General features: G+C 65.4%; 113 protein-coding genes and 4 pseudogenes. 62 read left to right on the plus strand and 55 right to left on the minus strand.

Annotation, left to right across the window (positions count from 1 at the left end):
* Both ACWEO2_RS20775 and ACWEO2_RS20780 read left to right on the plus strand, forming a co-directional pair.
* On the plus strand, nt 1–1,201 hold a 1,201-nt coding region (locus tag ACWEO2_RS20775; protein WP_452406808.1), incomplete at its 5' end, for an amino acid permease.
* A 34-nt stretch (nt 1,202–1,235) separates the two neighbouring features.
* A complete protein-coding gene (locus tag ACWEO2_RS20780; RefSeq protein ID WP_452406809.1) occupies nt 1,236–2,645 on the plus strand; it encodes an FAD-binding oxidoreductase in 1,410 nt (469 codons plus the stop codon).
* A 62-nt stretch (nt 2,646–2,707) separates the two neighbouring features.
* Here ACWEO2_RS20780 and mgrA read toward each other — a convergent pair whose 3' ends face one another.
* Entirely contained in the window at nt 2,708–3,751 is a 1,044-nt protein-coding gene (gene mgrA / locus ACWEO2_RS20785; RefSeq protein WP_452406810.1) for an L-glyceraldehyde 3-phosphate reductase, read from the minus strand.
* A 266-nt stretch (nt 3,752–4,017) separates the two neighbouring features.
* Here mgrA and ACWEO2_RS20790 point away from each other — a divergent pair, with 266 nt between their 5' ends.
* The 3 genes from ACWEO2_RS20790 to ACWEO2_RS20800 all read left to right on the plus strand — a co-directional run bounded on the left by ACWEO2_RS20790 (nt 4,018) and on the right by ACWEO2_RS20800 (nt 6,909).
* A complete protein-coding gene (locus tag ACWEO2_RS20790) occupies nt 4,018–5,508 on the plus strand; it encodes a glyceraldehyde-3-phosphate dehydrogenase (RefSeq protein ID WP_452406811.1) in 1,491 nt (496 codons plus the stop codon).
* Nucleotides 5,509–5,605: 97 nt separating this feature from the next.
* Entirely contained in the window at nt 5,606–6,268 is a 663-nt protein-coding gene (locus ACWEO2_RS20795; protein ID WP_452406812.1) for a hypothetical protein, read from the plus strand.
* 317 nt (nt 6,269–6,585) lie between these two features.
* Entirely contained in the window at nt 6,586–6,909 is a 324-nt protein-coding gene (locus ACWEO2_RS20800; protein ID WP_452406813.1) for a putative quinol monooxygenase, read from the plus strand.
* 24 nt (nt 6,910–6,933) lie between these two features.
* On the opposite strand, the gene ACWEO2_RS20805 is transcribed toward ACWEO2_RS20800, so the two are convergent.
* The 3 genes and pseudogenes from ACWEO2_RS20805 to ACWEO2_RS20815 all read right to left on the minus strand — a co-directional run bounded on the left by ACWEO2_RS20805 (nt 6,934) and on the right by ACWEO2_RS20815 (nt 8,899).
* Entirely contained in the window at nt 6,934–7,200 is a 267-nt protein-coding gene (locus tag ACWEO2_RS20805; RefSeq protein ID WP_355180771.1) for a hypothetical protein, read from the minus strand.
* Nucleotides 7,201–7,389: 189 nt separating this feature from the next.
* Nucleotides 7,390–7,698: pseudogene (locus ACWEO2_RS20810) on the minus strand (Zn-ribbon domain-containing OB-fold protein); the annotation flags it as partial.
* Between the two features lie 367 nt (nt 7,699–8,065).
* A complete protein-coding gene (locus tag ACWEO2_RS20815) occupies nt 8,066–8,899 on the minus strand; it encodes a hypothetical protein (protein ID WP_452406814.1) in 834 nt (277 codons plus the stop codon).
* A 243-nt stretch (nt 8,900–9,142) separates the two neighbouring features.
* On the opposite strand from ACWEO2_RS20815, the gene ACWEO2_RS20820 reads away from it, so the two are divergent.
* Nucleotides 9,143–9,358, plus strand: a complete 216-nt coding sequence (locus ACWEO2_RS20820; RefSeq protein WP_452406815.1) for an FAD-dependent oxidoreductase — start codon at nt 9,143–9,145, stop codon at nt 9,356–9,358.
* 67 nt (nt 9,359–9,425) lie between these two features.
* Here ACWEO2_RS20820 and ACWEO2_RS20825 read toward each other — a convergent pair whose 3' ends face one another.
* Nucleotides 9,426–10,247 (minus strand): LLM class F420-dependent oxidoreductase, encoded by an 822-nt coding sequence (locus tag ACWEO2_RS20825; RefSeq protein WP_452406816.1) that lies wholly within the window; start codon nt 10,245–10,247, stop codon nt 9,426–9,428.
* A gap of 186 nt (nt 10,248–10,433) precedes the next feature.
* On the opposite strand from ACWEO2_RS20825, the gene ACWEO2_RS20830 reads away from it, so the two are divergent.
* The 6 genes and pseudogenes from ACWEO2_RS20830 to ACWEO2_RS20855 all read left to right on the plus strand — a co-directional run bounded on the left by ACWEO2_RS20830 (nt 10,434) and on the right by ACWEO2_RS20855 (nt 17,275).
* A complete protein-coding gene (locus ACWEO2_RS20830) occupies nt 10,434–13,469 on the plus strand; it encodes an alpha-mannosidase (protein ID WP_452406817.1) in 3,036 nt (1,011 codons plus the stop codon).
* Between the two features lie 1,016 nt (nt 13,470–14,485).
* Nucleotides 14,486–15,376, plus strand: coding sequence for an alpha/beta hydrolase (locus tag ACWEO2_RS20835; protein ID WP_452406818.1), 891 nt, complete (start codon nt 14,486–14,488; stop codon nt 15,374–15,376).
* Nucleotides 15,377–15,502: 126 nt separating this feature from the next.
* A pseudogene (locus tag ACWEO2_RS20840) lies at nt 15,503–15,703 on the plus strand (hypothetical protein); the annotation flags it as partial.
* Nucleotides 15,703–16,227, plus strand: a complete 525-nt coding sequence (locus tag ACWEO2_RS20845) for an acyl-CoA dehydrogenase family protein (RefSeq protein WP_452406819.1) — start codon at nt 15,703–15,705, stop codon at nt 16,225–16,227. The pseudogene ACWEO2_RS20840 and the gene ACWEO2_RS20845, both read left to right, overlap by 1 nt.
* Before the next feature lie 24 nt (nt 16,228–16,251).
* Nucleotides 16,252–16,761 carry an NADPH-dependent FMN reductase gene (locus tag ACWEO2_RS20850; RefSeq protein WP_452406820.1) on the plus strand — a complete coding sequence of 170 codons (510 nt, stop codon included), beginning with the start codon at nt 16,252–16,254 and terminating at the stop codon, nt 16,759–16,761.
* The gene (locus ACWEO2_RS20855; protein WP_452406821.1) at nt 16,754–17,275 is read left to right on the plus strand and encodes a flavin reductase family protein; all 522 of its coding nucleotides are present in this window, start codon (nt 16,754–16,756) and stop codon (nt 17,273–17,275) included. The genes ACWEO2_RS20850 and ACWEO2_RS20855 overlap by 8 nt, the downstream gene beginning before the upstream one ends.
* Before the next feature lie 372 nt (nt 17,276–17,647).
* Here ACWEO2_RS20855 and ACWEO2_RS20860 read toward each other — a convergent pair whose 3' ends face one another.
* Together ACWEO2_RS20860 and ACWEO2_RS20865 are read right to left on the minus strand one after the other, a co-directional pair.
* On the minus strand, nt 17,648–18,184 hold the full coding sequence (locus ACWEO2_RS20860; protein WP_452406822.1) for an SRPBCC family protein: 537 nt from the start codon (nt 18,182–18,184) through the stop codon (nt 17,648–17,650).
* On the minus strand, nt 18,177–18,515 hold the full coding sequence (locus ACWEO2_RS20865; RefSeq protein WP_452406823.1) for an ArsR/SmtB family transcription factor: 339 nt from the start codon (nt 18,513–18,515) through the stop codon (nt 18,177–18,179). The genes ACWEO2_RS20860 and ACWEO2_RS20865 overlap by 8 nt, the downstream gene beginning before the upstream one ends.
* 88 nt (nt 18,516–18,603) lie before the next feature.
* Between ACWEO2_RS20865 and ACWEO2_RS20870 the strand changes: the two genes are divergently transcribed.
* The gene (locus ACWEO2_RS20870) at nt 18,604–19,095 is read left to right on the plus strand and encodes an SRPBCC family protein (RefSeq protein ID WP_452406824.1); all 492 of its coding nucleotides are present in this window, start codon (nt 18,604–18,606) and stop codon (nt 19,093–19,095) included.
* A 35-nt stretch (nt 19,096–19,130) separates the two neighbouring features.
* Nucleotides 19,131–19,871 carry an SDR family NAD(P)-dependent oxidoreductase gene (locus tag ACWEO2_RS20875; protein WP_452406825.1) on the plus strand — a complete coding sequence of 247 codons (741 nt, stop codon included), beginning with the start codon at nt 19,131–19,133 and terminating at the stop codon, nt 19,869–19,871.
* 299 nt (nt 19,872–20,170) lie between these two features.
* Here ACWEO2_RS20875 and ACWEO2_RS20880 read toward each other — a convergent pair whose 3' ends face one another.
* The 4 genes from ACWEO2_RS20880 to ACWEO2_RS20895 all read right to left on the minus strand — a co-directional run bounded on the left by ACWEO2_RS20880 (nt 20,171) and on the right by ACWEO2_RS20895 (nt 22,671).
* Complete coding sequence (locus ACWEO2_RS20880; protein ID WP_452406826.1) at nt 20,171–20,905, minus strand: SDR family NAD(P)-dependent oxidoreductase; 735 nt, start codon at nt 20,903–20,905, stop codon at nt 20,171–20,173.
* Nucleotides 20,906–20,931: 26 nt separating this feature from the next.
* Complete coding sequence (locus ACWEO2_RS20885; protein ID WP_355180422.1) at nt 20,932–21,261, minus strand: ArsR/SmtB family transcription factor; 330 nt, start codon at nt 21,259–21,261, stop codon at nt 20,932–20,934.
* Nucleotides 21,254–21,682 (minus strand): SRPBCC domain-containing protein, encoded by a 429-nt coding sequence (locus tag ACWEO2_RS20890; protein WP_452406827.1) that lies wholly within the window; start codon nt 21,680–21,682, stop codon nt 21,254–21,256. The genes ACWEO2_RS20885 and ACWEO2_RS20890 overlap by 8 nt, the downstream gene beginning before the upstream one ends.
* Nucleotides 21,683–21,774: 92 nt before the next feature.
* Nucleotides 21,775–22,671 (minus strand): aromatic prenyltransferase, encoded by an 897-nt coding sequence (locus ACWEO2_RS20895; RefSeq protein ID WP_452406828.1) that lies wholly within the window; start codon nt 22,669–22,671, stop codon nt 21,775–21,777.
* 77 nt (nt 22,672–22,748) lie between these two features.
* Here ACWEO2_RS20895 and ACWEO2_RS20900 point away from each other — a divergent pair, with 77 nt between their 5' ends.
* The 4 genes from ACWEO2_RS20900 (at nt 22,749) to ACWEO2_RS20915 (ending at nt 25,605) form a co-directional block, all read left to right on the plus strand.
* Nucleotides 22,749–23,255 carry a VOC family protein gene (locus ACWEO2_RS20900; RefSeq protein WP_452406829.1) on the plus strand — a complete coding sequence of 169 codons (507 nt, stop codon included), beginning with the start codon at nt 22,749–22,751 and terminating at the stop codon, nt 23,253–23,255.
* 41 nt (nt 23,256–23,296) lie between these two features.
* A complete protein-coding gene (locus tag ACWEO2_RS20905) occupies nt 23,297–24,097 on the plus strand; it encodes a MerR family transcriptional regulator (protein ID WP_452406830.1) in 801 nt (266 codons plus the stop codon).
* 343 nt (nt 24,098–24,440) lie between these two features.
* On the plus strand, nt 24,441–25,100 hold the full coding sequence (locus ACWEO2_RS20910; RefSeq protein ID WP_452406831.1) for a class I SAM-dependent methyltransferase: 660 nt from the start codon (nt 24,441–24,443) through the stop codon (nt 25,098–25,100).
* 301 nt (nt 25,101–25,401) lie between these two features.
* Nucleotides 25,402–25,605 (plus strand): hypothetical protein, encoded by a 204-nt coding sequence (locus ACWEO2_RS20915; RefSeq protein WP_355180434.1) that lies wholly within the window; start codon nt 25,402–25,404, stop codon nt 25,603–25,605.
* Nucleotides 25,606–25,754: 149 nt separating this feature from the next.
* Here ACWEO2_RS20915 and ACWEO2_RS20920 read toward each other — a convergent pair whose 3' ends face one another.
* The 3 genes from ACWEO2_RS20920 to ACWEO2_RS20930 form a co-directional block, all read right to left on the minus strand.
* Nucleotides 25,755–26,285 (minus strand): DUF779 domain-containing protein, encoded by a 531-nt coding sequence (locus ACWEO2_RS20920; protein WP_452406832.1) that lies wholly within the window; start codon nt 26,283–26,285, stop codon nt 25,755–25,757.
* Nucleotides 26,285–27,808, minus strand: a complete 1,524-nt coding sequence (adh, locus tag ACWEO2_RS20925) for an aldehyde dehydrogenase (protein ID WP_355180438.1) — start codon at nt 27,806–27,808, stop codon at nt 26,285–26,287. Before adh ends, ACWEO2_RS20920 begins: the two co-directional genes overlap by 1 nt.
* Before the next feature lie 82 nt (nt 27,809–27,890).
* Complete coding sequence (locus ACWEO2_RS20930; protein ID WP_452407002.1) at nt 27,891–29,123, minus strand: transcriptional regulator; 1,233 nt, start codon at nt 29,121–29,123, stop codon at nt 27,891–27,893.
* 254 nt (nt 29,124–29,377) lie between these two features.
* Between ACWEO2_RS20930 and ACWEO2_RS20935 the strand changes: the two genes are divergently transcribed.
* Together ACWEO2_RS20935 and ACWEO2_RS20940 are read left to right on the plus strand one after the other, a co-directional pair.
* The gene (locus ACWEO2_RS20935) at nt 29,378–30,634 is read left to right on the plus strand and encodes a cytochrome P450 (RefSeq protein ID WP_452406833.1); all 1,257 of its coding nucleotides are present in this window, start codon (nt 29,378–29,380) and stop codon (nt 30,632–30,634) included.
* Nucleotides 30,635–30,840: 206 nt separating this feature from the next.
* A complete protein-coding gene (locus ACWEO2_RS20940; RefSeq protein ID WP_452407003.1) occupies nt 30,841–31,296 on the plus strand; it encodes an SRPBCC family protein in 456 nt (151 codons plus the stop codon).
* 45 nt (nt 31,297–31,341) lie between these two features.
* On the opposite strand, the gene ACWEO2_RS20945 is transcribed toward ACWEO2_RS20940, so the two are convergent.
* Nucleotides 31,342–32,808, minus strand: coding sequence for a mannitol dehydrogenase family protein (locus tag ACWEO2_RS20945; protein WP_452407004.1), 1,467 nt, complete (start codon nt 32,806–32,808; stop codon nt 31,342–31,344).
* A 118-nt stretch (nt 32,809–32,926) separates the two neighbouring features.
* On the opposite strand from ACWEO2_RS20945, the gene ACWEO2_RS20950 reads away from it, so the two are divergent.
* From ACWEO2_RS20950 to ACWEO2_RS20975, 6 genes are all read left to right on the plus strand, one after another.
* The gene (locus ACWEO2_RS20950; protein WP_452406834.1) at nt 32,927–33,922 is read left to right on the plus strand and encodes a sugar-binding transcriptional regulator; all 996 of its coding nucleotides are present in this window, start codon (nt 32,927–32,929) and stop codon (nt 33,920–33,922) included.
* Between the two features lie 10 nt (nt 33,923–33,932).
* Nucleotides 33,933–35,294 (plus strand): ABC transporter substrate-binding protein, encoded by a 1,362-nt coding sequence (locus ACWEO2_RS20955; protein WP_452406835.1) that lies wholly within the window; start codon nt 33,933–33,935, stop codon nt 35,292–35,294.
* 2 nt (nt 35,295–35,296) lie between these two features.
* A complete protein-coding gene (locus ACWEO2_RS20960; RefSeq protein WP_452406836.1) occupies nt 35,297–36,256 on the plus strand; it encodes a carbohydrate ABC transporter permease in 960 nt (319 codons plus the stop codon).
* Nucleotides 36,253–37,071 (plus strand): carbohydrate ABC transporter permease, encoded by an 819-nt coding sequence (locus ACWEO2_RS20965; RefSeq protein WP_355180450.1) that lies wholly within the window; start codon nt 36,253–36,255, stop codon nt 37,069–37,071. The genes ACWEO2_RS20960 and ACWEO2_RS20965 overlap by 4 nt, the downstream gene beginning before the upstream one ends.
* Before the next feature lie 10 nt (nt 37,072–37,081).
* Complete coding sequence (locus ACWEO2_RS20970) at nt 37,082–38,194, plus strand: ABC transporter ATP-binding protein (protein WP_452406837.1); 1,113 nt, start codon at nt 37,082–37,084, stop codon at nt 38,192–38,194.
* A gap of 182 nt (nt 38,195–38,376) precedes the next feature.
* Nucleotides 38,377–41,850 carry a protein kinase domain-containing protein gene (locus ACWEO2_RS20975; RefSeq protein WP_452406838.1) on the plus strand — a complete coding sequence of 1,158 codons (3,474 nt, stop codon included), beginning with the start codon at nt 38,377–38,379 and terminating at the stop codon, nt 41,848–41,850.
* A 20-nt stretch (nt 41,851–41,870) separates the two neighbouring features.
* On the opposite strand, the gene ACWEO2_RS20980 is transcribed toward ACWEO2_RS20975, so the two are convergent.
* The 3 genes from ACWEO2_RS20980 to ACWEO2_RS20990 form a co-directional block, all read right to left on the minus strand.
* Nucleotides 41,871–43,559 (minus strand): putative bifunctional diguanylate cyclase/phosphodiesterase, encoded by a 1,689-nt coding sequence (locus ACWEO2_RS20980; protein WP_452406839.1) that lies wholly within the window; start codon nt 43,557–43,559, stop codon nt 41,871–41,873.
* 265 nt (nt 43,560–43,824) lie between these two features.
* A complete protein-coding gene (locus ACWEO2_RS20985; protein ID WP_452406840.1) occupies nt 43,825–44,592 on the minus strand; it encodes an alpha/beta hydrolase family protein in 768 nt (255 codons plus the stop codon).
* Between the two features lie 29 nt (nt 44,593–44,621).
* Complete coding sequence (locus tag ACWEO2_RS20990) at nt 44,622–44,903, minus strand: YggT family protein (RefSeq protein ID WP_452406841.1); 282 nt, start codon at nt 44,901–44,903, stop codon at nt 44,622–44,624.
* 111 nt (nt 44,904–45,014) lie between these two features.
* On the opposite strand from ACWEO2_RS20990, the gene ACWEO2_RS20995 reads away from it, so the two are divergent.
* On the plus strand, nt 45,015–45,806 hold the full coding sequence (locus tag ACWEO2_RS20995; protein ID WP_452406842.1) for a transporter substrate-binding domain-containing protein: 792 nt from the start codon (nt 45,015–45,017) through the stop codon (nt 45,804–45,806).
* Between the two features lie 7 nt (nt 45,807–45,813).
* Here ACWEO2_RS20995 and ACWEO2_RS21000 read toward each other — a convergent pair whose 3' ends face one another.
* Complete coding sequence (locus ACWEO2_RS21000) at nt 45,814–46,464, minus strand: helix-turn-helix domain-containing protein (protein WP_452406843.1); 651 nt, start codon at nt 46,462–46,464, stop codon at nt 45,814–45,816.
* A 37-nt stretch (nt 46,465–46,501) separates the two neighbouring features.
* Between ACWEO2_RS21000 and ACWEO2_RS21005 the strand changes: the two genes are divergently transcribed.
* From ACWEO2_RS21005 to ACWEO2_RS21015, 3 genes are all read left to right on the plus strand, one after another.
* Complete coding sequence (locus tag ACWEO2_RS21005) at nt 46,502–47,926, plus strand: MFS transporter (protein WP_452406844.1); 1,425 nt, start codon at nt 46,502–46,504, stop codon at nt 47,924–47,926.
* A gap of 90 nt (nt 47,927–48,016) precedes the next feature.
* Nucleotides 48,017–49,747, plus strand: coding sequence for a DUF3556 domain-containing protein (locus tag ACWEO2_RS21010; RefSeq protein WP_452406845.1), 1,731 nt, complete (start codon nt 48,017–48,019; stop codon nt 49,745–49,747).
* Between the two features lie 170 nt (nt 49,748–49,917).
* On the plus strand, nt 49,918–50,463 hold the full coding sequence (locus ACWEO2_RS21015; RefSeq protein WP_452406846.1) for a hypothetical protein: 546 nt from the start codon (nt 49,918–49,920) through the stop codon (nt 50,461–50,463).
* Nucleotides 50,464–50,466: 3 nt separating this feature from the next.
* On the opposite strand, the gene ACWEO2_RS21020 is transcribed toward ACWEO2_RS21015, so the two are convergent.
* Nucleotides 50,467–50,997, minus strand: a complete 531-nt coding sequence (locus ACWEO2_RS21020; RefSeq protein ID WP_452406847.1) for a CGNR zinc finger domain-containing protein — start codon at nt 50,995–50,997, stop codon at nt 50,467–50,469.
* 38 nt (nt 50,998–51,035) lie between these two features.
* Between ACWEO2_RS21020 and ACWEO2_RS21025 the strand changes: the two genes are divergently transcribed.
* On the plus strand, nt 51,036–51,989 hold the full coding sequence (locus ACWEO2_RS21025; RefSeq protein ID WP_452406848.1) for an EamA family transporter: 954 nt from the start codon (nt 51,036–51,038) through the stop codon (nt 51,987–51,989).
* A 37-nt stretch (nt 51,990–52,026) separates the two neighbouring features.
* Here ACWEO2_RS21025 and msrA read toward each other — a convergent pair whose 3' ends face one another.
* Both msrA and msrB read right to left on the minus strand, forming a co-directional pair.
* The gene (gene msrA / locus ACWEO2_RS21030; RefSeq protein ID WP_354951254.1) at nt 52,027–52,542 is read right to left on the minus strand and encodes a peptide-methionine (S)-S-oxide reductase MsrA; all 516 of its coding nucleotides are present in this window, start codon (nt 52,540–52,542) and stop codon (nt 52,027–52,029) included.
* A complete protein-coding gene (gene msrB / locus ACWEO2_RS21035) occupies nt 52,539–52,994 on the minus strand; it encodes a peptide-methionine (R)-S-oxide reductase MsrB (RefSeq protein ID WP_452406849.1) in 456 nt (151 codons plus the stop codon). The genes msrA and msrB overlap by 4 nt, the downstream gene beginning before the upstream one ends.
* A 416-nt stretch (nt 52,995–53,410) precedes the next feature.
* Between msrB and ACWEO2_RS21040 the strand changes: the two genes are divergently transcribed.
* Nucleotides 53,411–55,447, plus strand: a complete 2,037-nt coding sequence (locus ACWEO2_RS21040; RefSeq protein WP_452406850.1) for a M3 family metallopeptidase — start codon at nt 53,411–53,413, stop codon at nt 55,445–55,447.
* Between the two features lie 83 nt (nt 55,448–55,530).
* Here ACWEO2_RS21040 and ACWEO2_RS21045 read toward each other — a convergent pair whose 3' ends face one another.
* Complete coding sequence (locus ACWEO2_RS21045; protein WP_452406851.1) at nt 55,531–56,892, minus strand: AIM24 family protein; 1,362 nt, start codon at nt 56,890–56,892, stop codon at nt 55,531–55,533.
* A 110-nt stretch (nt 56,893–57,002) separates the two neighbouring features.
* Nucleotides 57,003–57,305, minus strand: a complete 303-nt coding sequence (locus ACWEO2_RS21050) for a hypothetical protein (protein ID WP_452406852.1) — start codon at nt 57,303–57,305, stop codon at nt 57,003–57,005.
* 196 nt (nt 57,306–57,501) lie between these two features.
* Here ACWEO2_RS21050 and ACWEO2_RS21055 point away from each other — a divergent pair, with 196 nt between their 5' ends.
* The gene (locus ACWEO2_RS21055; RefSeq protein WP_452406853.1) at nt 57,502–58,968 is read left to right on the plus strand and encodes an alpha/beta fold hydrolase; all 1,467 of its coding nucleotides are present in this window, start codon (nt 57,502–57,504) and stop codon (nt 58,966–58,968) included.
* Between the two features lie 3 nt (nt 58,969–58,971).
* Here ACWEO2_RS21055 and ACWEO2_RS21060 read toward each other — a convergent pair whose 3' ends face one another.
* The gene (locus ACWEO2_RS21060; RefSeq protein ID WP_452406854.1) at nt 58,972–60,570 is read right to left on the minus strand and encodes a putative glycoside hydrolase; all 1,599 of its coding nucleotides are present in this window, start codon (nt 60,568–60,570) and stop codon (nt 58,972–58,974) included.
* Between the two features lie 118 nt (nt 60,571–60,688).
* Between ACWEO2_RS21060 and ACWEO2_RS21065 the strand changes: the two genes are divergently transcribed.
* Nucleotides 60,689–61,696 carry a polysaccharide deacetylase family protein gene (locus ACWEO2_RS21065; protein WP_452406855.1) on the plus strand — a complete coding sequence of 336 codons (1,008 nt, stop codon included), beginning with the start codon at nt 60,689–60,691 and terminating at the stop codon, nt 61,694–61,696.
* Nucleotides 61,697–61,929: 233 nt separating this feature from the next.
* Nucleotides 61,930–64,482 (plus strand): DHA2 family efflux MFS transporter permease subunit, encoded by a 2,553-nt coding sequence (locus ACWEO2_RS21070; RefSeq protein ID WP_452406856.1) that lies wholly within the window; start codon nt 61,930–61,932, stop codon nt 64,480–64,482.
* A 102-nt stretch (nt 64,483–64,584) separates the two neighbouring features.
* Here ACWEO2_RS21070 and ACWEO2_RS21075 read toward each other — a convergent pair whose 3' ends face one another.
* A complete protein-coding gene (locus ACWEO2_RS21075; protein ID WP_452406857.1) occupies nt 64,585–65,505 on the minus strand; it encodes an LLM class flavin-dependent oxidoreductase in 921 nt (306 codons plus the stop codon).
* Nucleotides 65,506–65,661: 156 nt separating this feature from the next.
* Between ACWEO2_RS21075 and ACWEO2_RS21080 the strand changes: the two genes are divergently transcribed.
* Together ACWEO2_RS21080 and ACWEO2_RS21085 are read left to right on the plus strand one after the other, a co-directional pair.
* Nucleotides 65,662–66,159, plus strand: a complete 498-nt coding sequence (locus ACWEO2_RS21080) for a hypothetical protein (RefSeq protein ID WP_452406858.1) — start codon at nt 65,662–65,664, stop codon at nt 66,157–66,159.
* 57 nt (nt 66,160–66,216) lie between these two features.
* Nucleotides 66,217–66,537, plus strand: coding sequence for a hypothetical protein (locus tag ACWEO2_RS21085; RefSeq protein ID WP_452406859.1), 321 nt, complete (start codon nt 66,217–66,219; stop codon nt 66,535–66,537).
* 103 nt (nt 66,538–66,640) lie between these two features.
* Here the strand turns inward: ACWEO2_RS21085 and ACWEO2_RS21090 are convergent, their stop codons facing one another.
* From ACWEO2_RS21090 to ACWEO2_RS21110, 5 genes are all read right to left on the minus strand, one after another.
* Nucleotides 66,641–67,867, minus strand: a complete 1,227-nt coding sequence (locus ACWEO2_RS21090; protein ID WP_452406860.1) for a cytochrome P450 — start codon at nt 67,865–67,867, stop codon at nt 66,641–66,643.
* A 140-nt stretch (nt 67,868–68,007) separates the two neighbouring features.
* The gene (locus tag ACWEO2_RS21095) at nt 68,008–68,427 is read right to left on the minus strand and encodes a MarR family winged helix-turn-helix transcriptional regulator (RefSeq protein WP_452406861.1); all 420 of its coding nucleotides are present in this window, start codon (nt 68,425–68,427) and stop codon (nt 68,008–68,010) included.
* Entirely contained in the window at nt 68,417–69,793 is a 1,377-nt protein-coding gene (locus tag ACWEO2_RS21100; protein WP_452406862.1) for an MFS transporter, read from the minus strand. Before ACWEO2_RS21100 ends, ACWEO2_RS21095 begins: the two co-directional genes overlap by 11 nt.
* A 414-nt stretch (nt 69,794–70,207) precedes the next feature.
* On the minus strand, nt 70,208–70,417 hold the full coding sequence (locus ACWEO2_RS21105) for a hypothetical protein (protein WP_452406863.1): 210 nt from the start codon (nt 70,415–70,417) through the stop codon (nt 70,208–70,210).
* 22 nt (nt 70,418–70,439) lie between these two features.
* Nucleotides 70,440–71,006 carry a hypothetical protein gene (locus ACWEO2_RS21110; RefSeq protein ID WP_452406864.1) on the minus strand — a complete coding sequence of 189 codons (567 nt, stop codon included), beginning with the start codon at nt 71,004–71,006 and terminating at the stop codon, nt 70,440–70,442.
* 72 nt (nt 71,007–71,078) lie between these two features.
* Here ACWEO2_RS21110 and ACWEO2_RS21115 point away from each other — a divergent pair, with 72 nt between their 5' ends.
* The 3 genes and pseudogenes from ACWEO2_RS21115 to ACWEO2_RS21125 all read left to right on the plus strand — a co-directional run bounded on the left by ACWEO2_RS21115 (nt 71,079) and on the right by ACWEO2_RS21125 (nt 72,421).
* On the plus strand, nt 71,079–71,465 hold the full coding sequence (locus ACWEO2_RS21115) for a hypothetical protein (RefSeq protein WP_452406865.1): 387 nt from the start codon (nt 71,079–71,081) through the stop codon (nt 71,463–71,465).
* On the plus strand, nt 71,458–71,643 hold the full coding sequence (locus ACWEO2_RS21120; RefSeq protein WP_452406866.1) for a hypothetical protein: 186 nt from the start codon (nt 71,458–71,460) through the stop codon (nt 71,641–71,643). Before ACWEO2_RS21115 ends, ACWEO2_RS21120 begins: the two co-directional genes overlap by 8 nt.
* A pseudogene (locus ACWEO2_RS21125) lies at nt 71,640–72,421 on the plus strand (class I SAM-dependent methyltransferase). The gene ACWEO2_RS21120 and the pseudogene ACWEO2_RS21125 overlap by 4 nt, the downstream one beginning before the upstream one ends.
* Before the next feature lie 165 nt (nt 72,422–72,586).
* Here ACWEO2_RS21125 and ACWEO2_RS21130 read toward each other — a convergent pair.
* On the minus strand, nt 72,587–73,369 hold the full coding sequence (locus ACWEO2_RS21130) for a hypothetical protein (protein WP_452406867.1): 783 nt from the start codon (nt 73,367–73,369) through the stop codon (nt 72,587–72,589).
* 332 nt (nt 73,370–73,701) lie between these two features.
* Between ACWEO2_RS21130 and ACWEO2_RS21135 the strand changes: the two genes are divergently transcribed.
* Nucleotides 73,702–74,232, plus strand: coding sequence for a cupin domain-containing protein (locus tag ACWEO2_RS21135; protein ID WP_452406868.1), 531 nt, complete (start codon nt 73,702–73,704; stop codon nt 74,230–74,232).
* 434 nt (nt 74,233–74,666) lie between these two features.
* On the opposite strand, the gene ACWEO2_RS21140 is transcribed toward ACWEO2_RS21135, so the two are convergent.
* Nucleotides 74,667–75,110 (minus strand): hypothetical protein, encoded by a 444-nt coding sequence (locus tag ACWEO2_RS21140; RefSeq protein ID WP_452406869.1) that lies wholly within the window; start codon nt 75,108–75,110, stop codon nt 74,667–74,669.
* A 444-nt stretch (nt 75,111–75,554) separates the two neighbouring features.
* Here ACWEO2_RS21140 and ACWEO2_RS21145 point away from each other — a divergent pair, with 444 nt between their 5' ends.
* Entirely contained in the window at nt 75,555–75,842 is a 288-nt protein-coding gene (locus ACWEO2_RS21145) for a hypothetical protein (protein ID WP_452406870.1), read from the plus strand.
* Nucleotides 75,843–76,422: 580 nt separating this feature from the next.
* Here ACWEO2_RS21145 and ACWEO2_RS21150 read toward each other — a convergent pair.
* Nucleotides 76,423–76,905 (minus strand): MarR family transcriptional regulator, encoded by a 483-nt coding sequence (locus ACWEO2_RS21150; RefSeq protein WP_452406871.1) that lies wholly within the window; start codon nt 76,903–76,905, stop codon nt 76,423–76,425.
* Nucleotides 76,906–76,990: 85 nt separating this feature from the next.
* Between ACWEO2_RS21150 and ACWEO2_RS21155 the strand changes: the two genes are divergently transcribed.
* The 3 genes from ACWEO2_RS21155 (at nt 76,991) to ACWEO2_RS21165 (ending at nt 78,738) form a co-directional block, all read left to right on the plus strand.
* Nucleotides 76,991–77,389, plus strand: a complete 399-nt coding sequence (locus tag ACWEO2_RS21155) for an ester cyclase (RefSeq protein ID WP_452406872.1) — start codon at nt 76,991–76,993, stop codon at nt 77,387–77,389.
* Nucleotides 77,390–77,571: 182 nt separating this feature from the next.
* Nucleotides 77,572–78,102: a hypothetical protein gene (locus tag ACWEO2_RS21160; RefSeq protein WP_452406873.1), complete on the plus strand. Its 531-nt coding sequence runs from the start codon at nt 77,572–77,574 to the stop codon at nt 78,100–78,102.
* Nucleotides 78,103–78,441: 339 nt separating this feature from the next.
* Nucleotides 78,442–78,738 (plus strand): hypothetical protein, encoded by a 297-nt coding sequence (locus ACWEO2_RS21165; RefSeq protein ID WP_452406874.1) that lies wholly within the window; start codon nt 78,442–78,444, stop codon nt 78,736–78,738.
* Nucleotides 78,739–79,091: 353 nt separating this feature from the next.
* Here the strand turns inward: ACWEO2_RS21165 and ACWEO2_RS21170 are convergent, their stop codons facing one another.
* Nucleotides 79,092–79,775, minus strand: coding sequence for an alpha/beta fold hydrolase (locus ACWEO2_RS21170; protein WP_452406875.1), 684 nt, complete (start codon nt 79,773–79,775; stop codon nt 79,092–79,094).
* Nucleotides 79,776–79,876: 101 nt separating this feature from the next.
* A complete protein-coding gene (locus ACWEO2_RS21175; protein ID WP_452406876.1) occupies nt 79,877–80,380 on the minus strand; it encodes a helix-turn-helix transcriptional regulator in 504 nt (167 codons plus the stop codon).
* 194 nt (nt 80,381–80,574) lie between these two features.
* On the opposite strand from ACWEO2_RS21175, the gene ACWEO2_RS21180 reads away from it, so the two are divergent.
* Nucleotides 80,575–81,021 (plus strand): VOC family protein, encoded by a 447-nt coding sequence (locus ACWEO2_RS21180; protein WP_452406877.1) that lies wholly within the window; start codon nt 80,575–80,577, stop codon nt 81,019–81,021.
* Here the strand turns inward: ACWEO2_RS21180 and ACWEO2_RS21185 are convergent.
* From ACWEO2_RS21185 to ACWEO2_RS21195, 3 genes are all read right to left on the minus strand, one after another.
* Complete coding sequence (locus ACWEO2_RS21185; RefSeq protein ID WP_452406878.1) at nt 81,008–81,901, minus strand: class I SAM-dependent methyltransferase; 894 nt, start codon at nt 81,899–81,901, stop codon at nt 81,008–81,010. The two genes, ACWEO2_RS21180 and ACWEO2_RS21185, sit on opposite strands and share 14 nt — an antisense overlap.
* A gap of 276 nt (nt 81,902–82,177) precedes the next feature.
* A complete protein-coding gene (locus ACWEO2_RS21190) occupies nt 82,178–82,621 on the minus strand; it encodes a hypothetical protein (protein ID WP_452406879.1) in 444 nt (147 codons plus the stop codon).
* Nucleotides 82,622–83,007: 386 nt separating this feature from the next.
* Nucleotides 83,008–83,349: a putative quinol monooxygenase gene (locus ACWEO2_RS21195; RefSeq protein WP_452406880.1), complete on the minus strand. Its 342-nt coding sequence runs from the start codon at nt 83,347–83,349 to the stop codon at nt 83,008–83,010.
* A gap of 64 nt (nt 83,350–83,413) precedes the next feature.
* Between ACWEO2_RS21195 and ACWEO2_RS21200 the strand changes: the two genes are divergently transcribed.
* Complete coding sequence (locus ACWEO2_RS21200; protein WP_355180527.1) at nt 83,414–83,758, plus strand: ArsR/SmtB family transcription factor; 345 nt, start codon at nt 83,414–83,416, stop codon at nt 83,756–83,758.
* A gap of 54 nt (nt 83,759–83,812) precedes the next feature.
* Here the strand turns inward: ACWEO2_RS21200 and ACWEO2_RS21205 are convergent, their stop codons facing one another.
* Nucleotides 83,813–84,250 (minus strand): GlcG/HbpS family heme-binding protein, encoded by a 438-nt coding sequence (locus ACWEO2_RS21205; RefSeq protein WP_452406881.1) that lies wholly within the window; start codon nt 84,248–84,250, stop codon nt 83,813–83,815.
* A gap of 162 nt (nt 84,251–84,412) precedes the next feature.
* A complete protein-coding gene (locus ACWEO2_RS21210; protein WP_452406882.1) occupies nt 84,413–85,048 on the minus strand; it encodes a hypothetical protein in 636 nt (211 codons plus the stop codon).
* 438 nt (nt 85,049–85,486) lie between these two features.
* Between ACWEO2_RS21210 and ACWEO2_RS21215 the strand changes: the two genes are divergently transcribed.
* A complete protein-coding gene (locus ACWEO2_RS21215) occupies nt 85,487–86,392 on the plus strand; it encodes an ADP-ribosylglycohydrolase family protein (protein ID WP_452406883.1) in 906 nt (301 codons plus the stop codon).
* 197 nt (nt 86,393–86,589) lie between these two features.
* Here ACWEO2_RS21215 and ACWEO2_RS21220 read toward each other — a convergent pair whose 3' ends face one another.
* Complete coding sequence (locus ACWEO2_RS21220; protein ID WP_452406884.1) at nt 86,590–87,174, minus strand: hypothetical protein; 585 nt, start codon at nt 87,172–87,174, stop codon at nt 86,590–86,592.
* Entirely contained in the window at nt 87,171–87,779 is a 609-nt protein-coding gene (locus tag ACWEO2_RS21225; RefSeq protein WP_452406885.1) for a TetR/AcrR family transcriptional regulator, read from the minus strand. The genes ACWEO2_RS21220 and ACWEO2_RS21225 overlap by 4 nt, the downstream gene beginning before the upstream one ends.
* Nucleotides 87,780–87,906: 127 nt before the next feature.
* Here ACWEO2_RS21225 and ACWEO2_RS21230 point away from each other — a divergent pair, with 127 nt between their 5' ends.
* The 4 genes from ACWEO2_RS21230 to ACWEO2_RS21245 all read left to right on the plus strand — a co-directional run bounded on the left by ACWEO2_RS21230 (nt 87,907) and on the right by ACWEO2_RS21245 (nt 92,037).
* Complete coding sequence (locus ACWEO2_RS21230; RefSeq protein WP_452406886.1) at nt 87,907–88,818, plus strand: winged helix-turn-helix transcriptional regulator; 912 nt, start codon at nt 87,907–87,909, stop codon at nt 88,816–88,818.
* A gap of 41 nt (nt 88,819–88,859) precedes the next feature.
* A complete protein-coding gene (locus ACWEO2_RS21235) occupies nt 88,860–89,669 on the plus strand; it encodes a class I SAM-dependent methyltransferase (RefSeq protein WP_452406887.1) in 810 nt (269 codons plus the stop codon).
* A 78-nt stretch (nt 89,670–89,747) separates the two neighbouring features.
* Nucleotides 89,748–90,275 (plus strand): methyltransferase family protein, encoded by a 528-nt coding sequence (locus tag ACWEO2_RS21240; RefSeq protein ID WP_452406888.1) that lies wholly within the window; start codon nt 89,748–89,750, stop codon nt 90,273–90,275.
* 343 nt (nt 90,276–90,618) lie between these two features.
* Nucleotides 90,619–92,037: an alpha/beta hydrolase family protein gene (locus ACWEO2_RS21245; RefSeq protein WP_452406889.1), complete on the plus strand. Its 1,419-nt coding sequence runs from the start codon at nt 90,619–90,621 to the stop codon at nt 92,035–92,037.
* Between the two features lie 79 nt (nt 92,038–92,116).
* Here the strand turns inward: ACWEO2_RS21245 and ACWEO2_RS21250 are convergent, their stop codons facing one another.
* Nucleotides 92,117–92,815, minus strand: a complete 699-nt coding sequence (locus ACWEO2_RS21250) for a carbon-nitrogen hydrolase family protein (RefSeq protein ID WP_452406890.1) — start codon at nt 92,813–92,815, stop codon at nt 92,117–92,119.
* A gap of 93 nt (nt 92,816–92,908) precedes the next feature.
* On the opposite strand from ACWEO2_RS21250, the gene ACWEO2_RS21255 reads away from it, so the two are divergent.
* The gene (locus tag ACWEO2_RS21255; protein WP_452406891.1) at nt 92,909–93,136 is read left to right on the plus strand and encodes a hypothetical protein; all 228 of its coding nucleotides are present in this window, start codon (nt 92,909–92,911) and stop codon (nt 93,134–93,136) included.
* Nucleotides 93,137–93,223: 87 nt separating this feature from the next.
* Here the strand turns inward: ACWEO2_RS21255 and ACWEO2_RS21260 are convergent, their stop codons facing one another.
* Entirely contained in the window at nt 93,224–94,159 is a 936-nt protein-coding gene (locus tag ACWEO2_RS21260) for a GlxA family transcriptional regulator (RefSeq protein ID WP_452406892.1), read from the minus strand.
* A gap of 71 nt (nt 94,160–94,230) precedes the next feature.
* Between ACWEO2_RS21260 and ACWEO2_RS21265 the strand changes: the two genes are divergently transcribed.
* The gene (locus ACWEO2_RS21265; protein WP_355180557.1) at nt 94,231–94,566 is read left to right on the plus strand and encodes a cupin domain-containing protein; all 336 of its coding nucleotides are present in this window, start codon (nt 94,231–94,233) and stop codon (nt 94,564–94,566) included.
* A gap of 346 nt (nt 94,567–94,912) precedes the next feature.
* Here the strand turns inward: ACWEO2_RS21265 and ACWEO2_RS21270 are convergent, their stop codons facing one another.
* Both ACWEO2_RS21270 and ACWEO2_RS21275 read right to left on the minus strand, forming a co-directional pair.
* Nucleotides 94,913–95,506 (minus strand): GNAT family N-acetyltransferase, encoded by a 594-nt coding sequence (locus ACWEO2_RS21270; protein WP_452406893.1) that lies wholly within the window; start codon nt 95,504–95,506, stop codon nt 94,913–94,915.
* Entirely contained in the window at nt 95,503–96,732 is a 1,230-nt protein-coding gene (locus ACWEO2_RS21275) for a hypothetical protein (RefSeq protein ID WP_452406894.1), read from the minus strand. Before ACWEO2_RS21275 ends, ACWEO2_RS21270 begins: the two co-directional genes overlap by 4 nt.
* Nucleotides 96,733–97,489: 757 nt before the next feature.
* Here ACWEO2_RS21275 and ACWEO2_RS21280 point away from each other — a divergent pair.
* The gene (locus ACWEO2_RS21280) at nt 97,490–97,747 is read left to right on the plus strand and encodes a hypothetical protein (RefSeq protein ID WP_452406895.1); all 258 of its coding nucleotides are present in this window, start codon (nt 97,490–97,492) and stop codon (nt 97,745–97,747) included.
* A 180-nt stretch (nt 97,748–97,927) separates the two neighbouring features.
* Here ACWEO2_RS21280 and ACWEO2_RS21285 read toward each other — a convergent pair whose 3' ends face one another.
* Complete coding sequence (locus ACWEO2_RS21285) at nt 97,928–98,428, minus strand: N-acetyltransferase family protein (RefSeq protein WP_452406896.1); 501 nt, start codon at nt 98,426–98,428, stop codon at nt 97,928–97,930.
* A 62-nt stretch (nt 98,429–98,490) separates the two neighbouring features.
* On the opposite strand from ACWEO2_RS21285, the gene ACWEO2_RS21290 reads away from it, so the two are divergent.
* The 6 genes from ACWEO2_RS21290 (at nt 98,491) to ACWEO2_RS21315 (ending at nt 104,686) form a co-directional block, all read left to right on the plus strand.
* Nucleotides 98,491–99,135 carry a class I SAM-dependent methyltransferase gene (locus tag ACWEO2_RS21290; protein WP_452406897.1) on the plus strand — a complete coding sequence of 215 codons (645 nt, stop codon included), beginning with the start codon at nt 98,491–98,493 and terminating at the stop codon, nt 99,133–99,135.
* 588 nt (nt 99,136–99,723) lie between these two features.
* Nucleotides 99,724–100,665, plus strand: coding sequence for an ABC transporter substrate-binding protein (locus tag ACWEO2_RS21295; RefSeq protein WP_452406898.1), 942 nt, complete (start codon nt 99,724–99,726; stop codon nt 100,663–100,665).
* The gene (locus ACWEO2_RS21300; RefSeq protein ID WP_452406899.1) at nt 100,652–101,527 is read left to right on the plus strand and encodes an amino acid ABC transporter permease; all 876 of its coding nucleotides are present in this window, start codon (nt 100,652–100,654) and stop codon (nt 101,525–101,527) included. Before ACWEO2_RS21295 ends, ACWEO2_RS21300 begins: the two co-directional genes overlap by 14 nt.
* Nucleotides 101,520–102,287, plus strand: coding sequence for an amino acid ABC transporter ATP-binding protein (locus tag ACWEO2_RS21305; RefSeq protein ID WP_355180575.1), 768 nt, complete (start codon nt 101,520–101,522; stop codon nt 102,285–102,287). The genes ACWEO2_RS21300 and ACWEO2_RS21305 overlap by 8 nt, the downstream gene beginning before the upstream one ends.
* Complete coding sequence (locus tag ACWEO2_RS21310; protein ID WP_452406900.1) at nt 102,284–104,014, plus strand: aminotransferase class V-fold PLP-dependent enzyme; 1,731 nt, start codon at nt 102,284–102,286, stop codon at nt 104,012–104,014. Before ACWEO2_RS21305 ends, ACWEO2_RS21310 begins: the two co-directional genes overlap by 4 nt.
* A 279-nt stretch (nt 104,015–104,293) precedes the next feature.
* A complete protein-coding gene (locus ACWEO2_RS21315) occupies nt 104,294–104,686 on the plus strand; it encodes a hemophore-related protein (RefSeq protein WP_452406901.1) in 393 nt (130 codons plus the stop codon).
* A gap of 39 nt (nt 104,687–104,725) precedes the next feature.
* On the opposite strand, the gene ACWEO2_RS21320 is transcribed toward ACWEO2_RS21315, so the two are convergent.
* Nucleotides 104,726–105,892: a sensor histidine kinase gene (locus ACWEO2_RS21320; RefSeq protein WP_452406902.1), complete on the minus strand. Its 1,167-nt coding sequence runs from the start codon at nt 105,890–105,892 to the stop codon at nt 104,726–104,728.
* On the minus strand, nt 105,889–106,545 hold the full coding sequence (locus tag ACWEO2_RS21325) for a response regulator transcription factor (protein WP_354951129.1): 657 nt from the start codon (nt 106,543–106,545) through the stop codon (nt 105,889–105,891). The genes ACWEO2_RS21320 and ACWEO2_RS21325 overlap by 4 nt, the downstream gene beginning before the upstream one ends.
* Before the next feature lie 150 nt (nt 106,546–106,695).
* Between ACWEO2_RS21325 and cqsA the strand changes: the two genes are divergently transcribed.
* Nucleotides 106,696–107,934, plus strand: a complete 1,239-nt coding sequence (gene cqsA, locus ACWEO2_RS21330; RefSeq protein ID WP_452406903.1) for an alpha-hydroxyketone-type quorum-sensing autoinducer synthase — start codon at nt 106,696–106,698, stop codon at nt 107,932–107,934.
* Between the two features lie 15 nt (nt 107,935–107,949).
* Here the strand turns inward: cqsA and ACWEO2_RS21335 are convergent, their stop codons facing one another.
* The 5 genes and pseudogenes from ACWEO2_RS21335 to ACWEO2_RS21355 all read right to left on the minus strand — a co-directional run bounded on the left by ACWEO2_RS21335 (nt 107,950) and on the right by ACWEO2_RS21355 (nt 112,879).
* Nucleotides 107,950–109,482 carry an ATP-binding protein gene (locus tag ACWEO2_RS21335; RefSeq protein WP_452406904.1) on the minus strand — a complete coding sequence of 511 codons (1,533 nt, stop codon included), beginning with the start codon at nt 109,480–109,482 and terminating at the stop codon, nt 107,950–107,952.
* A 74-nt stretch (nt 109,483–109,556) separates the two neighbouring features.
* Nucleotides 109,557–109,682, minus strand: a pseudogene (locus ACWEO2_RS21340) (DNA-binding response regulator); the annotation flags it as partial.
* 107 nt (nt 109,683–109,789) lie between these two features.
* On the minus strand, nt 109,790–111,520 hold the full coding sequence (locus ACWEO2_RS21345) for an NTF2-like N-terminal transpeptidase domain-containing protein (RefSeq protein ID WP_452406905.1): 1,731 nt from the start codon (nt 111,518–111,520) through the stop codon (nt 109,790–109,792).
* A 184-nt stretch (nt 111,521–111,704) separates the two neighbouring features.
* Nucleotides 111,705–112,082 carry a VOC family protein gene (locus ACWEO2_RS21350; protein ID WP_452406906.1) on the minus strand — a complete coding sequence of 126 codons (378 nt, stop codon included), beginning with the start codon at nt 112,080–112,082 and terminating at the stop codon, nt 111,705–111,707.
* A 92-nt stretch (nt 112,083–112,174) separates the two neighbouring features.
* Complete coding sequence (locus ACWEO2_RS21355) at nt 112,175–112,879, minus strand: helix-turn-helix transcriptional regulator (protein ID WP_452406907.1); 705 nt, start codon at nt 112,877–112,879, stop codon at nt 112,175–112,177.
* Nucleotides 112,880–112,881: the final 2 nt, after the last annotated feature.

Here is a 112,881-nt window from a genome sequence, read left to right on the forward strand (position 1 = left end):
GTCCTCCGGATCGTTTGTTTCCTATGCGCGTGAGTTCTATGGCGAGAAGCTGGCTTTCGCGGTCGGGTGGATGTACTTCTTCCACTGGTGCATGAGCGGGATCGTGGATATCACCGCGATCGCGACCTATGTCCACTACTGGGGAACGTTTCACGTAGTTCCCCAGTGGTTCATCGCGTTCATCGCCTTGGCGGTCGTTGTCGCGATCAACCTGGTATCGGTGCGCTGGTTCGGTGAACTCGAGTTCTGGGCGGCATTGATCAAGGTGGTCGCGTTGGTCGCCTTCCTGATCATCGGAACTGTCTTCCTCACCGGCAGATTCACCATCCAAGGGCAGTCCACGGGGTTCGGCGTGCTCACCGACCACGGTGGCCTGTTCCCGACCGGGCTGCTGCCACTGGTCACCGTCACCACGGGCGTCGTATTCGCTTACTCCGCAGTGGAATTGGTCGGTACGGCGGCGGGTGAGGCGGAGAGTCCGGAAAAGATCATGCCGCGGGCCATCAATTCGGTCATCGCCCGCATCGCGCTGTTCTACGTCGGCTCGCTGGTGCTGCTCGGCCTGCTGCTGCCCTACACCGCTTTCAAGTCCGGTGAGAGCCCGTTCGTCACCTTCTTCTCGAAACTCGGTGTGGGGGGCGCTGACTCGGTCATGAACCTGGTGGTGTTGACGGCGGCTTTCTCCAGCCTGAACGCGGGCCTGTATTCGACCGGTCGGATCCTGCGCTCGATGTCGATGAACGGCAGTGCGCCCCAGGCGGCCGCGCGGATGTCGAGTGGTGGTGTGCCCTATGTCGGCATTCTCGCCACCGGTGCCATCGCGCTGATCGGCGTCGGATTGAACGCGGTGGTACCCGAGCATGCCTACGAGATCGTGCTCAATATGTCCGCGCTCGGCACCATCACCGCCTGGGCGGCGATCATCCTGTGCCAGTTGAAACTGTGGCATTGGTGGCGCAAGGGCCTGGCCGAGCGTCCGTCGTTCCGGTTGATCGGTGCGCCGTACACGAGTATCGCGACGCTGGTATTCCTCGCCGGGGTGGTCGCTTTGATGGCATCCAGCGACGACAGCGTGCAACGCGGCGCGGTGATCGCAGCGGGGGTGATCATGATTCCAGCCTTGGTCGGCGGATGGTTCCTGACCCGCGGCCGAGTACTCGCCATCATGAAAGAACGTGAGGTACGCCATGATTCCCGGTAGCGCTGCGCTCGTCACGGCTGACAGGATCCGACGGATGAGCCCCGGGGCGCGAGCACGTTTTGTAGTCGAATTGTCCGCTATCGTCGGAAAGGCTCACGTCTTCACCCATCCCGATATGACCGCTCGCTATGTCATCGACTGGACCGGCCGTTGGCACGGTGGCACCACAGCGGTGGTGCGTCCCGGCAGCACCGAAGAAGTAGTCCGGATCATGCGACTGTGCCGCGAGTTCGAAATAGGGGTTGTCGCCCAGGGCGGTAATACCGGACTGGTGGGTGGTTCTATCCCGATGCACGGCGAGATCGTCTTGAGCTCGGAACGTCTCGACTCGATCGAGGCAGTCGATCCGATCGCCCGCACCCTCGCGGCCGGGGCGGGCGCCACCGTCGCCGAGGCACATACCGCCGCACAGCGGGTGGGCCTGACTTTCGGTGTCGACCTCGCCTCCCGCGACTCGGCCACGCTGGGCGGAATCGTGGCAACGAATGCGGGCGGCGTCCGCGTGATCAAGTACGGCGACACCCGAGCCCAGTTGCTCGGCATCGAGGCCGTGATGTCGGACGGCAGTGTGCTCACCCGGTGGAAGAACTTCACCAAGGACAATGTGGGCTACCACCTGCCGGGGCTGCTCGCGGGATCGGAGGGCACGCTGGCGATCATTACCAAGGTCCTGATGAAGCTGCATGTGCCGCCGACACACACCGAGGTGGTGCTGGCCGGGGTCGAAACCGTCGAATCGGCACTGGCTTTGACGGATGCGTTCCGACGGGCCGGGCTCACCATCGAAGCGGCGGAGCTCATGACCGACGACGGGATGACGCTGGTCCTACAGCACCGAAAACTCCGCCACCCCCTCGGCGACAGCGCGCCGTACTATCTGCTCATCGAAGCATCCGGATCGCCGGATGTCGCCGCGGTGCTGCTCGAAACACTCGAGCAGGCAGGCGATCTCGTTGTGGATGCGACGCTCGGGCACGGCCAGCGGCTCTGGGAATTCCGGGAAAGCCATACCGAATCCGTCAACGCCGCCTCCGCGACGCCTCCGGTCAAACTGGATGTTGCGATGCCGGTCGCGGAGTTGGAGTCCTTCATAGATGTTCTCCGTCGTGAGATCGGCTCGGTATTTCCGTCGGTCCGGCTGATCGTGTTCGGCCATCTCGCCGACGGCAACGTGCATGTGAATCTGCTGGATGTGGATCCCGCAGCCGCCCAGCGGATTACCGAGTTCGTATTCGAGCTGGTCGTGGCCCACAACGGAAGTATCAGCGCGGAGCACGGAGTCGGCCGTTCGAAGGCCCCATGGATCCATCTCGGCAGATCCGCGGTTGATATCGACCTGATGAAAGCGATTCGGCACGGCGTGGATCCCGCGCTCATACTCAACCCTCATATCCTGCCAGCGAACCGGCCGGATGCGCCGTCGAGCGCCGCCGCTCGCTCATAGGCTCGACTCCGGCCGTCCACTCTGGGTTCGGCGACGCGAAAAGTGCCGTATTGCAAACCTGTTCAGAGGATGCCTTGGCGCGCAGACCGCCAGAGATCGACTTCGCCGTCGTTATCGAGGAGGGTATCGATGTCGGCGAGTTCGGCGGCGTCGAAATCGAGATTGTCCAGCGCTGCGACATTCTGATCGAGTTGGTCGGTGGTGGACGCGCCGATCACCAGCGAGGTCATGCGGTCGTCGCGCAGCGCCCAGGACAGGGCCAGTTGCGCCAGCGTTTGTCCGCGCTGATCCGCGATCGCGTTCAACTTGCGCAGCCGCGCGATCATATCGGGGGTGAGCAATTCGGTCTGGAACGACTTGCCCTGTGTGGCACGCGATTTCGCGGGAACGCCATCGAGGTACTTCGAGGTGAGCAGGCCCTGTGCGAGTGCGGTGAACCCGATGACGCCGAACCCTGCTGCCGCGGCGGCGTCGAGCAGCCCTTCGGTCTCGATCCAGCGGTTGAGCATGGAGTAGGACGGCTGGTGGATCAGTAGCGGTGTGCCGAGCTCACGCAAGATCGTTGCCATCGCGGCGGAATCCTTCGCGTCGTACGACGAAATTCCCACGTATAGCGCTTTCCCTTGGCGGACAGCGGTATTCAGTGCCGCCGCGGTTTCCTCGAGCGGGGTCGTCGGGTCGAATCGGTGCGAGTAGAAGATATCGACGTAGTCGAGCCCGAGTCGGGTCAGTGACTGATCGAGGGAGGCGAGCAGGTATTTGCGCGACCCGCCACCCTGCCCGTATGGCCCGGGCCACATGTCCCATCCCGCTTTGGTGGAGATGACGAGTTCGTCGCGATACCGCGCGAGATCCTCGCTCAGGATTCGTCCGGCGTTGATCTCGGCCGACCCATACGGAGGGCCGTAGTTGTTGGCCAGGTCGAAATGGGTGATGCCGAGGTCGAAGGCGTGCAGGGCGATCTCACGCTGGCGGAGGTAGGGACGATCGTCGCCGAAGTTGTGCCAGAAGCCGAGGGAGAGCAGGGGCAGATCCAGGCCGGACCTGCCTGAGCGGCGGTAGCGCATTGCGCCGTCGTACCTGGTGGGCTCGGGAATGTATGTCATTCGGATCTCCTCGTCACCTGTGTCGACCGTCCATAGTGCCTGATGATCGGCGTCGACTCGGGACAGCGATCGAATCACCGCTGTCGCGGTGGTACTCGCGGTAGCCGCGACTGCAGTTCTGAGCCGCGGCGTCCCGTAGCTGTCGTACTGCTCGGATTGCTGTGGGCAGGAGCCGAATCTCACCGGTGGGGATCCGGCCTCGGTGATATCGCGGCCCTCATTAGCATGGACGCGGCGAATAGATCGAGGAAATCCGAGGACCTGTGTTGACTACCGAACAACTTGACCGCTGGAACGCTCAGGAAGCCGCCGCGGAGGCGATGATTCCCATTATCGGCAGGTTGTATCGGGCGAAGGGCGTGACGATCCTGCTGCACAGTCGGCCGCTGGTGAACAAGTCGGTGATCAGCATCCTGCGGACGCACCGCTTCGCGCGGCAGATCGAGGGCGAAGAGCTGTCGGTGGACGAGACCCTGCCCTTTCTGCAGGTGCTCGGGGGGCTGGATCTGGGGCCCTGCAAGATCGATCTCGGTCAGTTGGTGATGGCCTATCGCGCCGACGGTCGCGGACTGTCGATCAGCGAGTTCACCGCAGCCGTCCTGGCCGAGGTGACCGATGGCAACAAGGCTCGGTCACGGGGCCCGCGGGATGTTGTCCTCTATGGCTTCGGCCGCATCGGTCGTCTGGTCACTCGCCTGCTCATCGAGAAGGCCGGATCCGGCAATGGGCTGAACCTGCGTGCCGTTGTGGTGCGCAAAGGCGGCGAGGACGATCTGACCAAGCGTGCGTCGCTGCTGCGCAGGGATTCGGTGCACGGCCATTTCAACGGCACGATCAAGGTCGATACCGACAATGACACGATCACCGCGAACGGGAACGTGATCAAGTTCATCTACAGCAATGATCCGACGGCGATCGACTACACCGAGTACGGGATCGAAGATGCGATCCTGATCGACAACACCGGTAAGTGGCGTGATCGTGACGGCCTGTCGCAGCATCTGCGTCCCGGCATTGCGAAGGTCGTGCTCACCGCCCCCGGTAAGGGCGACGTTCCGAATATCGTGCACGGCGTCAACCACCGCAGCCTGGACCTGTCGCAGCAGATCTTCTCGTGCGCCTCGTGCACGACCAACGCGATCGTGCCACCGCTCAAGGCCATGGACGACGAATACGGCATCATCCGCGGTCACGTGGAAACGGTGCACTCGTTCACCAACGACCAGAACCTGCTGGACAACTATCACAAGGCGGACCGTCGCGGCCGGTCCGCGCCGTTCAATCTCGTGCTCACCGAAACCGGTGCCGCGTCCGCGGTCGCGAAGGCGATGCCGGACTTCAAGGCCAAGATCACCGGCAACTCGATTCGGGTCCCCACCCCCGACGTATCGGTGGCGATTCTGAATCTGCAGCTCGAGCGGGAGACGACGAAGGCCGATGTGCTCGCGTACCTGCGTCAGGTTTCGCTCGCCGGGCCGTTGAGCCGAAACCTCGATTACACCGCCGCCACCGACGTGGTTTCCAGCGATTTCATCGGATCGCGCGCAGCCTCGATCATCGATGCCAATGCCACGATCGTCGAGGGCGACACCGCGATTCTGTATGTCTGGTACGACAACGAATTCGGCTATTCGTGCCAGGTGGTGCGGACGGTGCAGTACATCTCGGGCATCGAGTATCCGACCTACCCGCAGGTCGGCGCACAGCTGGACCGCGCCGCCGACGCTCGCGTGCTGACGGCGACCGACGCGCGGTAGCTCGCGCGGCCGAGATCGACGGCTGCGGCACGCCGAAAATCCCCGGTGGGATGCACGCTGATCCAGTTGTGTCGGTGGGTGCCGCTAGTCTGCTGACATGGTCGGACCGGATTCGGCGGTGCGCCGACTGACGCGCGATGCGGGAAAGCTGCTGCAGCCGTACGGCTTTCACGGCTCAGAGGCTACGTGGGTGCGAGTCGTGGCGGGTGGTGTGGCATCGGTCGGCCGCACCCGGACTCTGCGTACCTGGACCGATGGGCAGCAGGTACTCAGATTCGGACTGAGCCTGAGTGCGACACCCACCGCCTGGTGGGAATTCCGTAACTGGCGCAATGCGCAGCTGGGGCTCTCGGTCATGCCGCTCGAGCAGGCGACCGGCCCCGGGCTGATCAACGACCACGGCATGCCCGAGGAGCTGACCGAGCTGTGGTCGCTGCACCTCGACCCGACACAACCGGGTCGGGTGTTGCAGGCAGACGTCGATGCCATCCGCGCCGAGTTGCCCCGACGCGTGCACGCCTATGCGCGTCGGGCGCTGCGGCTGCTGGAGCCGGACCGCTATCTCGACGAACTGCTGGCTGCCCCGGACCGGCAGACCGCGACCTGGGAAGCGATCGTCGTCCTGCTCGCCGACCGCGGACCAGGACCGCAACTCGACGATGCGTTGATCCAGCTCCGGACGTGCCTTGCGGGGCGGGGCGAGTCGGCTTATGCAGAGGACGTCGTCGCCTACGCACGCGGTCGCGCTGCCCTGGTCTGAGCAGCTACCGGGGCGTGGAGACCTTGCTTCTTTCCCACACGACATATTCGATGCTTGCGTGATCGACCCGCTGAAAGTCACCCGGTCGGCTCTACATGGCGCCGCATCCATCGTGGCACTGCTGCTCGATCGTGGCAGAGATCATCGTGGACCCAGGCTCGATCCGCTCCGGTTTCGGTGCTCGGGGCGAGGGCCTCGCGTTCGGCCCTCCGGCACCTACTGACTGTCCGACAATGGGATATTGGCAACGATCAGCGCCCGACAACAGCGGGAGTCGGGCCGTGTCGCGTAGCCCGACCTACCTCAGGAGGCAGGCAATGATCTTCATCGTCGTGAAATTCAAGACCAAGCCCGAATGGACCGACCGCTGGCTCGACCTCGTCGCACCGTTCACCGCGGCGACCCGTGCCGAGGAGGGCAACCTCTGGTTCGACTGGTCGCGCAGTGTCGACGACCTCACCGAATTCGTTCTCGTAGAAGCCTTTCGAGACCAGGCCGCGGGCGCGGCCCATGTCGGCAGTCCCCACTTCGAGACCGCGATGAAGGAATTGCCGCAGGCGCTCGCGTCGACTCCCCAGATCATCAGCCAGACCATCGACGCCACCGGCTGGTCCGAAATGGGGGAGATGACCGTCGAATAGCCGTTGCTCGGGTGGCCTACTCGATCAGGCGCAACGCGTGGGGACCGCGGTAGGGCTCATCTGCCATGCCTGTGCCAGGGCATCCCGCAAATCATGCTTCAGCCCGCGCACCTCGACGCTGTCGGTCGGTCGTGGGTGCAGCGCCTCGTCCGCCATGTGCAGAAACCGCTGACGGGTCACACCAAAGGTCACGAGCAGTTCGGCGGCCGTTGCGCCGCCGAACGGCGCCCATCGGATCGCGAAGCTGATCAGGGACTGCGCGGTCGTGTCGAGGGCCTGCGCGCCCGCCATCCGTTCACACTGGCGAAGCGATGTCCGCACCCACTGCGCGTCGCAGCGACGCTCGACTGCGCGACGATGCGCGTTCGAAGCGCTTGCGCGCCGGGTCGTGGAACGATCGCCACCATCCGAATCGGGCGCCGCGGGGCAGACAGCGAACACCGGAAAGCGATCCACCCGTGGACGCGGCTCGAATCGGACCCGGACCGGCGGATCCGAAACGGGTGCGACATCACCTTCGATCGTCGCGTACACCCACGGACCCTCGTCGAGTTCCACGATGGCGATCGTCAATGGCTCCACCTGGGCCTGCGGATGGCTCACACGACGGTGTACGAGCCGCGATGACACGATCGAACCGAGACCGGACGAAGGCGACCACTCGAGATCCCAGGACCGACACGACGAACATTCGGCGGTCAGCGGCGCGAACAACTTGTCACAGCGCCCACAACGTCGAATCATCATGACGGTTGCGTTCCCGGTGGGGTCGTATTTGTGCTCGGACATGGAAGACCTCGGTCTGATAGCGATGCATGCTGTCCTCACCGAGCGTCTCCCGCTCAACGCCCGACCGCGACCGTAGAACTACCGATAGACATACCCATTTCTGCCGAGCGCCGCCACGTAGAGACCGCTGCGACTGCCGTCGCGTGCCCAGGTCGAGTGCTATTGCGCTCGATGTGAACGCGAGGTCCAGGCGGCGATCTGCGCCCGGGACGAATAGCCGAGTTTGCAGAGGGACCAGCGCAAGGATTCTGTACAGCACGATCCGGCCGCGCCAGACGCTCGGCGACCGAGCACCCAGCACGGCCTACACCAACCCGGACCAGCGTCAAGCGGCTCGATAACCGGCATTTGGGCTCACTTGCTGTAGCTATAGCCAGAAGCTGCCCAACATCGATTGGACGCTGGGGCTAGGCGTTGGCTCGGCGGAGGCGTTCGGCTGCCTGTGCGCGGATGGCGTCACAGCACACCGGGGTATTGCCGTGCACCGCCTCCCAGCGGGCGTTGTGCGCCGCCGGCCACAGGCTGGCCGCCCACGCGATCTCCTGCTCCTCCGCGGTGAACCGAAGTCGGCGTGGCCCAGCACGCACGGCAGGTCGGCGGCCAGCAGCCGCTTGCGCACCCGGTCGGCCGTGTCGACGACGCACGCGGGCACGGCGCCTTGGTCTCGGTCGTCCAGCTCATTGATCCTCGGCCACACTCCTGAATCCGTGTGGTCCCAACGCACCCAGCGCGGATTCGGCAGCGGCGGCGCGACGGTCACATCGTCCAGTGCGGCCATCAGCCGGGCGAACACCGCCGCGTAACGCACGGCGACGTCCGGTGAGTCGCCGGGCAGCAGTTCACCGCCGGGCCGGTACTCCTCGGCGTGTACGGCCAGAGCACCGACGCTGACCGCAGGTGTGAGCGGTCGGGCGCACGGACACCCCTGCTCCGCCAACCGGGCCTGCGCGGTGACACACGATGCGACGCGGCCGCCATCCTCCCGCGCTTTCACCACGACATCGCGCCCACCGGCCAGCCGCAGCCCGAAAACCGCCGACATGCGCCGCAGCTCGAACAGCACGCTGATCGGCTCGTCCCCCAACTGGTCCACACACCAGTCCGGCAACCAGTCCGGCAGACCATTCAACGGCACGGTGAGAACTGTGTCATAGGTATCGAATACAGCGGAAGCGGTCTCGAAGGGGCTCTTCCAAGCCACCTCGTCCAGAGCAGGACGTCTCGGTTGAGCACCAGCTCAGGTGGCTCGAGCGCCGACTGCTCGACCTGCGGCAAGCGAGTTGGTCCTGATGTGCGGTGCACCAACCTTCGCCTGATGTGATCGCTCGAAGCTGAGGCCATCCCGATAAGCGAGCACCGCCATCACGAGCCGGGGCAGGCCGCCTGATGGACGGCGTCGGCTACTTCGGACCGCAGGTCCGCAACCCCATCGCCTACATCGAACGTGACTGGGCCGCAGAGGAATTCACCCGCAGCTGTTACGGCGCGTTCACCGCACCGAGCACCCGGTCCGGCCCTGCGCACACCCGTCGGCCCGCTGCATTGGGCAGGCGCCGAAACCGCTATCCGGTGGGCCGGATACATGGACGGAGCCGCCGAATCCGGCCACCGCGTCGCCCGCGAAATTGCCCCAGCCCTCGTTCGTAGCGGTACTCGGTAGCCAGCTACGACTCCAGCGGCCGGCGGCGAGATCCGAACGATTTCGAGCCACCGGCACGCGGAGATTTTCAGGTCAGGTAGCGGTCGGCGGCTTTCGCGATTTCGTCGAGGGCGTGCAGTGTCTCCGATTCTGGGAGGGTCGGCACGCTGAGGATCAATCGTTGCACCCCGGCCTCGGCGTAGCTGTCGAGTAGGGCCGGATCGGCTGCGGCGAATGCGACTGTGATCGGCAGGTCGTGTCCGTCGAGCAGGGCCAGTTGGGCCGGTATCGCGGCGGGATCGGCCACTGCGGTGGGGATCCAGCCGACACCGTGGCAGATCGCGCGTTCGGCCGCCGACTCGCCGCCGCCGATCAAGATCGGCGGGTGCGGTTGCTGTACGGGTTTCGGCCATGCGTACATCGGGTCGAAATCGATGAAGCGGCCGTGGTATTCGGCGAGGTCCTCGGTCCAGATCTTGCGGATGGCGACGAGTTGCTCGTCGAGTAGCGCGCCGCGGGTGCGGGGGTCGGTGCCGTGATCGGCCATCTCCTCGCGATTCCAGCCGATGCCGACGCCGAATACGAAGCGTCCGTGTGAGATTCGGTCGAGCGTGGCGACTTGTTTGGCGGTGTGGATGACGTCGCGTTGGATCAGCAGGGTGACCCCGGTGCCGAGGAGCAACCGCTCGGTGACGGCCGCAACGGCGCCGAGGGTGACGAACGGATCCAGCGCGCGGTAGTACTCCCGTGGCAGCTCACCTCCGCCCGGGGCGGGGGATTTCCGACTCGCGGGGATATGCGAATGTTCGGGCAGGAACAGCGATTCGAAACCCCGATCCTCCAGTGCCACACCGAGTTTCGGACCGCTGATGCCCTCGTCGGTAACGAAGGTGGTGATGCCTATCTTCATGAACAGTATGCTGAAACCTTCACATGTATGTGATGGTCAAGGCGCGTGTGAGTGGGAGCACAGCCGTTGGTGTCGCGGCCGAGTCGGTGCAGCGCAATATGGCCGATGTGCCCGAGATATAGCCGCACTGTCGGAGAATGGTTGCGGTTCGTTGATCACGCCCCCGGTCCGATGGGAGCCAGCGTTATGCACGATGACCGTCGGTTGGTCGAGAATCGCCTCGGCCGGGTTCTCGCGGAGCGGATCACTCCGGCGATCTATCCGGAGTCGGTGCCGCTGAAAGCGTCCATCTGGGTTGCACCGGATGAGCCGGTGCCGGTCGCCGAGGGCTTGGCCGCGCCCCGGACGCCGATCGGATCCGGTGCCAGATGGGGCGCACCGTGGGGGACCAGTTGGCTCACGGTCGAGGCGACGGTGCCTGCCGCGTGGGCGGGTAAGACCGTCGAGGCGATCATCGATCTCGGTTTCGACCAGAACATGACGGGTTTCCAGTGCGAGGGCCTGGTCTATCGGTCGGATGGATCGCCGGTCAAGGGTTTGCATCCGCGTAACCAGTGGGTGCGGGTTGCGTCTGCGGCGGTCGGCGGCGAGCACGTGGTGTTGCACGTCGAGGCGGCTTCGAACCCGATCATTCCCTTCTCGCCTACCATGCTCGGCGACAAATCCACCGCCGGTGACGAGCCGCAGTATCGGCTGGGTCGGCTGGACCTGGCGGTCTTCGACGAAGAGGTCTGGTTGCTGGTCCAGGATCTGGAGGTACTCGGCGAGCTGATGCACGAGATGCCCGAGGATCCCGCCCGCCGCTATGACATCGTGCGGGCGATCGAGCGCGCGCTCGATGCCGTCGATCTGCAGCACGTGAACTCCACGGCTGCGGCGGCGCGCGCATATTTGGTCGACGTGCTGGCCGCGCCAGCGGTGGCGTCCGCGCACAAGATATCCGCGGTCGGGCATGCGCACATCGACACGGCATGGCTGTGGCCGCTGCGCGAGACGGTGCGCAAGGTGGCGCGCACCACCGCGAATATGACCGCGCTGCTGGCCGAGGAGCCCGAGTTCATCTTTGCGATGTCCCAAGCCGCGCAATACGACTTCATCAAGCGGCATCGCCCCGAGGTGTATGCGAAGGTCAAGAGCGCGGTATCGGAGGGACGGTTCGTGCCGACCGGCGGCATGTGGGTCGAGTCGGATACGAATATGCCGGGCTCCGAAGCGATGGCACGGCAGTTCGTGCACGGCAAGCGGTTCTTCCTGGCGGAGTTCGGTGTCGAGAGCGAGGAGGTATGGCTGCCCGATACGTTCGGATTCGCCGCCGGGCTGCCGCAGATCATCCGGGCCGCCGGGTGCAAATGGCTACTGACACAGAAGATCTCGTGGAGTCAGATCAACCAGTTTCCGCACCACACCTTCCTGTGGGAGGGCATCGACGGAAGCCGGATCTTTACCCATTTTCCGCCGGTCGACACCTACAACTGCTCGATGCAGGGCCGCGAGATCGCGCACGCCGCAAGAAATTTCAAGGACAAGGGCCGCGCGTCCATGTCACTGGCACCCACCGGCTGGGGCGACGGTGGTGGCGGGCCGACGCGGGAGATGGTCGCCAAGGCCGCCAGGATGCGGAACCTGGAGGGCTCGCCGAAGGTGTTGTGGGACAAGCCCGCCGACTTCTTCGCCAAGGCCGAGGCCGAATATCAGAACCCGCCGGTGTGGGTGGGGGAGTTGTACCTGGAACTACACCGCGGCACGCTGACCAGTCAGGCCAGGACCAAGCAGGGGAACCGGCGCAGTGAGCACCTGCTGCAGGAAGCCGAGCTATGGGCCGCGACGGCGGCGGTGCGGAAGAACCGCGAATACCCCTATGCGGCACTGGACCGGATCTGGAAGACGGTGCTGCTGAACCAGTTTCACGACATCCTGCCGGGTTCGTCTATCGCATGGGTGCACCGAGAGGCGGAGCAGACCTACGCGGCGGTGGTCGCGGAGCTGACGACGGTCATCGAACGGGCCCAATGGGTGCTCGGCGGTGAGCGGACCGGACCGAATATCTTCAACCCGGCGCCGCACACCTGGCAATCGGTCCCGGCCGGTGGGGCGGCCGCAATGGCGGCGGGGCACCCGTGCTCGGTGGCCGAGCGAGTGGGCGGCGGGTTCGTCCTCGACAACAGGCTGTTGCGGGTCGAAGTAGATGACCGCGGCCTTGTCGTGTCGGTATTCGACCTGGAGGCGCGGCGCGAGACGCTTGCGCCGGGTTCGGTCGCGAACCTGCTACAGCTGCACCCGGACTTCCCGAACGCGTGGGATGCGTGGGATGTCGATCTCTTCTATCGAAACCAGGTCACCGACCTCACCGAAGCGGATTTCGTTGCGGTGGACACGGATTCGTCAGCCGCAGCGGTGGTACGGGTGGGGCGCTCGTTCGGGTCCTCCAAGGTGGAGCAGACCTTGGCACTGCGGCCGGGCGTGCGCGGCCTCGACATCGACACCAGCGTCGAATGGTGGGAGACGGAGAAGTTCCTGAAACTGGCCTTTCCCCTGGACATTCACGCCGACCGCTATGCCTGCGAAACTCAGTTCGGGCATATGTTCCGGCCCACCCATACCAACACCAGCTGGGAGTACGCGAAGTTCGAGGCATGTAACCACCGGTTCGTCCACTTCGCCGAGCCGGGTTGGGGTGTGGCGCTCGTCAACGACTCCACCTACGGACACGACGTCACCCGCACTGTCCGAGCCGATGGCGGGACGACGACAACACTGCGGGTTTCGCTCTTGCGGGCACCGCGCTTTCCCGATCCGGAGACCGACCACGGTGCACACCACTTCCGGCACTCGCTGATCCCGGGCGCATCGATCGGGGACGCGGTACGCGAGGGCTACCGCATCAACCTCATGCCGTTGCGGCCGGGCGTTGCCGCGGCCGTCGAACCGCTGTTCAGCATCGACAATGCCGCCGTGGTGACCAGTGCTGTCAAACTCGCCGACGACGGAAGCGGCGATGTAGTGCTACGGGTCTATGAGGCGCACGGTGGTCGTGCCTCGGCGCTGGTGGCCATCGGCTTCGGATTCACCGAGTTCCAGGTCTGCGATCTGCTGGAGCGGCCGCTGCCGGGGGACACCCCCGCGAGCCGGGAGGGCGCGGGAGTTCGCTTGCGGCTGCGGCCATTTCAGCTCGTCACGCTGAGGTTTACCCGTGCCCAGGATCGGACCTCGTCGGAGATCTGAGATGCAGCGGCAGGCATCAGTCAGATTTGTTCATAGCCAGAGCCGCTGACAAGGCAGGGGCTGTAGCGCTTCGCGCATATCGTGATCGATTTGAATTGTCGCCAATCTCAGTGCATACATTGCTTTTGCGAAAGTGTGCGCTGCAATGGAGTTGGCCCAGTAATGCATCGGTGGCCAACCCGGAAATCGGACCGTGACATGGCATGACATGGCATTACCTTGATTGTCCGGCGCAATCGACTCAGGACTTCCCTGCACTGCCATTGTCTCAGCGACCGAGCCGGAGCATCTGCTCGAGCCGGCGATATTCGCCTATTCGCGCTTCGGGATGCGGTTTGGACCGCGCAATCGCGCTGGTCATCGCGGTTCTCCAGTCGGCCCCGCCTACGGGCCACTTGGCTTCGAAATCGGGCGTAGGGGCCAAGTACATCGTTTTCGACGATGGTGCAGCTAGGAGCAAGAAGTCCAAAGATCGACCCAGTTAGCGTGGATATCTTTGTACCTTCCTCCAATTTGACGCACGAACCTTCCTGTTCGCCGATTGCTCCGACCCCGGTACGACCGTGGATCCGCGGATAGTCGAAGAATGGAATAGATGTACTCGCGGGCGCGATGAATCTCGGTATCGCGCAGCCTGGTTCGTTGCAATTCAAGTTGATTCTTGAACCTCTGCTCGATCACGCCATCGTACCGGTTACCAACCGGCGGCCTATTCGGAATTCACCGCGAGCGGGCGGCAGGGATGGCTGGTCCCCGATCGCATCCGGCCGGTGTCCATGCCGCACGACCCGTTGCTCGATGCGTCCTGGATCCGACTGCCGTGACCCACCGGCGGCGACCATGACTGCTGAGGCGTGGTCGCGATGTCGGAGGACGGCGCCTCGGGCACCCTGTGTCCACGGCCGAACTCGATTGCGGCCCAGTGGCTGTCGAGTTGTGGTCGAAGACGAACCTTCGACATTCGATCACCCAGGCCGTACGTTGGGTGCAAAGACGGTGCAATGGGAGGAATCGCGATGCGTGTCGATGTCGAATTCACCAGTGGCGCAGTGACATTGCGGGGGTGGCTGTACCGGCCCGAGCGGACGTCGGGTCTCGCGCCGCTGGTGGTGATGACGCACGGCTTCGCGGGCGTGAAGGAGTGGGTTGCGCCGTTCGCCGAGGTATTCACCGCTGCCGGTTTGGCCTGTCTCGTCTACGACCACCCTGGATTCGGGACCTCCGATGGCGAACCGCGTTACGAGGTCGACCCCACCGCGCAGATCGAGGGTTACCGCGATGCGATCACCTTCGCACAGACGTTGGACGGTATCGATCCGGAGCGGATCGGCATCTGGGGAACCAGTTTCGCGGGCGGCCATGTTCTGGTCGTCGCGGCGACCGACCGGCGGGTCCGCGCCGTGGTATCGCAGGTGCCACTTTCGAACGGCTGGGCCAACTTTCGCAGTTTAGTGCCCACCATCATGCTGCCCGCAGTGCACGGGGCCATTGCCGCCGACCGCCTGGCTCGCGCTGCCGGGAAACCGTACGAGACGATCAAGGCGGCCTCCGATGATCCGACCGAACTCGTCGCCATGCCCGGTATCGAGGTCTACCACTGGTTGATGGCCAATGGCCCGCAGGTCCCCACCTGGCGCAACGAGGTCACCCTGTCGAGTGTCGACAAGTTCCAGTCCTATGCCCCGGAGGCGTTCCTGCGCCGCGTATCTCCGACGCCCCTACTGATGGTGATCGCCGATCAGGACACCCTGACACCCACCGATATCGCCCTGCAGAGCTATGCCGAGGCGCTGGAACCCAAACAGCTGGCGCTGATCCCCGGCACGCACTTCGCCGTGTACGAGGAGCAGTTCGACCGAGCATCCGGCGTCGCCCGCGACTTCCTGCTCGCCAACCTGAGTCGATAGCGTGTTCGTGGCAGGTGGCGGTCGGGGTGATCGCTACCCCCATCCGATCGCGCAGATTCAAACCCTCCTGTCGGTCGGCTTGCGGTGCTGGAGTGGAAGGAGCGCGCGCCGACACCGAATGGAGCAATCATGACCACAGAGCAGATCGCCGATCGGATCCGGTTCGCGTACCTGGTGCAACCCGTCGTGGCCTACCGGGAACTCGGTGCGAACCTGACGCTTGCCGGGTTCCTGCCCCTCCAGGAGGAGGTCGAGTACTTCGGTGCGAAGGTGCTGCCGCTGGTCCGGGAACTGGGTGCGCGCAGGCCCGCCGGGGTCGGGCACTGATGACCGCGATCGCCGCCGACCGCATCGAATCCGCGGCACAGGCGTATTCTGTTGTTGCGCAGTTGGCTTCGGAGTTCGCAGCCGGAGCCGCGGCACGTGATCTCGGGCGAGAGTTGCCATTCGCCGAGGTGGATCGACTCGCGGCGGGTGGGTTGCTCGCGATCACGGCGCCCGCGGCATTCGGGGGAGCGGATCTCCCGCCGAGCGTGGTGGCCGAGGTGGTGCGCGTGCTGGCGGCCGCCGACCCGAATATCGCGCAGATTCCGCACAGCCACTCATTCGTCGCCCCAGCATCGCTGGCCCTCACCACCGCCAAAATACTCGCCGATCGCGCGGCCAACGAAGTTTCGGCCGCGCTGTTCGAGGTGGGCGGAACACGCAGTGCCGCTGCGGATCTGAACCTGCACCAGTACTGGCGCAATGTCCGCATGCACACCCTGCACGATCCGGTGTGGTGGAAGTATCAGCACATCGGCAGGGCATTGCTGCACGACATCGCGCCGCCGCCGCACGGCGTGATCTGAGCTGAGCGAGAAGAGGATACGGAAGTGACAGTTACCGTCGTCGTCGGCAATCCGAAGCCCGCCTCCCGTACGCTGACCGCGGCAACGCTGGTCGCCGAGGGTTTGCGCTCGGACGTGGCACCGGAGGTGATCGATCTGGTCTCCTTCGGCGCTGGCCTGCTGTCCTGGGGTGACCCGGATGTCGCCGCTGCTGTGCGCACGGTGGCCGGTTCAGAGCTGGTGGTCTTCGCCAGTCCGACCTTCAAGGCCACCTACACCGGTCTGCTGAAGCTGTTCCTCGAACAGTTCGAAGGCGGTACCGGCCTGGCCGATGTCGTGGCGGTGCCGCTCATGCTCGGCGCGGGCCCGACGCATGCACTCGCGCCGGACCTGCTGCTGAAGCCGGTGTTGGTCGAGCTCGGTGCGACGGCCGCATTGCCCGGTCTCTATCTATCGGACCGCACATTTCAGGAAGACGGCGCCATAGAGCGCTATACCACCCGCTGGCGGCCCGTCGCCGCGGCACTGAGTTCGAAGGCGGCCGACCATGTATGAGCTATTCGAGTTTCCGTCCGATGGCGCCGGACTGCGTCGCGTATTCGCCAGCTTTCCCAGCGGGGTGGTCGCGGTATGCGCCGAAATCGAGGGCACACCACACGGTTTGGCGGTGAGTACCTTCGTTCCGGTCTCGCTGGATCCGCCACTGGTGTCATTCTGCGTGCAGAACAGTTCGGCGACCTGGCCGAAGCTGGATACCGCCACGCACCTCGGTCTGAGTCTGCTCGGCACCGATCAGGAGGATGCGGCTCGGGCACTGAGCAACCGCAACGGCAATCGCTTCCATAATGTGGATGTGCAGCGCGGCGCGGCCGGCGCGATCTTCATCGAGGGTGCGACGGCGTGGATCGAAGGCGCGGTCGAAGCCCGCATCCCCGCGGGCGACCACACGGTGGTCATTCTGCGGATCAACCGCCTCGCGGCCCGCGCCGACGCCGAGCCGCTGATCTTCCACGGCAGTAAATTCCGCAGCCTGCACCCACATCGCGAGATCACCGAGATCGCCAGCTGAGGGTCGGGGTCGGACGGGTCCGGTCGCGGCACTTCCCCAACCACCCGAGGCGTTTTCGATGCATCGGTGTTGCCCCTTCGAATTCTGTTCATGGGTGCTGAACGCAACCGTGTCCGGACTGGTTGTCGCGCGCAGCCACCACTGGCGCCGATCATTGGCATCATGACGCTGCCCACCGCCTGCTGGCCGCTGTAGGTGCCCGCTTTCGCCGCCCTCGCGCTGGTCTTCGCCGACGGCGGCTAGACGCAGGCAATCAGGGCGGCGAGGCTACGGGTTCGCCTATTGAGGTGACGGTAGATGGTGGGGCGGGTAACGCCGAATTCGGCGGTGATCTGATCGGGCGACGTGTGGTGGGCTCGGCGGTCGCCGAGATCAGCTGCGACCAGCCCAATTGGCGGGGAGCATCGGTTCGTAATCTGCGCGAAGGGAATTGAACTTCGGCCAGTACATGTCGGGTGGGCATGCGGCGAGCCTGGCTCGCAAGATGTCCAGGTGGGTGTGCCAGCCTGCGGCGATATTCAGCATCTCGCCGCGCGTCGGCAGCCTGCGGTGGGTGACCGTCAGGCAGACCTTGTCGCCGGCCTCCTCGAGCGCGAAGGTCACTTCCGAGTCGGCGAGGCCGCCGCCGGTGCTCCAGGTGTGGCGGAGCAGGCGCGGGGGATCCCATTCGAGCACCTCGCCGTGCTTGCGGTCGGCCACCTCGGCCGGATCGCCCTCGCCGGTGAGTTCGTGGATCCGGAACACGTGTTCGATCCGGCCGCCGGTGGCCTGTTCGAACAGCCCGCCGGCCAGCCAGGTCGCGCGCTTGTCGATGTCGGTCAGGTATGCCCAGACCCGTTCGATCGGTCCGGGCAGCAGCCGTTCGATGCGGACTGTGCCCGGTTCGACGACCTCGCCGTATTCACTCATCTCGATCCTCCTGCAGCAGTGCGGTTTCCAGGGCGTCGAGGCTCTGGTTCCAGAAGCGTTCGTAGAAGTCCATCCATCCAGCGCAATCTCGGAGCGGACGCGGATCGAGTCGGCACAGGTGCGTGCGCCCGTGCACGGTGCGCCGCACCAGCCCGGCCCGCTCGAGCACCTTGATGTGCTTCGACGCCGCCGCGAGCGAGATGTCGAACGGCGCCGCCAACTCGCCGACGCTGCATTGGCGGCGCGCCAGGGTGTGCAGCATCGAGCGGCGCGTGGAGTCCGACAGCGCATGGAACACCACGTCGAGCTGTTCCGAAGAATCCTCAACCACATGGTTGACTATCCCGTCCTCCAAGCCTACTGTCAACCCATCGGTTGAATGTCGCAGCCGATTCATATACCCCCTCAGGGAGAAACCCATGAACGTGCAGAACTTCACGACGACGTTCGCCGTGGACCAGACCCCCGAAACCGTCTTCAATGCCGTGCTCGACGTTCCCGGTTGGTGGTCGAAGGCACTCGTCGGACGCAGCGAAAAGCCCGGAGACGTCTTCACTTACGAGGTTCCGGGCGTGCACCGATCCACCATCGAGGTCACCGAGGTGGTCCCCCACGACCACGTCGTCTGGCGCGTCCTCGACGCCCAGATCACGCTCGTCGACGACCAAACCGAATGGAACAACACCGAAATCCGCTTCGATATCACTCGATCCGCCGACACCACCGAACTCCGCTTCACCCACGTCGGCCTCACCCCCGTATTCGAATGCTTCGAAGCCTGCCGCAAAGGCTGGACCTTCTATATCGACAAGAGCCTCCGCGACTTGGTCACCACCGGCACCGGTCAACCCGATGAAGACCCCCAAGCCCTCGCCCTCTCGAAGGAGAAAGCCGCAGCGACTCCGCGCTGACGAAACTCGCTCCATAACAGCCATCCAGATAAGTCATGAAAGGGATCGTCAACATGGCGAAAATCGCAGGCAGCGCGGTGCTGATCACCGGAGGTAATCGCGGTATCGGGCGCGCTCTGGTCGAGGAGGCCCTGAAAAGGGATGCGCGACGCGTCTACGTGGGGACGCGGAAGCTCTTCACGCACACCGACGAGCGTGTCACACCACTGACTTTGGACGTGACCGACCGGACGGGGATTCAGCAGGCGGTCGGCGCGGTCGAATCACTAGATATCCTGATCAACAACGCTGGCGTCACTACCTTCGATGATCTCAGCGATCAGTCCGTCCTCGAACAGCAGCTCGCGGTCAACCTCTTCGGCCTCCTCGCCGTGACTCAGGCCTTGCTGCCCGCGCTGACCCGCGCCGGCGGAGCAATCGTCAACACGCTGTCATTGGCGAGCCTCGCCCCGCCACCGTTCAGTCCGTCCTACGCGATTTCCAAGGCCGCTGCATTCTCTGCGACCCAAGTTCTGCGGATGCGCCTAGCCGGAGAAGGCATCACCGTCCACGGCGTCCTGCCTGGGCCCGTCGCAACCGACATGAACGCGAACCTCGACATTCCGATTCCGATGGCATCTCCAGAGTCTGTCGCGCACGCGATCTTCGACGGGGTCGAGGCCGGTGACGAGGACATCTTCCCCGACCCTGTGTCGGGAGAGTTGGCCGATGCCTGGCGTAAGGGCGTGACAAAAGGACTCGAGCAGCAATTCGCCACCCTGCCCCAGAGCATGTAACCACCTCGGCTGGGCCGGGAACCGCTCGGCACACCTGGAAAGACACCGAAAACCGCTGTCAGCGGCAGCCTTTGGTGACAGTCGATCAGTTGTAGATTCGCCGCCCCGCAGGGTTTCCTCGTTCGAGGTGGTGCTGCCGAATAAGTTGATTTTCGCGCTGTGTGCTGGCTGTTTCGGTATTTCCACCGCTCGAACCGCAGGCGAGAACTAGCTTCCCCGAGGAAAACCGGGATGGGTACGGCAACGGCACTGGTCCGAGGTGATCGGAACAGTGCCGCTGCGGGAGGCTTACTACAAGATCAGGCGGCCGAGGAATTGCGTAGCGCTTGGGCGATCGATGCGAATTCGGTCGCGACGGCATTGGCGACGCCGCTGCGCCACCCTTCGGCTAAGGCCGCTGACACCGGGTCGGGGAAGATATCGTCCTCATCCGCTTCGAAACCGTCGAAGATGGCTCGTGCCACGTGCGCCGCGGTGGCCTTGACTGCGTCGAACTCCCGCGACATCTCGGTGTCGGTCGGACCGGTCAGCGCGGCGTGTACCCGTATGCCCTCGTCGGCGAGCTGGGCGCGCAGCGATTGCGTCATCGAGAACGCCGCCGCCTTCGAGACCGAATAGCCGGGAACGAGCGGAAAGGCGGCGATTGCGTTCATCGAAATGTTGTTGACGATGGCACCTTGCGAACGGGTCAGCAATGGCAGGAATGCGTGGGCTACGGTGAGTGGGCCGAACAGATTCACATCGAGGTGCTGCTGGATTACCGCCGGGTCGGTCAGATCGTCGTAGATCGCCACGCCCGCGTTATTGACCAGGATATCCAGCGACTCGACCGCATCGACCGCGCGCTGAATCTGGTCCGCGTCGGTGATGTCGAGAGTCAGCGGCGTGACGCGCTCATCCGCGTGCGGCACCGGCACGCGCATAGCGGCGTAAACCCGCCGGGCACCGCGGCGCAGGGCCTCATCGACCAATGCTTTTCCGATGCCACGATTGGCACCGGTGATGAGAATTTCGCTGTCGGAGACTTTTGTCATGATGATGATTCCTTTCTTGCCAACGGCTATTGCAGATGTCGGCGCAGTGCCGCGAGCGGGTCGTCCCAATCGCGGGCCAGCGCGGCCAGGAACTGCTGGGCGACCTGCATGGGACCGGACTGGAGGCGATAGCGGATCCGGCGCCGCTCACCGGGTTCGGCTGCCACCAGACCCGCATCGGCGAGCAGCGCAAGGTGTTTGGCTATGCCCTGCCGGGTGATCGGCAGTTTGGCGGCCAGATCCGTCGCGGTGGTCGGCCCGGCCTCCGCCAGCGCGGCGAGAATACCGCGCCGGTTCGGATCCGCCAGGGCCGCGAATACAGCTTCCGCGACGGCTTCGGACGCGCGGTCAGCCATGGAGATAGGTGACCAACTTGGCGAATTCCTTCGCCCATCCGTCGGTATTGCCGTCGAATGCCTTGCGGTGGTCGTCCGGCTCGAGCTGCGCGAAGCCGGTTTCGACCACGGTGACGGTGGTGCCGGTGCCGTTCGGTGTCAGCGTGAACTCGACATACGTGCGGCGCGGGTCGCTATCGGGAAGTCCGTGGATGGGCCAGGTGTAGCCGAAGGTCGTCTGCGGTTCGAGTCGTTCGATGCGAAGTTCCGCCGCGTTGCCGCCCGCCCAGGCCAGTTTCGCGGTGCCGCCGACGCGCATGTCGACCTCCGCGCTGTCGCCGAACCAACTGCCGAGCCCTTCGGCTGTGGTGATCGCGGCCCACACCCGCTCCAGCGGCTGATCAATGTGCACACTGCGTTCGATTCGATCCGGGAATCCCATCGGGGCACCTCCTCATGTCGCAACCATTCGGTTGCCATAAATCTATAGCAACCGAATGGTTGCGTCAATGCGGTCGTTGACGCAGTGGAGCGCTAGGTGCGGCTGGGCGCGGTTCCGCCGGGGAAGGTGGCTTGGCCGGCGGCGGCGTATTCGGCCTGGATCTTGTAGTAGCGGGTGTCCGGGCCGTAAGCGGCGTAGAAGACGAATCCTCGGGTGTCGGGGTCGGCGAATGGTGCTCCGTCGACGAAACGGTTCAGGACCGGGTCGAGGTGGGTCGGGAAGCTCGATGGCTCGCAGCGCACCGGGAAGCAAATCCGTTGCATGCGTGGGGATGTCCAGGAAAACGTGCGGTAGAGGTTGAAGGTGCGCCCGAGGAGTGCCAGTTCGGCGTCGTCGGCCGGGACGAAGTCGAGTTCGGCCAGAATTCCGGCGATATCCGCGGGAGCGAGGGTGCCCGGCGCGAAGACGTTCGAGTAGAGATTCATCGTGCCGGCGTCGAAATCGACTGCCAGTATGCCGATTTGGCCGCCATATCGGGTCAGGTGCTCGGCGCTGGCGCGGGCCGAGTCGGGGATCCCGGAGAATCCGAGAATCCGCTCCACCTCGAGTAGTTCGGGGAAGACCAGCCAGATCTTCTGCACACCACCGGCGAGTGCGAGATCGACACCCGAACGGACCGGCACGGCGGCCGATATCTCGGCGAGCAACTGCTCCATCGGATGTCCGGTGTAGGTGAGAAGTCCGGCGTCACAGAGTCTTTCGATCAGATCGGTGGGGGCGCCCGGATGCATCACCCGAGCGTTGATCTCGCGTTCGGGCACCGGATGCGTCGTCGTGCGCACACCGACGACGGAGTTGGTCCACAGATCGGCGAGTGTGTCCAGCACCGGGTCCACGACCGCAGGGTCATAGCGGGCCTCGGCTAGGCGCGCATACTCCTGCAGGTCCGTCCGGAGCCGATCGAGCGTGCGTGTGGCGGATTCGGTCATGGCCTTCATCGTCCCGCAGATGGCCCCCTGGCGTAGGGGTTTGACCCTGACGCTGCGTCAGGCTCGACGATGTCGTGGTGAGTGAAACCTACCCCGCATTCGAATTCAGTCCGGTTCCCGTGCCCGCCCTCGACGCCGTGGCTCCGGAGCTTTTCCGCGGCATCTATGGGATGCCGATGTTCGTCACGGTGCCGACGCCCGATCTGGCTGCGTCGGTGGACTTCTGGGTTCGCGGACTCGGCTTCTTCGACCTGTTCACCGCCCCCGGGCAGGTGACGCATCTGCGGCGCTGGGCGTTCCAGGACGTCTTGCTCGTGCCGGACGAGCGCCCGGCCGAGCCGACGGCGCACAGCGTGAGCTTCGCGTGCGTGCTGAGTCAGCTCGACGAGATCGCGGCGGCGTGTGAGCTGGTGTTGCCCGGCTGTACGACGGGGCCGCGGATGATGCCGTGGAACTCGGTGGAACTGGAGGTCCGCACACCGGACAACACCCGGGTGATCATGACGGCGGCGCGGCCCTACGACCCGAACAGCGCCGAGGCCGAGTGGCTGCGGTCCATCGGAATCGAAGGGCCGAAGCAATGAGGTCGGTGGCATCGCCCGGCGTGAATGTCAGACTGGATGGTGTGAATCTCGATGACGCCGCCGGTCTCACCGTCGGTGCCGCCGCATCCCGGGTGGGCGTCACGATCCGGACGCTGCATCATTGGGATGCCGTCGGGCTGGTCTGCCCGTCCGAGCGCACCGACGCCGGATACCGGCTCTATACGGATGCCGACCTGTCCCGGATCCAACGGGTGCTCACCTACCGTGAGCTGGGCCTACCTCTCGACGACATCAAGTCGATACTGGACGATCCGGCCATCGATGCGTCGGCATCGCTACGTGCGCAGCGCGATTCGCTTCGCGAGCGCGCTGCCCGCCTGCACCAGATGGCGGACGCCATGGACCGCATGATCGAGGCCAGAAAGTCCGGGATCCTGCTCTCGGCCGATGAGCAGGTCGCGATCTTCGGCGAGCAGTGGCAACCCGGCTGGGCCGCGCAAGCACACGACCGCTGGGGCGACACGCACCAGTGGGCCCAGTACGCCGAACGCGCCGCGGGCAGAACCGCCGAAGACTGGCAGCAGATCGCCGTCGGCGTGGCGGCATTGAACGCGGATCTGGCCGCGGCCCAGCGCGCCGGCGTGCGCCCCGGAAGCGATCGGGCCAACGCTTTGGCCGAGCGGCACCGCGCATCGATCGACACCTACTTCGACTGCACCCACGCGATGCACGTCTGCATAGCCCGGACATACACCGCCGACCCGGAATTCGCCGCTTTCTACGATGCCATCGAGCCCGGGCTGACCACCTGGCTCCGCGACATCATCGATGCCAATGCCCGCGCCAACGGGGTCATCCCGGAATCGGCGAGCTGGGTCTGAGTGCGGGCCGGATCCAGTCCCGATTGTCGTCGCGGCCGGGGATCTCGATGGCGGACTGCCACAAGCGATCCCACTCTCTTGCGTGTTCGGCGTGGGCGCGGCGAAACAACTCCCGCTTCCCCCACGCCGCATCATCGGTCGGCGTATACAGCTGCATCCACGCATGCGGAACCGACGGCAAACGCACCGGGCGATCGGCGCCGGGATGTGCTACCCGCCGACGGCTCAGCTCGGCTAACGGTGCATTCGAAACTGGTGTGAGTACCCGGCTCGCAATCGTCGAGACCCGTCGATCGGCGTGCCACGATGAGGTGAGAAGACCAGTCGCAGGGAGGTGACGAAGTTGTCGGAGCAATCGGGAACCCGCGCCGATGATCCGTTCGGTGGTCGGCATCCGACCAGTCACGAACGGATGACCGGGCTGCCGTGGGATGCGTCGTACCACGACGGTCCAGCGCCATGGGATATCGACCGGCCGCAACCAGCGATAGTGCGTGTGGCATCCGCAGGCGGATTCGTCGGAGCCGTGCTCGATGCGGGTTGCGGGACCGGCGAGAACGCTTTATACGTTGCCTCGCTCGGCTTGTCGGTGCTCGGGTTCGATATAGCCGAGACGGCACTGGCGATCGCCCGGCAGAAGGCCCGGGACCGTGGGATCGAGGTCGAGTTCGGCGCGGCTGATGCGTTTCGGCTGGAGCGTTTGGGGCGTAGGTTCGACACGGTGCTGGACAGCGGACTGTTCCACACCTTCGACGGGGACGAGCGAGCACGGTACGTGGCGAGCCTGGCGTCGGTGACCGAGCACGGTGGAACCCTGTATGTGTTGTGCTTCAGTGACATTGGTCCCGATACCGGCCCACACCCGGTCGGTCGGGAAGAGCTGAGTGCGGCGTTCGGCGCCGGCGCTGGTTGGCAGGTCGCCGCCATCGAGCCGGACCGGATTCAGACGCGATTCCACGACGATGGTGCACCGGCCTGGCTCGCAACCATCCAACGGATCTAATGCCCGCCCCAGCTAGACTGCTGTCCTTCCCCCCTCCGACTGCTCGCCGAGCGCAGTCATACGGCTTGGGCGACAACCATTCGGCTATGTTCGGACCCCCGCCCTGGAGCTGGATACAGCAGGAGCTAGCTGGGTGCGGCAGGCGAGCGCGGAAGTGGTCGGTGCGGTGGGCGATCCGTTCCGGTACTGACTCATCGGCGGTCTGTGAAGCGATGATCCGGTTGCGTTGATATTGCTGGAGCCACAGTGGGCCGGCAAACTTTGGCGAAACAGTCGGCGGCGGTGGCGCGATCTGCTGAGTATGGCCACCGACACCTTGAACCTCGCCGAGCGACGTCAAGCGATCCGCAGACTCGTTGCGCTCTGTCACCAAGTGAATCGGCTGGTGGAGCTGGCCGAGACCGAAGCGTCCGAACCCTTGATCGCACAAGCTCATACCACGCGCCGGGTTTTGCAGGATCTGGTGCTCGATATGGTCGCCGTCGACCGGCGCTCCCAGATCTGAACCGGAATCGTCAGTGCCGCACGGGAATCCAACTCGCTGCACGCCGATTCCCATCGGGGTGCGCGTGCTGGCCGCACCGGCGCAGGCGAACGGTTAGCTGGACGCGCCGCAACCGATGCGCTGCGTTCGCCATCGATGCGCTGGGATGGTCAGCGATGACGACCTGGCACCGGGCAGGCGTCGGCTGCCTCGGTGACCACCTGTGGTTCGCTCGACGCCATCGGACGCGCACCGTGCTCCCAGCCCGCACCGGTCACAGGCTCGGTCCGGGCCAGCGCAACTAGCTCAGCGTCCTCGAAAACCCTTCCACGACTGAGGAATCGGAGTCCTTCGGGTGATTCCAAACTGAATCCGGAGCCGCGGCCGGGCACCACATCGAGGATGAGCTGAGTGTGCTGCCACGCCGCGAACTGTGGACCCGAAATCCACACCGGCGCACAGTCATCCGGCTCCGGCTCGGTCGTGGGCAGTTCATCGGCTCGCAGGCGCAGATCGAGCAGGCCGAGCAGCACATCGCGATCGCCGACCACGAATTCGCCTGCGGGATAACACATCGGCGCCGAACCGTCGCAGCAGCCGCCGGACTGGTGCAGCATCAGCGGCCCGTGTTGCCCGCGGAGGCGACGGAGCAGATCCATCGCCGCCGCGGTGGCGCGCACGCGCCGGGGGACTGCGGCCATCAGAAGAAGCCTTGCGCCTTCGATGCGTAACCGACCAGCAGGTTCTTCGTCTGCTGGTAGTGCTCGAGCATCATCCGGTGGTTCTCGCGTCCGATGCCGGACTGCTTGTAGCCGCCGAACGCGGCGTGTGCGGGGTACTGGTGGTAGGTGTTGGTCCACACCCGACCGGCCTGGATATCACGCCCGGCCCGGTAGGCGACCGCGCCGTCGCGCGACCATACGCCAGCGCCGAGTCCGTAGAGCGTGTCGTTGGCGATCTTGATGGCATCGTCGTAATCGGCGAACGAGGTCACCGAGACGACCGGCCCGAAGATCTCCTCCTGGAAGATCCGCATCGAATTGCTGCCCGCGAAAACCGTCGGCTGCACGTAGTAGCCGCCCGCCAGATCGCCGCCGAGGTCGGCGCGCTCGCCGCCGGTGAGCAGGGTGGCGCCCTCGGCCTTGCCGATCTCGATGTAGGACAGGATCTTTTCGAACTGATCGTTGCTGGCCTGCGCGCCGATCATGGTGTCGGTATCGAGTGGATCGCCCTGCCGCACGGCCTTGGTCCGCACCACGGCCGCGGCCAGGAATTCGTCGTAGATATCGGCCTGGATGAGCGCACGCGACGGGCAGGTGCAGACCTCGCCCTGGTTGAGCGCGAACATGGTGAAACCTTCCAGGGCCTTATCCTGGAAGTCGTCGTTCGCGGCGAGGACATCGGAGAAGAAGATATTGGGGCTCTTGCCGCCGAGTTCCAGGGTGACCGGAATCAGATTCTGCGAGGCGTACTGCATGATCAGGCGACCGGTGGTGGTTTCGCCGGTGAACGCAATCTTCTTGATCCGCGGGCTGGCGGCCAGCGGCTTGCCCGCCTCGACGCCGAAACCGTTGACAATATTGACCACACCGGGCGGCAGCAGATCACCGATCAGGCCGATCAGGAACAGGATCGAGGCCGGAGTCTGCTCGGCGGGCTTGAGTACCACGGCATTACCCGCGGCGAGCGCGGGCGCGAGCTTCCAGGTGGCCATCAGGATCGGGAAGTTCCACGGAATGATCTGGCCGACAACGCCGAGCGGCTCGTGGAAGTGGTATGCGACGGTATCGACATCGATCTCCGACAGCGAACCCTCCTGGGCGCGGATCGCACCGGCGAAGTAGCGGAAGTGATCGATGGCCAGGGGAATATCGGCGGCCAGGGTTTCCCGGATCGGCTTGCCGTTGTCCCAGGACTCCGCGAGGGCGATCGCGTCGAGGTTTTCTTCGATCCGGTCGGCGATCTTATTCAGGATGATGGCGCGCTCGGCAACCGAGGTCCTACCCCACGCGGGTGCGGCGGCGTGCGCGGCATCGAGGGCGAGTTCGATGTCCTCGGCGGTGCCGCGGGCAACCTCGCAGAACGTTTGACCCGTTATCGGAGTGGGGTTTTCGAAGTACTGCCCCTTGACGGGCGCGACCCATTCACCGCCGATCCAGTTGTCGTAGCGGGCCTGGAACGACATGGCGGCGTCGGGTGTTCCCGGGCGGGCGAATACGGTCATCGAATCCTCCTCGATCTGCTGACTAAGGTGTGATCCAGAACACTATGAGTGTCCATGTTGCACCACGGTTGCAACAAACTGGTCAGATGCCCAATTTGCGATCGAGTAGTCGCAGCTGTGCCTCTACCTGGGCGTACATCGAGGATCGGCGGTCGAGCGAGGAGAGATAGGCGGTCCACGCGGCAATGTCGTCGCGGCCGTCGACCGAACCGGTCCAGCGGGCGAGCAGGCGGCGATCGCCCGCCGTCAACAGGGCCGCGCGCAGCCGGCCACGCAACTCGACACGCAGTTCATCGATGCCGGGTGCGAGTGAGCGGGGCAGGATCGGACCCGGATAGGCGCGCAATGCGGCCGCGGTGTCGCCGCGGGCGAGTGCGCGTCGAACCTCGGCGACATCGGTATCGAGATCCAGCAGCAGCCGATAGGGGCGGGAGCCGAGACCGTTGGCGCCCAGCATCTTTCGCACCCGCGACATTTCCGCCCGCACCGTCACCGGATCCAGCTCCGATTCGTCGAGCAGCATGGCGAGGTGGTCGGCACTGAGGCCCTCGGGATACTCGGCCAGCAGCAATAGGATTTCGGCATGCCGCTGCGACAGGCGGATCGGCTCGCCGCCGCGGGTCAGGGTCGGCCGGTTCGAGCCGAGCACCCGCAGCCGTGCTGCCGGGAGAGCGAGCGGTCGCGGCGAATCGAGCATGAGCAGCCGCAGTTCGGATTCCGCGGCCAGCACCGTTGCCCGGATCAGCGACAACATCTCCGGCGCCGCGACTCGCGGGCCGCCGGTGATATCGATGGCGCCGATGATCTGGCCGCCGCGCGGATCGTGCACGGGCGCGGCCGAACAACTCCATTCGTGCACCACCCGGCTGAAATGTTCGGCCCCGAAAATCTGCACATGATGGTCGAGGGCGAGTGCGGTGCCCGGCGCATTGGTGCCGACCCGTTCCTCGCTCCAGTCGGCGCCCTCCATGAAATTCATTGCCAGCGCCCGATCTTTGACCTTCGAATCGCCCTCGACCCAGAGCAATCGGCCCCCGGCATCGCTGATCGCGACCAGCAGTCCGGCCTCGGCGGCATCTTCGACCAGCAACTTCCGCACTATCGGCCGAATCAGCGCGGTGGGATGGTTGGCCCGATAGCGCTGCAGTTCCAGATCGTCGATGCCCACCGCATCGCCGAAGCCGTCCGGGTCCACGCCGGAATTGCGGCTGCGCCGCCAGGAATCCAGGACCACCGGACGCACCGAATCACCGTCGGGGCGCACGGTCGGCAGCCGGTCGACGCCGTCGAGGAAGGAGCGGTGCGCCGACGACATCCGCAGTGCCAACTGCGTGAGGTCGTCGTCCGGTCGAACGGCCACCCAGGGGTTGCCGTGCGCTGCTGTGCTCAATCGGTTTCCTTCGTGTCTGCCCATAACCACTGTAATGCCGGTCACATATGGCATGGCCAGGGATGGTGACTGCGACGGGCGACGCAGTGGCGGTTCCACGTACGCTGACTGTTGCTCTGGGCGGGCCGCATCGATGCACGCCGCTCACCGTCTCTGCTCATCGACTGGAGTTACGTCACTTGACCACGCCAGATTCGGCAACGCACACCCGTTCCTACCCGGTCGCACACGGTTCACCGATCGATACCGACGGTCCCCGAATTGCGCTGTACTCAGAGGAATTCGCCGCGGATCCGCATGCCGCGTACCGCGATATGCGCAGTAGATACGGATCCCTGGTGCCGGTGGAACTGTCGCCCGGCGTGCCAGCCACTCTGGTGATCGGCTACTACACGGCGCTGCGCATCCTCAATGATCCCGATCATTTTCCGGCCGATTCACGGACCTGGCAGAAGAGCGTCCCCGATGACTGCCCGGTTCGGCCGATGCTCGAATGGCGTCCGGCCGCAATTCGCAGCACCGGTCTCGAGCACACCCGCTACCGCGAGGCGACCGTTGCCGCACTCGTCGAAATCGACCTGTTCGCTTTGCATTCCACAGTGGAGCAGATCGCCATTCCGCTGATCAACTCCTTCTGCGAGGTCGGCACGGCGGATCTGATCAGCCAGTACGCCTTCCCGCTATCCTTCGCGGTGATCAATGCGATGCTCGGTTGCCCACCGGAAATCGGTCAGCGTGCCGCCGCCGGTATGGCCGCGCTGATCGAGGGCGTAGATGCCGCAGCGGGCAATAAGATGGTCGGCGATGCCATGTTCGACCTGGTCTGCCTCAAACGTGCAGAGCCGGGCGACGATATCGTCTCGCGGCTGCTGGCCCATCCGGCGCAGCTCGATGACGCCGAGATGATCCACCAGGTGCTCAGCTTCTATGGCGCGGGCATCGAACCGACCCAGAATCTGATCATCAATACGCTGCGGTTGATGCTGACCGATACCCGAATCGCGGGCGGCATTCTCGGCGGGAGCCTGTCCACCCGCGATGCGTTGGACGAGGTGCTGTTCACCGACCCGCCCCTGTCGAACTACTGCGTCACCTTCCCGAGGCAGCCGATCCTGATCGATGGCGCATGGCTGCCCGCACACCAGCCGGTGGTCATCAGCATGACCGGCTGCAATAACGATCCCGCAATCAATACCGGGGTGTACACCGACAATCGCTCACATTTGGCGTGGAGCGCCGGTCCGCATGCCTGTCCGGCCCGATCGCTCGCATCACTGATCGTCCAGGACGCCATCGATCAACTACTCGACGCCCTCCCGGAAATACACCTCGCCGTCCCCGTCGAGGAGCTGAGCTGGCGCCCGGGCCCATTCCAGCGCGCGTTGGTCGCCCTCCCCGTCAGCTTCTCGAAATCCCCTCCGCTGCAGATCTTCTGAATCGGTAGTCCGGCGCAGCGGCTTCGGCCGCTGCGCCGGGCTAGCGTTGCGCCGCACGCAGATACCGCTCAGCGGATAGCTGATAGCGGAATGGTTCCGCGGTGAGCCGGGCAGCTGCCGCTGACGTCCGTCGGCGCAGGGCGATCCCGGTCGATATCGCCGTATTCGACTGGCGCGAGTCAGGGGTCGGATGCTTCGATCGGATCATGACCGACGACACCGAAGTTCCGCGGATTGTCACTGCCAGTCACGATATCGCCGCCGGGGCGGAGCAGATCTTCGAGTTGATCGCTGATCCTTCGCAGCAGCCGCGTTGGGATGGCAATGCGAACCTGGCGCAGGCAGCGGCTGGTCAACGCGTGCGGGCGGTGGGCGATATGTTTCTCATGACGACTACCAAGGGGTCGGTTCGGGAGAATCATGTGGTGGAGTTCGAGGAGGGACGTCGAATCGCCTGGCTGCCCGCGGAACCGGAGCAGCAGCCCCCGGGGCACCTGTGGCGCTGGGAGCTCGAACCGCTGGATCCGGCACATACTCGGGTCACGCACACCTACGACTGGTCGGGTTTGACCGACGAGAATCGGTTCCGCCGTGCGCGGGCGACCACCGCTGACAGACTGCAAGCCTCGATCGACCGGCTCGCCGAGGTCGCCGAGAACTAAGCCCTGGGGCGGACGATCATTCGCGAGCCGCGCGGGGACGCAGCGTCAAATCAGCTCGGCCAAGGTGGCTCGGGATCCTTTGGTGTGCAGTGAACTCAGGGCCGCGGTATAGGCGTCGACGAAGCGTGGCGCATCGATGAGATCGCCGAATATCGAGCGATCGGTGAGGAATGCGGTGGGGTCGTCGCGCTGGCGACGGGCCAGCGGTACCAGGCGCTCGCGCAGCGCGTCGACCACCTCGATCGGTGCGCCGTCTTCGTCGATCCCCTCGGCATAGCGCGCCCAGCCCGCGACTACCGTTGCGGCACAGGTGATCTCGCCACCCGTGGCGAGTTGCCGACGGACCACCGGTAGCAGCCACTTGGGGATCCGGTCCGAGGATTCGGCGCACAGCCTGGCGATGGTATCGCCGATCGCGGGGTTGGCGAAGCGCTCGATCAGGGTGTGCTTGTATCGATCCAGGTCGACCCCGGGCACCGGGTGCAGGGTCGGGGTCGCTTCGCGGTCCATGTAGCGCATCAGGAATCGCCGGAAGACCGGATCCTGCGCGGCTTCATGGACGAGCCGGTAGCCGCTCAGATATCCGAGATAGCCGAGTGCCTGGTGGCTCGCGTTGAGCAGACGCAGTTTCATCAGCTCATAGGGCGCGACGTCGCTGACGAATTGCACGCCGACCTCGTCGAGTGCCGGTCGGCCCAGCGAGAACGAATCCTCGATGACCCATTGGGTGAACGGCTCGGTTACCACCGGCCAGCGATCGGTCACGCCGTAGCGCCGCGCGAGCTCCGCCGATGTCCCCGGTGGGGTGACCGGGGTGATGCGGTCCACCATCGAATTCGGGAATTGCACCGCGCGCTCGACCCAGTCGCCCAGTTCGGGATCGCGCAGCCGTGCGAAGGCGCCGAATGTGCGGCGCGCGACGTGGCCATTGCCCTCGATATTGTCACAGGACAGCACGGTGAACGGTGTGATGCCGCGCGCGCGACGCCGCCTCAGCCCTTCGGTGATCAGCCCGAATACCGTGGCGGGCAAGGCATTCGGGATGAGATCGGCGCGGATCTCCGGATTGTCGGCGATGAATTCGCCGGTGGTGGCGGCGAAGTTGTAGCCGCCTTCGGTAATGGTGAGCGAGACGATCCGGGTCGCCGGGGCGGCCAGTTTCTCGATGACGGCCTCGGGGTCGTCCGGGGCAAAGAGATATTCGATGATCGAGCCGACCACGCGGGTCGTCCGGTCGCCGTCGGGTGCGACGACCGACAGCGTGTACAAGCCGTCCTGTGCCGCGAGCACATCGCGCATGCGCCGATCTTCCTGGCGCACCCCGACCCCGCAGATTCCCCAGTCGCGCGCTCCGCCACGCCGCAGCAACTCGTCGAGATAGCTCGCCTGATGCGCCCGATGGAACCCGCCGACGCCGAAATGCACTATGCCGCTGGTGATTCGGGAGCGGTCGTAGTTCGGTACCGGCAGGTCGTCAGGTAGGTCGCCGACGGTCGCGGCACGCAATGTGATGGATGTGGCCTCGCTCATGACACCCCTCCGACTGTTGTGTACGTCACATTCCGATGGTACCCTCTGTGAGCAATAGATCACATGCTGAGCAGATGATCAGAGTCAATGAGGAGCTCGCGTGGCCACCGAACCATCCCGGCCCGGCACGGCGGACGATGTCCGGCTGGCATTGCGGGCCGCGCAGCTCTATCACCTGGAGGGTGCGACGCAGGCCGAAATCGCGGCCAAGCTGGGTGTTTCGCGGCCGACCGCCGGGCGGCTCATCGCCCGTGCGCGTGCGCAGGGACTGGTGCGCATCGAAATCAGCGTCCCCGACGACCTGCGCTCGTCCGTGCACACCGATATCGAAAGCGCGATCGAGGCGGCATTCGGGCTCACCGAGGCGGTGGTGCTCGGAGATATTCCGGACGGCTCGCCATCGGGCCTGCAACCCCTGGCCCGCGCTGCGGTCGGCGTACTGACCCGGCGGCTACAGCCGACGCATACGCTCGGATTCACTTGGGGGCCGGAGACGATCGCCGTCGCGCACGAACTGCGCACCAAATCCGCGCACTGCGCGCGCGTCGTCCAACTCGACGGGTCGATGACCTCATTCGACTACCAGACCGGCGTGGACTACACGCTGGGTCGATGTGCGATGCAACTGCAGGCGACGCCGGTTCGCCTGCACGCCCCGCTGTATGCCGATCCGGCGACAGTTACCGCGCTGGAACAGGATTCGGTGCTCGGGCGTGCGATCGCGCTCGGCCGCACCGCCGATGTGATGATGTTCGGCGTCGGCCCGGTCTCCACCGCCACCACCCTGTTCGAGGGCAGCTATCTGGACACGGCGATCCTCGGCGAACTGCGCGGGCTCGGGGCGGTCGGCGAGATCGGCGGCCGGTTCTTCCACGCCGACGGCAGCGATATCGCGGGATCGCTTGCGCAGCGGACGGTTTCGGTCGGCCTCGACGCCATCCGGCGATGCCCCGCCACGGTGCTGATCTCCGGCGGGCCGGTCAAACATGAAGCCGTTCTCGGTGCGTTGCGCGGGGGACTGGCCAAGATCCTCGTCACCGACATCGAGTGCGCGCGGTGGCTGTTGGAAAGGAAGGAGGGCCTGTCCGATGCCTAGACCGAGCCCGATGAGCAGGCGGACCCGATTCGCGAAACCCGCAGTGGCGCTGGCTGTTACGGCCCTACTCGGGGTGTCCGGTTGTGCGGGGGCCGGTTCGTTCACCGCCAGCGGCCGGGACACCGTCACCATCGCCATGGTCTCCAATTCGCAGATGCGCGACGCCATCGCGCTCTCCGGTGAGTTCGAGCGCGAAAATCCGGGCACCAAGCTGAAATTCGTCTCCCTGTCGGAGAACGAGGCCCGCGCCAAGATCACCGCATCGGTCGCGACGGGCGGCGGCGAATTCGACGTCGTCATGATCAGCAATTACGAGACGCCGCAATGGGCCGCGAACGGGTGGCTGGTCGATCTGTCGAGCTACGCGCGCCGGACCCCGGGCTATGACGAACAGGATTTCATTCCGTCGTTGCAAAAGTCGCTGTCCTACAACGGCGATATGTACTCGGTGCCGTTCTATGGCGAATCGTCGTTCCTGATGTACCGCAAGGATCTGTTCGAGCAGGCCGGGCTGACCATGCCCGCCGAACCGACCTGGGATCAGATCGCGCAGGCCGCGGCGAAGCTCGACGATCCGGCCAGCGGGCGCTCGGGCATCTGCCTGCGCGGCAAACCGGGCTGGGGTGAATCACTCGCCCCGCTGAATACGGTCATCAATACCTTCGGCGGCCGCTGGTTCGACGAGAACTGGCACGCCCAGCTCACCAGCCCGGAGGTGGTCGCGGCCGTCGAGTTCTATATCGGCCTGGTCCGCGCGCACGGCGAACCCGGTGCGGCCACCAGCGGATTCGGTGAATGCGCGACACAGCTGTCCCAGGGCAATACCGCGATGTGGTACGACGCGACCTCGGCCGTCGGTGTGCTCGAGGATCCGGCATCGAGCAAGGTGGTCGGCAAGATCGGCTATGTGCTCGCACCGACGGTGCGCAAACCCAATTCCGGCTGGCTGTATACCTGGTCGCTCGGCATTCCGAAATCCAGCGACAAACCCGACGCCGCATGGAAATTCATCTCCTGGATGACCGGCAAGCCGTATATCCAGATGGTCGGTCAGCGGCTCGGCTGGTCACATGTGCCGCCCGGCAGCCGCCGGTCCACCTATGAGATCCCCGAGTATAAGGAGGCTTCGAGGGCCTATGGGCCGCTGACCCTGGCGGCGATGTCGGGTGTCGATCCGGAACATCCCACCGTGCAACCGGTTCCGTACACCGGTATCCAGTTCATCACCATTCCGGAGTTCCAGGATCTGGGAACCCGGGTGAGCCAGCAGATCAGCGCCGCGGTCGCGGGCCGGATAAGCGTGCGGGCCGCACTCGACCAAGCACAGCAGTATGCCGAGACCGTCGGCAGGTCGTATCGAGGGAACCAGTAGTCATGTCCGAAACAATCACTGCCCCTGCGGTATCGTCGTCCGCCGGATCCCCGCCCGTGGCCGAGCTGTCGCATCGGATCTCACGCGCCGAGGCCTGGCGACGCCGCGGACCGCTACTGCCCGCGCTGATCTTCATGATCGTCGTCACCCAGGTGCCGTTCGTCTTCACGCTGTACTACTCGACGCAGTCCTGGAATCTGGTCCGGCCCGGATCCCGGCACTTCACCGGATTGCAGAACTACGCGGATGTGTTCCGCGACAGTCAGTTCCGCCAGGTCGCGTTCAATACCGTGATCCTGATCGTCGGCACCGTCATCATCTCGGTGGTGCTGGGGTTGCTGCTGGCATTGCTGCTGGATCGGGCCTTCTTCGGCCGCGGCGTGGTGCGCACCCTGCTGATCACCCCGTTCCTTGTGACACCCGTTGCGGCGGCGCTGATCTGGAAGACGACGATGCTCGATCCGGTCTTCGGGCTGGTCAATTTCGTATTGAAACCGTTCGGCGTCGGTCAGACCGACTGGGTGAGCAAATATCCGCTGCCCGCGGTGATGGCGGATCTGGTCTGGCAGTGGACGCCGTTCATGATGCTGCTGATCCTGGCGGGGCTGCAATCGATGCCTCGCGACATCGTGGAGGCCGCCAGGGTGGACGGCGCGAATTCCTTCGCGGTCTTCCGAGAACTCACGCTGCCGCATCTACGCCGGTTCATCGAGCTCGGTGCGGTACTCGGTGCGATCTATCTGGTCAACACCTTCGACGCGGTGTACATGATGACCTCGGGCGGACCCGGCATCGCCAGTTCCAATCTGCCCTTCTACATCTACCAGCGCGCATTCCTCGGCTTCGATATCGGCCAGGCCGCCGCGATGGGTGTGGTCACCGTCATCGCCACCACCGTGGTCGCCACCTTCGCGCTGCGACTGCTGTTCAAGACATTCACCGGGAAGGAGGCGGCGGCATGAACGCACGCAAACGGTCCGGCCTGATCTGGAGCGTCCTCGCCTGGGTAGTCGGTATCGGCATGTTCTTCCCGGTGCTGTGGATGGTGCTGACGGCGTTCAAACAGGAGGGTGACGCCTATACCGACCCGCCGAAGCTGTTGTTCACCCCGACGCTGGACCAGTTCTCCGCCGTACTCGACAGCGGCATCGGCACCAGCCTGTTGAACTCCACCTTCGCGACCGTGGTGTCGACGGCGCTGGTACTGGCGCTGGGCATTCCGGCCGCCTTCGCACTGTCGCTGCGACCGGTGCGCAAGACCCGCGACGCGCTGTTCTTCTTCATCGGCACCAAGATGCTGCCGGTGGTCGCGGCGATCGTGCCACTGTATGTGATCGTCGGCGATATCGGACTGCTCGACAATATCTGGGCGCTCGTCATCCTTTACACGGCAATGAATCTGCCGATCGCGGTGTGGATGATGCGCTCGTTCTTCCTGGAGGTGCCCGGCGAATTGCTCGAGGCCGCGAGCATGGACGGCGCCAGCCTGGTGACCTCGGTGCGCGAGGTGATCTTGCCGCTGGTCTCACCCGGTATTGCGGCCACCGCGCTGATATGCGTCATCTTCTCCTGGAACGAATTCTTCTTCGCCGTGAATCTCACCGCGGTGCAGGCCCAGACCATGCCGGTGTTCCTGGTCGGATTCATCACCGGTGAGGGCCTGTACTGGGCGCGGTTGTCCGCGGCCGCCGTACTCGCCGCGCTGCCGGTCGTACTCGCCGGTTGGCTCGCGCAGAACAAGCTGGTGCGTGGGCTGTCCTTCGGCGCCATCAAGTAAGGAAAAGTCAATGGCCACAATCCGTTACGACTCGGCATCCTGCGTCTACCCGGGCGCCGACGCGCTCGCGGTCGATGCGCTGGATCTGGATATCGCCGACGGCGAATTCATTGTCCTGGTCGGACCTTCGGGCTCGGGCAAGTCGACCGCCCTGCGCATGCTCGCCGGGCTGGAGGACATCGACGCCGGATCGATCCGGATCGACGGCGCCGATATGGTCGGTGTGCCGTCCAAGGACCGCGATATCGCCATGGTGTTCCAGAACTACGCGCTCTACCCGAACAAGACCGTCGGGGAGAATATGGGTTTCGCGCTGAAGATGATGAAGGTGCCGTTGGCCGAACGCAAGAAGCGCGTCGCCGATGCCGCCGAATTGCTGGGCCTGACACCATATCTCGATCGCAAGCCCGCCAAACTGTCCGGCGGACAGCGTCAGCGGGTCGCGATGGGCCGCGCGATCGTGCGGGAGCCACGCGTGTTCTGCATGGACGAGCCGCTGAGCAACCTCGACGCCAAGCTGCGCGTACAGACCCGCACCCAGATCGCCGCACTGCAGCGCCGCCTCGGCACCACCACCGTCTATGTCACCCATGACCAGGTCGAGGCGATGACCATGGGTGATCGCGTCGCCGTACTGCGCGATGGCAAGCTGCAGCAGTTCAGCACCCCGGCCGAACTCTACGATCGGCCCGCCAACGCCTTCGTCGCCGGATTCATCGGCTCGCCATCGATGAATCTGTGCACGGTGCCCGTCGTGGCAGACGGTGTCCGGGTCGCCGACACCACCGTCGAACTGCCGCGCACCCGACTGGCCCGCCTGGCCGAGGCCGGACTCGACACCGTGACCATTGGCATCCGGCCCGAGCAGCTCGAACTGCGCCGCGACGGAACCGGTTTCGGTGTCACCGTCGAGCTGATCGAGGAGTTGGGCAGCGAATCCTATGTCTACGCCCGCGTCCCCGACTCCCCGCTCACCGGTCTCGACGGTGAACAGCTCACCTTCGTGGCTCGCTCCGCCGACCGGGCGCCCGCTGCGCTGGGTGAATCGGTGACGATGCGCGTGCGTGACACTGCCTCGGTGCACCTGTTCCACCCCGTGCACGGAACCCGGATCCCGGGCTGAGAGTTTGTTCGCCGACGAATAGCCCCGATCGCCGCGGCCGAATGTTTCGGCGCAATGACATTCGGCGCTCCGGATCGCGTGCACCACAGGGAGTTGCATCACCATCTCGGGCGAGCTCGCGCACAATCGTGGCGACGGGAATATCCTCGAAGTAACTGGTTGATTGTTGTATCGAGGTCGTCGTGGCGCACATCGATCCGCTTTCCACGCAACGCGACCTGACCTCAGGGTTCGCGGCGGAATTGGACGCTGCCGGGTTCATCGACGCCGTCGAGATCGGACGCGGCGGTTTCGGGGTGGTGTATCGCTGCGCCCAGCCCGCACTCGATCGCACGGTGGCCATCAAGGTGCTCACCGCCGATCTGGAGTCGGAGAATCTCGAACGATTCGTCCGCGAACAACTCGCCATGGGCAAACTTTCCGGACATCCGAATATCGTCAGCGTCTTCGAGGTCGGCTCCACCGCGACCGGACGGCCCTACATCGTGATGCCCTATCACTCGCACGGTTCACTGGACGCCCGCATCCAGGAGCACGGTCCGGTCGGTTGGCAGGCGGCGCTGCATATCGGGGTGAAGATCGCCGGTGCCCTGGAAACCGCGCACCGGCGCGGCATGCTGCACCGCGATGTGAAACCCGGCAATATCCTGCTGACCGAATACGGTGAGCCGCAGTTGGCCGATTTCGGCATTGCCCGGCTGGTCGGTGGCTTCGAGACAACAGCAGGCACCATCACCGGCTCACCCGCCTTCACCGCACCCGAGGTGCTGCAGGGACACGTCCCGGATGTGACCGCCGACATCTACAGCCTGGCCTCGACCCTGTTCTGCGCGAGCACCGGCCACGCGGTCTTCGAACGACGCAGCGGCGAACAATTGGTCGCACAGTTCCTCCGCATCACCAAGCATCCGATTCCGGACCTCGGCGACGCGGGTCTGCCCGCCGATGTGACCGCCGCGATCGAAGGCGCGATGTCCCGCGAGCGCGACGAACGGCCGTCCAGCGCAGCCGATTTCGGTGAACAGCTGCGCGAGATCCAAGAACGGCACGGTCTGCCGCCCGACGAGATGCGGATCCCGCTGCCCGCCGCCGAACCCGTCGGACAACGCCCGACACCCACACCGCCCGCGACCGGTCGCCGCCGCACTTCCGGAATGCGCTCGACCATCACGCCGCCCGTGCCGGCCACGCGATTGCGGCCGCCGGTGGCCAACCGCCCGCTGGTCGACCGGCAGCGGCTCATCGCACTGCTGCAACAGGGACGCAACCGCAGACTCGCGGTCATCCACGGCCCCACCGGATTCGGCAAGACCACCCTCGCCGCGCAATGGTGCCAGGCGCTGAGCGCGGACGACGTGGCGGTCGCCTGGCTGACCGTCGACAATGACGACAACAACGTGGTCTGGTTCCTCTCCCACCTGATCGAAGCGATTCGCGCCGAACGGCCGTCGCTGGCGCGCGAACTCGGCGAACTGCTCGAAGAGCACGGCGACGAATGCGAACGCTATGTGTTGACCTCGCTGATCAACGATATCGACCGGCGCGGTGAACAACTCGTCGTCGTCATCGACGACTGGCACCGCGCCACCGATCCCGCGACCACCCGCGCGCTGCGGTATCTGATCGAAGGCTGTAGTCCGACACTGCATGTGGTGATCACCAGCCGCAGTCGGACGGGGCTGCCGATGAGTTCGATGCGGGCCCGCGACGAGCTGGTCGAAATCGGTCCTGACGCACTGCGTTTCGATGCCGAGGAGGCGTACCTATTCCTGGTGGAGCTGGGCGGGCTGGAGCTGGATCGCGGTGATGTCGAGGATCTCACCGAATCCACCGAGGGCTGGGTCGCGGCACTGCAACTGGCGGCACTGTCGCTGCGCGGCAGCGATGATCCCGGCGAGCTGATCAGCCATCTGACCGGACGCCACCACGCCATCAGCGAATTCCTGGTCGAGAACGTCCTGGACACCCTGGAACCCGGCATGCTCGACTTCATGGTGGCGACCTCGATCACGCCGCGGATCTGCGGTGAACTCGCCTCGGCGCTCACCGGCGTAGTGGATGGGCAGGCCATGCTGGAGCGGATCGAACTCCAGGATCTGTTCCTGCGCAAACTCGATGACGGCAACTGGTTCCGATACCACCACCTGTTCCAGGATTTCCTGCTGCAGCGGCTGGAACGTGATCGGCCCGAACGGATCGTCGAACTGCACCGGGCGGCGTCGCGGTGGTTGGCCGAGCATCGGCATGTCAGCGAGGCGGTCGATCACGCCCTGCTGGCCGAGGATGAGCAGCGGGCCATCGAGATCGTCGAGCGCGACGGTATGTCACTGCTCGAGTACGGGCAGTTCGCCACCCTTATCGGTCTGGTCAACAAACTGCCCGCCAGCATTATCGAAACCCATCCTCGGCTGCAATTGGATCTGGCGTGGGCGAATATCCTGCTGCACCGTGCCGGACCGGCCGCACGCGCACTGCGGCTGGCCGAATCGAATGTGGACAGCGGTGAATTCGACGGGGAAACAACGGCGCGTCTGCGTGCCGAGGCCGGTGTGGTGCATGCGGTGGTGCAGGTGCGCGCGGATGTGCTCGCCGGTGTCGACGATATGCTGGCCGCCAGCTTCTTCCGGGCCGAAGAACTGTCACCGTACGTGGTCGCGATCGGGGCGAATGTCGCGACCTTCGCCGCCGGCTATCGCTACGACTTCGACGAGGCGTTGCGCATTCAGGAGTGGTCCGCGCCGTATATGCGGCAGAACAAGGGTTTCTACAACAACGTCAACGGTTTGTGCTTTCTCGGACTCGCCGCGAGCCTGCAGCTCGATATCACCAGGGCCGAGCAGTACTTCCGCAGGGCGATGAAGGTGGCCAAACAATCCGGCGGAAGTCACTCCTACGGCGCGCGCCTGGCCGGATCCCTGTTGGGCGAATTGCTGTACGAACGTGGGGAAGTCGCGGAGGCGGAACGGTTGCTCGATGAGGGGTACAAACTGGGCCCCGAGGCGGGCGTTGTCGATTTCAAGTTGGCGCGCTACGTCGTCGGGGCCCGCATCAAAGCGTTGCGCGGAGATCGCGCGGCCGCCATTCGCAGGTTGAACGAGGGTGCCCGCGTTGCCCGTTCGATGTCATTGCCGCGATTGGGCGCGGAGGTGGAGAACGAGCGGCTGCGGCTCGGTCTACCGCCGCATCCGGAATTCGGCCCACTGCCCGTCGTCGACTATGGGAATCGCCGCAAGCCGGTGGACCCGATCGACGAATTCACCGTGCTGTACGAGGAATTCACCGCGATCCGGCTGCTGCTCACCGCGGGATCGCCGGAAAAGACCGAACTCGCCTGCATCTGGGCGCGGGAGTGGGTCGACCTGCTCGAATCGGTCGAGCGTCCGAGAGAACTGCTGAAGGCGCGCCGATTGCTGATCGCCTGCCTGGCCGCCGCGGGCCGCACCGATGCGGCCAAGACCCTGCTGGTAACGGTGGCCGCCCAGTGTGCCGAACTCGGGTCGGTCCGCTATCTGCTCGACGGGGGACCATATGTCGTGGCCACGATCGCCGCGGTGCGCGAAGATCAGCTCGCGGACCGCTGGCATCCCGAATGGCCGGACGTACCCGCCGAATTCCTGCTTGCATTGGTCAATGCCGATGCAGCCCAAACGATCTGACGCAAATATCGTCGGCCCGATCACTCGCCCGCGGGGACACTGGTCGCGGCGAGCAGATCGGTGACCTGATGGGCGGGCATCGGGCGGTGGAACAGCCAACCCTGTGCGGTATCGCAGCCGAGTGCGGCGAGCCGGTCGGCCTGGTACCGCGTTTCGACGCATTCGGCGGTCAGGGTGTAGCCGAGGGCGTGGGTGAGTTCGACGATCGATTCAAGTACGAGCAGATCGGTGGCGCCGGGGGATTCCGGGGTGCGGATGCAGCGGATGAACGGGCCGGCGAGTTTGACGACATCGAGTGGGAGTTGGCCGAGGTAGGCGAGATTGGAATAGCCGGTACCGAAATCGTCTATGGCGATACGGATTCCGGCTTCGGCGAGGGTGCGCAATGCCCGCAGCGGCCGACCGGTAGTGTGCATGAACGCCCGCTCGGTCAGTTCGAGTTGTAGCCGATCCGGCGCTGTTCCGGTCTCGGCGATAACCCGCTGCACCCGGTCCAACCAGGTCGGATCGGCCACTTCGGCGGCGGAGACATTGACGCTGACGATCGGCGTGTGCTCGCGAAACCGGCAGTGCCAGTCGCTGCTGTCGCGGCACGCGCGCTCGAGTACCTGCGCGCCCAATGCGCCGATATGGCCGTTGTCCTCGGCGAGGTCGACGAATTGCGCCGGGGTGAGCACGCCCAGTTCGGGATGCCGCCAGCGCACCAGGGCCTCGACCGCCACCATCCGCTGGTCGGCCAGGGCGACGATGGGCTGGTAGTCGACGAAGAGTTCATCGCGCACCAGGGCGGCGGGCATGGCGGCCGAGAGTTCGGCGCGGGTGTGCTCGCGGCGGCCGCGGTCGGCGTCGAAGACCGCGTACCGCCCGCGGCCCGCGGCCTTGGCCCGGTACATCGTGGTGTCGGCGGCCTGCAGGAGTTCATCAGCGCTGCGGTGGTCGGCACGTCCGGCCATTACCCCGACGCTCGCGCTGACGTTCAGGTGGTGGCCGTGGATATCGAATGGGTCGGTGAAGGCGTCGAGCATGGTCTGCGCGACCTCGGCCGTCCGGTCGGATGCGTTGACCTGGGGGACCAGGATGACGAATTCATCGCCGCCCATGCGGGCGACGAGCTGGCCGGGCCGGGCTCGGGCGCGCAGGCGGGCCGCGGCCTGGATGAGCAGTTCGTCGCCGACCGCGTGCCCGAAGGTGTCGTTGACGAGTTTGAAGTGGTCGAGGTCGATATAGCAGAGGCCGAATGCGGCGCTGGGATCGGCGAAGGCGGCGGTGAGCGCGTCGATGAACTTCGTTCGGTTCGGCAGGCCGGTCAGCTGGTCGTGGCTCTCGTGTTCGGCCAGCAGCCAGGCCCGGAGTGCACGGACATACCCGTTCGCGAAGGCCCCGAGCAACTGCGCCAATCGTTCGGCGGCGACGGTGCCCGCGGCGGTGAAATGGGCGCTCAGCACGGCGAGGCTGCGGCCGAGCACCTCATCGCCGACGAAGGGCGACCGAGCCAGCTCGGCCCCGAGTTCGGCGACCCGATCGGTCGGTTCGCCGGGGTCGGCGGCCTTCTCGAACCCCCGGGCCAGCCGGGTCAACAACATACGCGCCTCGGCCGCACTCATCGGCACCACATGATCGCGGGCCCCAGCGCTGAGCGCGGCCGTCCAGCGGGCGGTCAGATCGGCGCTCGGGCCGCCTCCTGAACCGAGCCCGGCTTCCCAACCCATGGAGCCCGATCTTACCGGCCGGGGAGCACGCGTGAAGCCCGGCGGTGCGCCTATGGCCGGTATCCGATGTCGGCGAATCGCTGGTGCGGGGCGACCGAAATATGGTCGGTACGAGAGGTTTTCATGACCAGACCGAGTTGGGCTCCTGAGCGTATCGATCTGGATCGGCCGAGCGCGTCCGCCGCTGTGGCGGCCGGACAATCCCTCCGATATCGATTCCGCGCCCGAACAATCCGGCGCCTACGGTGGTGTCGCCCGCAAGAACTCAGTCGAGGCAGCGCCGTAGCGCAGCAACCACGAAAGGCCATGCGACGGACGCGGGATCGATGAGCTCGAAGTGTCCGGTATCCGGCAGCTCGACGAGTTCCGCACCGGATTTCGCGCAGTATTCTCGGGCCATCTCGATCGGCAGGCGCTGGTCCTTATCACCGTGTACGACGACGACCGGGACGTCAGCGGTGCCGAGCAGCGCGGGATCGGTCGCGGCGTAACGCTCGGGCAATTCGTCGGGGCCGCCACCGAGCAATTCGGCCACCGCGCCTTCGCCATTGGCGCGGTGATAGGCGTCGACCAGGTTCGCCGCCGGGGCCAAGGCGACGACACCGGCGACTCGTGGTGCCGTCTCGGTGCGCCAGCTCGCGTCGGTCGGCAGGTGATGGCGCAATGCCGCCCAGAGGGCCAGGTGGCCGCCTGCCGAATGTCCGACGTACGCAATGCGGTCCTGGTCGATTCGGCCCGGACGGGCGTCTTCGATCAACGTGGGCAGTACATCGAGCGCCCGCGCCGCATCGTCGAATGTGCCCGGCCATCCGCCGCCGTTGCCGACCCGCCGGTACTCGATACTCGCGACCGCATATCCGAGCGCGGCGAGCGCCTGTGCCTCCGGGCGGGCATGCGTGCGGTCGATCGCCGCGCGCCAGAATCCGCCGTGCAGGACGAATACCAGGGGTGTCGGATCGTTCGTTGCGGGCAGGTACAGGTCGGCCACCTGGTCGGGGTGGGAGCCGTAGGCGATGGTGGTGTCGGTGGTCATCAGTCCATCAAACGCCTCGGCGGCCGGTGCTACAGGCTGAAGGCGATGGCGCGCAGGATGAGCACGACAATGAAGACCACGGTGAAGGCCAGGTCGATCGATAGCCCGCCCATGCGGATCGGCCGCAGATACCGGCGGACCGGCGCGATCACCGGTTCGGTCCAGGTGTGGGTCAGGTCGCGGGCGCGGTTCACCCAGCTGGGGTGGTTCCCATCGGCCAGCACCCCGATCCAATCGAATACCAGCCGGGCGAGTAGCAGCAGGATGAATAGCGTCAGGGCTAACCCGAGCAAAGTTCCGATAAAGTGCATGTCGAACTCCTTCGTGGGTGGCCTGCTACCAGTATCAACGTGCGAGACCGACTGGGAAGTGTCCCATTCGTCGGGTTCTCAGCCGACTATCAGGTCGGTTAGCCTGTCTCGATGCGCCGACCGCTCCGATATCTGCCGATAGCCGTCCTGTTGACCGTGAGCTGGCTGCTCGCCACCGGGCCCATCGCGACGGCGCAGGAGGTGTCCCGGTTGTTCACCGTGCAGCAGTCGGGCGTGTTGCGGGTGTGCACAACCGGCGACTACCCGCCCTACACCCTGCGCGAAGAGGACGGCACCTACCGCGGCGTCGACATCGCACTCGCGACCGACCTCGCCGCCACCCTTCATGTTGTCCCACAATGGATTTCGACGACCTGGTCCACCCTGACCGACGATTTCCTCGCGCAGTGCGATATCGCCGTCGGCGGCATCTCCGATACCGCGGCCCGCCGTCGCGTCGCCGACTTCTCCATCGCCACATCCATCGACGGCAAGACCCCGGTCACCCGGCGCGCCGATGCCGATTCCTACGCGACCATCGAGCAGATCAACCGTCCCGAGGTTCGGGTGATCGTCAATCGCGGCGGCACCAACGAAGCCTTCGCCCGCGCCAATTTTCCCGCGGCTCAACTCACCATCTGGCCCGATAACCTCACCATTTACGACCAGATCGAACAGCGCAACGCCGATGTATTCGTCACCGATTCGGTCGAGGGCCGCTATCGCCAACGTACCCACCCCACCCTCCAAGTCCTGCACCCGGACGCCCCCTTCGACTCGGCCCCGACGGCGTACCTCCTGCCGCAGGGCGACACCCTCTTCAACGCCGTCGTCAACACCTGGCTCGAGTCCGAAATCCGCAGTGGCAGAAGCAATCAGCTGCTGACCGACTGGATCGGCTGATACCGGGCTAGGTGTGCGCCGGCAGCACCGGCCCGTTGGCACGCACGCGCAGCTTCTCACCCTGCGGTCCGAAGAGATGCAGGATCTCGACCGTCCGGTTATCGGCGGGACCGAACCAGTGCGGCTCGTTGGTGTCGAACTCGGCGACCTCACCTGGGCGCAGCACAATGTCGCTGTCGCCGAGGATCAGCCGTAGCTCGCCCGCGAGCACATAGAGCCATTCGTATCCGGCATGGGTGACGAGCTTCGGTGGTCGCGGTGCAATGACCTGTTTGAAGACCTGCAGGCGGCCGGGATATTGGGTCAGCGGCACGACAATGCTGCCGCTGCGGCGATGTCGGCGCGGCGCTAGATGGACGCGCGGATCGCCGGTGGCCGGTGCGGCGATGAGCTGGTCGAGTGCGACGCGGTGTGCCTTGGCGAGTGGCAGCAGTAGCTCTAGGGTTGGGCGTCGCTTGCCGGATTCGAGGCGAGACAGCGCGGTCACCGAAATGCCGGTCACGGCGGACAGGGCCTCGAGAGTCATGCCGCGATCCCGGCGCAGCGTGCGCAGCCGCGGGCCAATGGCGTCGAGTAGCTGAGCCAGGTCATCATCCACTCGACCATTTTGCGGTTTCCGCAAATTAACTGCCAGTTCGACGATTGCTGCCGGGATCATCGGGTGCCCGATTCCGAATCGTCGACCGGAGATGACCATGCCTGTGAACGCCCCACGCCCGCCCATCAGTGCACGCAGGCGCTGGACCGTGCTGGCCGTATGCTGCCTGAGCCTGTTCCTGGTCGGGCTCGATACGACAATCGTCAATATCGCGCTGCCCTCGATCGGATCCGGATTACGCGTGGGGACACGCGATCTGGAGTGGACGGTGGACGCCTACACCCTCGTGCTGGCGGGTCTGCTGATCTCCTCGGGGGCGATCGCCGATCGTTTCGGACGGCGACGAGTGTTCCAATGTGGACTGGTCGTCTTCGGCGTGGCCTCGGTTGCGTGCGCGGTGGCACCGTCCATCGGTGTGCTGATCGCGGCCCGTGTTGTCCAGGGCATCGGTGGTTCGATGCTCAGCCCGGTGGCGCTCGCGATCGTGATCAATGCGATCACCGAGCCCAAGGAGCGGGCGCGGGCGATCGGGGTGTGGGCGGCGATCTTCGGCCTGAGCATGGCCGTCGGGCCCACGCTGGGTGGTGTGCTCATCGCGGCTCTCGGTTGGCGATCCGTATTCTGGATCAGTGTGCCGGTCGTCCTGGTGGCCCTGGTGCTGACCGCGGTATTCGTGCCGGAATCTCGTGCGGTGCAAGCGCGTCGGCTCGACGGTCCCGGCCAGGTGCTGCTGATCACCGTTGTCGGCGGGTCGGTGGCGGTGCTGATCGAGGGGCCGCGGCTCGGGTGGGGGTCCGGTGCGGCGTTGGTTGGTTATAGCTGCGTGGTGGCGGCGACGGTCGGTTTCGTGTGGTTCGAGTCGCGGCGGGACGAGCCGCTGATGGATCTGCACCTGTTTCAGCGGGTTCAGTTCACTGCGGCTGTCGTCGGCGCGGTGGTGCTGTTCGTCGCATTCAGCGCGACGTTGCTGCTGAATACCCTCTATCTGCAGCATGCGCGAGGCATGAGCGCGGTCGCGGCCGGTGTGGTCACCTTGCCACTGGCAGTGGCCGCCACCGTCTGCGCGCCGCTGTCGGGAGTTCTGGTCGGGCGGGTCGGTCCGCGGCTGCCGCTGCTGTTGGCGGGCGGCTTCATCACCGTCGGTGGTCTCTGCCTGGTACGCCTCGATGACCACACCGGTCTTGCCTTGCTACTGCTGGCCTACTTCCTGATCGGTGTCGGCTTCGGCTTCGCGAACGCGCCGATCACCAACACCGCGGTGAGCGGTCTGCCCGCCGACCGGGCGGGTGTGGCGGGTGGGATCACCTCCTCCGCAAGGCAATTCGGTGCGGCACTCGGAATCGCCATCGCCGGCGGCATTGTCACCGGCGCGGCGGATAGCGCACTTGCGCACGCGTCTCGACCGGGATGGATTGTTGTCGCGGTGTGTGGGCTGCTCGTCGTTGGTGTCGGGAGAGTGTCTGCTCAGCGCGCCCCTGTGCGAACGCCGCGGAGGGTCTCGGTCGCCGGGACACCCGATTGACAGCACCAGGTCGAGCTGCCAACGTATCGAAGGACATCGGGGTCCTGATTCGGCTTGGTGCCTCGGTATCGGCGAATCGGAGAGTGCTTGATGGGGTTTTTCCAACCCGACCTGCCCGTGGTCGATATGGCGGAGTGGAGCAAGGGCGCTCGCAGCGAGCGGATCCGCCCGATGGCCCGGCACTGGGCCGAGGTGGGGTTCGGCACGCCCGTCGTGCTGCACCTGTTCTACGTCGGCAAGATCTGTCTCTATATCCTCGGTGGCTGGCTGATCGCCCTGTGCACCAAGGGGATCGATGGATTCACCGGCGTCGGTGACTGGTGGTCCGAGCCGATCGTCTTCGAAAAGGTGGTGCTGTACACGCTGCTGTTCGAGGTGGTCGGGCTCGGTTGCGGCTTCGGTCCGCTGAACAATAGGTACTTTCCGCCGCTGGGATCGATACTGTATTGGTTGCGGCCCAGGACCATTCGGCTTCCGCCGTGGCCGTCGGTGGTTCCGCTGACCAAGGGGACCGGCCGCACTCCGGTGGATATCGTGCTCTACGCGGCATTGCTGGTGATGACCGCGGTCGCATTGTTCTCCGATGGCACCGGTCCGGTAGCGGAGTTGGATACGGCCGTCGGACTGCTGCCGGTGTGGCAGATCGCGGCGATTCTCGGTCTGTTGGCAGTGATCGGGCTGCGCGATAAGGTGATTTTCCTGGCGGCGCGGGGCGAGGTCTATGCGACGATGGCGGTCACCTTTCTCTTCGCCGCCGATATGGTCGTCGCGGCGAAGTTGGTCTTCGTGGTGATCTGGATGGGTGCGGCGACCTCGAAGCTGAACAAGCACTTTCCGTTCGTGGTCTCCACCATGATGTCGAACAGTCCGGTATTCCGGCGAAAGTCCCTCAAGCGCAAGTTCTTCGAGAAATTTCCCGATGACCTGCGGCCCGGACGCTTGTCGCGCATCTTCGCCCACGGCGGCACGGCCGTCGAGATGGGCATTCCGTTGGTGCTGTTCTTCTCCCATGGTGGCTGGTTGACCGCGGTCGCCGCAATCGTGATGGTGTGCTTCCACCTGACGATCCTGACGGCGATTCCGATGGGTGTGCCGCTGGAGTGGAATGTCTTCATGATCTTCGGCGTGCTGGTGTTATTCGTTGCGCACGCGGATCTCGGTCTCGGCAGTCTGCAGCACCCGGTGCCGGTGCTGCTGCTGTTCCTCGTGATCGCTGGCATCGTGATCGCCGGAAACCTTTTCCCGCACCAGATTTCGTTCCTGCCCGGTATGCGGTACTACGCGGGCAACTGGGACACCACGATGTGGTGCATCAAACCCTCGGCCGCCGAGAAGATCAACAAGGGCATTGTCGCGATCGCCAGCATGCCGCAGGCCCAATTGGAACGGTTCTACGGCAAGGACCGAGCGGCGATCCCGATATTCATGGGCTACGCCTTCCGTGCCATGAACACCCACGGCCGAGCCCTGTTCACCCTGGTCCACCGCGCCATGCCAGCGGGCCGCGAGGACGAATACACCATCACCGACGGCGAACGCATCTGCAGCACCGCGGTCGGCTGGAACTTCGGCGACGGCCACATGCACAACGAACAACTCATCGCCGCCATGCACGAACGCTGCCACTTCGCCCCCGGTGAAGTCCGCGTTGTCCTCCTCGACGCCCAACCCATCCACAAACAAACCCAGTCCTACCGCCTCGTCGACGCCGCCACCGGCGAATTCGAGCGCGGCACAGTGCATGTTGCCGATATGGTGACCCGCCAACCCTGGGCCGACGACGTCCCCGTCCACGTCCTGAAGGGCTCCGCCGAGCCGTGAGCCGCGGCACGGCCGGGCACCTTCGATGGGTGGCGTCGGTGCGTCGCGCTCGCATATCCGCGACTGGGCGGTGACACGATTGGCGCCGGTCCGTGGCACGGTGGGCGGCGCATATATGTTCGTAGGTGCCGGTCGACGAGAGAGGGCGAGGTGCGATGCACTGGGATCAGATGAGTGCCACGCCCGATGATCTGCTCGAGCGGGCGACGCGGGGGCGGCGCAGTGTCGGGCAGCTCGGGGTGCTCGCGTCGATTATCGAGGCGGCGGACGGTCCGTGGCTCGGTGCGCTGGATGCCGATGGGCGGGGTGCGGCGGAGCTGCGGATGCATCTGGCCGGGCGATATCGGCTCACGGCGGTGGTGACCAGTGCCGGGAAGTTCGACCTCGTGCAGCTGAACTCCGCGCAGGGCGGGGAGCGGGTGCTTTCGTCGAAGCCTTCGGTCCGCCGCGGTTGGGATTCCGATGAGCCCATGCCGAAGCAGCCCCAGTGGCTCGATTATGTCGTGGAATGGGTCGGGATCGCGAGTTCGGAGGTCGACCGTCGCGCGGTCGTGGAGTGGCGGCTGCAGGGTGCCGACCGGAAGTTGGCGGCGATGCACGATACGGTCGAGAATCTGCGCGCCAGCCTGCGGGAACGCGAACAGCTGCGCGATGAACTGGCCGCCGAGGTCGCGGCATTGCGCACCGAGCTGGAAGCTCTGACCAGGGGTGAATGAGCGTCATTTCTTCCTGGCGCGATAGGCGGCGACGGCATTGCGGTTGCCGCATGCGGTGCTGCAGTAGCGACGGGATCGGTTGCGCGACAGGTCCAGCACGATGCCGTCGCAGTCGTCATCGGCGCAGCGGGACAGGCGGCTGAGCTCGTCGGAGCGGATCAAATCGATCATGGCCATCGCGGTCTCGACGGCAATGCGGACCGGCAGCGCGGCCTGCGGGGGCACCGCATGGATGTGGTAGTCGACATCGCCGTGCCGGACCAGCTGCGGCAGGGCTCGATGCTGCGCCAGGGTCTCGTTGATCAGCCGCACCGTCGTATCGCGATCGCTGGTCAGCATTCGGCGTAGGGGCGCGCGAATGGCGCGGACCGCAGCCAGCTCCGCGGCATCGCCGGAGTGCATGCCGGTGTAGGCGTGTTTGCCGAAAAACTCGGCGAGCTGGTCGATTTCGGTCAGCGTATCCGGTGCCTCCGCCGAATTCACCAGCTCGACCGCGGCGACCAGCGCCGCTTCGGTGTCATGAGCAAAGACCATGTTGACATATTACGCGACCGATCTTAGCGTCATTAGCCATGGCGACGATGACTCATGACAAGGCCGGGCGGCGGCTGAGATCCGGACTGATTCTCGCGGTGCTGTCCGCATCCTCGTTCGGGCTGTCCGGACCGCTGGCCCGGGGCTTGATGAACGCGGGCTGGAGTTCGGCGGCGGTGGTGGCGGTGCGGGTGCTGGTCGCCGCCGCGGTACTGTTGCCGTTCGCGGTGCTGCGGCTGCGCGGTGACTGGGAGCTGTTGCGCCGCAATGCATCCCTGATCGTCGCGTACGGCATGCTCGCCGTGGCCGGTACCCAGCTGGCCTATTTCAATGCCGTGGCGCGTATGCAGGTCGGGGTGGCACTGCTCATCGAATACACCGCGCCGGTTGCGGTGGTGGGCTGGCTGTGGTTGCGTCATCGCCAACGTCCCGGTACCACAACGGTTTTCGGCGCACTGCTGGGGATGATCGGCCTGGTGCTCGTTATCGATCTGCGCTCGGGGCTGAGTGCCAGTGGGGTGGGCGTCGTGTGGGCGCTGGCCGCGATGGTCGGGGCCGCTGCCTATTTCGTGCTCTCCGCTCATGGCGATGGCACGCTACCGGGCACGGTGCTCGCGGCCGGTGGTCTGCTCGTCGGTGGACTCGCCCTGTTGGCGGCGGGCGCGGTCGGCATCGTCCCCCTGCACGCCAGCACCGATCCCGTTGTCTTCCAAGACTTCACCGTCTCGTGGTGGCTTCCGGTGCTGGCGCTGGGCACGGTGACCGCCGCCGTCGCCTATGTCACCGGAATCGCCGCCACCCGCCTGCTCGGCTCTCGCCTTGCCTCGTTCGTCGCCCTGTTCGAAGTCCTCGCCGCGCTGGCCTTCGCCTGGACCTTGCTCGGCGAGGCTCCTCGTCCTGTCCAGTTGCTGGGCGGTGCGCTCATCCTCATCGGAGTCGTCATCGTCCGCCAGGGGGAGACCGATCCCGATACCGCGGTAATCGATAGGTGAACGCCCCCGGCGGGCATCCGCCGAGGGCGATACGGAACTACTGAGCGGCGCTCTGGCGCTTCGGCAGCTTCCAACCCGCCCGCGGGAAGTGGCAGGTGTAGCCGTCCGGGTAGCGCTCCAGGTAATCCTGGTGCTCCGGCTCGGCCTCCCAGAACGCACTTGCCGGGGTTACCTCGGTGACCACCGGGCCCGGCCACAGCCCCGATACGTCGACATCGGCGATGGTGTCCAGCGCGATCCGCTTCTGCTCGTCATCGAGGTAGAAGATCGCCGAACGGTAGCTGGTACCGATATCGTTGCCCTGGCGGTCCTTCGTCGTCGGATCGTGGATCTGGAAGAAGAACTCCAGCAGCGCCCGGTAGTCGGTCAGTGCCGGGTCGTAGACGATTTCGATGGCCTCGGCATGCCCCGGGTGATTGCGATAGGTCGGGCGATCGTTGCGCCCGCCGGTGTAGCCGACGCGCGTCGACAGCACTCCCGGCTGCCTACGAATCAGATCCTGCATGCCCCAGAAGCATCCGCCCGCGAGAATCGCCTTCCGCGTGTCGCTCACGCGTCCTCCTTCGTGAAAAGAGTTCGGTACTGCCCATAACCTTCCGCCTCGAGATCGTCGAGGTGGATGAACCGCAGCGCTGCCGAATTGATGCAGTAGCGCAGCCCGCCCGCCGCACGCGGCCCATCGGTGAACACATGCCCGAGATGGCTGTCACCGTGCGCCGAACGCACCTCGGTGCGGATCATCAGATGACTGAGGTCCCGCTTCTCGAGCACATTCTCGGCATCGATCGGCTTGGTGAAACTCGGCCACCCGCTGCCACTGTCGAACTTGTCGACCGAGGCGAACAACGGCTCGCCGGACACCACATCCACGTAGATACCCGGCTCGTGATTGTCCCAGTATTCGCCGGTGAATGCCCGCTCGGTCCCGTTCGCCTGCGTGACCTGGTACTGCTCAGGCGACAGCGCGGCGATCGCCGCAGGATTCCGGTTGTATTCCCGTGCCACATGACCTCCTCATATCGGCCCCACGTACAACCGGCGTCGAGGCTCGGAAAGTCCCCGCCCGGCCGCGCGTCACACTTTGGTCATAAATCCGGCCGTGACCGGTTCGAACTGCCATTTGCGCAGCTCTGATCATCGTTCCATTATCGCCGGAGGTGCGGTGCGAGCCGACCGATCCTGTTCTCGGGCCGGGTGGCGGCTGTATCGGGCAGCGTTGCCGACACAGCCGACACGACGCGCTGGTCTTTGCCACCGCAGCCGAACATTCGGGAATCGGCCTGATCGCGCGCCGTGGCCGAGTGGCCTCGCAATGGTTCGGAGGCGTGCGGGAGTGGCGGCGGGCGGCACCGAAGGGTGGCACACCCCGATTCGGCGTAAACGGCTGCCGCCGGCACGCGGCTGCGGCATAGGGTTCACTCATGACGAGCAACCCGTTCTTCGAGCGCAGTGCGCTGCCGTATGAACTGCCGACGTTCGCCGAGATCGGTGAGCAGCACTATCTGCCCGCGTTCGAACGGGGGATGGCGGAGCAATTGGCCGAGGTGGCCGCCGTCATCTCGGTCGATGCGGCGCCGACATTCGCGAATACGATTGTGGCACTGGAACGTTCGGGGGCAGTGCTGACTCGGGTGTCCAATGTGTTCTTCAATATCGTCGGCTCCGATTCCACGGCAGGGACCGATGCGATCGAGGCCGAGGTGTCGCCGCGCTTGGCGGCGCATTGGGATGCGATCTATCTCGACCTCGCGCTCTTCGGGCGCGTCGATGACCTCTATCAACGCAAGGATGAGCTGGAACTGGATCCCGAACAGGCGCGGCTGTTGGAGCGATACCACGTTCGGTTCGTGCGGGCGGGGGCCCGCCTGGATGCGGCGGGACAGGCGCGGCTGCGTGAGCTGAATGCGGAACTAGCCACGGCGGCAACAGAATTCGGTCAGCACGTGCTGACGGCCACCAATGATGCGACGGTGTTGGTCGAGCGGGCCGAGGAGCTGGCGGGGCTGGGACCGGCGGCGGTCGCGGCGGCTGCCGAAAATGCGCGGTCGCTGGGGCAGGACGGAGTGTGGGCGCTGCGTCTGCAGAACGTTTCCAATCAACCCGTTTTGGCCGAGTTGGCCGATCGGGAGGTGCGGCGGCGGGTGATGGCGGCTTCGCTGGGGCGTGGGCTGGACGACAACGGCCCGCTCGCGGTGCGGATGGCGGCGCTGCGGGCCGAGCGGGCGGCGTTGCTCGGGTATTCCGATCACGCGGCGTATGTGGTGGCGGATCAGACCGCGAAAACCGCTGCGGCGGTGGAGGAGATGCTGGGGCGTTTGGTGTCGCCCGCGGTGGCCAATGCCGAGCGGGAGGCGGCCGAACTCGCGGAGACGATGCGGGCCAGCGGCGACGATGGTGAGCTCGAATCCTGGGATTGGCAGTTCTGGTCGGAAAAGGTTCGGGCCGAGCGGTTTTCGGTGGACGGGGAGGCATTGCGTCCCTATTTCGAGCTCGAGCGGGTCCTGCGCGATGGCGTATTCTTCGCCGCCGAGCAGGTGTACGGGATCACCTTGCGTGAGCGTGCGGATCTGGTCGGGTACCACCCGGAGGTCCGGATCTTCGAGGTGTTCGATGCGGACGGCACCGCACTCGGGCTGTTCCTCGCCGACTTCTTCGCGCGCCCGTCCAAGCGCGGTGGGGCATGGATGAACGAATTGGTCAGTCAGTCAAGGCTTTTGGGGACGCAGCCGGTGGTGGTCAACAACCTCAATATCGTCAAGCCACCCGCGGGTGAACCCGCGCTGCTCACCTGGGACAACGTCCGGACGCTCTTCCATGAGTTCGGGCATGCGCTGCACGGCCTGTTCTCGAATGTGCGATACCCGTTCTTCGCCGGAACCGCAGTGCCGCGAGATTTCGTCGAATTCCCCTCGCAGGTGAACGAGATGTGGATGTCGCGACCGGAGGTGCTGGCCAACTACGCCAGGCATATCGAAACCGGCGAACCGATGCCCGCCGAACTCGTCGAACGCATGGAGGCCGCGGAGCGATTCGGCAAGGGCTTCAAAACCGTCGAATACCTCGGCGCGACGCTGCTGGACTGGGCCTGGCACCGCATACCCGCACCCGAGGCACTGGCCGGGACCGACGCCGAGACCTTCGAGGAGCAGGCACTGCGCAAGGCAGGGCTGGCCATCGATGCGATTCCACCGCGATACCGCACCGGCTACTTCCAGCACATCTTCTCCGGCGGCTACGCCGCGGGCTACTACTCATATATCTGGAGCGAGGTCCTCGACGCTGACACCGTCGAATGGTTCAACGAAGGCGATGCATCGATCCGCGAGAAGGGCGAACTGTTCCGCCGCGAACTGCTCTCCCGCGGCGGCTCGGTGGACCCCATCGAGGCCTTCGAATCCTTCCGCGGCCGCACCCCGGAAATCGCCCCTCTCCTCATCCGCCGCGGCCTGCTCAACTGACGCCACCAGGCGAATTTCGACGCGGCGTGCGCAATCCTGGCGCTGGAACCGGCTGTGCTGCAGTCGGTTCCAGCGCCGGTCGGCTATCCGAACAAGCCGCCGAGGACGCCGCCGCTCTGACCGGCCTCCTGGCCGCCGCCGGTGCCGCCGATGAGACCGCCCGGGGGCAGTTCGGAGGGCTGGACGATGACGAAGCCGCGACCGGAGAAGGACAGGGTCAGGCCCTCGCCGGTGCTGCGGCCGATGAGGCGGCCGAGGCCGAAGGAGTCGTTGCGTTTGATGCCGGTGGACAGGCTCGACGACCAGGCGACGGCGGCTTGCGGGTCGGCGTAGGTGGGCTGGTCGACATTGAGGACGACCGGCGAGCCGTGGGTGGTGATGGCGATGCGCCCGCGCCCGGTGAAGACACAGTTGAAGAAGCCTGCGTTGCTGGCGAAACCGGCTGCGCCCTGGACCCTTTGGATGTTGTAGGACAGCGATGTATCGAAGGCGAGCACATTCGCGCCGTTGATGGTCAGACCGTCGGTGCCGTCGAGGTCGACGGTGTGCACATCGGCGGCGGCATTGGCGAGGAACAGATCGCCGCGGCCGGAGACCTGCATCAGCGGGACGCCCTCGCCGGTAAGGCGCTGTTGGATGGCGCGGCCGATGCCGCCCGAGCCGAGCGCCTTGAAGTGCAGATCGCCCTGGTAGGCGACCATAGACCCGGCCCGTGCCATGGTCTCTCCATTGACGGCGACCTTGATCATCTTGCCGCCCTGCTTCTGGATGCCGATGCCGTTCACTTCGGCGTGGGTCGGATTGAACAGTTCGCTCTGCATCGGCAGCGCTCCTTGCTGGGGTGAAGACATCGGTGGGGGCGGCGGCACCGCGGCGGGCGCGGAATAGCCGGCCACGGGCTGAGCCGGAGCAGGTGGCGGCATTGTGGGCGCGGGCGGCGTCTCGGGTTCATCGTCGATATTCACACCGAACGCCGTCGCGATCCCGGCCAGCCCATTGTCATAGCCCTGCCCGACCGCGCGCACCTTCCAGGCACCGCTGCGCCGGTAGATCTCCACGCACACCACGGCGGTCTCGGTGCTGAGCCCGGTCATCGGAAAGGTCAGTGTCCCGGTATCGGATCCGATCGTTGCCGTCAGCGAACTCGCGCCCGCGAAGGTCGGCGGGCCACTACCGTCGAGGCTGGCCGTGACCACGACCTTGTCGACATTTGCGGGCAGCGCGGAGGTCACCACATCCACCATGTCGCCCGCGCCGCGGCCGTGTCGGTAGGTGACACCGGGGCCGACCGGCTGATTGAAGAAGACGAAGTCGGCATCGGAGCGGACCCGCCCGTCGGCCCCGAGCAGCAGCGCCGACACATCGACCGGTGCGGCGCAGGTGACGGTCACGGTCATCCGATCGCCGGGCGCGGGTCGATTCTCCCCGCGAGCGAGTGCGGTCACGGCGGACCGCCCCGGTCGATATGTCCGAGTGGCATGCGATTCACGGGATCAAGTGTGTCCCGAGTCCGGTCCGCGCGCCACTATCCCGGGCGCGTTCGGTGATGTCGTGGTCACCGCCGCTGTGGGGGGTAGCCCTTCAGGTCCGGCCATGGCGGCCTGCGCAGCACCGCGAGTGTGGCGATGACCGCGGTCAGCAGGCCGATCAGCGCGATTCGCGTCACATCGACCGCGGGCGTCCACACGACCTGCCCGTCATGAACGACGAATACGCCGACCGGGTACGTGCCGCGCAGTAAACTGCCGGTCTGGGCGACGGTGATGACGGTTGCGCCATCGGAAGTCTCGTATGGCTGGCCGAAGACAAGCGCATCATCCTCGACCGCCGGATGTCGACTCAGCGGGTTTCGAAGCATCTATATCCACTCCTCTGTTCTGGAACCGGTTGCTGCACAAACCCCTTGGAGTATCGACGTGACGGCGAGACGAGGCAAGCCGCGGCACGACATATGTCCAGCTGTGGGGCTAGGTGTGAGTTCGGATGTGGTACCAAGTTGCGAGATCGAGGGTGCGAGGCGAATGGGTTCGGTGGCGAGGCTTATGCGGTGGTTGGTGCTGGTAGCGGTCGGGGCCGCGCTGATCATCGTGCCGGGGGCGCAGGTCGACCCGGCCCTGCGGTTCGCGCACCAGCGGCTGCACTGGACGCCCTGCGGTATCGAGGATTTGGACAAAGCGGGGGCCGAATGCGCCGATGTGCTCGTACCGCTGGACTATCTCCGGCCCTACGATCGCACGCTGACGGTGAGGATCTCCCGGGTCAGGGCCACCGATCCGGGCCAGCGCCAAGGGATCCTGCTCGCCAATCCGGGCGGTCCGGGCGCATCGGGTTTGGACAGTGTGGATCTGCTGGGTGACGTGCTTTCACCGCAGGTGCGGGCGCGTTTCGATCTGATCGGCATGGATCCGCGCGGCGTCGGCGAGTCCGGGCGAACTCCGCGCTGCGGGTGGCCTGTCGGCGAAATGATCCATTCGGCGGGTCTGGATCCTGCGGGCTTCGCACGCGAAACCACGCTGGCGGCGAATATGGCCGCCAGCTGTGTTGCCGATGATCCGGTGAAACTACGCCAGCTCACCACCCGCAATACCGCCCGCGATATGGACATCATCCGAGCCGCCCTGGGCGAACCGAAGATCAGCTACTTCGGCGTCTCCTATGGCACCTATCTCGGCGCGGTGTTCACCCAGATGTTCCCGGAGCACAGCGATCGGATCGTGCTGGACAGCGCGATCGATCCGGACCGGTATTGGGAAGGCCTCGTCCAGGATTGGGGTGCCTCCGATGAGCGGGCGTTCGATGACTGGTCGAATTGGGTTGCGGGACAGGATGATACGTATCATTTCGGCCCGACCCCGACCGAGGTGCGTGCCACCGTGTCGGAGCTCTTGGCCGCGGCGGCACGTCAGCCGATCGTGATCGACGATTTCCCGATCGACGATCATTGGCTGCCATTTCTATTGCACAACATGGTGACCGACTTCCGGCGCAACCAAGCACTGGCCGAGACGATTCGGGAGATCGCGGACGCGGTGGGCGGTCCGCCCGTGGCGGCGCGAGCGCCGCGGCTGCACATCATGCTGCAGGCATTGCGATCCGAGGAGAACTCGGTGCTGGCCCAGATCGCCTGCGGCGATGCCGCGGCGCCAACCGACCCGGCCTGGTACTCGAGAAATATCGAAGCCAGCCGCGCCAGCCAACCGATCTTCGGGGCGTTCGCCAACAATATTCAGCCGTGCGCGTACTGGCCGAGACCCGTCGAACCCGCCACCACCGTTCGTAATTCGGTCCCCGTGCTCATCCTGCAGGCGACCGGAGACGCCAGGACACCGTACGCCCACGGTGTTCGGCTACATCAGGACCTGTCCGGATCTCGCCTGGTCACCCTGCAAGATGTCCGCATCCACATGACATTCCGGCCCGAACTGGGTGCCTGCGTGAACAATGCGATCAATAACTACTACGACACGGGTGTCCTGCCACCCGCCGATATCACCTGTCACACCGATCGACCAGCCGAATAGGAATCAACCGGGCACCACCGCCCACGAGTGATACGTCGATGCCGCATTCCACAGGAAGAAGCTATTGGTTCCGGCGGCGGCCGCGGCATCGATCTGCGCCTTGACCTCGCCATCGCCGTAATTCACCCCGAGGCTGAAATCCTGCAGCCACGGAATGACCTTGGCCCCGGTGCCTTTGGTCTGCTCGAAGAAGTCGGCCAATGACCGGAACACGATGTCATACGGCTGCGAGTTGGGATTCCCGACACCGTACTCACCCGGATTCCAGTGCGAGGGATAGAGCATCGGCGCCACATAGTCCACGTACCGAGCGATCGACGGAATGTCCTGTGCGATCTCATCCGGCCGGGTCGCGGCGATACCGAATACCGCGGCGCTGAGGTTGGCGCCCCTGTCGCGCACCGGATCCCGGCTCTCGTGCAGGAACTCCGCGATCGATGCGCTCGGAGTCTCGGTCAACCCGGGGAACTGCATCTGCGACAGCGGACCGTCCGGTCGCCGGACATAGTCGTACATAATGCCATCGAATCCGAGCCCGGCCGCCTCGCTCGCGAGATCGATATTGTATTTACGGATTTCCGGATTGGCGAAGTTGGTGAACGCGATCGCACCGTACTTACTGGCATACGGCTGGCCGGACGGATTCTGGATGACCCAGTCCGGATGTCCTTCGCGCCAAGCCCATCCGGCCATGGTCGGGTCACGGAATGCGACGATCCGGCCGACCACGCGCAGCTTCATATCGTGCAGTTGCTGCAGTGCGGCGCGCACATCGTAGATCCCGGCGGCGGCACCGGCTTGCCGTGCCAGCGGCACCTGCGAGTCGTAGCCGATAATGCCGTCCTCGTCCTTGATATCGAGCTGAACGGTATCGATACGTCCCTCCCGCGCCATATCCAGCACGGGTTCGCGCAAGCCCGCATAGGCCCATCCGTAGGCGGTCACATGCACGGCTTTGACCCGGGGTGCGTCGACCGCGGTCGTAATGGCCTGCGTCGCCTTATTTCCCGCTGCGTCGACAGCGATCACCTCGCCGCCGACCGGCGCGCGTGGCAGTGTGATCTCGAACGAACCGTCCGCGGCCGGCGTCACCGACTGGGTGCCGACCGACACCCGAATGGCACCGGATTCCTTGCCGCGCAACGTGATCGGCTGACGATAGGATGCGACGTTGCCCGGCTGGGTCAGTTCGAGCTTCGGCGCTTCGGCATCCACGGTGAAGGTCGCGGTGGCCCCCGGACCGGTGCTCAACAGGCCGAGTATGCCCCCGCGCGGGATCTCGGCGGTGAACCTGTGGTCGCCGTCGGTGAGGCGTCCGGGCCGGAATACCACGGTGTCACCGTCAACGGTGCCGGTCACCGCTTTGCCGTCGAGTTCGAGTCGCATGGCGTGGGGGTCGTGGCCGTGCGCGTCCACCCGCAAAGCCAGACCGGCCAGTGCGTTCGCGTTCACCACCCCATCCGGTAGTCCGGACAGTGCCAGACCCGTGGGTTCGGCCCGATTGGCGCCGATGATCACGGAGGCGATGAGAATTGACAGAGCCGCGATAACCGCTACTGCGGCCAGCCGCCATCGTCCGGTAATTCGGACCAATTTGTCCAACGCGCACACCAACTTTCATCTGTTGCTATCGCCTAACTATCTACCTCGGACAGCGCTGATGGGCGGGCATATTCCGATTCGCAACCGAGATTCCCTGCCGCCGCGTACCGTTCGAACCGTGGTGCGACGCGCGGCTATCGGAGCTCGGGTCGTCCTGTCCGCCTTGATGTTCGCGACCGTCACCGCATGTGGTTCCGCGGCCGACCCCGTCACCGCAGCGGTCGAAATCGTGTCCGCTCCGGCGACGACACCGATGCCGGACCCGGCTTCGGTCGGTGCCAACGAGCTCGGGCTCGTGCCCATCCTCATGTACCACCAGGTGACACCGGCACCGGCTGGCGAATACGACCAGACGCCGGAGAAGTTTCGCGCCGAACTCGAACGGCTGTATCGCGAGAACTATCGTCCGGTGACCGTCGCCGACTACATCGCCGGTCGCATCAATATCCCAGCGGGCACCCACCCGGTGGTGCTGACCTTCGACGACTCCACCGTCACGCAGCTCCGCTTCGCCGAGGACGGAAAGGTGGCCCCCGATACCGCGATCGGAATTCTCGAGGAGTTCCGCGCGCGCCATCCGGACTTCGCCCCCACCGCGACCCTCTATGTCAACAACGACCCGTTCGCCGATGACGGGCGCGCACTGCCCTGGCTGGCCGCGCACGGCTACGAGATCGGCGCCCACACCGCGAACCACGCGAACCTCGCCAGCCTGGACAGCACCGGCGTCCAACGGGAACTGGCCGCGAACGTGCGCGCGATCGAATCCGCGGTGCCCGGCTATCGGGTGCGCACCATGGCATTACCGCTCGGCATCTTCCCGCGCGAGCGCGGACTCGCCACCGCGGGCAGTTGGGACGGCGAGCCCTACGCCTTCGATGCGGTGCTGCTGGTCGGCGCCGAGCCGGCGCCGTCCCCATTCGGCCGCGTCGATCCCGCCGGTATCCCGCGCATCCGATCCGGTAGGAATGAGGTCGACTTCGCCGCGGCCTACTGGCTCGATCGCCTCGACCAGCATCCGGACCAGCGCTTTACCTCCGACGGCAACCCGAACAAGATCTCGGTCCCCGAACAGCTTGCCGAGGAACTGAATCCGCGCTGGCGCGATCAGCTCAATCCGTATTGACAAACATCGACTAGCCGATTTGGTGCTGGCCGGGCGTCGGTCGTCCGGCAACCGATCACCAGCCCGTTTCGAGCTGCGCGGCCATATGTATATTAGCCACCGCAACGAGTTACAAGGGATCAGCGAGTGGGGGCAGATCGCTTGTGGCGCAGTATGCCATCGCTCGACCGGCTCGACTCAGGTTTCGAGAGAACTTCCACCACGGATAGCCGATCAGAACTAGGGCTCAAAATATGACGAATGCGACCACCCAGGCACCGGCAACGCCGCCGGACCTGGATGCCGGTGAGGGTACGTCACTGTCGCACCGGCAGATCCTGACCATCCTGTCCGGTCTGTTGCTCGGCATGTTCCTCGCCGCGCTGGATCAGAACATTGTGAGCGTCGCCATTGTGCGGATTGCCAACAGCCTGGACGGATTCGATGAACAGGCCTGGGCGACCACGGCGTATCTGATCACTGCAACGATCACGACGCCGCTCTACGGCAAACTGGCCGATATCTACGGCCGAAAGCCGTTCTACCTCACCGCGATCGGACTGTTCGTCATCGGCTCGGTGGCCTGCACCTTCGCCACCTCGATGTACGAACTCGCCGGATTCCGCGCCTTCCAGGGACTCGGCGCCGGCGGGCTGATGTCGCTGGCCTTCACCATCATCGGCGATATCGTGCCCGCCCGGGAGCGGGTGCGCTACCAGGGCTATTTCATGATGGTCTTCGGTACCGCCACCGTGCTCGGGCCGGTGCTCGGCGGCTTCTTCTCCAACTACGACCAGCTCTGGGGTGTCGAGGGCTGGCGCTGGGTCTTCCTGGTCAATGTGCCGATCGGTGTGCTCGCGCTCGGTGTGGTCGCCAAGGTGCTCAATGTGCCGCATCAGCGTCAGCAGCACCGCATCGACTGGTTCGGCGCGGTCGCGTTGACGACCTGCGTGGTGCCGTTGCTGATCGTCGCCGAACAGGGCCGAGACTGGGGATGGGGTTCGCAGCGCGCGCTGATCTGCTACGGGATCGGTGCTGCCGGGCTGCTGCTGTTCCTGCTCGTCGAATTCCTGATGAAGGATGCGGCGCTGATTCCGTTGCGGCTGTTCAAGAATTCGACCTTCAGCGTGACCATTGCGGGCGGGTTCATCGTCGGTGTCGCGATGTTCGGCGCGATTGTCATGGTGCCGCAGTATTTCCAGGTGGTGCGCGGGTATTCACCGACCAAATCGGGTCTGCTGATGCTGCCGCTCGTGCTCGGCATCATGTTCGGCTCGCAGCTCGCCGGGCTGATCACCAAGTTGACCGGGCGTTACAAGGTGCTGCCGGTGATCGGAACCTTCGTCATCGCGGTCGGGTCGGCCCTGTACGGACAGGTGCACTATGACAGCCCGCTGTGGCAGCCGCTGGTCTACGGAGGTGTCATCGGCTTCGGCCTCGGTGGCTGCATGCAGACGCTGATCATTGCGGCGCAGAATGCGGGCCCGCGCTCGGATATGGGTGTTTCGACCGCGTCGGCGACCTTCTTTCGGCAGATGGGCGGCACCCTTGGCGTCGCGGTATTCCTGACCATCCTGTTCAATCTGTTGCCGCACCGGATCATCGATGCGTTCGGCGGAGCGCTGCCCGCCGGATTCGACGCTGCGCAACTGAGCACCATGCAGAGCAATACCAGTGGGATCGCGGCGCTGCCGGACGAACTGAGGGTGCCCATCCTGATCGGGTTCACCGATGCCATGCACGGCGTGTTCTATGTCGCCTCGGGGGTGGCGCTGCTGGCCTGTCTGGTGCTGATGTTCATGAAAGAGATTCCGCTGCAGGACAATCCGGTGCCCGCACCGGAGCCGGTCACCTTGGATGCCGAACCGAGCTGGGACGAGGCGCAGGTCTGGGAGGGGGCCGCGGAGCTGGTCTCCGAGCCCGAACCGGTGCTTGTGGGTGCGGTCAGCAGACATGTTTCGGTGGCGCACGACGGCAATGGTGTGTATGTGGCTGCGGTTGTGCCGCAGTCGTTTTCGAGCAGCGAGTACGAAGGCGGCACGATCGGCGGGCGGATCGGGCGTGCGGACGGCAGACCGGTGCCGGGGGCGGTGCTGACCCTCATCGACCAACGCGGCAAACAGGTTTCGCGAACGACCGGCGATGCCGACGGCGGCTACCTCATCGGTGCGCCCGCGGCGGGCAACTATGTCTTGATCGCCTCGGCGACCGGACATCGACCGGAGGCGGTCAGCGTCGCCGTTGGACAGCGGTCACAGCTGCTCGACCTGACCCTCACCGGTTCCGGTGAATTGTCGGGCGTGGTCCGGTCGGCCGGTCGCGGCACTCCGCTATCCGGCGCCACCGTCACATTGACCGATATGCACGGCGAGGTCGTCGGGGCCGCCATTACCGCGGGCGATGGCACCTACGCCTGTCACGGCGTCGTCTCGGGCACCTACACCCTGGTGGCCGTCGCTGAGCACATGCGCCCGAGCGCGACCACACTTACCGTGCCCGACAGCGGTCTGCTGCGCCACGATATCGATATGGCATCGATGGCCGTACTCGCGGGATCGGCCTGGGCGGACGGCGACCGAGCCGTCCCGGATATCCAGATCACGGTCCTGGATGCGGCCGGAGATCTGACCGCCACCGCCCGCACCGATGCCAATGGCCGCTATCTGGTCACCGACCTGGCCGAGGGCCAGTACACGGTGATCGCCCGCGGTTACCCACCGATCAGCAGCCGAGTCACGGTGTCCGGCGGCGAAGTCACCCACGACGTCCGTCTCGCCTACGAGCCCGACGACGCGGATCAGCACTGATGCAACGCTCGGTCCGGCGCTGCCAGCTGCACGATGCTGCGCATCAGGTCGAGGTTGTCGACGGCGGCCAGGTGCGTCAGCAGCGGTGCGGGCTCGGTGTTATCAGTCGACGTGCGGCAGCACCTCCGCGGCGATCCGCTCCATCTGCGCGGCCTCGTCGAAGAGTGGATTGATCAGGATCATTTCGGCACCGGCCGCGGCCACCTCGCGCAGGCCCTGCACGCAGTCCTTGGGCGTTCCGTGCACCGCGACCGGCAGCAGGGTCTTGCCGAATTCGCCGTAGAAATCGATCAGGGTGGCGGCCATGCGCTGTTCGGCCCGCACGGGATCGTCGTCCACCGCGATGTAGACGCGCTTGGCGATGCGGAAATCCGCTGGGGCGATGGAGGTTTCGGCAAGGGTTTCGTGCACGAACCGCACCTGCTCGGCGAACTTCGCCGTCGTGGTCGAGCCCGCGCCGAAGAATCCATTGCCCTGCCGGACCGCACGCCGCAGCGCGGCGGGCGTGCCGCCGCCGAACCACAGTGGGGGATAGGGCTTCTGGAACGGTTTGGGCTCCATGGTGGCGTCCGACAGCTGCCAGAACCGGCCGTCGATATCGATCCGCGGCTGGGTCCACAGCGCCTTCATGACCCGCAGGTGTTCGTTGAAGCGGGTGACCAGATTGTCGGCGGGGTCGACGTCGAAGGCGGAGAACATCCGGTTGCGGCCGCCGATGCCGACGCCGATCTCCAGCCGTCCGCGGGTGAGCTGGTCCAGTGTGCTGATGCGTTTCGCCAGGTGGACCGGGTTGTGCAGCGGCGTCACGAACACCGCGCAACCGAAGCGCAGGCGGTCGTTGAGGGCAGCGGCGAAGGTCAGCAGTTCGATCGGACTCAGATTGGGCGCCGAGCCGAGCAGCTGCTCGGTCGTCCACGCGCTTTCGAAGCCGAGCGCTTCGGCTCGGTCCAGATATTCCCGCAGGTAGGCCGGTTGGAAGGTGCCGTCGGGGAGCAGCTGCGGCACCGAGATGGCGTATCGCATCATCCGAGCCTAGCCCGTGTCCGCACCATCCGGACGGGCGATCTTGATGGAGACTTGAACACGCCGGTAACTCGACTGTAACCGCCCGGCGAGCCGAAACCGCGCCCGTGTGGATAATTATCCGAAAGTCGTTATCCCAGAGAGGAAATCACCGCCGTGCGGCAGTTCTGCAGAGCCGTCTTCCTGGACGCTGACCACGAGCTGATCGGGTATTTGGAACCCAAGGTCGGGTTCATGAAACAGGCCTGGATCGGCGACGATTTCGTCCAGGGGGTGGAGCGCCTGCTGACCGTGCCGACCCGCGTGGTGTGGGCCGGACCGCAGCCCCATCCACAGGGCGTACCGACCGATGAGAGCCTGTACGACAAGGCCGTCTCCGTGGCCCCGCTCGTGGCGCCGCGGTACGGCTTCATCGGCCGCTACATCCTCAACCACGACAAACGCACCTATGTCGACAAGGCAGCCGTGCTGGGCGGCGACGGTGAGCGCATCCACCCGCTGCCGATGCTGACCGCCGACGGCACGGGTTGCGACGGTGGCCGCACCAGCGGTGATGCCGCGCTGGTCGGTGCGTGGGCGGGGGACCGGATCTCGCTGAGCGCCACCGTGCCCGCCGGATTCGAGCCGCTGAACTACGACGTCGTGCCGAACTAACGTTATGGTCGACTACGGTCGACCATAACCGCTCGACGCGTGGTACAGGGGCATCCCATGCAGGTGCGTTACAGCCCTTACGATTTCGATGTGCACGAGGGCCCGTACCCGTACTACGCCCGGCTGCGTGACCAGGCGCCGGTCTTCCGCAACGAGACCGACGACTTCTGGACGCTTTTGCGGCACGCGGATGTGCGTGCCGCACTGCGGAATTCGGATCGATTTGCCAGCCGCAACGGCTTTCGGATGGAACCCGCGTTCTGGGGGCCGCGGGCCGAATCCGTCATCGCAGACCTTCCCGCACACCACGACCGAACCGATCGAGCTCCGAACAACCGTGGCTTCGCCTCGCTGCCCACCCGGGTCACGCCGCGCTGACTGACCCTCGCCCGCGCGCCAACCGCGTGAGCTCGACGATCATCCGGCCGATTTCATCGCAGGTGGTCAAACGACCAACCCTGATATTCAGGAGGGACAGTTCTCAATCGAATTCGACTTCCCAGCGCTTGATTCCATTGAGCCAGCCGGAGCGCAGGTGTTCGGGCTCGGCGACCTGGCGCAGATTGGGCATGCTGTCGGCGATCGCATTGAACATCAGATCGATCTCGAGGCGAGCCAGATTCGCGCCCAGACAGTAGTGCGTGCCCGCGCCGCCGAATCCGACATGCGGGTTGGGATCGCGCAGGATGTCGAAGTCGAAGGGATTCGCGAAGGCATCCTCGTCGAAATTCGCCGAGCTGTAGAACAATCCGACGCGCTGGCCCTTGCGGATCAGCTGTCCGCCGAGTTCGACATCGCGGGTCGCGGTCCGCTGGAATACCGAGACGGGCGTGGCCCAGCGGACGATCTCATCCGGCGCGGTGCGCGGACGCAGCTTCTTGTAGAGCTCCCATTGGTCCGGATGATCGACAAAGGCCTTCATGCCGTGCGTGATCGAGTTGCGGGTGGTTTCGTTCCCCGCCACCGACAGCAGAACCACGAAGAACGCGAACTCATCCGACCCCAGATGTTCGCCGTCGATATCGGCGTTCACCAATTTTGTCACGATATCGTCGGCCGGGCAGGCCCGCCGCTGCTCGGCCATGGTCCAGGCATAGCCGGTCAATTCGAGATGCGCCGTCGTCGCGTCGCTCGTGTACTCGGGATCATCGGCCCCGATCATCTGGTTCGACCAGGTGAACAGCTTCTTGCGGTCCTGCTGGGGCACTCCGAGGAGTTCGGCGATGGCCTGCAGCGGCAATTCGCAGGCGACCTGCTCCACGAAGTCGCCGCTGCCGGACTTCCTCGCCTCGCGCACAATTCGGGTGGCGCGCTCGGTGAGTGCGGCACGCAGGCCCTCGACTGCGCGCGGCGTGAAGCCCTTGGAAACGATGCGCCGATTCTTGGTGTGCAACGGCGGGTCCATATTGAGCAGTATCAGCCGCTGCATATCGATCTGCTCGCGGGTGATCTCGGGTTGATAGCGGATGATCGCGCTGTTCTCGGTCGAGGAGAAGATCTCCGGATGCTTCGAAATCTCTTTGATGTCTTCGAGTTTGGTCACCGCCCAATACCCGCCGTCATCGAAACCGCTGGATCGATCGTGCTGGGCGCACCACCAGACCGGTGCGGTCCTGCGCAGCTCCGCGAATTCTTCGGTTGGTCTGCGTTTCGCCCACAGATCCGGATCGGTGAGATCGAATCCGGTGGGAATCGACGGCGTGGCCATGGCCACCTCCCAGAGGTAGAACGCGTTCTACAATCGATTGAAGCACAGTGTGTCGCTGCGAGGAGGTGAAACGACTGTGCGTCCCCGGCGTGACGCGCGTTCGCGGCGAGGTTCTGGCAGCTCGGGGACGGTTTCTGCGGTCAGTGCTCCAGCTTGCGCAGCAGGCCGTGCAGCGTGTGCAGGTCGTCGGGGGAGAGGGCGGCGACCGCGGGCGGCGCAGGATCGGGGGTGGCCATGGCCTCGGCCAGGGCGGCCCGCCCGGCGGAGGTGATGGAGACCTGTTTGCGTCTGCGGTTGGTCGGGTCGATCTCGCGCACCACCAGTCCGAGTTCGTCGAGGTTATTGACCGCGACCGTGGTCGCTGGCGCATCCATGCCGGTGGCCTGCGCGATCTGATTGAGCGTGAGCGGTCCGGGGCGCAGGCGGCGCAGGATGCGAATCCGGCTGAACGGCAACCCCGTTCGTTCGGTGACCGCGCGCTTCCACGAGTCGCGGGTATCCATCACCAGGTGGGTGAGCTGTGCCCACACCACGTCGGCGGTGGGTGCGTCATCCGGCATGCGCGGGGACCCTCTCTTCCAATATCGGGGCGACGCGATCACGGGACCGAGCGGCCCATCGGGTGTTCGCGACTATGCCGAGTATGACGACCCCCGCGGTGAACACCGCGATCAGCCACCACAGACCGGCCCCGGTCAGCGCACCGCACAGTGCGACTCCGATGCTCACGCCCACCTGTCTGCTGGTCGAGGCGACCGCTGCCGCGGCGCCCGCGCGATCGAGCGGCATCCCGCTGACCGCCGATGTCGTGATCGGCGCATTGACCATGCCGAATCCGATGCCGAAAATCGCGAAGACGGTCACCAGCTGCCAGATCGGTGTGGTGGCGTCGAGCCGGGTGAGCAGTACGGCAGCAATGGTCATCGCGGTGCCCGCCGCGAGCAGCGAGGGTTTGGTCCCGTAGCGCCCGACCAGACGTCCGGACAGCGGCGAGAAGATCAGCGTCGCGACCGCCATCGCCAGGTACAGCAAGCCGGTGTGCACCGCCGAATAGCCCCGCACGCCTTGCAGATACAGCGAGCAGGTGAACAGGAACGCGCCGAGTGCGGCGAAGGCGAAGATCGCGGTCACCGTGGCCGAGGCGAACGGCACACTCCGGAAGAACCGCAGATCGATGAACGGATCCGCGCGCCGCGATTCCTGCCACAGGAAGGCCGCGAAGGCCACCGCCGACACCGCGAACACCACCGGCAGTTGCTCGATCAATCCGAAAACCAAGGTGAGCAGAAAGGCGATCGCCAGCAGCTGTCCGATCGGATCGAGTCCGCGCACCGCGGCGGACTTCGATTCCGGCACGAACAGAGTCGTCAATACCAGCGTGAGCGCGCAGATCGGCAGATTGATCCAGAACACCGACTGCCACCCGAGCGAATCGATCAGCACACCGCCGACCATCGGACCCAGCGCCATCGAGATGCCGACCACCGCGCCCCAAATGCCCACCGCGCGAGCGCGTTCCACCCGTCCGGTGAATACCTGGGTAATGATCGACATTGCCACCGGATTGAGCATCGATCCGCCGACGGCCTGCAAAAACCTGGCCCCGATAAGGGTTTCGATCGTCGGCGCGAGGCTGCACGCCAGCGATCCGAGTGCGAATACCGACAGCCCGATCCGGAATACCCGTCGCCGCCCGAACCGATCGGCGGTCGCCCCCGCGAGCATCAGCAGGCTGGCGAGCGTGAGGGTGTAGATATCGATGATCCACTGCAGCCGGGTCAGCGGCGCATCCAGATCCGCCCGAATCGCAGGCACCGCCACATTCACGATCGTCGAGTCCATCGACACGATCAGCAGGCTCGAACAGCACGTCACCAGGACCAGCACCTTTCGGCGCGGCGTCAGCTCACCAATAGTTGTAACCACACAATGATTGTGCGGTTACAACTGTTCCGAATGCAAGGATGTGGCCTTGGGTGTGATCCGCGGAACACGGGTTCGGTGCGTTCTCCGAGGATGAGCGGGAGTTTCGCGGCCGACCCGTCCAGTTCGGCCTCGGTCGGGGTGCGCCGTCCGGTCTCCGATCAGCAGCGCGTCCTTATCGGAGACCGATGCGGGGAGCCTGGCCCCGACGATCCGTTCCGGCATCTCGCGTGACCAGGCGAGCCCTGCTGCGGGCGGCTCGGCCGCATCCGGCAGGTGCGGAAAAGTCCGCGTCATCACGCCGGACATGCGGGCCACTTCCGCAATCGACCAGGCCGCGCCCCCACACCGCCGGATGGAACTCCGCCGCTCTGTCCGGCACTTCGACGCTGAAGCGCCGGGCCATCGGCGGGCTTGCTACGCCAACTCGACCTCGTCGAATCCGACTGTCAGGCTGTGCCGCCGCTCCCGCAGCACCCCGCCTTCGCGGTGGACAAGGCCCTCGCCGAAATCGATGCGCAACCTGGTGCGACGGCTGTCGACTTCCCGCACGACCCCGCAGACACCGCTGAACGGCCCGTCTGGGAAATAGACGACATCGCCTGGCCCATATTCGGTAAACCCCACGCCGCCACACTACGGCGGGTGTCTACTTCATGAGGCTCAGCAGGCCGAGGCCCGGTTCGAGCGCGCCGTCCTGTCCGAGCGCCAAGAAGTCCGCCGCCACGGCCGAGCGCGTGAGTCTGCCCGCGCGCACCGCGCGGTAGCGCACGTACGACCAGAGGAAGACATCGAGGTTGTCGAAGCGGGTGCCGCCTTCGAGTACCTCCTCTTCGTGGAACCACACGGCCACTTGGCCATTGGTGAGCACGACGTACAGATTGCCGCCGCCATCGGCGCCGATCGAGTAGATATCGTCGTCGGTGAGCTCGGTCGTGTAGTCCGAATCGCGTATGCCGCAGTCGTTTGCGGCGAAGTCGAATCCGTAGGACCAGAAGAAGATGTCGAGGAACTGCGGCAGCCGGCCCGAGCGCACCCGCCGGTCGAATGCGGCCAGCGCCGCCGCGTCCGCGGGAGCCAGGCGCGCGAGAAACGGTGCCACTGAACGAGTTTGCCCCGGTATGTGGACGGGCGTGGCATCGGGGAACCAATGGACCAGATCGGCGTCGAGGTCGCGATCGGTGTAGCCGACCAGGTCGGCGAGGGTGAGCGTCACGCGGGGATTGTATTGGCACCATAGGACAAGTAGCCGCGATCGTGCTGTCCGAGCGGCTCGTACCATGGTGGCGTGCCCGTCGAGCCGGTTCGTGTCGCTGGGGCTGTGGTGGATATCGCGGTCCCGGCACGGTTGGGCCGGGTGGCGGGAGTCAGCATGGCCGGGTTCCGCGGCGGCGCGACGAGCCTGGTCGACCTGCAGTTGGTTCCGTACCCGGCGCTGATGGTGTTCATTGATTTCGGTGACGTGCTGCTCGTCGATGACGCCAGCGGTGCGCGGACGCAGGGCAGCGGCGTTGTCGGCCTCGGCCCCGTCAGCGTTCGAGGGTGTGGGCGAGATGTCGATCTTCTGCAGGTTCGGCTGTCGCCAGTGGTCGCGCACTCGATCCTGGGCACCGCGTCAGAGTTCGGTCGACCCGGTGGCCGATCACGGCCGCCGGTACGCCGAACGATTGCGTGAATTCGCCACGCCCGCACAGGTAACCGAACATTCCGGGGCACCGCACGCGTTTCTCACGCTGCCCGGGGTGGTGCCACAGGCCAAGGCCGCCCGTGCGGAGATCACCGAGTTCCTCCGTGGTCGACTCGCGGGATCACGCGCCGCTGCGGCGGAGCCGACGAAGGCGGAAACGCGATGACCACCACATTGGATCCGCGACGTCGCCGGGGTGACTACGGCATCGATGGAGACTTCAGCGTGATTCCAGCGCGTTGGCAGGCCGTGATCATTGCTGCCATCGTCGCAGCGCTCATCGCGCTGACCGTGCGCAATATCGCTACCGGCGCCTTCATCGGTGCCGTGGTGACCGGCTTGCTCACGCTCGGGCTGGTGCTGTTCGTGGGTTCCTATCTGTACACGACCCGAGTCGGCAAGTTCGAGGTATGGGCGCGGATTCTCAACGATTTCCGGCTGCGCGGTGACGAGCAGGTGCTGGACCTGGGCTGTGGACGCGGCGCGCTGCTCCTGATGGCTGCCGAACTGCTGCCCCGTGGCCGGACGGTCGGCATCGATCTGTGGCACGCCGACCAGACCGGCAACAGCCCGGACGCCACTCGGCGCAATGCCGAGCGCGAAGGCGTCGCCGACCGGGTCGAGGTGGAAACCGGTGACATCACACAATTGCCGTTCGCCGACAACACCTTCGACCTGATCATCAGCAACCTGGTACTGCACAACATCCCATCTGCCGCCGGTCGGCGTGCCGCCATCGACGAAGGCGTCCGCGTGCTCCGCCCCGGCGGTCGACTGGCCATCGCCGATCTGTGGGCCACGGATCGACACCGCGCACGCTTGCACGAACTCGGGCTGACCGACCTGCGGCGACGTAACCTCGGCTGGCGCATGTGGTGGGGCGGCCCTGGTTTCCCACCAGACTCGTCACGGCGACCAAGTCGGCGATGCCCGTCACAAGCTGAGGCACTCGTCTGTCTCAGCCTCGATCCAATGGATGAGAAAAGTGCCCTTCGAGCTGGGATTATTGCTGTCATCCAGGCAGCGATCGGTCCGGTTTCAGAAGGGCACTTCGGGTGCAAGTTTCGCGTATCCCCAGGGCATGCGGGACAAGGCGGGCGCCATCGTGGTCAACCGTGAATCGGCGCAAAAGCACTCCCCAACAGGACTTGCGCCCACAAGGCCTTATCGCTGATTCCGTCACCCCGTACACAGAACCAAAGGGTGCACATTCCGGATTCCACACGAAGCGGCATTAGATCGCCTGCCCTTGCGTTCGAGGGCAGGGCATCGACCGGCGTTTGACTCGGCGGTATCGCCTTGACTACGGCATCGGTTTCTTGGGCAAAGTCACCGCTCAACTGTTTTGGGTCGAGGTTGATCGGGGCTTGATTAGTAGAGGTGAACATACCGCCATACCCGGTCTGCGTTTCGGCACTACCACGGACACCGGCGTCAATTCCCATCCCGACCACGCCGACGGCTCCGTCCACACCAACAGGATCGCGTGTATCCGGGGTGCCGCCGGTGCCGACAATACCGAGTCGGCGCCCCTGAGCGTGTACTCCCGTGTCGCCTTCGCCTCGTACGCCAACCCCCGTACGATCGTGGCCCGCCGCGTAGACGCCGTACGTCATACCGACGGCACCGACACCCACTGTTTCGCCGAAGCCGGCAACCCCGGCCTCGAATGGATCCCCGAATGGCAGGGGCGCACCAGTTCTTGTGGCCTGCCCCACGATCGCGCTGTGTCCCTGCGCCGTACCGACGACGGCGGCGTACCCGTTGACTTTCGATACCACCGCGAGGGCAGCTATCTCCCCTGTCACCCCGCCGCCCCCTTGGTCGGACTCCATCGCCAAATACGTTTGACCATCGGCGGTATTGTCATCGCCAAGTGAAAGATCCGACATGACACACTCTCCCTCCGAAGCCAGCAAACTCCTGGTGTCTTGGGTGTGCTGTACCGAAGTATCATCGCGCACAAACATGCGCCGCAGCATCGGATTCGAGAAGCGTGGCCCGGCTCCGGACATTTCGGACGCGAACTATCCGATGCCCGATTCCCGGAACGCCCGGCCATGGTGCCACGCTGGTCAATGCTCGGATAACGGAAACGGAAGGTCGCCTACCGAAATGGCACGACCTCGTGTGTTTCAATTTCGGACGGCGTCGGGTCGGGGCAAACTGCGGCTGTCGGACGCCGGTATCTGGTTTGACTCCACCTCCTGGAAGGCAGGCCGCGATGACCCCCACCACACCCTCGTTCTTCGAGGCGCAACTTCCCGCCCTCTTGAGCAGCCGAAGAGACGCACCGGCGTTTTGGATGCTCGATCTGCTGTGGATTCCGCTGCTGGAGGCCCATCAAACTGGGGGCGTGTTTTCGGTCACCGAGCAGTTGATGCCGAAAGACTCTGGCGCGCATACCAAGCACGTGCACAATGTCGACGAATGGTTTTATGTCCTCGACGGCACTGTCGACTTCGAACTCGAGGGCGAAACGTCGTCGGGGCAAGATGGTGACTCTCTCTGGATTCCTCGGGGCACCGTGCACAGTTTCAACGTCACGAGCGATGCCTGCCGTGTACTCAACGGCTATACCCCGGGCGGATTCGAGCAAGTGATCAAGGGGCTCGCGAGACCGGCACCGAAGCGTGAGCTTCCCCCGAGAACTGAAGAGCCAGCGCCAGAAGACATCGCGGCAGCACAGTTCCTGTTCAGCAACTACTGGACCGCACGAGCCGACGACCCCTGGGCGAAATTCTTCGTCCGCTGATCCCGCGCCCGGCGTCCAGCCGAACCTGCTACGAACGCGTAAGTACGCACGGTATCGCGACCGGTCTGGTTACGCGTTCGTACGACCAGCACGTGACCGAGCCGCACATCGTCGTCCACTCCGCTGACGCCCACTGGCTCACCGCCGAACAGACCGGAAACCCCTAACACATAGGACTACTGCGCCTCCTCCCGATGAAAACCGTCGAAATGCTTCTCCAGCTCATCCCTACCAACTCTGCGACCGATCTACAGCGCCACGTGCACGAATCTGTCCACTTCGTCATCGAGGACACCGGATGGTCTGAAATAGGTGATCGCGTAGTCATCAGACAATCGGCAATCGACATCCAAACGCCTACGGTGCCCAGGTCGCGTCGGCGGGAATTAGTGTCACGGCGTTGAGGTGACCTCTCGGTGCCTCGGAAAAGTAACTCAGCCGTGTCGAGCTGTGATCGTCGCTGAACCCACTGCCACGAGCAGGAAGCCGATCGAGATGAGTAAGCACACCATTGCGCGTCGAAGCCGAACACGGCGGGCTTGGTGAAGGTAGGACGCACGCCAAAGTTCGACAAGCGCTCCCCGAAGTTGCTGCTCCGGTGATTGGTCCATGACCGAGGTCTTGAAAGCGTCGAAATTCGCCCATCTGAGACAGATGGTGGGGTAGGCGTAGACCGATGCCGCATCGTCGCGTGGTTCCGAGAACAGGCGTTCTGTTCCGCGCACAGAAATCAATACCCTCGCCGCGAGAATTACCGATGCACCGACAAACACGAGCGCACCGGAGGCCGCCACGAGCGCAATGGCGCTCGGTCCATGAGATCCCTTGATGGACAGAGCGAAAGCGGTCCCAGCAACGACGAGGGTGTTCGTGCTCAACACTGAACCAGCCCGCGCTGATACACCTGCGCGCAGTTGATCCTCTCGATTGATGTGCCAACGTATCGATTCCAGCGTGTGGCCCCGAGGCCTCGTCGGCCCTTGTGACGTCATAGCCACTGCATCGTTCGGCGTGCAGTCTCTGCAACCGCCACACCGGCCGCTGCGAACGAATTCGGCTCCGCGACAGCTCCGCTCGTCCTGGGGCCGTGTGTCGTTTGCCGCCGTTCAACCTGGCAGGCGACAGCTTGGCCGACGCCGCTGCGACGTCCTCTACGCCATGCTCAAACCGGGCAGCCCGATCCCAAGCCGCCTGCCCACGTGAACGCGCGCTGTTAAAGGTTGTGCACGCTGAGGCATTGAGCGCAGCGAGACAGCAGGCCGAGTCGGCGAAAGCCCTGCTCGAGGCCGATCGTGATCTTGCCGCCGCTTCCGACTCCGATCATGAGGCCCGCTCGGGTGTTCTTCTTCTCCGAAGCGAGCCTCGCCCACGAAACCGCGTGCGCGCTACGCGATTCGGGTGACATGGCCGTCGCCGCCGAACAATTCCAGCTCAGCGCCCGCAAACGCAAAGCCACGACGTCTTACCCGGACCCATGCGGTATCGGCTACCTCAGTACAGGAGACCTGCTGCGCCGCGATCTCCCGGTGCGCGACACCCTGCCATCAACGGCAGGTCTGCACACGGCCAACCATACCCCCAATATTGGACAAGCGATCACCATGCGCTGATGCAGGCAAACGCCGAGAGCGCCCCTGCACCAGCGCATTCTCGACCGATCGGATTGGGGGGTGGTCGGTGGATTTGTTCCGCCGCCCGGGCGGCGAACTCGAACAGGGCTGCACCGCATGGACATCCGTGTTCGAAGCAATCGCTGGCGTCCGATCGGGGCGCACCAGGAAATGTTGCCCGCGACATACGCGCAGCCGTGGCGCTTTGCCTGCATATCGCGGGTGTGAGCGAGATCGATGAGCGGGCGGCGGAATATCTAGCCGCCAGTGGAACGTAGGGCAGGGGTCATATGGGAAACCAAGTGTTCGAAGTTGTGCCACAGCGAAACATGAACCATGTCGCCTGAGCTCAGCCGATGGCCCAAGTTTCCAGCCGGTTTCGGGCGTCGGTTTCGTCAGCCAATGAGGTGGCCAGCCGCGACGCAGATCCGGATCGCGATGCGTCGCAACCAAAGACGGCAAATCCGGCGCCGACGCGGCAGGCGGCTTGCCGAGATCGATCGCGGGCACAGTATTGGCCACGAACAGCATCATGACCCAGATTCCGGCGGCGAGGTGACCGGTCACGTCGCTGCTCTCGTCACGGCGATTTATCGAATGCCTTGTCGCCGTCTCCGATTCGGGGCAGCGATTGCTGGGCAGCATCGGCGGTGTCGTGCAGGAAACGGGTGATCAGGGCGAGTTGCTCGTCGCTGTAACCGCTCAGCAGTTGCTGCATGGCCGTCGCCATGGGGCGGAAGCCGCGAGTGAGCTCTGCGCCGCGGTCGCGCAGAGCGGTGACGATGACCCGGCGGCGGTCGCGCGGATCGGGTTCGCGAGTGGCCCAGCCGCCGCGAACGAGGCGATCGATGATCCCGGTCGCCGTTGCCGGATGCACGCCCAGTGCGGTGGCGACCGCGGTCGGTGTGGTGGGTCCGGTGCGGGCGATCACGTCCAGGCATTCCAGATCTACCGCCATGAGGTCGACCGTGCTGCCGACCCGCTGATTGAGGCGTGCGAATAGCGCGGCCACGTCCCGCAGTACCGCCAGCAGTTCGGCCGGGTTCGACGATGAGGAGTTCACGGTTGACACCCTACTATTCCCGCCATATAGTTGCCTCACCAAATAATTTGGTCACCAAATAGATTCGATCATTCGGGAGACTTCCATGAACACCACACCGGCAGACCTGGTCGCGCGCTTCTACCGCGACATCGCAACCGACGGCCGCGACGAGCTGATCGAGGAGGTGTTCGCGCCCGATTTCGTGGTGCACTCCCGGCCGGGTGGACCGGCGCGTGCGGGCATCGAGCAGGTCTTGGCCAGTCTCGAGACACTTCGGTCCGGGTTCGCCGACCTGCGTTTCGACATCGAGGATGTGGTCAGCGCCGGAGACCGGGTCGCGGCGCGGTGGACCCTGCACGGCAGACACGTCGGGGCATTGTTCGGGGTGCCGGCCAGTGGGCGCGAGATCACCCAGTCGGGGATGGTCTTCTACCACACCAGAGAGGGGCGGCTCGCCGAACAGTGGGTGCTGGTCGATACGGATGCTCTGACAGCTGCGTGAGCCGGTCTGCCGCGCACAGTTACGCCGCGGCGCGTTCGACCATGTGCTGGCCATCGGCTCGGTCACCGCGTTCGCCGGCCGTCCTCAGCCGGATCCGGCAGCGCGACTTCGTCGCAGCCCCGTCGCCGGAAGTCACCGTTCCCGCCTGACATAGATCCCGTCAAATAGCAAGGAGTTCAACCATGTCCCCCAGTCCGCTGCTGCTCGGTGTGCACATCACGCTCGCGCTCGCGCTGACCATCGTGGTCGGTGTGCAATGCGTGGAGCTGAGCCGCATCCGGCTCGGCAGTTCCTTCCCCGCCGCGACCGAACGCACCGTGCGCGTGACGCTTTGGACCATCCCGGTGCTGTGCATCGTGGTGTTCGCGACCGGCGGAGCGCTGCTCGGCGACCACGCCAAAGGCGGCCCATGGGTCGCCGCGGGCGTGCTGTCCACCATGGCCATCGGCGCCGGATCCGGCTTCACACGCAGGCAGTTGCGGCGCCCGGACCCACGCATCGGCCACGCCGCGGGCGTGCTCGCCGCGGTTCAGTGGGGCATTCCCGCCTTCACCCTGGCCGCGGCGTTCTTGATGGCCGACCGCCCGGACAACGCGGGCATCGCCATCGCCCCGATCGTCATCGCCATCGCGGTCATCATGGCCGCGTACCTGCGGACCCGTCGTCCCCCCGATCCCGCAGCCGAAGTCGCCGTCCTCCGCGAACAGCTTTGAGCTCTTGACATGACAGTACGGGGGCTCGAACACGGCTTCGCCGCGGTAACTGCCCGGCTCACGCTGCCGTGAAGCAATGATCCTGCCGAGGGCGCGGTTAATAAACTGAAGCATCTGAAGCATCTGAAGCATCTGAAGCATCTGAAGCATCTGAAAGCATCTGAAGCATCTGAAGCATCTGAAGCGTCAGTGTTTGGCAGGGCGAAGCTCGATTTGCATCAACGCATCAACGCAACCGCTCAGCATCTCCCCGGATGACGATCACACTGTTTGCGCCAGAACCCCGTTGCGGCGCGGTGTCGTCGGCCGGGTCCGATTCGGGCGTGCCAAGCTGGCGGGGTGAAGTCGGAGGCGGCGCAGATACTCGACATCCTCGATCAGGTCATGGCGATCGTGCGGGCGGGGCCGCAGGATCTGAGCTGGCAGTCTCGGTATGCGGATGAGGATGAGCTGGTGGGGGATCTCACCGAGCATTCGGATCTGATTGGGCGGGGTGACATGAGTCGGTTGCCCGATCTGAGGTTTCTGTTCCTGGTGACCGGGCCGCTGTGTGAGATCGCTGCCAGCAGTGGGTGGTTGGCTACCTACACCGAGCTCGGGAACCGGTTCGATCAGTTGTATGAGCGGTTGGCGTGATGCTCGCCTGGACTGCTCGGACCAACCTCGACCGGCACCCGAACGACATTCTGGCGGCCTACATGGCCTCGGGCCCATGATATTCAACGCGCTGACACGCCCGATGCTCGCTCACGCTTTCCGCTGTGCGGTGCCGAGGTCGAGCAGCTGTTGGGCATTGGTTTCCAGAATCGCCTTGCTTCGGCGGGCGCGATGTCCGGACTGTTGATGTATTCGATTGCACGGATGAAGATTTCGTCGGTCTGGTAGGGGAAGTCGATGATGAAACGGGCACCGGTCCCTGATGTCTCTGGGGCCGGTGCCCGTGCGGCGTCACGGCTCGGCCCGGCGGGGCGTGGCCGTGTGGATGGGTGTTATTGCGCTGCGGCGCGGATGATTTCGGCGACGGTTGCGGGCCGGGAGACGTAGACGGCGTGGCTTCCGGGTGTTTCGCGGACGGTCGCCCCCATGCGTTCGGCCATCGACCGCTGTGCGGCAGGTGGGATCATCCGGTCCTCGGTGACGTGCAGGTACCAGCTGGGCTTGACCCGCCAGGCGGCCTCCGTGATGGTGGTGCCGAGCGCGTCGACCCCCCAGGGGACCTGGGAGTCGGCGAGGAAGGCGGCGTCGGCATCGGACAGATCTCCGGCGAAGGAGTCGTGGAACTTCGCCCGATCGAGGAACAGGTAGCCCGCACGCGGCGGCAGGATCGGCGGCTGCGGACCGTCCTGCGGGAAGGTCGCGATCAGGCTGTTGACCGATTCGCCCTTGTCGGGCGCGAAGGCGGTGATGTAGACGAGCGCGGTGACCGCCTCGTGCAGACCGGCCTCGGTGATGACGGCCCCGCCGTAGGAGTGCCCGACCAGCACCGCGGGACCGTCGAGGTCATCGAGGACGGTCTTGACGGTGGCGGCGTCGTCGCCCAGGGACTTGGTGGCGTTCTGCACGATACGGACCCGGTAACCGTCACGGGTCAGCTCGTCGTACACACCGCGCCAGCCGGATCCGTCCACGAATCCGCCGTGGACAAGTACGACCGTCTTATCGGTTGATGGCATGTCGGTTTCCTCAGCTCGAAGGATGTCGGACATGCCCGAGACTAAGGCTGTTGCGGCCGTGCGGAATCCGTCAAATGACGTACGTCGCCGATTCGACGCACTCAGCCCGATACCTGGTCGTCGCTGCCCGCCGCACGCTGTAGCGCGTCGCGCAGCGCGCTGCGGCGCGTGACCCCGAGTTTGTGGAACGCACGATGCAGATGTGTGGAGACGGTCCGGGCCGACAGGTACAGCTGTTCACCGATCTGCTTGTTCGTCATGCCCGCCGCCGCCAGTTCGACGACCGCCTGTTCACGCGCGGTGAGCGCAGCCGACCGCGCCGCCGGCGCAGCCTCGCCTGCGGCGCGGAGCTCGGCGTGTGCCCGCCGCAGCCAGGGTGCCGCCCGCAGCTCGGTGAAAATCTCCGTGGCGGTGCCGAGGTGGACCCTGGCGGCCGCGTTCGCGCGGTCGCGGCGCAGCTGTTCACCGTAGAGCAGCTCGATTCGCGCTCGATCGAATATCCAGCGCTCCGTGCCGGGCAGCGCGAGTGCTTCTTCGAATAGCGATCCGCTGTCCTCCGGGTGCGCGACCGCAAGGGCGCAGTCACGAGTCCAGCTGGCCAACATATTGCACAGCGTTCCCGCGAGCTGACCTCGCACCCGGCGCCGGGCGGGGTCACAAGCTCAGAGTCCAGACCGGAACGAATCATCGAGATGAATGCGAAATCGATTGGCGATTCCATGTCGAGAAGCCCGCACCGGCTCCGTCTACCAGGTGCAGGGCTACGACAGGCGTAGCCCACGACACCGGGAGAGCGCCAATGACGATCCAACGCATGGAGAACGTGGGCATCGTGGTCGATGACCTCGAGGCTGCTACTGCGTTCTTTGTCGAACTCGGCATGGAGCTGGAGGGCAACGCACCGGTCGAGGGCCGTTGGGCGGACCGTGTCGTCGGGCTCGACGGCATCCGAGTCGACGTCGCGATGATGCGCACACCAGATGGCCACGGCCGACTCGAGCTGATGACGTTCCGCACGCCGGCAGCGATCATCGCTGAGCCGAAAATCGCACCGGCGAACACGCTGGGCATACGCCGCATCATGTTTGCCGTCCAGGACATCGAGGACGTCATCGCCCGCCTGCACACCCACGGCGCCGAACTCATCGGCGAGCTGGAGCAGTACGAGGACAGCTATCGACTCTGTTACCTCCGCGGCCCCGAAGGCATCATCGTCGCACTGGCCGAGCAGCTCAGGACGGCTTGATGGCTGTCAGGTATTGCGTGCTGTCGAACATTTCCGCCAGCGGCTCGGGGACCGGTGCCAGGGGACGGTCGTAGCGGGTGGCCAGTTCCCGCAGGCCCAGGCTCGAGGTGGTCCAGCCGTGGGTGGTGAGCAATTCGGCCGGATCGGTGCGGTCGTCGGTGTAGAACAGCGACGCGAGGTCGACCTTGCCGAACGGGGTGTCCTTCAGGAGTTCCGACTCCTGATCGGCGATACGGCAAATATCGACGCTGGTGTCGATGGTCTCCACCGCCAGTCTGCTACCGGGTGCCGAAAGCCGACCGATTCTCGCGAACAAGGCATCCTGTGCGGCGCCTGGCAGATATGGCAGCAACCCTTCTGCCGACCATGCGGTGGGCGAGGTCGGGGCGAAGCCTGCCGCGACGAGCGCCGCGGGCCAGTCGTCGCGCAGATCAACGGCCACCTCGCGCCGGTCCGACCTCGGCTCGGCGCCGGATTCGGCGAGCACCTGACGTTTGAACTCCAGCACTTTGGGCTGGTCGATCTCGAACACGACCTCGTCCCTCGGCCAATCCAGCCGATAGGCCCTGGCATCGAGCCCGGCAGCCAGGATCACTGCCTGGGTCACTCCGGCCGCCGCCGCGGACAGGAAGAAATCATCAAAGAACTTGCTTCGATATCCGATGAACCCAGAGGTGAACGGGATCTGCGACCACAACGTCGAATCGGTGATCAGTCGGTTCATGTCCGAATCGCTGGATGCCACCACGAACGGGGCGGCGTATTCGTCATGGACCAGGGCATCGGGCCGTTTCGTCTCGATCGCGCGCGCGGCCGCGACGCCGAGCGCGGTCATGCCGACGCTGCTCACAATGTCCCAGGTATCGCCTTCGGTGCGCATAATGCCGTCCTCGGAGTGTCCTGAAGGCCATGGCCGAGAAGTCGGAATCCAGGGTTGCGCTCGAGCGAGGAAAGGGGAGCCCTCTTGTCGGCGTGGCGAACATGCTGCTGTCGATGGGTAGAGCTGGTTATCAACTTGATCATACGACCCGAGCGGACCGCGGTGTGGACACCCGGATGCAACCGCCCTGCCCTGGGGCAACCTCCCAGTACCCGCAGCCGACCCGAACTGCACCCGCTCCCGTTCCCCAGTTGGCGGCCCGCACCCGGCACGCGGCTAGGGCACCAGCAGATACCACTCCGCGAACGGGCCCTGGATCGGCCACGTGTCGGCCATGATCTTGGCGGGTCCCATCCCCATCCACAGGTCCACGGTCACCGTGGCGCCCGGCGCCGCATCGGTGTGCACATACACCTCTTGCGACCGTGCGCCCGCAGAGCCGACCCAGCCCAGCATCACGTGATTGCCGCACGGCCCGCGCTGATAACCCAGTGGTGTCACGTGCGCCAGCACGTGGCCGGGCTGATGCGGTGCGGCCTCCACCGCCACGCTGATCGCGCCGGTACAGAAATTCGCATCGCCGAAGGTGTAGAGCGTGGTGCCGAGCGGCGCCCATTGCGGTAGCGGATCCGCCTGCGCTGGCGTCGCCAATATTCCGCACATCAACGCACCGACCCCGGCCGTCACCGCGACCCCCGCCGCCGCTCGCCGCACTGTCATCAGTCGATGTCCTTCCCGCGTAACGAAATTCGCGGCCGTACTACCCGCTCCGGCAATATGGCCCGGACGGACCCCGCGACATCGCAGCGACGCGTAGCGGAAGTCGTTCCGTCAGTTAGCGTATCGAACCAGATCGGCCGCGTGAAGCGTTCTCGTCGACGCCGGGGCGTGGCGATTATCTCATCGAGATCCCTTGGCCGGTATCGGTTCTGCCCGATACCGGTGGCCCCGGCGGACACGTAACTGTGACACCCGCGGGATTGCGCGCGCTCAACCGTCTGGAGCGTGGGGATCGGTTCGTGTGGAATCGACTCGGCTAACCGGCGGGACGTTCGAGTTCGTGTCGGTCTTGCCTCGCAGCGTGATACCGAACTCCGACGCCGTTGCTACGGCGCGATCGGCCGGGGGTAGGGGCTGTGCATGGTCAGCCACCGGATGTCGAGGTCCTGTTCGAGGTAGTCCATTCGGTTGTTCCAGAATGCCTGCAGGTGGGGCAATGCCAGATGTTTGTCGAGGTCGGCTTTCGATCGCCATACCTCGTAGAAGACGAACGTGTTCGGGTCGTTCTTGTCCTCGTGAAAGTGGTACTCGAGTGCGCCGTCCTCGGCCCGAGTCGGTGTGACGAACGACAGCAGCAGTTCTCGGAGTTCGGCGGCGCGCTCTGGTTTGGGGCGGGCGAAACCGACCAAGGCATAGGGTGTGTCGACGGAAGGTACGAAATCTGTCATACCTTGGACGGTAGCGGGGCATGAGGTACGATGCAAGCCATACCTTGTGTGAGGAGATTTCACCGTGTCGGACAGTGACGAACCGGCCTTGGCGGATATGGATCTAGGCGCGGTGTTCTCCGCATTGGCGGACCGGCACCGTCGCAGGGTGGTACTCACCTTGTTGGCCGCGCCCGATGGAACCGAGCGGCATTGTAGCTCATTCGATCTGCCGGTGTCGAAAGCCACACTCACACATCACTTTCGAGTACTGCGTCAGGCCGGTCTGATTCGCCAGGTGAATCGAGGCAACAGCAATATGGCCCAGTTGCGGCGGGGCGAGTTGGAGCAACGCTTCCCGGCCCTGATCGAACTTCTCCGTACCGAGATGCAGACCTCCACGGTGTCAGGCGATCGCGACAGCACTTGACCGGGCCTGCCTCATTCGGTCAGGCCGACTGAACGGTGCTGAACGAGGTGTCGTTTACTTTGTGCGAGAGCGGTATTCGTGCCACCGCTCCGTAGCGGTCTGCACGGCCTCCTCGTCTTCGATTGCGTGCGCCCCAGAAGCACCGGCTGCTCCGAGAACCACCCCGTTATCGGTGATCAGGACGCCACCGGCGAATGGAATGAAGTCGCCGTCGTGGAGGTGTTGGATGCTGTCGACGATCGGGCCCGGCAGCTTGATCAGACCTGATGGCTGCAACGACAGTAATGCAGTGCGCGCCTTGGCAACAGCGATCCGACTGGTCATCGGCATGCCGCCGTCGGCGCGCCGTAGGACGATCACCGCGCCGCTCACATCGATCACGGCAACGGCCAGTGGCGGGAAGCCGCGTTCGGCGCCGACCGCGAGCGCGGATGCCACTAGCCAGTCGGCATCGGCCAAGGTCAGTCCGGGAAGTCGAGGATTCTCCGCCATGGACTCGAACCTAGTCGGAGCCGAACTGAACGCAAACCAGCCTGGTACCAACAGATGCCGTGGAACACGCTGACCGTGCGTCGATCCGCCGGAGCCACGCTGCCGCCCACACCAGGCCCGGCAGCATTCGCTGCTGCCGCTGACCGGTCGCGAGTCGCGTGGTCAGAGTGGGGGTGCCTTGACCACTGGGCACGGGGTGGTCAGCAGGGCGGGATCGGTGGTGAGTCCGGAGGTGATGAGCGCGGCGGCGGCGAGATTGAGAACGTGGGTGTCGGTGATGTCGGATCGGATATCGCCGGTGGCGGAGCGGCGTTCGAATTCCTCGGCCGCTGCTCGCGCGTCGGAGATGTGCGGGTCGGCGGCAGTGCGATCCTTGGCGCCCGCCGATACGAACGCCTCCCAGATCAGCAAGTCGAGTGAGCCGTCGAAGAGATCTTCCGCGTCCACTCCGCCGCGTATCGGGCGATCGAGCACCTGGGCGAGCCGGTGCAAGACGTAGGTGGCCTGTTGAACGCCGAATGCGAGTGCGATGGTTCCCGCGCCGGCGCACCAGGGACGCCCTGCCTCACCGACTCGCTGTCGTCCGAGTCCACTTGCTGTGGGAGGGTTCGGGATGAACAGGGGCGCTTCGAATCCGAGTGCGACCGACCGGCCTGCCCGGAGGTCGGTCGCGAGACATGTGACGAGATCATCCAAGTCGCGGCCGCCGCTGGCGTCGATTCCGACGATTCGCCACCAGCCGACATTCGCCAGTTTGCCGACATCGACCGCGGCGACAACCAAATTCTCCGGTGGCATGTCAGCACCATAATCCCGAGTGCCCCGCAATCGGCGCGGCCGGACCGGTGGGCAGTGGCACGGTCTGTACAACTTGATATAGAAGTCGTTGAAGGCAATGGCTATTCGCGCAGCCTGCATCGCCTCGTTTCACTCGGGCGACAGTGCCCCGGTGGGGCGCAGTGTCGGTGGCCAGTTCTGCCGGTCGGAAGTGAACGTCGCGTGTTCGAACCAGGTGGGCCGGGAAACCTCACGCTCCCGAACCGGCTTGGACCGGAGAACTTCGAGTCCTCGAACTTTCGCCCGCGCAGCGCAGTCGTCTTCGTATGTGCCTGCGCGCCAATGGCGCCCACCCACCCGAGCATTGCTCGATTCTGGCCGATGCAACCGTGCTCCGCACCACAACGCTGTTGCCGAGTGTTGCGGTAGCTGGTTGCGGTTGGCAGTATTGGCCACCGTATGCCGTTGGTTTCCGAATTCGCGTACGACAGCCTCGAGGGTTTGTCTGTTGGCGATGCGTTAGGTGCTCAGTTCTTCGTGCCCGGCCGCTCCGTAGCTGATCTACTCGCCGGACGATTGCCAGCGGCTCCGTGGCAGTGGACCGACGACACCGAGATGGCCTGTTCGGTGTATTCGGAAGTCCGCGGCCGCGGTTTCGTCGATCGGGACATACTCGCGGCCGCATTCGCCGATCGGTGCGAACCGTATCGTGGCTACGGCGGCGGCACAGTCGTTGTGCTGCACGAGATTCGCGACGGGCGCCCCTGGGGCGAAGCGGCCGGAGCTGCTTTCGATGGGCGCGGATCGTGGGGGAACGGAGCCGCGATGCGGGTCGCCCCGCTCGGGGCGTACTTCGCTGGGGACCTGCGTCGAGCGGCCGCCCAGGCCGCGCTCTCCGCTGAGGTCACCCATCGGCACCCGGAAGCGATCGTGGGTGCCATGGTGGTCGCCGTCGCGGCGAGCCACGCTGCGTCGACTCGCGGAAAAGGCTGTGTACCAAGTGAATTACTGCACGTGGTCGAGCCATATCTGGTCGATGGTCGGACCGCGGACGGTGTCCGGCGAGCTCGGAAGCTACTCGGCCGATCGGTAGCCGAAGCAGCATACGAACTCGGTAACGGCGCGCAGGTCAGCGCTCAGGACACGGTGCCGTTCACGCTGTGGGCAGCGGCTACCTTCCTCGACGACTATCCAGCCGCCGTCATCGCATGCGTCGAGGCCGGTGGGGATGTGGACACAACGGCCGCGATCGTCGGTGGAATCGTGGCAGCACACACAGGGGTCGGAAGTCGAGGCACGACGCGCGGAATACCGCAACAGTGGTTATCGGCACGTGAGCCCCTGCCCGGCTGGGCGACGGTCTGACGCCGATCATCAGCAAACGCTCGGTAGTGCCGCATATCGGTTGTCAGCTGGTCCGGGAATTCGTTTGCGGCGGCGAGCCGAGTGCCCCGCCGATCATGAGGCAGATCATTCGATTGCTGTTGTCGGCCATGGCGGCGAACTGTCGACATCGTTTGTTGATGAAGGCTGGCGTGTTCGGGCCGCTGCCTGTGTGTCGATCAGTTGGTTCGCAGTGGGACGCCGTCGTGGTGGGCTCCGATGACGATGCCGGCGAGGACGGCGGGTTCGTCGTGGTCGTTGCGGCAGCTGTGTGGGACGCCGTTGACAATGAGCCAGTCGCCGGGTTGGAGCCGGATGTCGGTGTCTTCCAGGACGAAGACGGATTCGCCGGAGATCTGCATCAGGCAGTCGATGGAGGCGGTGGTGTGCAGGGTGGAGGCTCCCTTGGCGACGCCGTAGCCGTAGGGGTTGGGGTCCTCGACGAGCGGGTGGGTGTCGGGGTCGGTGCCGGCTTTGAACATCGCTTCCCGCGCGGCGGGATCGTCGGTGCCCCAGAGATCGTCGGGGTTGAAGTGGGGCGGCAGGGTGAACACGGTGATGTGGAAGCCGCCAGGGGCCGGGAGCAAAGGACCACGGAACGGTGGCGGGGTTCCGTCGTCTGGTAGCCGGACGGGAGCGTCCGCGGCCCAGATGGACCATTTGTCGCCGTGGTCGGGGTTGGTTGATTCGATGCGATCGTCGGAGACGACGGTGGCTCTGCCGTCGGGTCCATAGCCGGTGACTACTCGCCGGATCGCGGTCATGGATGGCTCCTGGTGTGCGGTCGGTCGGGTGGTGTGATCAGGTGCAGGGCAGTGGTCATCAGCTCGGGAAGCTCGTCGTGCCCATCGTTTTCGGCCCAGCGCACGATCGCTGCGGTCGCCGCGGCCAGGCAAGCGCCAGTGGCGACCCAGAGTTCGAAGTCCTCGTGTGGTGGCGTGTGGTCACCGCGGAGTGCTTCCACGATGTAGCGCTGGGTGCGGTATTGCCCGTCCCACATTCGTTCTCGTAGCGCGGGCGCCGATAGGCACAGGTGCAGCCGGGTCAGCAGCATCGCCCGGTCGGCCGGGGTGTGCTCGGCGGCTGCCTCCACCAACGCGGCGCCGATGCGGTGCATCAGCGACTGTCCTGACGGCCGGGCCCGGATCCGCTCGACAATGATCGGGTCGTATTCGTCGGCGAGGACGAGGTCTTCTTTGGTGGGGAAATAGCGGAACACGGTCATCGACGACACCCCGGCCGCGGCGGCGACGTCGGCAACGGTAGTGGCGTCGTAGCCGCGTTCGGTGAACAGGCGCATCGCCTGTTCCTGAATCGTTCGCTGCGTGCGCGCCTTGTGGGTCTCGCGGAGCCCTGGCTCGCTGCCCATATGTTAGACGCTAACAACTGTTAGTGCCTAACACAAGTGAGAATCGGGAACGGAGCGGCCGATACCGCCTTCCGTGTCGCATTTCTCGTGCGCGCCTTGCGCTTCGGGGCGGCAGTAGAACGCGTCGATGCCATGGGTCGACCCCGAACGCGGCGGTCCACCGCTCGGTTTCGGTCCGCTGGCGGTGAAAGCCCGAGACACTGGCGACAGCAGCCTCGAGGTTGTCATAGCGGATCCGGCCGGGCATCCCATCGAACACAGAGCAGGCACTCGTCGAGCAGCCGAAATTCGTCAGCAAACCGCGCTGGTATTCACCCGTGAAGCCAATAGTAGAAAATTTCAACTTATAAGTAGTTTTTGTCTACCTTCTTTGCGATACGATGGTGGTATGCGCAGCTACGACCAGTACTGTTCGATCGCCAAGGCGCTCGACGTTGTGGGAGACCGGTGGACGCTGCTGATCATTCGTGAGCTTCTGCTGCAGGGGGCGTGCCGCTTCACCGATTTGAAGAACGGGCTGCCGGGTGTTGCTGCCAACCTGTTGTCGACCCGGCTGCGGGAGCTCGAACAGGTCGAACTGATCAGCCGAGAGGATGCGCCGCCGCCTGTAGCGACCACCCTCTATCGGCTCACCGAGACCGGACTGGCACTGGAGCCCGCGCTGAAGGCCTTGGGGCTGTGGGGTCTTCGCTATATGACGGATATGCGGCCTGAGGACGCCTTCCTGGCCCAATGGCTCGCCTACGCACCGGCGTGGTTCGTGGCCGACGTCGATCCGGAGGCGCCGTCGGCGATCATTCAGCTCTGCTCGGGCGGTACGCATGCCGTCGTCGAGGTCGGCGCGGGTCGGGTCGATTCGCGCATCGGTGAGGTCGCCGATCCCGACCTCGTCCTCGACGGACCCCCGCCCGCCGTGCTCGGAGTGCTCACAGGCGTGATCGATATCGAGCAGGCCATGCAGCTCGGGCTGACCACCCGTGGCTGCCGCGACGTGCTCACCCGTCTCCGCCCCGTCGGGAGGGAAACGGGCCATCCGTGAATTGCCCGGCGCAGGCGCGGGTACAACAAGAAAGAACGGATATGACAAACACGCAAATCCCGGCCCAATACGCGACCGGCATGTCCCGGATCAATATCGAGCGGGCCCTCGTCGCGGCGGGAAAGGACCTCGATCGGCTAGAGGCTGCCGATCTCGCGCTGCTCGAGGATTACCACGCCAGCGGACGCATCGCGACCCATCAGCTCGCGGAATTGCTCGACCTGACTCCCGCGACCGAGGTGCTCGATGCGGGCACCGGCATCGGTGGCACGGCCCGGTATCTCGCAGCCCGCTTCGGCTGCCGAGTCACCGGCGTCGATATGGTCGCCGAATACTGCGACACCGCGCGCTGGCTCAATCGCCTCGTGGGCATGGATGATCGGATCACCATCCGCCAGGCCGACGTAACCGAACTTCCTTTCGCTGCTTCCGCTTTCGAGGTGGTAATCAGCCAGCACGTCCAGATGAACGTGGCCGACAAGGATCGGCTCTACCGCGAGGCACGCAGGGTTACCGCCGAGGGCGGCCGACTCGCCGTGTGGGACATCGTCGCCGGTGACGGCGCTGCGCTGGACTATCCGCTGCCCTGGGCGGAAGGGCCCGAGCACAGTCACCTGGCCACTCCTGAGGACTTGCGTGCGGTAATCGAGTCGGCCGGCTTCGCCGTCGAGCACTGGGCGGACCTCACCGCGACAACAGTGACAACGATGCGCACCGTGCTGGCGATGCCGCCCAGTCCGCTCGGACTGCACGCATTTGTGCCCAACTTCCGCGCAAGAGCCGAGCACCTCACCGATGCACTGGCCGACGGACGCCTGCGGGCCGTTCAGGCTGTCGCCAGGGCGAAGTAACGAACACGATCCGCGCCCGAGCCGGGGCGGTTGAGAGAGCCGATTTCGGCAGTGTCTCGACGCCAGAAAGTTCCGATCGTGGGCAGTATCCTCACCCGCATGGGCCGCCTTCGCTCGATTCTGGGCAGCACTCTGTTCGCGATCGTCGTGCCCGGCACGGTCGCGGGTCTGCTGCCCTGGTTGATCACGGGCTGGCACAGTACGCACGCACCCGCTGCGCTCCGTCTGGTCGGTGTGGCTTTGATCGTCCTGGGGCTCCCGGTCCTGCTGGACGCCATCTACCGGTTCGCCGTCGAAGGATTGGGCACGCCGGCACCGATCGCACCGACCCGACATCTGGTCGTCGGCGGACCGAACCGCTTCGTCCGCAACCCGATGTACCTCGCGGTCGTGGCGATCGTCTTCGGCCAGGCGTTGCTCCTGGGCCAGTGGTCACTGGCCTGGTACGGGCTCATTATCGCGGCGGGCCAAGCGCTGTTCGTTCGGTTCTATGAGGAGCCCACCCTCCAGCGCGCCTTTGGTGCCGAATACGAGCGGTACCGAGCGGCCGTACGCCCATGGGTACCTCGGCTCACACCGTGGCACCCGGATGAGGAGACGAGGTAGTCCGCTCGGCCCGGCGGGGATTCCGGCGCGGGACCGCGGATCGGGCGAAAATAGGTGTACCGCACCGAGTTCGGGTAGAAGCGGCGGCTTCGAAATCGCCGGATGCAATAGGTTGCCGCTGGGCGGGCGATCTGAGCAGTGAGATCGACTGCGGTGCAGACCGTGCGATGATGCTGCTGGACACGCGTTCCTCTGGTGACAGAGCCGACCTCATATCCCATGGAGTACGACCCGCTCGACCAGCTAGCGCTGTTGCCGCGGCCGTCGGCTGATACTGCAGGGGGAGGAGTGTCGGTACCACGGTGCGATGTCTGGGAGCGGTTGGTGGGCATACGTTTCCGGCATGCGAGTGGTGATAGTTGCGATGCTGGTTCTGATGTGCGGTGGGATCGGCGGCGGAATGGCCGAAGCGCAGCCTCCGCAAGCGGATCCGGGGCAGGAACAGGTGGCGTTCGACAGCGACGGGTTGACGCTGTACGGCACGGTCTATCGTCCTGCAGGTGCCGGGCAGCATCCGGGGATTGTGCTCGTCGGCGGATCGGGGCCGGGGCCGCGGGCGGAATACCGGCCAGAGGCAGAAGCCTTCGCGCGGGCGGGCATCACCACGCTGGTCGTAGACAAGCGCACGGTCGGATACTCCACTCGCCGCCGGAATTTCGGAGTGCTCGCCGACGATGCGCTCGCCGGGGTGCGGCTGTTGCGGAACCGACCCGACGTAGCTGCCGAGCATATCGGGTTGTGGGGGTTCAGTGAGGGCGGCTGGGTGGCGATGCTGGCGGCGTCGCGGTCTACGACGGTGGGATTCGTGGTCACCATCGGTGGCTCCGGCCTGACCCCCATGCGCACCCAGACCTGGCTTCTCGCGAATCTGTTACGGCACAAGGGTATTTCGGGAGGCCTGTCGGATGCGGTGAGCGGACCGGGCGCGGCCGTGGTCGACGGAGCCGGGGTGTTCCCGGAGGCGGACTACGACCCGCTGTCGGCGCTGCGGCAGGTGCGTGTGCCGGTACTGGCCCTGTGGGGTGACCACGATATGAAGGTCCCGGGCGCCGAGAGTGCCACGATCTATCAGCGGGAACTCGCGACCGCAGGGAATCATTCGGTCACGACGCGTTTCGTGCCGAATGCCGGGCACAATGGGCATCGGACCACCGACGGCTTCGACAGGGTCGGGGGAGAGCTGTTCGAGGACAAGCCACTGGGTGAACTCGGCCCCGGCTATGCCGACGTGATCACCGACTGGATCCATTCGGTCGCCGCAGATCAGGCGCCGCCCAGCGGGGCCGCGCCGGCCCCGGCCCAGGCCATGAGCAGCCGCGCACCGGGCGACCACCCCGGTCTCGAGTACGCGGTGCTGGCCGCGCTGCTCCTCGGCTTCGCTGTCTACCCGCTGTCGGCCATCGGGCGGATGATGCTGCGGCGCAAGCTATCCGATGGTGCTCGGGAGGTTCGATGGGCGGCCCGGGCGGTGTCGGTCACCGGGCTTCTGGCGGCGCTGGGCGGCGTGGTCTATGTGGTGGGGATATTGGCGGTGGGCAGTCAGATGCCGCCGACGTCATTCGCGGCCGGGCAGCCGCTGCCTTGGCTGCTGGTGCGCGGGCTGACCTTGGCGGTGCCCGTGGCGGCAGTCGTCCTGGGACTATCGGGGTGGCGGGCGCGAGGCCGGATGGACGCACTGCTGCGCTGGCAGACGATTGTGCTGTTCGCGGCGGCGGCGGCCTTTGTGCCGTGGGCGCTGCACTGGCAATTGCTCCCCAGATGAGCCGGTTTCAGTCGGAAACGAGATCTTCCTATTGTCGGTCGATCTTGCTCGTTCCCACGTCTCTGTCAGTACAGTTTGCTCAACTGCCTGGTTCGAAGGTGTGGCAGGCGAACTCGCCGGGGTCTGGTCCTGCCTGGGCAAGCAATTCACCTGTTGTCGACCAGATGCCCGAACGTCCGGAGGTCCGTGTGAACCCACCGCCAGTCGAGCCGGCGAACGCTGCGGTGGCTGCCCACACGCCGTGCTCGGTGGCCACGTTGCGGGCGCGCTCGCCGTGGAGTGCCGCCTCCTCCGCGCTGTGCACCACACCGGCCACATAGCCGTGGATATCGAGCGCGGCAGTCCGCCGCGCGTGCTCGGCGATCCCGGTGTCTCGGCAGATGGCCAGGCCCAAACGCCAACCGTCGACTTCCAGTGCCGTCGGCTCGCCGGAACGGAAACGGTCGGACTCGCTGCCGTGCAGGTACACCTTCCGGTAGACGACCGACGCTCCGCGGTGATCGACGGCGATAATACCGATCGACGGTCCCGGCGTCGGTGCCCCGACCAACGCGATCGTTCCGGTGTCCGCGCACGCGGCAACGATGGGAGCCAGCCGAATATCTTGCGGCGCAACAATGTCGGCATCCAGCTCATAGCCGGTCAGCGACATCTCCGGGAATACCACCACCCGTGCCCGCGCGGCCCGGATCAGCTCGACATGCGCCTGCACGTTGGCGGCTACCGCATGCGATACGCACCGAGGTTGCGCAACAGCGATCCGCAAGGCTTTCCGCACCGACCCCTCATTTCTCTTCTGTGACAGTGAATCTTGCTCGTTCCGCCAGTTCTGTCAGTACGGTTTGCCCGTTGTCGTGATCGTATCGCGCGGATGGTGGCCGATGCAGCTGTCGAATGGGGGCAGGCCTCTGCCGGTCTGGTTGAGGTGGACTTCGTCGATGTGGTCGGCGCCCAGCAGCGGCTGACGCTGTCCTCGTGCACAGCAGTGCGGTTCGAGGATGCGCGGCCGGTGCGCCGGGTTCCGCCATCGATCCTCAACAGACGCGGATTCGAGCAAGATCTAATGGCAAAATCGGCTCGTCCCAAGGCATCTCGGTAGTTTTGATCAGCGTCGTATTGCCAGTCAAAATTCCTCACCGCAGGTCAGAGGCACCCCGACGAGGACGAATCACTGACACAAGACACGTCAGGAAGTCCGGAACGCCTGGCGGTATGCGCCCGGTGTTGTGCCGACCTGAGCGCGAAAGCGGCGACGGAGGTTGACCGCAGAGGTGAGGCCGACGCGGGCCGCGATGGCTTCGACCGGTAGGTCCGTCTGTTCCAGCAGGGTGCGTGCCTCGGCGACCCGGCGCGACAACAACCATGCGCCCGGGCTCGTGCCGAGGTGATCGGTGAAGCGTCGGGCCAGTGTGCGGGGCGAGACGTTGGCGTGTGCGGCCAGATCGCGCACGGACAGCGGTGAACCCAAGCGTGTTTCGGCCCAGTCGAGGAGCCCGTCCAATGCGTTCGTGGGCGCTGCGGGTGGGGCGTATTGTCGCTGGCCGCCGTCGCGGTGCAGCGGCATCACCATGTGTCGCGCGAGGAGGGCGGCGTGCGCGGCCCCGTGGTCCTTTCGGACCAGGTGCAGGCACAGGTCGATGCCCGCGCCCGCTCCGGCGCTGGTAGCGACATCGCCGTGGTCGACGTAGAGCATGTCCGGCTGCACACGGATCCGGGGGAACTCCTGCTGCAGCTGCGTCGCGCGTGCCCAGTGTGTGGTAGCCGAGCGGCCGTCCAGCAGCCCGGTGCGGGCCAGCGCGAAAACTCCGGAGCAGATCGTGACCAGCCGCGCCCCACGGGCGTGTGCCCGCAGCAGTGCGTGACGCACGGGCGGCGACAGCGGCGCCTGCACCGGCGCCCAGCCGGGTATGAGCACGGTATCCGCGGATGCGAGTGCCGAAAGGTCGTGTGCGACCGAGATCGCGTATCCGGCTGTCGTCGGCACCGGGCCGGGTTCTTCCGTGCACACCTCGAATTCGTAGTGCTGCGGCAGCTCGGCCCGCTCGGTGCCGAATACCTCAACGGCGCAGCCGAGTTCGAACGTTGACTGCACCGGCCGCACCAGGGCCACCACGCGATGCATGGCAGAAATGTACCCCTTGATGTCGTATCGGACACTTTCCGGCGCCGCTCGCGAACGGCACCGTTGCAGGCATGCACCCCGAGATCCTTGCCCAGGAGGGCTACACCTCTGTTTCCGTCGATGAATCCCCGGTCCGTGACCTCTTCCCGGGGATCCGCGTCCGCCCGCTTTGGACCGGGCCCTCCGGTGCGCACGCCAACATGCTGGAGATGGATCCGGGCACATCGTGGCCGCGCCGCGACGTCCACGACCCCGGCCCGGAGGAGGTTTACGTGGTCGCCGGCACGTTCAACGACGGCGCCCGCGACTACCCGCCCGGAACCTTTCTGCACGCCCCGGCCGGTTCCTGGCATGTTCCGGCAACCACGACCGGCTGCACCCTGTTCGTGTTCTATCCGGAAGGCTAGAACACGACAATGCCCCACGCCCCCCGTGGGCTCGATGAGGATCCCGCCTCCAACTGCCCCGTCCAACTACATTGCCGCGCTACCCACTCCGACTGCTCGGCGAGCGTAGTCATGTGGCTGTCGAATCGGCCTGGGCGACCACCCTTCGACTACGTTCGACAGATCTCGGACCCAGGGCTCGATACGGCAGGAGGTATCTGGATGCGGCACTGTCGAACGTTGGCGAGCAGGTCGAGCATTTTTCGCCGCGAGATCATGTGCGCTGCAACGGTTGTCGTGGCGCTCGGGTGATCCGCCGGGCATCATCGTGATCGCGTGCACCTGTGTTCGGGTCAGTTGCTTCCGATCAGGTGGGCAGGTCGCGAATCAGCACGTCGAATGTGGGGGCGTCGGGCCAGCTCGGTTTTAGGGTGCCGACCCGATACCAGCCCCACTTGCGATAGGTGGTGTACGCGCGGGAGTTGTCGGGGCGGACGAGAAGCGTTGCGCGGGGTTCGGGTCGGGCGTCGAGGAGTTCGTTGTGGAGCGCATGGGCTATGCCGCGGCCGGTGAGCTCGGATCGGACCATGATTTCGCTGAGGGCAAATGTGCGGGAACCATTCTCGGCGGTGAACTCGGCTGCGTTTTCCTCGTCCAACTCGAGCCCGCCCCACCACGCGGTGTTCTCGGGCAGTGGCCAGCCCCATGCCTGGCCGCACGTGTGCCCGTCGAGTTCTGCGATCACCAACTCGAATCCGGCGGCGCGGCTGGGGCTGGTGTATGCGTCGAAGCGGTGCATAAACGCGTCCGGCGATTCGAACTTCTCGCCGGTGCCGATCGCCCGAATGTAGGAACCGCGGAAGATGTCTTCGACCTCTGTGCGCCGATCGCGGGCCTGTGCGGCCGTCAGGTGGTGGAACACCAGGTTTTCGAGCCCTGTCGCCTTTTGGCCCGGATTCATGCGGTGATGACCTTTCTCGCCAGAACGTCGAATCGTTGTCGGAATTCGTCGGAATACCCCTCGACCGCATCACAAACTGGCGCAAGGAGTTTGAGTGTGCGGGTCGAAGAGATCTCTCGCTCGAGGTCGGTGAGGACCGAAACCCCTTGGGCGGTAGCGGCTTCGATATCTCCGACATTCGCCAGGGCGGCGGCCCAGCCTGCTCGGTAATTCGCCGCGTTGCGGGCACCTGCCTGCTCGAGCGCGAGTCCCGCAGACAGGGTTGCCGCCTTTTCCAGATCTCCGAGGTCGCCGACACCGCGGGCTTCGTGGGATCGGATCTCGGTAGTCGTGACGAACCGAAGCCATCGTGGGCACTCGTCCGGCGACTCGTGCTCGAGCGCGAAATCGAGTTCACGCCAAGCAGTGGCAACAGCTCTGCCGAATCGGGCACGGTCGCCGAGCACGCCGTATGCTTGTGCTTCGCGGATCGCCATCAGCGCGTGGATGCGGCTCGGTGGGCGACCGCGGCTCAGGTCTTGCGCACGTCCGATAAGTCCGAGTGCGCGGTACGGGTTTCCTCGACCGGTGCGCGACAGGGTGATCGCCTGATGCGCGGCGTTCAGGCATATGTGGACGGTCAGTCCGTCGTCGCCAGCCTGGTTGGCCAATGCGAACCCGTCGGCATAGCAGCGACGCGCAAGAAGGTGCATCTCCGCGTCGAAGGCCAACCAACCCGCGATTGTTGCGAGTTCGCCCGCTGCGCGCATGAACGCCGTGCCTGCTTGCTCGTCGAAGGCGCATGTTTCCAGAGCGGCTTTCGCCCATTCCAGTTCGTCTACGGCTGTCTGCACCAGCGCTGCACCGCCCACTGTCTGCTCGCGCCGGGCGAAGTCCTCAACATTCGCCGCGAGGCGATTGGCCTCGGCGATTCCGAGGCGGCTCGGCTTCGGTGCGGAGTCCAGGGCAGGCAGCGCAATTGCCGTCCCGAGCAAGACTCCGAACTCCCGCCGTTTCACTTCGTCGCCCTCGACTTCCCATGGCATGTGTCGTGCAGTCATTGCCAGGTTATCGTCGGCTACCGCCGCCCGAAACCGTTGCGCCTGCTGATCATTGAGACGCGCAAGCTGTGAGTCCAGATCCTGGGCAGACTTCCCGCGGACCGGGCGGTCTGCCGTGGTCTTTTCCCACTTCCTGATTGTCGGCGGCTCGTAGCCAACCTTCGCGGCGAAGTCGTCCTGCGTCATACGCAGAGCTGCTATGCGAAGGGCTTTCACCTCCACACCTGTCCATTTGCTGACGATCATCGCCACCCCTGTTCGCGCCAACAACGCTCGGTATCAGAAGCGTATTACTTGTGTGCGGTTCTGTGCCTGGGATCGAACTAGCTGGTCGGCGACGCTTTATGGACATTCGGTACAGGGTGTTGGTTCGTAGCCCTCGCCCGCTGATCCGTTCGCGGCGGGTGGTGTCGGATGCATCGACCGCATCTGAAAGGGGAGGAACAGTGACGAATTCGCAACTGCCGCAGCGAGATCCGTTTGTCGGGCCGCCAGCCGCATACGAGGGCATTGCGCCCGATGTGGTCGAGCGGTTCGCGGATGCCATCCGGGAGTGGGCTGGCCGATCTCTACTCGCAGAGTCGTCTCGGTGCCGGGGAGTCGATACGAACCATGAGGGGGTGTGATGCGCCGGGATAGGTTGCGTACCACGCAAACCCGGGATGGTCGCAAGGTTGCGGTGTGGCGATTGGTGGGGTGTGCGGCGCGGATCCTGCGCGTGCAGTTCACGTCCGAGTCGTTCACCGCTTATTGCTTGCCGTCGCGCGCGCAGTTCACGGCGGTGCAACCCGGAACGGTGATGTTTCGACCCGTACCCCGATCTGGCTGCCGCTCGGGAGTTGCTCCCGAAGCATACGGACCTGTGGGACGCGCTTCGAGACGACTACTGGGCCGCGCTGGTGGATGTGCAGGATCTGCCTAACCCATCGGAGGCGTAGGCCGGATGTTCGAAGCAGCTCCGTCCCCGGCGAATGAGATCGCGCCGTCCGTGCGCGCATTGCTCGCGGCATTCCACGAGGACACACGCCACAAGCTGGACCTCGCCCCTGTCGATAGCGTTCCGATCTATCAGCGTGTGTCCGACGGCTGGCTGAGCCCGGTCGGCGAAGACGGTTGGATTTCGGACTCCGATGCAGATCTGGACAGAGCCGATGCGATAGCGATCACGCCGATCAGTGTTCGCGATACGGAAAACTCCTGAGCGTGCGACATCTGGCATCTCGAACGCACTGGCGGACAAGCGGATTCGACCTTCGCAGGGTGCAGCCCGCGACGACGCAGATCTCGACCGCTTCGGGCACACCGGCGTTCGATTGCGGCGCGTCGACTGTGCACCCGGACGAGCATCCGGTCTGAAACTTCCCACTCGCTTCGAGCGTATTCAGTCCTCCGGCAATCCGGCGAGCTGTTTGACATAGCGGTGGGCAGGAACGGGGACCGGGCCGTCGGGGCCGGGGGCTTGGTGGGTGAACCGGCCCTCATCGGTCCAGCCGTTGCGGGTGTAGAAGGCGCGGGCGCGGGCATTGCCCGGGACTACGGCCAGCCAGGCCCGCGCATGGCCGCTGCCGGATATGCGCTGCTCGGCGGCGGCGAGTAGGGCCGGTGCGGTGCCGGTGCCGCGGTGGCGGCGGGATAGGTAGACCTGGTCGATTTCGTCGTCGAGGACCATCATGAAACCGGCCACCTCGTTATCGATGATCGCGACAGTGGTATCGGCGATCCGTTGGGTGGCCCGCGGTGCGAACGACTCCTGCGGGCGGACGGCGATGAGTTCGTCGGGGACGTTGCCCAGGTGGGCGTCGCGCCAGCCCTCGTACCAGATCGCCGCGATGGCTTCGGCATCGTCGGGGCGGGCCGGGCGCAGGTGCGGGGAATCGGTCATCTTGGCAATGTAGCGCGGTGGGCATTGACATGAACCCGGGTTGAGGTTGAAGGCTGGATGGCATGAATCGACCTCCTGAGTTCTGGAATTCCGTATATGAGGATGGATCCGCGCCATGGGTGATCGGGGAGCCGCAGCCCGCGGTGCTCGAGTTGATCGAGCAGGGGTGGATTCGGGGTGCGGTGCTCGATATCGGGTGTGGGGCCGGTGAGCACACCATCAGGCTGACCGAGCTCGGCTATGACGTGCTCGGGGTGGATCTTTCGCCGAGTGCGATCGCGTATGCCAGGGATAATGCGCGCGAGCGCGGAGTGCTCGCGCGGTTCGAGGTGGCCGATGCGCTGGAACTGGGGGATGAGCCCCGCTATGACACCATTCTCGACAGTGCGCTGTTCCATGTCTTCGCCTTCGACAAAGGCGATCCCACCGAATACGTGCGCAGTCTGCACCGGGTCCTGAAGCCCGGCGGGCTGGTCCATATCCTCGCGCTCTCCGATGCCGAACCGGGCTTCGGCCCGCGCATCAGCCGCACCGCGATTGCCGAAGCCTTCGGCGCAGGATGGGAATTGGAGGAACTGAAGCCCGCCCGGTATCGCGGACGGGTCAGCGCGGCGGTCGTCGAGGCCGCGCAACTCGGCCTGACGCCGGGCAGCATTGTCGATGAGGCGGCCTGGCTCGCCAGAGTGCGCCGCCGCGATATTTCCTAAAGCGTGTCTTCCAACCGAATTATCGGATGACACCACCCTTCTCGGGCGTTCGAACCCATCGCCACAACCATGGTGTGGGTGTCGGTTTCCGCGTCATCCGGGACGGTTTCACCCACACCGGAGTGTGGGCCAGCGCCGTCTCGTTGGCGGACATTGATGACCGAGGCTCGTGCTTCGGGCTCCCGGACCTGGGCTAGATGATGTGTCTCGCCCCAGTGCAGAAAATGCCGCCGCCGGGCGGCGACGTGCGCGTGGTGCCGTGCTGATCGCGCTGCAGCCCGGCGCCGGTTGTTGGACCCCTTACGTTTTCGCGTGACGGCTTCGGCCAGGCGACGCTGCCGCCGCAGCCCCGCCACAGGCACCCGCGGGGCGTCGGTGGTCCGGTGGAGTTCACGGCCGTCACTGGTGGCGGCGACTGGGCAGCAAGCTCGCGGCCCCGATCTGGGGCGCGATCGCCCGTCGCAATGTCTGTGTGCTGGACGGTTCTGCCGGCGCCGGGCGGCAGCATGGTGAAATTTCAACTCCTCGTTGAAATCTTCAACAATGGAGAGTAATTTCGCTGCCACACAAGAGAACAGGAGGTCCGCAATGCCGCGAACCCATGCCCTGCCCCTCGTTCTGCTGGCGGCCCTGGTCGGCTGTCTCGTCGCCTGCGGCAGTGAGTCCGATGGCGCCGGTGGCACATCCGTCGCATCGAGCGCACCCATTCCCGACACGACCGCGATCATTGCGTCGGTGACCAAGGACGCGCAGCTGAACGCCGCGCTCCCGGCCTCGATCACCCAGGCCGGTGCGCTGCACCTGGCGTCGTACATCCAGTCCGCGCCCAACAACTTCTACGCCGCGGACGGTAAGACCCCCATCGGGTACGAGGTCGATCTGTCCAAGGCCATTGCCGCGAAACTCGGTGTGGGCGTGGAGCATCAGGACATGGCGTTCGGTTCGCTCATCACCAGCCTGCAGTCCGGCCGCATCGACGCGACCATGGCGGCGATGAGCGACACCAAGGTGCGCCAGCAGCAGATCGACTTCGTCGACTACTTCACCTCGGGCATCGCGATCATGATCCGCAAGGGCAACCCCGACTCGATCAGCGGCCCGGATACATTGTGCGGCAAGGTGGTAGCGGTGGTGCAGGGCACCAGCCAGCAGAAGTTCGTCACCGAGCAGAGCGGCAAATGCGCCCAGGCAGGCAAGTCCGCCATCACCATCACCGAGACCGAGAGCGACAACCAGAACCAGACCCAGTTGCGCACCGGCCGCGTCCAGGCGATCGTGAATGATCTGCCGACCGCCGTCTATGTCTCGCGCACCGCTGGTGACGGCAAGTTCTTCGAGGTCGTACCGGGTGAGCCGATCGACGGCGGCCCCTTCGGAATCGGTGTCACCAAACAGAATCGGGCACTGGCCGAAACGCTGCGCAGCGCCGTCAACGGACTGATCGCCGATGGCACCTACGGCAAGATCCTGCGGGCATGGGGCGTCGAGAAGGGTGCGGTCAAGGAGGCCGTCATCAATGGCGGAAACTGAGCTGCCGATCGTTCGGCTGCGGCACTGGGGGCGCTGGATCGCGGGCGCGATCATTCCAGTCCTGCTGGTGCTGCTGGGCATTGCGCTCGGCAATGCCCAGATCGAATGGCCCCGGGTACCGGACTTCCTCTGGTATCAGGTGATGCTCACCGGTCTGGTCAATACCATTGTGCTGGCGGTGTTTTCGCAGGGCGTGGCGATCGTGCTCGGTATTGTCGTCGCCCTACTGCGGCGCAGCGCCAATCCGGTGGCCCGCTGGTTCGCGGGCGGCTACGTCTGGCTGTTCCGCGGTCTGCCGGTGCTGTTGCAGATCCTGCTCTGGTACAACCTGGCGCTGGTGTTCCCGGTGATCGAGATCCCGTTCTTGCTGCACGCCCAGACCAATACTGTGATCAGCGCGTTCACCGCGGCCTTCCTGGGTTTGGCGCTCAATGAGAGCGCGTATATGGCCGAAATCGTGCGCGCCGGGCTGAACAGCGTCGACAGTGGCCAGACCGAGGCCGCGAAGGCGATTGGCATGACCCCGGCGACGACCCTGCGCCGGATCGTATTGCCGCAGGCCATGCGGGTGATTATCCCACCCACCGGCAACGACTTCGTCAATATGCTCAAAGGCACCTCGATGGCCTCGGTGATCGGCGTGACCGAGCTGATCCACGCGGCCAACAACATCTCCTCCAGCAACCTGCTCGTCATGGAGACCTTGCTGGCGGCGGCGGTGTGGTACATGGTCGTGGTCACCATCGCCGGGGTGGGCCAGCATCAGCTCGAGCGCGCCTTCGGCGCAGACCGATCGGGGGTCATGGCACGCGCCGCCAAGGCGCTGCGCGGCTCCCCACTGAAGCGGAGGGCTCATGTCTGACCCGCTGTTGCGCGCGGTGAACGTGCGAAAGAGCTACGGCCACAACGAAATTCTGAGCGGAATCGACCTGGAGGTGCACAAGGGGCAGGTGGTCTGCCTGCTCGGACCCTCCGGCGCGGGCAAGAGCACCTTCCTGCGGTGTATCAACCACTTGGAAACGATTGACGGCGGCCGGATCTGGGTCGATGGTGAGCCGATCGGCTTCCGGCTGCACGACGGCAAACTGCACGAGCTTCGTGAGCGCGAGGTCGCCCGGCAGCGCCGCGATATCGGCATGGTCTTCCAGCGCTTCAATCTGTTCGCCCACCGCACGGCGCTGCAGAATGTGATCGAGGGGCCGGTCCGGGTGCTGGGCGCCGACCCCGTGACCGCCCTGCGGCAGGGCTTGGAGCTGCTCGAGCGAGTCGGTCTGGGCCATCGCGCCGATGCCTACCCGGCGCAGCTCTCGGGCGGGCAGCAGCAACGGGTGGCGATCGCGCGGGCGCTGGCCATGCGGCCCAAGCTGATGCTGTTCGACGAGCCGACGTCGGCGCTGGACCCCGAATTGGTGGGCGAGGTGCTGGAAGTGATGAAAACGCTGGCGGAAGAGGGGATGACAATGGTCGTCGTGACGCATGAGATGAGCTTCGCCGCCGAGGCCGCGGACGAGGTAGTGTTCCTCGCCGACGGTGTGGTGCTGGAGACGGGGCCGCCCGCGCAGGTGTTGCGCGCGCCGAAACACGAACGCACGCAACAGTTTCTCGCCAGGATCCTGCAGTGAGCCCGGCCACGCGGATCTCGCCGCGCTATCTGCTGCAGTTCGGCGAGCCCGCGGGGTACCTCGACTTCGCACGCTTCGGCCCGCCCTCGCATGCGGTGCTCGAAACCACGGCGAGCCTGCTGCACGAGTCCACCACGGCCGGTCCGGATACAGTGGATCAGCTACTGCGGCAAGAGATTCGGGCCCGGGCGGCGGTGGCGCGGCTGTGCGGGTCGGACACCGATCACACCGTGCTGCTGCCGAGCACCAGCCTCGGATTGTTCCAGGCGGCCTTCAATTTCGGTGGCGAGGTGCTGGTCTCGGCGTCGGAGTTCCCGGCCAACACCTATCCGTGGGCGCGTGCCGAGCAGGTCGGCCGCCGAGTGGTGCGGCGATTGTCCGGCGGGTACGCGACACCGGAGCGGATCGCGGCCGGACTCACCGATGACATCACCACGGTGACCGTGAGCGCCGTCGACTTTCGCACCGGCTATCGCGCCGATCTGGCCGCGCTGCGCGAGGTGGTCGGCGACCGGCTGCTGGTGGTGGACGGCATTCAGGGATTCGGTGTCACCGAGGAGCCCTGGCAGGTCGCGGACATTCTGGTGGTGGGCGGCCAGAAGTGGCTGCGCGCGGGGTGGGGGACCGGGTTCGCGGTGCTCTCGGACCGTGCCCTGGAGCGGATGGATCCGGTGTTGTCGGGCTGGTCCGGCGCGCGTGATCCGGGCCTGTTCGACGATGAGATTCACGCGCCCGACGCGACCGCGAGCGCGTGGTCGCTCACCCATCTGAGCCCGATCACGGCCGGCGGGTTCGCCGCGGCGCTCGAGTTGGTCGAAGAGGCCGGGCCCGGCGTGATCGCGGCCCGGATCGCGGAGCGGATCGGCGGATTCTCCGATGTGCTGGCAGGTTTGGATGCCGAGATCGTGTCTGCGGTGGACCGGCGCGCGGGCATTCTGGCGTTCACGATGCCCGGTCACTCCGCCGAGTCGGTAGGTGCGGCGCTGACCGCGGCGGGCATCTCCGCGACGGTCCGACCCGAGCACGTGCGGTTGTCCCCGCACGCCTCGACCCCGTCCGCCGCGGCGGATCTGCTGCGCTCGGCGCTCGAGACACTGCGCCGCCCACGGACCGCGTCGCGACTGCCCGCCGCCGCGGCGGCCACCCACGATGTGCTGACCGCGCTGATTCCGGCGGTGCCCAGTCTGGCCGCCATGCTCGGTCCCGGTAATGAAGTGCTGCTGCATGATCTGAGCAAGCTGCCGGATTCGATCATCGCGATCGCGGGTGAGGTCACCGGCCGCAGTACCGGCGGCCCGATCACCGACCTGCTGCTCTCGCTGGTCCGCCGCAATACGACTCAGGATCTGACGAACTACCGCACGCATGGCCCGGACGGCCGCCCGATCCGCTCATCGACCCTGTTTCTGCACGATGCGGACGGCGTCGCCATCGGTTGTCTGTGTATCAATAGCCTGGACACATCGGCCCGCGCCGACGGCGACGGCCAGCCGGTGGAGTCCTTTGTGGCCGATGTCGACAGCCTGCAGCGCTTCCTGGTCGATCGCGCCATCGGTAAGGTCGGCATCCCGGTGGATCTGATGAAGAAGACGCATAAGGCGGCGGTCGTGCGCGAACTGGACGAGGCCGGTTTCTTCCTCATCAAGGACGCCGTCGATCACCTGGCCGGCCGCCTCGATGTCACCCGCTACACGATCTACAACTACCTCAATGAGATCCGGGCCTGACCCCGCGCCAACCAGGACGAGACATCACTGTGGACGCGGAAGCACTGATCACCGGCGACCCGTCCGCGAACAGCGACAGGTTCAGGCGGACTCGGCGAACTCTCGCGGACGGGCGCACGACGGATCGGCTGACCCATGAACACGGACAATGGGACAGGCACCACGCTGCCAGACCCGGCAGATTCCTAGCGCTGTGCAAACACCGGGCCTGGTGGACTGTGCATCGGGTCGCGGCACTGCCTGCCGTGATCCGATCGCCAATGGAAAGGGTCACTCGTAATGACATTCACCCGTACCGGAATCATGCGAACCGCCGTTGCGCTCGGCGGTCTGCTGGCGGCGGGGGCGCTACTGGTTCCCGCGACGGCTTCGGCGCAGCCGGGTGTCGGCGGCGGACTGATCGACACGACATGCACCTTCGCCCAGGTGGACGCGGCCATTCACGCCGAGGCGCCCAAGCTGGCCGAACGCCTGGACAGCCATCCCGATCGCAAGGCGAAGTTGCAGGAGTTCCTCGCGCTGCCGGTCGACCAGCGCGAGCAGCGCGCTCAGCAGTGGCTCGACAACCACCCGGATGCGCGGACCAAGATCGAGGAGAAGCGCAACTCGCCCGAGGGCCAGCAGAAGATCGATAAGCTGCGCGAACTCGCGAACAGCTGCCACAACTACTGACCCGAGTGCGGGCGGCGCTGCCCGGCGCCGCCCGCCCGGTCAGTCCAGCAGGGTGACGGTGACGATCAGCCCGCCCTCGGGTCGTGCGGCCGCCCGGACATCGCCGCCATGCGCATGCACGACCGATCGCACGATCGACAGACCGAGTCCGGCACCGCGAATGTTCGGCGTATGGTCGGATTCGGCGATCCGATCGCCGGTGGTCAGTCGACGGAAGGGTTCGAAGAGTCCGTCGACCTCGAAGGCCGGTACCACCGGGCCGGAATTCTCGACCACCAGTTGGCCTTTACCTTCGGTGCTCACCGATCTGATTGCGACCCAACTATTTTCGCTGACGTTGTAGCGAATCGCATTGTCCACCAGGTTCTGCGCCAGACGTTCCAGCAGTACCGGATCGCCGGAGACCGGAGCCGCCGTGAGTTCGGTGCGGATCTCGATACCGGCCCGCTCGGCTGCCTCGCTGGCGACGGTCACCACCCGCCGGACCACATCGGACAGGTCGACCCGGCTGCGTTCGATCAGCCGTTCCTCGCTGCTCGCGAGCACCAGGAGTCCGTCGATCAGCTGCTCATGCCGATGATTGACCTCCAGGAGCGTGGCTCCGAGCCGACGCGTCGACTCCGGCGCGTCGGGATCATCGAGTGCCACCTCGATGAGTGTGCGATTGATGGTCAATGGCGTGCGCAGTTCGTGCGAGGCATTGGCGACGAAGCGCCGCTGACCGTCGAAGGCCCGATCCAACCGCTCCAGCATGGCGTCGAAAGTATCGGCCAGATCCTTGATTTCGTCATCGGGTCCGGTCAGCGCAATCCGCTCGTGCAGGCTGCGATCGGCCACCCGGCGCGCGGTCGCGGTGATCTGCTGCAGTGGATGCAATGCCCGCCCGGCCAGTAGCCAACCCAGCCCACCGGCCGCGATCCCGATCGCGCCCAGCGAAACCAGCGACCAGACCAGCATCGCCTCCAGGGTGTCGCGCCGTTCCTTGGCGGCCTGGGCGGTCAGTGCCTGATACAACTCCTCGGACACGATCGGGCGGTTGCGCTTGGCCAGGTACTCGCGCACAAGTATCTGGGCACCCATCCCGTGGCGCCGCCCCAGCGACCGATCGAGATAGAAGTAGGTCAGCGCGACCAGGATCGCCCCGGCGATAAAGAACGCGCCCGCATACAGCAGAGTCAGCCGCAGTCGAATGGTGCGGCCTCTCATCGGATGCGGTACCCCACGCCCGCCTCGGTCTCGATCACCGGCGGATCGCCCAACTTCCGGCGCACCATCATGATCGTGTACCGCACCACCCCCGTGAACGGATCGATGTTCTCGTCCCATGCCTTCTCCAGTAGCTGCTCCGCCGACACCACCCCGCCGTCGGCACGCAACAATTCGGCAAGCACGGCGAACTCCTTGCGCGACAATGAGATCGGCTCGCCATCGCGAGTGACCGCCAGCCGATGCGGGTCGAGTCGAATGCCGGCCCGTTCGAGTACCAGCGGCGTTGCGGGTCGGGACCGCCGCCCCAGCGCCTGAATCCGGGCGACCAGTTCGGCGAAGGCGAACGGTTTGGTCAGATAGTCGTCGGCACCGAGTCCGAGTCCGGCGACCCGTTCGGCCACCGCCGTCGCGGCCGTCAGCATCAGAATCCTGGCGTCGCTTCCGACCTCGGTCAGCGAAATACAGACGGTATCGCCGGATACCGTCGGCAGATCGCGATCCAAAACGATCACGTCATAGTCGTTCACGCCGACCCGCTCCAGCGCATCGGCCCCGTCGTACACCACATCGACCGCCATCGCATGCCGTCGCAGCCCATCGGCTATCGCATCGGCCAGCAACCGCTCGTCCTCGACCACCAGTACCCGCACCCGACAATCGTGCCTGTTGATGCTGTTGGGTCGCTGTGAGTGCGACATGTACCGATCAACTTCGCGATTTCGGCGCATGCGCCGATGGGTAGTGATTCAATCTGCTCGGTGTGTGCTCTGTAGTAGCTGATAGCAGTGAAAGGAGTTCAGATGACCCTGTCGGTCGCCGACCGCATATTCGTCCGCGTCAGCCGATTCCATACGGAACGGATCGCTGCCGCTTGGGGCGGACGGCATTTGCTGCACGGTCGTAGACCCGTGCCGGGCGATGTCGTGCTGACCAGCAGCGACTATCTCGCCCTTGCCCGTGAACCGCATATCATCGGCGCGATGTGTGCGGCGTTGCAGAACTACGGCGGTGCGGCGCCGCCGTCCGGTATCTTCGTGCACGGCCCCGACCACCCGCAGATCGCGCTGGAAATGGCGCTTGCCGAACATATGCGGGCGGCTGCCGGAATTCTGTGCCAATCCGGCTGGGATGCCACCGCCGGGTTGATGCAGTCGATCGCCGATCCGCACACCCCGGTCTATGTCGATCACCTCGCGCACATGTCGCTGTGGCACGGTGCGAAGACGGCTGGTGCGCCGGTGTATTCGTTCCGGCACAATTTTCCGGGCCATCTGCGCGAGGAGATACGCAAATATGGTCCCGGCATCATCGCGGTGGATTCGATCTACAGCACCAATGGCAGTCGCTGTCCGCTGACCCAGATCTGTGACGTGGCCGACGAGACCGGCAGCGTGCTGGTCGTCGACGAATCGCATTCGCTCGGTACCGACGGCCCCTACGGTGCCGGCACGGTGGTCGCACTCGGCCTCGCGGACCGGGTGCCGTTCCGAATCGCCAGCCTCGCAGCGGCTTTCGCCGGACGTGCCGGATTCATCGCGGCGAACAATATCGATTTCGTCGACTACTTCAAGATGGAGTCCGATCCGTCGGTCTTCTCCGCGACGCTGCTGCCGCACGATATTGCGGGCCTGGCCGCGACGCTCGAGGTCGTCCGCGTCGACGATTGGCGGCGGATCCGGCTGCGCGAGATCTCGGCTGTCGTACGCCGTGCCCTGATGGCATTGGAGTTCGATCTGGAGGGTTCGGCCAGCCATATCGTCGCACTGCAGACCGGTCCGGATCAGCGCACCATCGCCATCCGTGACTTCCTGGAGGCCCGTGGCATTTTCGGCTCGGTCTTCTGTTGGCCCGCCACCGCGCCCGAACGCTGCCTCATCCGGTTCTCGCTGCATGCCGGGCTGACCGATATGCAGGTGGACCGACTCATCCAGGTCTGTGCCGAGGTTCGCGACACCTTCGGCGCGATAGCGCCCTATCATCCCGACCAGCCGAGGTCCGTAACGAATCCGGCGCAACCGTCGCTGGTGCCGACCTCATGAGGCCGCGCCGCGGTGCTATACCCGAGCCGCTTCGGCCGATACTGCCATCGGCCGGATATCGCGCGGCAGGATCACCGTGAAGGTCGCGCCGCTGCCCGGTTCGCTGTGCACGCTCACCCGGCCGCCGTGTGCCCCCACAAGGGCCTGCACGATCGATAGGCCCAAACCCGTTCCGCCGCTGGTTCGGGTGCGGGAGTCGTCGGTGCGGTAGAACCGCTCGAATACTCGGGCGGCGGCCTCCAGTGTCAGGCCGGGGCCGGTGTCGATGACGTCGATGCGCACCGTGTCGACGGATGGGGTGAGCCGCACGGTGATCGCGGCGGTGGCCGGGGTGTGGGCGAGGGCATTGCCGAGCAGATTCGCCAGCACCTGGCGCAACCGTGCCTCGTCGCCGGTCACGTCCATGGTGCCGACCCCGGAGCTGATCTCCAGGGTGATCGGGCGTTGCGGGTCGGTCTGCTGCTGCGCCGCCATGGCCTGTGCGTTGTGCACCGCATCGCCCGCGAGCGCGAGCAGATCCACCGGACTGCGGTCGAGTGGGCGTTTGGCATCCAACCGGGCGAGCATCAGCAGATCCTCGACCAGCAGGCCCATCCGCTCGGCCTCACCCTCGATGCGGCCGACGATCAGCTGTGCGTCGGTGCTCGCGCCCTGGCGATAGAGCTCGGCGAAACCGCGAATCGTGGTGAGCGGGGTACGCAATTCGTGGCTGGCGTCGGCGATGAACTGCCGCATCCGGCGTTCCGAACGCCGGGCGTCCTCTTCGGATGCCTCGGTGGCGGCGACGCCGTGCTGGATCTGCGCGAGCATTGCGTTCAACGACCGCGCGAGCCGGTCGACCTCGGTGTCGACATCGCGCACCGGGACGCGCCGGTGCAGGTCGCCGCCCGCGATCGCGGCCGCGGTCTCCTCGACCGTGCGCAGCGGGCGCAGGCTGCGTCGGACAACGAAATAGCCGACGACACCGAGGGCGAGCAGTGCCGCCGCGCCGATGCCGAGTTCGAAGTAGATCAGCCGCGATACCGTCTCCTGGTTATCGGTGAGCGGCAGCGCGATGGTGGTCGAGCCGAATTGGTTACTGGTGGTCAGCACGCGCCACTGCACCGAGGAGTCGTCGGTCGAGCCGACCGTTATCGGGACCGCTGCCGCGTGCCCCACCACATCCGGGGTCGCATCGGTGCCAGCGATCGTCCCGGGAGTGCCCGAATAGAGCTGTCCCTCGGGGCCTTTGCGCAATTCGTAGAACCGGCGCGGTTGATCGATGAACGGCCGGGCAACGGGCCGGGTATCCGCCAACTCGGCCGGAATCCATGAGATCGCACCGTCATTCGTGACGATCTGGCGCATCGGGCGCGGCTCTGCCCACGAACGGGCCGCATCGTAGAGTTGCTCATCGGTTCGCGCGGTCAAGGATCGGCTGAGCGCGGAGGTGACCGCGAAGCCCGTCGCCATCAGCACCAGGGCGGCCAGGAAGACGAGGGCGACGACGAGTCCCACCCGCAGCGGAATGGCCGATACCCGCCGGGCCAGCGCCTCGTGCAGCCTCATGTCCGGCTCGGCTGGGGTTCGCGCAGCACGTAACCGACGCTGCGCAGCGTATGGATGAGTTTCGGCTCGGTGGTATCGGTCCCGCTGGTCGCCGCCTGCACCTCGAACCCCTGAAATCGCAGACTCACCGCAAGGAGTTCGACGGTCATCGGTTCATCGTCGACGACGAGAACGCCCGCTTGCGGATCGACTCTGCTCATTACCTCAGCGTGGCGCGACCAGCGTTGCCGAAGCTCAGGACCAGCTGGGGGTTTCCTGTGAGCTGCTCCGGAGCTCGGTTCGGTCGCGCCGTTCGCCGAGAGTTGTGCTACTGGCGCTGGGGCTCGGGGTGGAGTATGCGTTCGGCCGCGTGGATCAGGGTGGCGCTACTGTCCGGATCCTCCACATGGATCGCGAAGGCCAGCTCACCCATATTCGCCAGCAGCCAGCCCTGTCCGCCCGTGATGGTGACATATCCGGAGCCGCCGAGCATCGGACGGAGCTGGTCGACCACCTCGGCGGGTAGCGGCGCCGATTCCACCGAAGCCGTTGCCGGGTGTCCGATTTCGATCATCGGCCGAACAATGCGCCCGCTGGCGATGGTGGCCGCGACGATCGCCATGCCGTAGGCACTGGCCTGGATCTCGCTGGCCTGACTGCCGCGGCGGACCTGTTCGGTGCCCGGTGTCGGGATCCGTGAGGTCACCTTGTCCAGGCCCGTCAGCCCGAAATCGACGCCGATACCGAGCATGTGGGCGGCCTTGGTGACCTCATCCACGGAAACGTCCTGCGGTGCCTTCCGCGCGATTTTCGCCGCAGCCGTGCGCAGCAATTCGGTAGTGCCGCCGATCGGGGCGAGTCCGGTGAAGGCCGATCCGTTCGTGCTGACCGCGTTGTTCTCCGCGGCGGCGACAATGGCTCCGGTCGCGGAGTTGATGACGACGGCGGCCGTCGCGTTCCCGACATAGTTCACCGCGTCCTGGGCGGCGCTCTGCCAGTGTGGATCCAGCGTCGCGGCGACGTCCGGACCCGGTGTGCCCGGCTGCCCGGTGAGATAGGCGATCGGAAGGCCGTCCAGGCTCGACAGCTGAACCGCCCAACCCGCGCATCTGTCCCGGTTGTCCTGCCACACCACGCGCAATGCATCGAGCATCGGCGACTGCACCCGGCGGTCGGCGGCGATCAGCCGTGGCTGGGCCTTGGTCACTACTCCCGGTATCGGCGCGATATCCGGTTCCAGGACCGCGAAATCGGACTCCCGCAGGTTTACCGCGACGACCGGCTTGCCCTGCGCGGCGGCCAGTTGCTCGCGCAAGGACGGTCCGGTGATCACGGACGCGATCGGCTCGATGGCCTTGGCCAGCGCATCGGTGGTGGCGATCGGATCGGTAATGCGGCCGGGGTCGAGCTTGACCACATCGATGGTCTGCTCGGTCATGAGGGTCTGTCCGTGGCCGTCCTTCACGATGGGTGGCGGTGGTGCGTATGCGCGGACCAGTTGAACCGTGTGGGTGTTGTCCAGGTGCGGAATAACGATGGTGGGATCCCAGGAGATGCGCCAGCCGGTCGCCAATTTCCGCACCGTGCCCTGGGACTCATAGTTCCAGTTCCGATCCTGTCCGAACGCCCATGCCCCCTGCAGAGTGAAGATCGCCTCCGTGCTGTCCAAGACGATGAATTGGACCACCCGGAACTCCGGCGTCCCGGGGCCCAGTCCGTCGAATATCTGCCGTAAGGACACGATGGCATTGTTGGGCTGGGAGGTCAGGTTCGCGGCATTGTCCGCTTTCCGTTTATTGAGCAGTTCGGTGAACTCGTCGACCGTAACCCTGGCGTCGTCGGGGTACTTGGCGAACGAATATGCGCACCCGCTGATCCCCACCGCGAGCACCACCGCGGCCAGCGCACTGAGCAGACGACCGCACCTCATCGGCGGCGGTCCGGTGTTGTGCCTGCCATCGGCCAACTCTCCATCGCGAACCTCGATTCTCGAGATCAAGCGTGCGATTTCAACGGCCAGATGATGGCCACCCGGATCCGGTAACTCCCTGGAAGTCAAGTGATTCGAGGATAACGGGGGGCCGTGGACGTTTCAGCGCCTCGATCCGATAGCTGCCAAAAAGCTATGGAGTCGAAACGCATCGCCATGGCGATGCGACGGACCGGTTCGCGGACCCGGGTGATCCGGGAGTGCGCCGAAGGGGCGGAGGATGACGGCTCCGCCCCCTTTTTCTAGCGCCGGATCACGACTGCGGCGGCGGGCTGAAGATGCCGAAGTCGTTTCCGGAGGTGTCCTGGATGTGGGCGAAGATCAGCCCGTCCTTACCGGTAACCGGTGGTACCGAAACCTTTCCGCCGAGTCGTTCGGCGGCGGCGACGGTGGCCGCCACATCCTGCACGAGCACAAAGAAGGTGGCGTGATTGCCCGAGGCGTCGGGGGTGTGCGCGATACCGCCGCTCGGACCCTCGCCGGCGGGGTAGCTGACAAGGTCGTAGGCATCGGCATTGGGGTCTGCGTCGAAGGTCCACCCGAACAGGTCGCCGTAGAACTTCTTCACCTCGTCGGGCTTATCGCTGCCGACCTGGAACCATGCCACCGTGTTGAAGGGGGGAGTGCTCACTTATCGTCTCCTCGGGATCGGTGATCGTTGTCTTGCCCGACTACGATCACCCGGCTGCGCGACAACCCCCTGTCGGTGTTTCCCGCGATATTTCACAGCGCGACGGTGCGCAGCTGGAGGTCGTCAGGGATATCGGATCCGGTGCCGTCGAGGGGGCGCTGCGCTGTCGGCAGATCGGTCATTGTCACCGCGCCGATGCGGTCCAGCCGGAAACAGCGGGACTCCTCGCGCAGCCGACACCAGGCGACGAGGTACCAGCCGTTGGAGCCGCTGAGGAATGCGGTCGGCTCGACCTCGCGTTCACTGTCTGCGCCGAAGCGATCCGAATAGCTGATCCGCAGCACCCGTCCGGCTTCGATCGATTGTGCGATGACCGACGGGATCGCTTGGGCGGGTGCCGCGTCCACCGGTTCCATCAGCCGAATCCGCGCGGCCAGCGCGCGAGCGGCGGCGGCATTCTGATCCGACATCACCGCGAGAATCTTGCGCAGCGCGCTCTGCCCGGCCTGGTCGAACGGCGTCGCCGCGCTGCGCGCCAATGCGACGGCGAGTGCGACGGCCTCGGCCGGGGTGAAGTTGAGCGGCGGCAGCGACATGCTCTTCTCCAATGCGTACCCGCCGCGTCTGCCGACATCCGCGTAGATCGGAATGCTCGCCTGCTGCAGGGCCGCGATATCACGTTCGATCGTGCGAACGCTCACCTCGTACCGTTGCGCCAATTCACGCGCGGTCCGCACGCGCGGAGCCACTGCCCGCAACTCCTCGACGATCGCATAGAGCCGATCCGTACGATTCACGC

The organism is Nocardia sp. NPDC004278 (assembly GCF_053602975.1).

Coding starts and splice junctions, on each gene's coding strand:
- ACWEO2_RS21170 (WP_452406875.1), bottom strand. CDS start 79,775: ATGCCATCAACCGATAAGACGGTCGTACTTGTCCACGGCGGATTCGTG.
- ACWEO2_RS21085 (WP_452406859.1), top strand. CDS start 66,217: ATGCAGGTGCGTTACAGCCCTTACGATTTCGATGTGCACGAGGGCCCG.
- ACWEO2_RS20880 (WP_452406826.1), bottom strand. CDS start 20,905: ATGACAAAAGTCTCCGACAGCGAAATTCTCATCACCGGTGCCAATCGT.
- ACWEO2_RS21205 (WP_452406881.1), bottom strand. CDS start 84,250: ATGGCGGAGAATCCTCGACTTCCCGGACTGACCTTGGCCGATGCCGAC.
- ACWEO2_RS20930 (WP_452407002.1), bottom strand. CDS start 29,123: ATGTCGTCGGCGCACCGCTCCTTCCTCGACGGCGTCGACCGGCTGCCG.
- ACWEO2_RS21040 (WP_452406850.1), top strand. CDS start 53,411: ATGACGAGCAACCCGTTCTTCGAGCGCAGTGCGCTGCCGTATGAACTG.
- ACWEO2_RS20895 (WP_452406828.1), bottom strand. CDS start 22,671: ATGACCGAATCCGCCACACGCACGCTCGATCGGCTCCGGACGGACCTG.
- ACWEO2_RS20800 (WP_452406813.1), top strand. CDS start 6,586: ATGATCTTCATCGTCGTGAAATTCAAGACCAAGCCCGAATGGACCGAC.
- ACWEO2_RS21215 (WP_452406883.1), top strand. CDS start 85,487: ATGCCGTTGGTTTCCGAATTCGCGTACGACAGCCTCGAGGGTTTGTCT.
- ACWEO2_RS21160 (WP_452406873.1), top strand. CDS start 77,572: ATGTCCCCCAGTCCGCTGCTGCTCGGTGTGCACATCACGCTCGCGCTC.
- ACWEO2_RS21230 (WP_452406886.1), top strand. CDS start 87,907: ATGCCATGGGTCGACCCCGAACGCGGCGGTCCACCGCTCGGTTTCGGT.
- ACWEO2_RS21175 (WP_452406876.1), bottom strand. CDS start 80,380: ATGTTGGCCAGCTGGACTCGTGACTGCGCCCTTGCGGTCGCGCACCCG.
- ACWEO2_RS20795 (WP_452406812.1), top strand. CDS start 5,606: ATGGTCGGACCGGATTCGGCGGTGCGCCGACTGACGCGCGATGCGGGA.
- ACWEO2_RS21145 (WP_452406870.1), top strand. CDS start 75,555: ATGAGGCCCGCTCGGGTGTTCTTCTTCTCCGAAGCGAGCCTCGCCCAC.
- ACWEO2_RS20920 (WP_452406832.1), bottom strand. CDS start 26,285: ATGGCCGCAGTCCCCCGGCGCGTGCGCGCCACCGCGGCGGCGATGGAT.
- ACWEO2_RS21000 (WP_452406843.1), bottom strand. CDS start 46,464: ATGATCCCGGCAGCAATCGTCGAACTGGCAGTTAATTTGCGGAAACCG.
- ACWEO2_RS21335 (WP_452406904.1), bottom strand. CDS start 109,482: ATGAGGCTGCACGAGGCGCTGGCCCGGCGGGTATCGGCCATTCCGCTG.
- ACWEO2_RS21155 (WP_452406872.1), top strand. CDS start 76,991: ATGAACACCACACCGGCAGACCTGGTCGCGCGCTTCTACCGCGACATC.
- ACWEO2_RS20890 (WP_452406827.1), bottom strand. CDS start 21,682: ATGGGATTCCCGGATCGAATCGAACGCAGTGTGCACATTGATCAGCCG.
- ACWEO2_RS21190 (WP_452406879.1), bottom strand. CDS start 82,621: ATGACAGTGCGGCGAGCGGCGGCGGGGGTCGCGGTGACGGCCGGGGTC.
- adh (WP_355180438.1), bottom strand. CDS start 27,808: ATGACCGTATTCGCCCGCCCGGGAACACCCGACGCCGCCATGTCGTTC.
- mgrA (WP_452406810.1), bottom strand. CDS start 3,751: ATGACATACATTCCCGAGCCCACCAGGTACGACGGCGCAATGCGCTAC.
- ACWEO2_RS21025 (WP_452406848.1), top strand. CDS start 51,036: ATGGCGACGATGACTCATGACAAGGCCGGGCGGCGGCTGAGATCCGGA.
- ACWEO2_RS20990 (WP_452406841.1), bottom strand. CDS start 44,903: ATGCACTTTATCGGAACTTTGCTCGGGTTAGCCCTGACGCTATTCATC.
- ACWEO2_RS21020 (WP_452406847.1), bottom strand. CDS start 50,997: ATGGTCTTTGCTCATGACACCGAAGCGGCGCTGGTCGCCGCGGTCGAG.
- ACWEO2_RS21070 (WP_452406856.1), top strand. CDS start 61,930: ATGACGAATGCGACCACCCAGGCACCGGCAACGCCGCCGGACCTGGAT.
- ACWEO2_RS21270 (WP_452406893.1), bottom strand. CDS start 95,506: ATGAATCCGGGCCAAAAGGCGACAGGGCTCGAAAACCTGGTGTTCCAC.
- ACWEO2_RS21255 (WP_452406891.1), top strand. CDS start 92,909: ATGGTGGCCGATGCAGCTGTCGAATGGGGGCAGGCCTCTGCCGGTCTG.
- ACWEO2_RS21185 (WP_452406878.1), bottom strand. CDS start 81,901: ATGCGCACCGAAGGCGATACCTGGGACATTGTGAGCAGCGTCGGCATG.
- ACWEO2_RS21300 (WP_452406899.1), top strand. CDS start 100,652: ATGGCGGAAACTGAGCTGCCGATCGTTCGGCTGCGGCACTGGGGGCGC.
- ACWEO2_RS21225 (WP_452406885.1), bottom strand. CDS start 87,779: ATGGGCAGCGAGCCAGGGCTCCGCGAGACCCACAAGGCGCGCACGCAG.
- ACWEO2_RS21265 (WP_355180557.1), top strand. CDS start 94,231: ATGCACCCCGAGATCCTTGCCCAGGAGGGCTACACCTCTGTTTCCGTC.
- ACWEO2_RS21245 (WP_452406889.1), top strand. CDS start 90,619: ATGCGAGTGGTGATAGTTGCGATGCTGGTTCTGATGTGCGGTGGGATC.
- cqsA (WP_452406903.1), top strand. CDS start 106,696: ATGACCCTGTCGGTCGCCGACCGCATATTCGTCCGCGTCAGCCGATTC.
- ACWEO2_RS21050 (WP_452406852.1), bottom strand. CDS start 57,305: ATGCTTCGAAACCCGCTGAGTCGACATCCGGCGGTCGAGGATGATGCG.
- ACWEO2_RS20985 (WP_452406840.1), bottom strand. CDS start 44,592: ATGACCACCGACACCACCATCGCCTACGGCTCCCACCCCGACCAGGTG.
- ACWEO2_RS20835 (WP_452406818.1), top strand. CDS start 14,486: ATGCGTGTCGATGTCGAATTCACCAGTGGCGCAGTGACATTGCGGGGG.
- ACWEO2_RS21285 (WP_452406896.1), bottom strand. CDS start 98,428: ATGACCGATTCCCCGCACCTGCGCCCGGCCCGCCCCGACGATGCCGAA.
- ACWEO2_RS20960 (WP_452406836.1), top strand. CDS start 35,297: ATGTCCGAAACAATCACTGCCCCTGCGGTATCGTCGTCCGCCGGATCC.
- ACWEO2_RS20860 (WP_452406822.1), bottom strand. CDS start 18,184: ATGAGTGAATACGGCGAGGTCGTCGAACCGGGCACAGTCCGCATCGAA.
- ACWEO2_RS20885 (WP_355180422.1), bottom strand. CDS start 21,261: ATGGCTGACCGCGCGTCCGAAGCCGTCGCGGAAGCTGTATTCGCGGCC.
- ACWEO2_RS21295 (WP_452406898.1), top strand. CDS start 99,724: ATGCCGCGAACCCATGCCCTGCCCCTCGTTCTGCTGGCGGCCCTGGTC.
- ACWEO2_RS21180 (WP_452406877.1), top strand. CDS start 80,575: ATGACGATCCAACGCATGGAGAACGTGGGCATCGTGGTCGATGACCTC.
- ACWEO2_RS21235 (WP_452406887.1), top strand. CDS start 88,860: ATGACAAACACGCAAATCCCGGCCCAATACGCGACCGGCATGTCCCGG.
- ACWEO2_RS21275 (WP_452406894.1), bottom strand. CDS start 96,732: ATGACGCAGGACGACTTCGCCGCGAAGGTTGGCTACGAGCCGCCGACA.
- ACWEO2_RS21095 (WP_452406861.1), bottom strand. CDS start 68,427: ATGCCGGATGACGCACCCACCGCCGACGTGGTGTGGGCACAGCTCACC.
- ACWEO2_RS21210 (WP_452406882.1), bottom strand. CDS start 85,048: ATGCCACCGGAGAATTTGGTTGTCGCCGCGGTCGATGTCGGCAAACTG.
- ACWEO2_RS20995 (WP_452406842.1), top strand. CDS start 45,015: ATGCGCCGACCGCTCCGATATCTGCCGATAGCCGTCCTGTTGACCGTG.
- ACWEO2_RS21280 (WP_452406895.1), top strand. CDS start 97,490: ATGTTCGAAGCAGCTCCGTCCCCGGCGAATGAGATCGCGCCGTCCGTG.
- ACWEO2_RS20805 (WP_355180771.1), bottom strand. CDS start 7,200: ATGGCGGGCGCGCAGGCCCTCGACACGACCGCGCAGTCCCTGATCAGC.
- ACWEO2_RS21260 (WP_452406892.1), bottom strand. CDS start 94,159: ATGCATCGCGTGGTGGCCCTGGTGCGGCCGGTGCAGTCAACGTTCGAA.
- ACWEO2_RS21320 (WP_452406902.1), bottom strand. CDS start 105,892: ATGAGAGGCCGCACCATTCGACTGCGGCTGACTCTGCTGTATGCGGGC.
- ACWEO2_RS20780 (WP_452406809.1), top strand. CDS start 1,236: ATGAGCCCCGGGGCGCGAGCACGTTTTGTAGTCGAATTGTCCGCTATC.
- ACWEO2_RS20830 (WP_452406817.1), top strand. CDS start 10,434: ATGCACGATGACCGTCGGTTGGTCGAGAATCGCCTCGGCCGGGTTCTC.
- ACWEO2_RS21075 (WP_452406857.1), bottom strand. CDS start 65,505: ATGCGATACGCCATCTCGGTGCCGCAGCTGCTCCCCGACGGCACCTTC.
- ACWEO2_RS21290 (WP_452406897.1), top strand. CDS start 98,491: ATGAATCGACCTCCTGAGTTCTGGAATTCCGTATATGAGGATGGATCC.
- ACWEO2_RS21005 (WP_452406844.1), top strand. CDS start 46,502: ATGCCTGTGAACGCCCCACGCCCGCCCATCAGTGCACGCAGGCGCTGG.
- ACWEO2_RS21015 (WP_452406846.1), top strand. CDS start 49,918: ATGAGTGCCACGCCCGATGATCTGCTCGAGCGGGCGACGCGGGGGCGG.
- ACWEO2_RS21305 (WP_355180575.1), top strand. CDS start 101,520: ATGTCTGACCCGCTGTTGCGCGCGGTGAACGTGCGAAAGAGCTACGGC.
- ACWEO2_RS21195 (WP_452406880.1), bottom strand. CDS start 83,349: ATGACAGATTTCGTACCTTCCGTCGACACACCCTATGCCTTGGTCGGT.
- ACWEO2_RS21130 (WP_452406867.1), bottom strand. CDS start 73,369: ATGTCGGATCTTTCACTTGGCGATGACAATACCGCCGATGGTCAAACG.
- ACWEO2_RS20870 (WP_452406824.1), top strand. CDS start 18,604: ATGAACGTGCAGAACTTCACGACGACGTTCGCCGTGGACCAGACCCCC.
- ACWEO2_RS20845 (WP_452406819.1), top strand. CDS start 15,703: ATGACCGCGATCGCCGCCGACCGCATCGAATCCGCGGCACAGGCGTAT.
- ACWEO2_RS20965 (WP_355180450.1), top strand. CDS start 36,253: ATGAACGCACGCAAACGGTCCGGCCTGATCTGGAGCGTCCTCGCCTGG.
- ACWEO2_RS20825 (WP_452406816.1), bottom strand. CDS start 10,247: ATGAAGATAGGCATCACCACCTTCGTTACCGACGAGGGCATCAGCGGT.
- ACWEO2_RS21010 (WP_452406845.1), top strand. CDS start 48,017: ATGGGGTTTTTCCAACCCGACCTGCCCGTGGTCGATATGGCGGAGTGG.
- ACWEO2_RS20855 (WP_452406821.1), top strand. CDS start 16,754: ATGTATGAGCTATTCGAGTTTCCGTCCGATGGCGCCGGACTGCGTCGC.
- ACWEO2_RS20955 (WP_452406835.1), top strand. CDS start 33,933: ATGAGCAGGCGGACCCGATTCGCGAAACCCGCAGTGGCGCTGGCTGTT.
- ACWEO2_RS21135 (WP_452406868.1), top strand. CDS start 73,702: ATGACCCCCACCACACCCTCGTTCTTCGAGGCGCAACTTCCCGCCCTC.
- ACWEO2_RS21220 (WP_452406884.1), bottom strand. CDS start 87,174: ATGACCGCGATCCGGCGAGTAGTCACCGGCTATGGACCCGACGGCAGA.
- ACWEO2_RS20940 (WP_452407003.1), top strand. CDS start 30,841: ATGACCGACGACACCGAAGTTCCGCGGATTGTCACTGCCAGTCACGAT.
- ACWEO2_RS20875 (WP_452406825.1), top strand. CDS start 19,131: ATGAAAGGGATCGTCAACATGGCGAAAATCGCAGGCAGCGCGGTGCTG.
- ACWEO2_RS21090 (WP_452406860.1), bottom strand. CDS start 67,867: ATGGCCACGCCGTCGATTCCCACCGGATTCGATCTCACCGATCCGGAT.
- ACWEO2_RS20970 (WP_452406837.1), top strand. CDS start 37,082: ATGGCCACAATCCGTTACGACTCGGCATCCTGCGTCTACCCGGGCGCC.
- ACWEO2_RS20980 (WP_452406839.1), bottom strand. CDS start 43,559: ATGGGTTGGGAAGCCGGGCTCGGTTCAGGAGGCGGCCCGAGCGCCGAT.
- ACWEO2_RS21315 (WP_452406901.1), top strand. CDS start 104,294: ATGACATTCACCCGTACCGGAATCATGCGAACCGCCGTTGCGCTCGGC.
- ACWEO2_RS20915 (WP_355180434.1), top strand. CDS start 25,402: ATGGCCACCGACACCTTGAACCTCGCCGAGCGACGTCAAGCGATCCGC.